The sequence below is a fragment of the Phyllobacterium sp. 21LDTY02-6 genome, assembly GCF_023554255.2.
In the GTDB taxonomy this organism is placed as follows: Bacteria; Pseudomonadota; Alphaproteobacteria; order Rhizobiales; family Rhizobiaceae; genus Phyllobacterium.
Genome location: NZ_JAMJWD020000005.1, coordinates 57,276 through 172,618, shown reverse-complemented (window position 1 = coordinate 172,618; position 115,343 = coordinate 57,276). Strand labels below are relative to the sequence as shown.

Annotated in this window: 107 protein-coding genes (2 of these 107 cut by a window edge); 59 read left to right on the top strand and 48 right to left on the bottom strand. The window is 60.3% G+C overall.

What is annotated here, in order from left to right:
• Positions 1–26, bottom strand: the 5' end (the start) of a protein-coding gene (locus tag M8997_RS17480; protein ID WP_371929596.1) for a LysR family transcriptional regulator. It extends 937 nt beyond the left edge of the window; 26 of the gene's 963 nt are visible here — the first part of the coding sequence; it begins with the start codon at positions 24–26; the stop codon falls past the left edge of the window.
• Between the two features lie 92 nt (positions 27–118).
• Between M8997_RS17480 and M8997_RS17475 the strand changes: the two genes are divergently transcribed.
• Positions 119–1,081 carry an MBL fold metallo-hydrolase gene (locus M8997_RS17475; protein WP_250016032.1) on the top strand — a complete coding sequence of 321 codons (963 nt, stop codon included), beginning with the start codon at positions 119–121 and terminating at the stop codon, positions 1,079–1,081.
• 50 nt (positions 1,082–1,131) lie between these two features.
• Positions 1,132–2,229, top strand: a complete 1,098-nt coding sequence (locus tag M8997_RS17470; protein WP_250015493.1) for an aldo/keto reductase — start codon at positions 1,132–1,134, stop codon at positions 2,227–2,229.
• A gap of 211 nt (positions 2,230–2,440) precedes the next feature.
• Here M8997_RS17470 and M8997_RS17465 read toward each other — a convergent pair whose 3' ends face one another.
• Entirely contained in the window at positions 2,441–3,241 is an 801-nt protein-coding gene (locus tag M8997_RS17465; RefSeq protein WP_250015491.1) for an IclR family transcriptional regulator, read from the bottom strand.
• Between the two features lie 97 nt (positions 3,242–3,338).
• On the opposite strand from M8997_RS17465, the gene M8997_RS17460 reads away from it, so the two are divergent.
• Genes M8997_RS17460 through M8997_RS17410 form a run of 11 tightly spaced genes read left to right on the top strand, consistent with a single transcriptional unit; the run spans position 3,339 to position 15,767 of the window.
• Positions 3,339–4,271 carry a polysaccharide deacetylase gene (locus M8997_RS17460; protein WP_250015489.1) on the top strand — a complete coding sequence of 311 codons (933 nt, stop codon included), beginning with the start codon at positions 3,339–3,341 and terminating at the stop codon, positions 4,269–4,271.
• A 47-nt stretch (positions 4,272–4,318) separates the two neighbouring features.
• Positions 4,319–5,809 (top strand): ABC transporter substrate-binding protein, encoded by a 1,491-nt coding sequence (locus tag M8997_RS17455; protein WP_250015487.1) that lies wholly within the window; start codon positions 4,319–4,321, stop codon positions 5,807–5,809.
• A gap of 16 nt (positions 5,810–5,825) precedes the next feature.
• Positions 5,826–6,746 (top strand): ABC transporter permease subunit, encoded by a 921-nt coding sequence (locus M8997_RS17450; RefSeq protein ID WP_250015485.1) that lies wholly within the window; start codon positions 5,826–5,828, stop codon positions 6,744–6,746.
• A gap of 10 nt (positions 6,747–6,756) precedes the next feature.
• Positions 6,757–7,620: an ABC transporter permease gene (locus M8997_RS17445; RefSeq protein ID WP_250015483.1), complete on the top strand. Its 864-nt coding sequence runs from the start codon at positions 6,757–6,759 to the stop codon at positions 7,618–7,620.
• 9 nt (positions 7,621–7,629) lie between these two features.
• The gene (locus M8997_RS17440) at positions 7,630–8,418 is read left to right on the top strand and encodes an SDR family NAD(P)-dependent oxidoreductase (RefSeq protein WP_250015482.1); all 789 of its coding nucleotides are present in this window, start codon (positions 7,630–7,632) and stop codon (positions 8,416–8,418) included.
• A gap of 11 nt (positions 8,419–8,429) precedes the next feature.
• On the top strand, positions 8,430–9,425 hold the full coding sequence (locus M8997_RS17435; RefSeq protein ID WP_250015481.1) for an ABC transporter ATP-binding protein: 996 nt from the start codon (positions 8,430–8,432) through the stop codon (positions 9,423–9,425).
• Positions 9,422–10,402: an ABC transporter ATP-binding protein gene (locus M8997_RS17430; RefSeq protein WP_250015480.1), complete on the top strand. Its 981-nt coding sequence runs from the start codon at positions 9,422–9,424 to the stop codon at positions 10,400–10,402. Before M8997_RS17435 ends, M8997_RS17430 begins: the two co-directional genes overlap by 4 nt.
• 10 nt (positions 10,403–10,412) lie before the next feature.
• Positions 10,413–12,779: a penicillin acylase family protein gene (locus tag M8997_RS17425; RefSeq protein WP_250015479.1), complete on the top strand. Its 2,367-nt coding sequence runs from the start codon at positions 10,413–10,415 to the stop codon at positions 12,777–12,779.
• A gap of 7 nt (positions 12,780–12,786) precedes the next feature.
• Positions 12,787–13,938: a M20 family metallopeptidase gene (locus M8997_RS17420; RefSeq protein WP_250015478.1), complete on the top strand. Its 1,152-nt coding sequence runs from the start codon at positions 12,787–12,789 to the stop codon at positions 13,936–13,938.
• 49 nt (positions 13,939–13,987) lie between these two features.
• Positions 13,988–14,761, top strand: coding sequence for a sulfite exporter TauE/SafE family protein (locus tag M8997_RS17415; RefSeq protein WP_250015477.1), 774 nt, complete (start codon positions 13,988–13,990; stop codon positions 14,759–14,761).
• A gap of 13 nt (positions 14,762–14,774) precedes the next feature.
• Entirely contained in the window at positions 14,775–15,767 is a 993-nt protein-coding gene (locus M8997_RS17410; protein WP_250015475.1) for an Ldh family oxidoreductase, read from the top strand.
• A 498-nt stretch (positions 15,768–16,265) separates the two neighbouring features.
• On the opposite strand, the gene M8997_RS17405 is transcribed toward M8997_RS17410, so the two are convergent.
• The gene (locus tag M8997_RS17405) at positions 16,266–17,144 is read right to left on the bottom strand and encodes a GNAT family N-acetyltransferase (RefSeq protein WP_250016030.1); all 879 of its coding nucleotides are present in this window, start codon (positions 17,142–17,144) and stop codon (positions 16,266–16,268) included.
• Positions 17,145–17,331: 187 nt separating this feature from the next.
• Here M8997_RS17405 and argE point away from each other — a divergent pair, with 187 nt between their 5' ends.
• The 6 genes from argE to M8997_RS17375 are packed head-to-tail and all read left to right on the top strand — an operon-like array spanning position 17,332 to position 23,763.
• Positions 17,332–18,456, top strand: a complete 1,125-nt coding sequence (argE, locus tag M8997_RS17400; RefSeq protein ID WP_250016028.1) for an acetylornithine deacetylase — start codon at positions 17,332–17,334, stop codon at positions 18,454–18,456.
• Positions 18,457–18,465: 9 nt separating this feature from the next.
• The gene (locus M8997_RS17395; RefSeq protein ID WP_250016026.1) at positions 18,466–19,389 is read left to right on the top strand and encodes a glyoxylate/hydroxypyruvate reductase A; all 924 of its coding nucleotides are present in this window, start codon (positions 18,466–18,468) and stop codon (positions 19,387–19,389) included.
• A 13-nt stretch (positions 19,390–19,402) separates the two neighbouring features.
• A complete protein-coding gene (locus tag M8997_RS17390; protein WP_250016024.1) occupies positions 19,403–19,759 on the top strand; it encodes a cupin domain-containing protein in 357 nt (118 codons plus the stop codon).
• A gap of 13 nt (positions 19,760–19,772) precedes the next feature.
• Positions 19,773–21,251: an aldehyde dehydrogenase gene (locus M8997_RS17385; protein ID WP_250016023.1), complete on the top strand. Its 1,479-nt coding sequence runs from the start codon at positions 19,773–19,775 to the stop codon at positions 21,249–21,251.
• Positions 21,248–22,291: a tartrate dehydrogenase gene (locus tag M8997_RS17380; RefSeq protein WP_250016022.1), complete on the top strand. Its 1,044-nt coding sequence runs from the start codon at positions 21,248–21,250 to the stop codon at positions 22,289–22,291. Before M8997_RS17385 ends, M8997_RS17380 begins: the two co-directional genes overlap by 4 nt.
• A 17-nt stretch (positions 22,292–22,308) precedes the next feature.
• Complete coding sequence (locus M8997_RS17375; RefSeq protein WP_250016021.1) at positions 22,309–23,763, top strand: NAD-dependent succinate-semialdehyde dehydrogenase; 1,455 nt, start codon at positions 22,309–22,311, stop codon at positions 23,761–23,763.
• Between the two features lie 48 nt (positions 23,764–23,811).
• Here the strand turns inward: M8997_RS17375 and M8997_RS17370 are convergent, their stop codons facing one another.
• Positions 23,812–25,089 carry an FAD-binding oxidoreductase gene (locus tag M8997_RS17370; RefSeq protein ID WP_250016020.1) on the bottom strand — a complete coding sequence of 426 codons (1,278 nt, stop codon included), beginning with the start codon at positions 25,087–25,089 and terminating at the stop codon, positions 23,812–23,814.
• Positions 25,090–25,128: 39 nt separating this feature from the next.
• Positions 25,129–25,797 (bottom strand): haloacid dehalogenase type II, encoded by a 669-nt coding sequence (locus M8997_RS17365; protein ID WP_250016019.1) that lies wholly within the window; start codon positions 25,795–25,797, stop codon positions 25,129–25,131.
• 327 nt (positions 25,798–26,124) lie between these two features.
• Here M8997_RS17365 and M8997_RS17360 point away from each other — a divergent pair, with 327 nt between their 5' ends.
• From M8997_RS17360 to M8997_RS17335, 6 genes are all read left to right on the top strand, one after another.
• Complete coding sequence (locus M8997_RS17360) at positions 26,125–26,964, top strand: GNAT family N-acetyltransferase (protein WP_250016018.1); 840 nt, start codon at positions 26,125–26,127, stop codon at positions 26,962–26,964.
• Positions 26,965–26,986: 22 nt separating this feature from the next.
• Complete coding sequence (locus tag M8997_RS17355; protein WP_250016016.1) at positions 26,987–28,363, top strand: aspartate aminotransferase family protein; 1,377 nt, start codon at positions 26,987–26,989, stop codon at positions 28,361–28,363.
• A 317-nt stretch (positions 28,364–28,680) separates the two neighbouring features.
• Positions 28,681–30,291, top strand: a complete 1,611-nt coding sequence (locus M8997_RS17350; RefSeq protein WP_250016014.1) for an ABC transporter substrate-binding protein — start codon at positions 28,681–28,683, stop codon at positions 30,289–30,291.
• A 79-nt stretch (positions 30,292–30,370) separates the two neighbouring features.
• Positions 30,371–31,321 carry an ABC transporter permease gene (locus tag M8997_RS17345; protein ID WP_250016012.1) on the top strand — a complete coding sequence of 317 codons (951 nt, stop codon included), beginning with the start codon at positions 30,371–30,373 and terminating at the stop codon, positions 31,319–31,321.
• Between the two features lie 2 nt (positions 31,322–31,323).
• Complete coding sequence (locus tag M8997_RS17340) at positions 31,324–32,181, top strand: ABC transporter permease (RefSeq protein WP_250016010.1); 858 nt, start codon at positions 31,324–31,326, stop codon at positions 32,179–32,181.
• Positions 32,181–33,842: an ABC transporter ATP-binding protein gene (locus tag M8997_RS17335; protein ID WP_250016008.1), complete on the top strand. Its 1,662-nt coding sequence runs from the start codon at positions 32,181–32,183 to the stop codon at positions 33,840–33,842. Before M8997_RS17340 ends, M8997_RS17335 begins: the two co-directional genes overlap by 1 nt.
• 19 nt (positions 33,843–33,861) lie before the next feature.
• Here the strand turns inward: M8997_RS17335 and M8997_RS17330 are convergent, their stop codons facing one another.
• On the bottom strand, positions 33,862–34,338 hold the full coding sequence (locus tag M8997_RS17330; protein ID WP_250016007.1) for an Lrp/AsnC family transcriptional regulator: 477 nt from the start codon (positions 34,336–34,338) through the stop codon (positions 33,862–33,864).
• A gap of 232 nt (positions 34,339–34,570) precedes the next feature.
• Here M8997_RS17330 and M8997_RS17325 point away from each other — a divergent pair, with 232 nt between their 5' ends.
• Positions 34,571–35,896 (top strand): FAD-binding oxidoreductase, encoded by a 1,326-nt coding sequence (locus M8997_RS17325; RefSeq protein WP_250016006.1) that lies wholly within the window; start codon positions 34,571–34,573, stop codon positions 35,894–35,896.
• A gap of 89 nt (positions 35,897–35,985) precedes the next feature.
• On the opposite strand, the gene M8997_RS17320 is transcribed toward M8997_RS17325, so the two are convergent.
• The 8 genes from M8997_RS17320 to M8997_RS17285 all read right to left on the bottom strand — a co-directional run bounded on the left by M8997_RS17320 (position 35,986) and on the right by M8997_RS17285 (position 45,098).
• A complete protein-coding gene (locus tag M8997_RS17320) occupies positions 35,986–37,410 on the bottom strand; it encodes an aldehyde dehydrogenase family protein (RefSeq protein WP_250016005.1) in 1,425 nt (474 codons plus the stop codon).
• Positions 37,411–37,422: 12 nt separating this feature from the next.
• Positions 37,423–39,117: a GMC family oxidoreductase gene (locus tag M8997_RS17315; RefSeq protein ID WP_250016004.1), complete on the bottom strand. Its 1,695-nt coding sequence runs from the start codon at positions 39,115–39,117 to the stop codon at positions 37,423–37,425.
• Positions 39,114–39,911: an ABC transporter permease gene (locus M8997_RS17310; RefSeq protein ID WP_250016003.1), complete on the bottom strand. Its 798-nt coding sequence runs from the start codon at positions 39,909–39,911 to the stop codon at positions 39,114–39,116. Before M8997_RS17310 ends, M8997_RS17315 begins: the two co-directional genes overlap by 4 nt.
• 3 nt (positions 39,912–39,914) lie before the next feature.
• Positions 39,915–40,787 carry an ABC transporter permease gene (locus M8997_RS17305; protein ID WP_250016002.1) on the bottom strand — a complete coding sequence of 291 codons (873 nt, stop codon included), beginning with the start codon at positions 40,785–40,787 and terminating at the stop codon, positions 39,915–39,917.
• Between the two features lie 23 nt (positions 40,788–40,810).
• Positions 40,811–41,851, bottom strand: a complete 1,041-nt coding sequence (locus M8997_RS17300; RefSeq protein ID WP_250015999.1) for an ABC transporter substrate-binding protein — start codon at positions 41,849–41,851, stop codon at positions 40,811–40,813.
• 62 nt (positions 41,852–41,913) lie between these two features.
• Positions 41,914–43,218 (bottom strand): FAD-binding oxidoreductase, encoded by a 1,305-nt coding sequence (locus M8997_RS17295; RefSeq protein WP_250015997.1) that lies wholly within the window; start codon positions 43,216–43,218, stop codon positions 41,914–41,916.
• Positions 43,219–43,237: 19 nt separating this feature from the next.
• Positions 43,238–43,969 (bottom strand): HAD-IA family hydrolase, encoded by a 732-nt coding sequence (locus tag M8997_RS17290; protein WP_250016089.1) that lies wholly within the window; start codon positions 43,967–43,969, stop codon positions 43,238–43,240.
• 37 nt (positions 43,970–44,006) lie between these two features.
• Positions 44,007–45,098: an ABC transporter ATP-binding protein gene (locus M8997_RS17285; RefSeq protein ID WP_250016087.1), complete on the bottom strand. Its 1,092-nt coding sequence runs from the start codon at positions 45,096–45,098 to the stop codon at positions 44,007–44,009.
• A gap of 233 nt (positions 45,099–45,331) precedes the next feature.
• On the opposite strand from M8997_RS17285, the gene M8997_RS17280 reads away from it, so the two are divergent.
• Positions 45,332–46,297 carry a LysR family transcriptional regulator gene (locus tag M8997_RS17280; protein WP_250015995.1) on the top strand — a complete coding sequence of 322 codons (966 nt, stop codon included), beginning with the start codon at positions 45,332–45,334 and terminating at the stop codon, positions 46,295–46,297.
• A 116-nt stretch (positions 46,298–46,413) separates the two neighbouring features.
• Here the strand turns inward: M8997_RS17280 and M8997_RS17275 are convergent, their stop codons facing one another.
• Complete coding sequence (locus tag M8997_RS17275) at positions 46,414–47,748, bottom strand: aspartate aminotransferase family protein (protein ID WP_250015993.1); 1,335 nt, start codon at positions 47,746–47,748, stop codon at positions 46,414–46,416.
• Between the two features lie 139 nt (positions 47,749–47,887).
• Between M8997_RS17275 and M8997_RS17270 the strand changes: the two genes are divergently transcribed.
• Entirely contained in the window at positions 47,888–48,436 is a 549-nt protein-coding gene (locus M8997_RS17270; RefSeq protein WP_250015992.1) for a cupin domain-containing protein, read from the top strand.
• A 132-nt stretch (positions 48,437–48,568) separates the two neighbouring features.
• Positions 48,569–49,546 carry a substrate-binding domain-containing protein gene (locus M8997_RS17265; protein WP_250016085.1) on the top strand — a complete coding sequence of 326 codons (978 nt, stop codon included), beginning with the start codon at positions 48,569–48,571 and terminating at the stop codon, positions 49,544–49,546.
• A gap of 108 nt (positions 49,547–49,654) precedes the next feature.
• Here the strand turns inward: M8997_RS17265 and M8997_RS17260 are convergent, their stop codons facing one another.
• From M8997_RS17260 to M8997_RS17235, 6 genes are all read right to left on the bottom strand, one after another.
• On the bottom strand, positions 49,655–50,923 hold the full coding sequence (locus tag M8997_RS17260) for an ABC transporter substrate-binding protein (protein ID WP_250015991.1): 1,269 nt from the start codon (positions 50,921–50,923) through the stop codon (positions 49,655–49,657).
• A 68-nt stretch (positions 50,924–50,991) separates the two neighbouring features.
• Positions 50,992–51,828, bottom strand: a complete 837-nt coding sequence (locus M8997_RS17255; RefSeq protein WP_250015990.1) for a carbohydrate ABC transporter permease — start codon at positions 51,826–51,828, stop codon at positions 50,992–50,994.
• Positions 51,825–52,757, bottom strand: coding sequence for a carbohydrate ABC transporter permease (locus tag M8997_RS17250; RefSeq protein ID WP_250016083.1), 933 nt, complete (start codon positions 52,755–52,757; stop codon positions 51,825–51,827). The genes M8997_RS17255 and M8997_RS17250 overlap by 4 nt, the downstream gene beginning before the upstream one ends.
• 1 nt (position 52,758) lies before the next feature.
• Entirely contained in the window at positions 52,759–53,928 is a 1,170-nt protein-coding gene (locus tag M8997_RS17245; RefSeq protein WP_250015989.1) for an ABC transporter ATP-binding protein, read from the bottom strand.
• A complete protein-coding gene (locus tag M8997_RS17240; RefSeq protein ID WP_250015988.1) occupies positions 53,925–54,791 on the bottom strand; it encodes a metallophosphoesterase in 867 nt (288 codons plus the stop codon). The genes M8997_RS17245 and M8997_RS17240 overlap by 4 nt, the downstream gene beginning before the upstream one ends.
• Positions 54,792–54,946: 155 nt before the next feature.
• Positions 54,947–55,678 carry a hypothetical protein gene (locus M8997_RS17235; protein ID WP_250015987.1) on the bottom strand — a complete coding sequence of 244 codons (732 nt, stop codon included), beginning with the start codon at positions 55,676–55,678 and terminating at the stop codon, positions 54,947–54,949.
• 91 nt (positions 55,679–55,769) lie between these two features.
• Here M8997_RS17235 and M8997_RS17230 point away from each other — a divergent pair, with 91 nt between their 5' ends.
• Positions 55,770–56,018 (top strand): WGR domain-containing protein, encoded by a 249-nt coding sequence (locus M8997_RS17230; RefSeq protein WP_252597212.1) that lies wholly within the window; start codon positions 55,770–55,772, stop codon positions 56,016–56,018.
• Between the two features lie 71 nt (positions 56,019–56,089).
• Here the strand turns inward: M8997_RS17230 and M8997_RS17225 are convergent, their stop codons facing one another.
• The 7 genes from M8997_RS17225 to M8997_RS17195 form a co-directional block, all read right to left on the bottom strand.
• The gene (locus tag M8997_RS17225; RefSeq protein ID WP_250015983.1) at positions 56,090–57,355 is read right to left on the bottom strand and encodes a neutral trehalase; all 1,266 of its coding nucleotides are present in this window, start codon (positions 57,353–57,355) and stop codon (positions 56,090–56,092) included.
• Positions 57,356–57,374: 19 nt separating this feature from the next.
• Complete coding sequence (locus M8997_RS17220) at positions 57,375–58,430, bottom strand: ABC transporter ATP-binding protein (protein ID WP_250015981.1); 1,056 nt, start codon at positions 58,428–58,430, stop codon at positions 57,375–57,377.
• A gap of 11 nt (positions 58,431–58,441) precedes the next feature.
• Positions 58,442–59,263, bottom strand: coding sequence for a carbohydrate ABC transporter permease (locus M8997_RS17215; RefSeq protein ID WP_250015979.1), 822 nt, complete (start codon positions 59,261–59,263; stop codon positions 58,442–58,444).
• A complete protein-coding gene (locus M8997_RS17210; RefSeq protein ID WP_250015977.1) occupies positions 59,260–60,111 on the bottom strand; it encodes a carbohydrate ABC transporter permease in 852 nt (283 codons plus the stop codon). Before M8997_RS17210 ends, M8997_RS17215 begins: the two co-directional genes overlap by 4 nt.
• 111 nt (positions 60,112–60,222) lie before the next feature.
• Positions 60,223–61,500 (bottom strand): ABC transporter substrate-binding protein, encoded by a 1,278-nt coding sequence (locus M8997_RS17205; RefSeq protein ID WP_250015975.1) that lies wholly within the window; start codon positions 61,498–61,500, stop codon positions 60,223–60,225.
• Between the two features lie 19 nt (positions 61,501–61,519).
• Positions 61,520–62,530 carry a LacI family DNA-binding transcriptional regulator gene (locus M8997_RS17200; RefSeq protein WP_250015972.1) on the bottom strand — a complete coding sequence of 337 codons (1,011 nt, stop codon included), beginning with the start codon at positions 62,528–62,530 and terminating at the stop codon, positions 61,520–61,522.
• A gap of 96 nt (positions 62,531–62,626) precedes the next feature.
• Positions 62,627–64,102: a glycosyl transferase family protein gene (locus tag M8997_RS17195; RefSeq protein WP_250015970.1), complete on the bottom strand. Its 1,476-nt coding sequence runs from the start codon at positions 64,100–64,102 to the stop codon at positions 62,627–62,629.
• Between the two features lie 335 nt (positions 64,103–64,437).
• On the opposite strand from M8997_RS17195, the gene M8997_RS17190 reads away from it, so the two are divergent.
• The 6 genes from M8997_RS17190 (at position 64,438) to M8997_RS17165 (ending at position 71,093) form a co-directional block, all read left to right on the top strand.
• Positions 64,438–66,414, top strand: coding sequence for a TonB-dependent receptor domain-containing protein (locus M8997_RS17190; RefSeq protein ID WP_250015968.1), 1,977 nt, complete (start codon positions 64,438–64,440; stop codon positions 66,412–66,414).
• A 56-nt stretch (positions 66,415–66,470) separates the two neighbouring features.
• On the top strand, positions 66,471–67,367 hold the full coding sequence (locus tag M8997_RS17185) for an alpha/beta hydrolase (RefSeq protein ID WP_250015966.1): 897 nt from the start codon (positions 66,471–66,473) through the stop codon (positions 67,365–67,367).
• A gap of 19 nt (positions 67,368–67,386) precedes the next feature.
• On the top strand, positions 67,387–68,331 hold the full coding sequence (locus M8997_RS17180; protein WP_250016081.1) for a siderophore ABC transporter substrate-binding protein: 945 nt from the start codon (positions 67,387–67,389) through the stop codon (positions 68,329–68,331).
• An 83-nt stretch (positions 68,332–68,414) separates the two neighbouring features.
• Complete coding sequence (locus tag M8997_RS17175; protein ID WP_250015964.1) at positions 68,415–69,377, top strand: iron chelate uptake ABC transporter family permease subunit; 963 nt, start codon at positions 68,415–68,417, stop codon at positions 69,375–69,377.
• Positions 69,370–70,323, top strand: a complete 954-nt coding sequence (locus M8997_RS17170; protein WP_250015963.1) for an iron chelate uptake ABC transporter family permease subunit — start codon at positions 69,370–69,372, stop codon at positions 70,321–70,323. Before M8997_RS17175 ends, M8997_RS17170 begins: the two co-directional genes overlap by 8 nt.
• Complete coding sequence (locus M8997_RS17165; RefSeq protein ID WP_250015962.1) at positions 70,320–71,093, top strand: ABC transporter ATP-binding protein; 774 nt, start codon at positions 70,320–70,322, stop codon at positions 71,091–71,093. The genes M8997_RS17170 and M8997_RS17165 overlap by 4 nt, the downstream gene beginning before the upstream one ends.
• A gap of 125 nt (positions 71,094–71,218) precedes the next feature.
• On the opposite strand, the gene M8997_RS17160 is transcribed toward M8997_RS17165, so the two are convergent.
• Positions 71,219–71,950, bottom strand: coding sequence for an SDR family oxidoreductase (locus M8997_RS17160; RefSeq protein ID WP_250015961.1), 732 nt, complete (start codon positions 71,948–71,950; stop codon positions 71,219–71,221).
• 68 nt (positions 71,951–72,018) lie between these two features.
• On the opposite strand from M8997_RS17160, the gene M8997_RS17155 reads away from it, so the two are divergent.
• Complete coding sequence (locus M8997_RS17155) at positions 72,019–72,672, top strand: TetR/AcrR family transcriptional regulator (protein ID WP_250015959.1); 654 nt, start codon at positions 72,019–72,021, stop codon at positions 72,670–72,672.
• 202 nt (positions 72,673–72,874) lie between these two features.
• On the opposite strand, the gene M8997_RS17150 is transcribed toward M8997_RS17155, so the two are convergent.
• Positions 72,875–73,780, bottom strand: a complete 906-nt coding sequence (locus M8997_RS17150; protein ID WP_250016079.1) for a GntR family transcriptional regulator — start codon at positions 73,778–73,780, stop codon at positions 72,875–72,877.
• A 196-nt stretch (positions 73,781–73,976) separates the two neighbouring features.
• On the opposite strand from M8997_RS17150, the gene M8997_RS17145 reads away from it, so the two are divergent.
• The 9 genes from M8997_RS17145 (at position 73,977) to M8997_RS17105 (ending at position 84,325) form a co-directional block, all read left to right on the top strand.
• Positions 73,977–75,173, top strand: a complete 1,197-nt coding sequence (locus M8997_RS17145) for a C45 family peptidase (protein ID WP_250015957.1) — start codon at positions 73,977–73,979, stop codon at positions 75,171–75,173.
• Between the two features lie 4 nt (positions 75,174–75,177).
• Positions 75,178–76,122, top strand: a complete 945-nt coding sequence (locus tag M8997_RS17140) for an ABC transporter permease (protein WP_250015955.1) — start codon at positions 75,178–75,180, stop codon at positions 76,120–76,122.
• On the top strand, positions 76,119–76,937 hold the full coding sequence (locus tag M8997_RS17135; RefSeq protein WP_250015953.1) for an ABC transporter permease: 819 nt from the start codon (positions 76,119–76,121) through the stop codon (positions 76,935–76,937). The genes M8997_RS17140 and M8997_RS17135 overlap by 4 nt, the downstream gene beginning before the upstream one ends.
• Positions 76,934–78,610, top strand: a complete 1,677-nt coding sequence (locus tag M8997_RS17130) for an ABC transporter ATP-binding protein (protein WP_250015950.1) — start codon at positions 76,934–76,936, stop codon at positions 78,608–78,610. Before M8997_RS17135 ends, M8997_RS17130 begins: the two co-directional genes overlap by 4 nt.
• Complete coding sequence (locus M8997_RS17125; protein ID WP_250015948.1) at positions 78,597–79,463, top strand: alpha/beta hydrolase; 867 nt, start codon at positions 78,597–78,599, stop codon at positions 79,461–79,463. Before M8997_RS17130 ends, M8997_RS17125 begins: the two co-directional genes overlap by 14 nt.
• A 37-nt stretch (positions 79,464–79,500) precedes the next feature.
• The gene (locus tag M8997_RS17120) at positions 79,501–81,063 is read left to right on the top strand and encodes an ABC transporter substrate-binding protein (RefSeq protein WP_250015946.1); all 1,563 of its coding nucleotides are present in this window, start codon (positions 79,501–79,503) and stop codon (positions 81,061–81,063) included.
• 38 nt (positions 81,064–81,101) lie between these two features.
• The gene (locus M8997_RS17115; RefSeq protein WP_250015944.1) at positions 81,102–82,535 is read left to right on the top strand and encodes an amidase; all 1,434 of its coding nucleotides are present in this window, start codon (positions 81,102–81,104) and stop codon (positions 82,533–82,535) included.
• A gap of 16 nt (positions 82,536–82,551) precedes the next feature.
• Positions 82,552–83,178 (top strand): FMN-binding negative transcriptional regulator, encoded by a 627-nt coding sequence (locus M8997_RS17110; protein ID WP_250015942.1) that lies wholly within the window; start codon positions 82,552–82,554, stop codon positions 83,176–83,178.
• Between the two features lie 229 nt (positions 83,179–83,407).
• Positions 83,408–84,325 carry a peptidoglycan DD-metalloendopeptidase family protein gene (locus M8997_RS17105; RefSeq protein ID WP_250015939.1) on the top strand — a complete coding sequence of 306 codons (918 nt, stop codon included), beginning with the start codon at positions 83,408–83,410 and terminating at the stop codon, positions 84,323–84,325.
• Between the two features lie 278 nt (positions 84,326–84,603).
• On the opposite strand, the gene M8997_RS17100 is transcribed toward M8997_RS17105, so the two are convergent.
• The 11 genes from M8997_RS17100 to M8997_RS17050 all read right to left on the bottom strand — a co-directional run bounded on the left by M8997_RS17100 (position 84,604) and on the right by M8997_RS17050 (position 94,692).
• Positions 84,604–85,530 carry a LysR family transcriptional regulator gene (locus tag M8997_RS17100; RefSeq protein WP_250015937.1) on the bottom strand — a complete coding sequence of 309 codons (927 nt, stop codon included), beginning with the start codon at positions 85,528–85,530 and terminating at the stop codon, positions 84,604–84,606.
• Between the two features lie 253 nt (positions 85,531–85,783).
• Positions 85,784–87,523, bottom strand: coding sequence for an FAD-dependent oxidoreductase (locus M8997_RS17095; RefSeq protein WP_250015935.1), 1,740 nt, complete (start codon positions 87,521–87,523; stop codon positions 85,784–85,786).
• 556 nt (positions 87,524–88,079) lie between these two features.
• Positions 88,080–89,078: an AraD1 family protein gene (araD1, locus tag M8997_RS17090; protein WP_250015933.1), complete on the bottom strand. Its 999-nt coding sequence runs from the start codon at positions 89,076–89,078 to the stop codon at positions 88,080–88,082.
• Between the two features lie 309 nt (positions 89,079–89,387).
• Positions 89,388–90,038, bottom strand: a complete 651-nt coding sequence (locus tag M8997_RS17085) for a type II secretion system protein J (protein ID WP_250015931.1) — start codon at positions 90,036–90,038, stop codon at positions 89,388–89,390.
• Positions 90,035–90,403 (bottom strand): type II secretion system protein J, encoded by a 369-nt coding sequence (locus M8997_RS17080; RefSeq protein WP_250015929.1) that lies wholly within the window; start codon positions 90,401–90,403, stop codon positions 90,035–90,037. Before M8997_RS17080 ends, M8997_RS17085 begins: the two co-directional genes overlap by 4 nt.
• Complete coding sequence (locus tag M8997_RS17075; protein ID WP_250015928.1) at positions 90,400–90,882, bottom strand: hypothetical protein; 483 nt, start codon at positions 90,880–90,882, stop codon at positions 90,400–90,402. Before M8997_RS17075 ends, M8997_RS17080 begins: the two co-directional genes overlap by 4 nt.
• Positions 90,863–91,270 (bottom strand): type II secretion system major pseudopilin GspG, encoded by a 408-nt coding sequence (gene gspG / locus M8997_RS17070; protein ID WP_250016077.1) that lies wholly within the window; start codon positions 91,268–91,270, stop codon positions 90,863–90,865. Before gspG ends, M8997_RS17075 begins: the two co-directional genes overlap by 20 nt.
• A 44-nt stretch (positions 91,271–91,314) precedes the next feature.
• Positions 91,315–92,523 (bottom strand): type II secretion system F family protein, encoded by a 1,209-nt coding sequence (locus M8997_RS17065; protein ID WP_250015927.1) that lies wholly within the window; start codon positions 92,521–92,523, stop codon positions 91,315–91,317.
• 2 nt (positions 92,524–92,525) lie between these two features.
• Positions 92,526–93,020, bottom strand: a complete 495-nt coding sequence (locus M8997_RS17060) for a hypothetical protein (protein ID WP_250015926.1) — start codon at positions 93,018–93,020, stop codon at positions 92,526–92,528.
• On the bottom strand, positions 93,017–93,628 hold the full coding sequence (gene gspM / locus M8997_RS17055; RefSeq protein ID WP_250015925.1) for a type II secretion system protein GspM: 612 nt from the start codon (positions 93,626–93,628) through the stop codon (positions 93,017–93,019). Before gspM ends, M8997_RS17060 begins: the two co-directional genes overlap by 4 nt.
• On the bottom strand, positions 93,625–94,692 hold the full coding sequence (locus M8997_RS17050; RefSeq protein ID WP_250015924.1) for a PilN domain-containing protein: 1,068 nt from the start codon (positions 94,690–94,692) through the stop codon (positions 93,625–93,627). Before M8997_RS17050 ends, gspM begins: the two co-directional genes overlap by 4 nt.
• 420 nt (positions 94,693–95,112) lie before the next feature.
• On the opposite strand from M8997_RS17050, the gene M8997_RS17045 reads away from it, so the two are divergent.
• From M8997_RS17045 to M8997_RS17030, 4 genes are all read left to right on the top strand, one after another.
• Complete coding sequence (locus tag M8997_RS17045; RefSeq protein ID WP_250015923.1) at positions 95,113–96,336, top strand: Re/Si-specific NAD(P)(+) transhydrogenase subunit alpha; 1,224 nt, start codon at positions 95,113–95,115, stop codon at positions 96,334–96,336.
• Positions 96,336–96,704: a proton-translocating transhydrogenase family protein gene (locus M8997_RS17040; protein WP_250015921.1), complete on the top strand. Its 369-nt coding sequence runs from the start codon at positions 96,336–96,338 to the stop codon at positions 96,702–96,704. The genes M8997_RS17045 and M8997_RS17040 overlap by 1 nt, the downstream gene beginning before the upstream one ends.
• Positions 96,705–96,714: 10 nt before the next feature.
• Entirely contained in the window at positions 96,715–98,115 is a 1,401-nt protein-coding gene (locus tag M8997_RS17035; RefSeq protein ID WP_250015919.1) for an NAD(P)(+) transhydrogenase (Re/Si-specific) subunit beta, read from the top strand.
• Positions 98,116–98,196: 81 nt separating this feature from the next.
• On the top strand, positions 98,197–99,882 hold the full coding sequence (locus M8997_RS17030) for a GspE/PulE family protein (RefSeq protein WP_250015916.1): 1,686 nt from the start codon (positions 98,197–98,199) through the stop codon (positions 99,880–99,882).
• Between the two features lie 121 nt (positions 99,883–100,003).
• Here the strand turns inward: M8997_RS17030 and M8997_RS17025 are convergent, their stop codons facing one another.
• From M8997_RS17025 to M8997_RS17005, 5 genes are all read right to left on the bottom strand, one after another.
• Complete coding sequence (locus M8997_RS17025; protein ID WP_250015914.1) at positions 100,004–100,732, bottom strand: DUF3299 domain-containing protein; 729 nt, start codon at positions 100,730–100,732, stop codon at positions 100,004–100,006.
• Entirely contained in the window at positions 100,729–101,985 is a 1,257-nt protein-coding gene (locus M8997_RS17020; protein WP_250015912.1) for an ABC transporter permease, read from the bottom strand. Before M8997_RS17020 ends, M8997_RS17025 begins: the two co-directional genes overlap by 4 nt.
• Positions 101,982–102,704 carry an ABC transporter ATP-binding protein gene (locus M8997_RS17015; RefSeq protein ID WP_250015910.1) on the bottom strand — a complete coding sequence of 241 codons (723 nt, stop codon included), beginning with the start codon at positions 102,702–102,704 and terminating at the stop codon, positions 101,982–101,984. The genes M8997_RS17020 and M8997_RS17015 overlap by 4 nt, the downstream gene beginning before the upstream one ends.
• 1 nt (position 102,705) lies before the next feature.
• On the bottom strand, positions 102,706–103,290 hold the full coding sequence (locus M8997_RS17010; RefSeq protein WP_250015907.1) for a DUF2796 domain-containing protein: 585 nt from the start codon (positions 103,288–103,290) through the stop codon (positions 102,706–102,708).
• Positions 103,291–103,376: 86 nt separating this feature from the next.
• A complete protein-coding gene (locus M8997_RS17005) occupies positions 103,377–104,186 on the bottom strand; it encodes an IclR family transcriptional regulator (protein ID WP_250015905.1) in 810 nt (269 codons plus the stop codon).
• A 210-nt stretch (positions 104,187–104,396) separates the two neighbouring features.
• On the opposite strand from M8997_RS17005, the gene M8997_RS17000 reads away from it, so the two are divergent.
• The 7 genes from M8997_RS17000 to M8997_RS16970 all read left to right on the top strand — a co-directional run bounded on the left by M8997_RS17000 (position 104,397) and on the right by M8997_RS16970 (position 110,743).
• Positions 104,397–104,687, top strand: a complete 291-nt coding sequence (locus tag M8997_RS17000) for a DUF1330 domain-containing protein (protein ID WP_250015903.1) — start codon at positions 104,397–104,399, stop codon at positions 104,685–104,687.
• A gap of 214 nt (positions 104,688–104,901) precedes the next feature.
• Positions 104,902–105,447, top strand: a complete 546-nt coding sequence (locus M8997_RS16995) for a TRAP transporter small permease (protein ID WP_250015902.1) — start codon at positions 104,902–104,904, stop codon at positions 105,445–105,447.
• Positions 105,444–106,721 (top strand): TRAP transporter large permease subunit, encoded by a 1,278-nt coding sequence (locus M8997_RS16990; RefSeq protein ID WP_250015901.1) that lies wholly within the window; start codon positions 105,444–105,446, stop codon positions 106,719–106,721. The genes M8997_RS16995 and M8997_RS16990 overlap by 4 nt, the downstream gene beginning before the upstream one ends.
• A 13-nt stretch (positions 106,722–106,734) precedes the next feature.
• Complete coding sequence (locus M8997_RS16985; protein WP_250015900.1) at positions 106,735–106,986, top strand: DUF1007 family protein; 252 nt, start codon at positions 106,735–106,737, stop codon at positions 106,984–106,986.
• 202 nt (positions 106,987–107,188) lie between these two features.
• Entirely contained in the window at positions 107,189–109,270 is a 2,082-nt protein-coding gene (gene gspD, locus M8997_RS16980; RefSeq protein WP_250015899.1) for a type II secretion system secretin GspD, read from the top strand.
• Complete coding sequence (locus tag M8997_RS16975) at positions 109,267–109,827, top strand: A24 family peptidase (protein WP_250015898.1); 561 nt, start codon at positions 109,267–109,269, stop codon at positions 109,825–109,827. Before gspD ends, M8997_RS16975 begins: the two co-directional genes overlap by 4 nt.
• Positions 109,828–109,930: 103 nt before the next feature.
• The gene (locus M8997_RS16970) at positions 109,931–110,743 is read left to right on the top strand and encodes a type II secretion system protein GspK (protein ID WP_250015897.1); all 813 of its coding nucleotides are present in this window, start codon (positions 109,931–109,933) and stop codon (positions 110,741–110,743) included.
• 88 nt (positions 110,744–110,831) lie between these two features.
• Here M8997_RS16970 and M8997_RS16965 read toward each other — a convergent pair whose 3' ends face one another.
• Together M8997_RS16965 and M8997_RS16960 are read right to left on the bottom strand one after the other, a co-directional pair.
• Positions 110,832–111,578 (bottom strand): SDR family oxidoreductase, encoded by a 747-nt coding sequence (locus M8997_RS16965; protein WP_250015896.1) that lies wholly within the window; start codon positions 111,576–111,578, stop codon positions 110,832–110,834.
• Between the two features lie 39 nt (positions 111,579–111,617).
• A complete protein-coding gene (locus M8997_RS16960) occupies positions 111,618–112,745 on the bottom strand; it encodes an iron-containing alcohol dehydrogenase (RefSeq protein ID WP_250016075.1) in 1,128 nt (375 codons plus the stop codon).
• 421 nt (positions 112,746–113,166) lie between these two features.
• Here M8997_RS16960 and M8997_RS16955 point away from each other — a divergent pair, with 421 nt between their 5' ends.
• A complete protein-coding gene (locus M8997_RS16955) occupies positions 113,167–114,111 on the top strand; it encodes a 2-hydroxyacid dehydrogenase (RefSeq protein WP_371929595.1) in 945 nt (314 codons plus the stop codon).
• A gap of 262 nt (positions 114,112–114,373) precedes the next feature.
• On the top strand, positions 114,374–115,343 hold the 5' portion of the coding sequence (locus M8997_RS16950; protein ID WP_250015894.1) for a cupin domain-containing protein. 2 nt of this gene lie beyond the right edge of the window; only the first 970 of its 972 coding nucleotides appear in the window; it begins with the start codon at positions 114,374–114,376; the stop codon is cut by the window's right edge — 1 of its three bases falls inside, at position 115,343.

Genomic DNA, 115,343 nt, shown 5'->3' with positions numbered 1-115,343 from the left:
TTATCCGTACGACCGATCCGTGTCATCCCTTGTGAAGCCGCGCAACGCATCGTCCGCGGTGAGGCATCGGGACGGGATGAGGAACATGGTCGAGATCACGTTGAACCGCAGGAAGATCATGCTCACGGCCGCGTCGGCCGCAGCTGGGCTGGTCCTGCCAACCGGCGCGGCTCTAGGCCAAGCTGCTCCCACCGCCTCGCCCCCGATCAAGAGTGGAAATGCCGGCCATTATCATTTTCGCATCGGCGATATCTCCGCCACCGTCCTGAGCGACGGTTTGATCGGGGGCCCGCCGCGCGTCTATGCCAGCGATGCGCCGGAGTCGGAACTGCAGGATGTCCTGAGGCAGGCTTTCCTGCCCGCCGACCGCCTGACGCTGAACCTCAATACGCTTCTCATCGAGACGAATGGAAGGCGCATTTTGCTCGAAGCCGGTGCGGGGCAGACCATGGGCCCGCAAGGTGGCCGCATATTCGCCAACCTTGCCGCCATTGGCCTGCAGCCTGACGACATCGACATCGTGGTCGTTTCGCACACGCATCCGGATCATGTCGGCAATCTTCGCGCCCCGGATGGCGGCAGGGCATTCCGGCGGGCGATCGTGTTTGCACCGCGTGCCGATTGGGACTTCTTCGTCCGCAACGACCCCGACCTTTCCTATATGCCGGTGCCGCAGGATTTCCGCCGCGATTTCGCAGCGGCGATCAAGCGCAGCGTCGAACCGGTAACCAACGGCATCGAACTCTATGAACCCGGTGCGGAGATCGTTCCCGGCCTCGTCACGCTTCCGGCATTCGGCCATACGCCCGGCATGGCGAACTTCCTCGTCCAGTCCGGCAACGACCAGCTGCTGCTGACCGCTGATCTTGCCTATCATCCCATCGTCAATATCGACCGGCCATGGCTGCCGGGGCCGGATCGCGACAAGGATGCGGCCCTCGCATCCCGCCGCCGCATCTTCGATATGGCGGCGACGGACCGGCTTCTCGTCCTCGGCTTCCATTACCCGTTCCCCGGCCTCGGCCGAATGCTCAGGACGGATGCGTCCTATGCCTGGGTCCCGATCAACTGGCAGTTCTGACCGCTGAAATACCAAGCCATTCAAATCAACCGTCCCAGGAAAGAAGAAACATGAGCGAACAACAGGATTTCGGCGTCAGCCGACGCGGCTTCATCGGCGCTCTCGGGACCGGCGCCACCATGCTGGCCGCAACGCCGCTGCTTTCCACTGCGGCGCAAGCCCAGGGCGAGCCAGGCGCGTCCGTTGCGGCGGCTACGGCAACGGCACGGACACGGACCATACCGCGCACGGAACAGAAGCTTACCACGCTCGGCCTTGGCACCTTCCTGACCTTCGACGCCCGCCCGGGTGACGATCGTGGCCATCTCGGCGAGGTCTTCCGGCGCTACGTCGCCGGCGGAGGCCGGGTCGTCGATACATCGCCCCTCTACGGATCGGCAGAGGTCTCGGTCGGCGCGTTCCTGGCAGGAGCACCGGAGGCAGCCGACATCTTCGTCGCCAACAAGATCTGGTCGACCGGCGAATATCTCGGTGACGAGAGCCATGCGCTGGCGAGCTTCGAACAGTCGAGGCTGCGTATCTGGCGCGATTCGATCGACCTCATGCAGTGCCACAGCATTGTCAACGCGGCGGTCGTGATCCCGCTGATGCAGGCCTGGAAGAAGGAAGGCCGCATTCGCCATGTCGGCGTCACCCATCATGAAACCGGCGCGCAGGATCAGCTTGCCGAAATCGTCGAGCGCGACGGCGTCGATTTCATCCAGACGAACTACTCCATCTTCAACCGCGGCGCCGAGCGGCGTCTGTTGCCGGCGGCGGCGGACCGCGGTGTCGGCGTTCTCATCAATCTGCCGCTGGAGAAGGCGCGGCTGATGAAGGTGGTCGAAGGCCGCCCGTTGCCGGATTTTGCCCGGGAGTTCGAAGCGGTGACCTGGGCGCAGTTTTTCCTCAAATGGGTGATGGCGCATCCGGCAGTCACGACAGTGCTGTGCGGCACCTCGAACCCGGATCATGCGGAGGACAATGTGCAGGCCATGTATGGCGCCCTGCCGGATGAGCCCATGCGCCGGCGCATGGTGCAGCACATGGAGACGATCCCGGGCTTCGCCGATATAGGGCGTATGCCCTGGTATCCGGGCAAGGACGCCCAGTACCAGGGCCTGATCCGGTCGGCACAGGCAAGTGCTCGCGCCCGACTCGGCCAGTGAATGTCGAGGGGCTACCTCGACCAGAGATCGATTGGATCGAGGCAGGATCTCATGGCAATCCGCCAACAACGTTACAGCACCCCAGCCGCCCTGCGAGTTTTATCCTCACGGCGGTTATACTGTTCTTGAAAAACAGCATAACGCCGGGTGCGTGTTCAGCGGTACGGGCGAAGTCGCGGGTGCGTGATCCTGCCCTGCGGCCTGCTGCTCTTCATCCTCGCGAAGGTCTGCCCTCGTCAAAGGTCCGCCCTGGTCTTGCTGCCTGATAGCCCAGGGCGCGGCTGATATCGTGGGCGAAACTACGCACCATCAGGATCAGCAGTTCGCGGCGTTCAACAAACCGGGATGTCAAGGTGCCAAGGTTGAGGGCAGCGACAACATTTCCATCGCGATCTCGCACCGGCGCAGCGATGCCAGTGGATCCAGTGACGAATTCCTGATCGTTCACCGCATATCCGTCATTGCAGATACTCTTCAACAGCCTGCGCAACTGCTGAGGGTCCGTGACGGTGTGGCGGGTGTAGGTTAGCAGTTGCACACGTGAGAGGTAATCGTCGCGCACGTCCGGGTGTGCGTGGGCAAGCAGCAGGCGACCGGTGGCCGTGCAGTAGGGTGCGATCGCCGCGTCCATGTTCACATCATAGCGGATCGGCTGGTTGCTCACGCACTTGGCGAGCCTTCGAATCTCGCAATGAGCGTTCATGGTGGAAAGCAGGACGGTCTCGCCGGACCGGTCGCGCAGGCGCTCCATGAACGGGCGCGCGGTAACGACCAGTGGCTCCTCGTGCTGCCGGAAGGGAAAGCCATGGCTCGTCTCGATCAGGATGTAGCGGCCGCGGGTGTCCTGCGTGAGGTGGCCCCGCGCGGCGAGCGTCTGCAAGAGGCCGTGCGCGCTGGATTTCGGAAAGCCCAGGTCCCGGATGATCTGCGACAGCGTCACCGGTTCGCGCCGCCGCGAGAGATAGTCGAGAAGGTCGAGGATACGGCCGGCACTCTTCACTTCGGAGTTCATATATGTGAACAATACCTCGCTTGCTGACTAATTCTTGAGCTTGTAACACTTTTGGAGCAGAGGCGATACGCAGAGCGCCAGAAGACGAAGGTTACGAATGAGCGCCACCCAAGAGCACGATCAGCACCGGCCCTGGATGTGGGCGGAGGAAATCTGGCACCAGAAGATATTCAAGGCAAGAGCCGGACGATCTCTGAAGCCGGCGTCATGGAAGCACGGCGCCCGCATGGCTGTAGCGATCTCGTTTGACAGTGATCACGAGACCTTCGAGCTGAGGAATGGCGGCATCTCCATCAGCAGGCTGAGCCAGGGGCAATACGGTGCCCGCTGCGGCATGCCGCGCATATTGGCGCTTTTGGAAAAGTATGGCGTGCCTGCCTCCTTCTTCATGCCGGCAGTGTCGGCGATGATCAATCCTCGCGAGGTCGAGGCCGTCATTGCCGGCGGCCACGAGCTTGGAATGCACAGCTGGATCCACGAGTTCAACTCGCGGCTCGATCACGCAACCGAGCGGGATCTGGCGCTGAGGGCTGCCGATGTGCTGGAGAAGCTCTCGGGCGTCCGTCCGGTTGGCATGCGTACCGCATCCTGGGATTTCAGTCCCTACACGCTGGCGATCGCCCGAGAGATGGGCCTGCTCTACGATTCTTCGCTGATGGCCGACGACGAGCCCTATGAGTTGCTCGAAGATGGTGAGCCGACCGGCCTGGTGGAGATCCCTGTCGAGTGGATCCGCGACGATGCGCCCTATGTGGCGATGGACAGGATGACTGGTGCGCGCCCCTATGGCGGCCCTGGAATGGTCGCAGACATCCTGCAGCGCGAACTGGAGGTTGCCTGGGAGGAGGGCGGTCTCTTCCAGGTAACTCTGCATCCGCACCACGTGGGTCATCGCTCCCGCATTTTCATTCTGGAGGAAATCATACGGCTCGCGCAGTCGAAAAGCGATGTCTGGTTCTGCACCCATGCGGAGCTGGCCCGCTACTGCGCCCAAGAGTGCGGCCTTGTCGCTGGCGAACCTGCCAGATGACACTCGTTCCATGACGCTGGAATAATGAATAATGAGAGGGTGAAGACATGAAACCAGGACTAGCATTCATCGCGTCCCTCGCTTTGGCCCTGATGGCCTCGACGGCCATTGCCCAGACCAAGGAGACGCTGACTATCGACCTGCCGAACGATGTGGCAACGCTCGATCCGCATCTGCAATGGAATACCGACAGCTACACGGTGTATCGCAACATTTTCGACAATCTCCTGACCCGCGACAGCGGGGGCAAGATCGTCCCCCAGATCGCCACCGAATGGACCTATGAAAACGACACAACCATCACCTTCAAGATCCGCGCTGACGTGACCTTCCAGGACGGCTCGAAGTTGACGGCGGAAGATGTCGCCTTTTCGATCAATCGCATTATCGACCCGGCGCTCAAGAGCCCGCAATTGTCCCAGTTCGACCAGATCGCGACGGCGGAGGTTGTCGATCCGACGACGGTGAAAGTGACGACGAAGTCGCCATATCCTGCGCTGCTGGCCCAGCTCGTGAAGCTGTCGATCGTGCCCAAGGCCTATGTCGAGAAGGTCGGTGACCAGGACTTCAACCTCCATCCGGTCGGAAGCGGGCCCTACAAGATGGCCGATTGGAAGAAGGGCATCCAGACGGAGCTCGAGGCCTATGACAATTACTGGCGTGGCGAGCCGCCCTTCGAGAAGGTCGTATTCCGTGCCGTTCCGGACGTTTCGACGCGCATCGCCGATCTGAAAACCGGCAAGGCGGATCTCATCCGCGACGTGCCACCGGACCAGGCATCCACCATCGAGAGCGACAGCACCAAGCTTCTGACGGGTGAGACCGAACGCGTCGGCTATCTTTACCTGAATGCCGAGGCGGGCCCGACCAAGGACGTGCGCGTGCGCCAGGCAATTGCGTATGCGATCGACAAGCAGGGCCTCGTGGATGCCTTGCTGGAGGGCTACGGCAAGCCCATCAACGTCGTCGGCGCCGAGCCCATCTTCGGTTACACGGAGGCTGTCGAAGGCTATCCTTATGATCCGCAGAAGGCAGCCGAACTCGTCAAGGCAGCCGGTGCGGAAGGGGCAACTGTCGAGTTCTTGACCTCACCGTCCTATCCGCGCGCGCTCGTGGAAGCCATCCAGCAGATGGTAAACGAAGTCGGCCTGAACGTTACGATCTCCTCAAGCGACCAGGCCACCTTCCTGAAGCGTCGCCAGGGCGATGCAGAGAATGCCGGCGGAATGGCCTTCGGCGCCTGGTCATGCGCCTGCCAGGATGCGGACGGCATCATCTTTCCGCTTTTCCGCAGCGGCAGCATCTGGGCGAAGTACAAGAACGAGAAGTACGACGCGCTGGTGGACCAGGCGCGCGCCATCCTCGACGAGGGAAAGCGCAAGGAGCTATATACCCAAGCTTATGAGGTTCTGCGCGAGGACGTCCCGGGTCTCGGCCTCTATCAGGTCTATGCGCTCTATGGCGCAGCCAAGAACCTGCAATGGACGCCGTCTGCCAATGAAGCCATGTTCGTCATGGACATGAGTTGGCAGCATTGAGGGCGAGGGCGGGATCGTGTTGAACTACACCGTCCAGAGGTTGATACAGGCACTCGTTGCAATCTTCGGCGTGCTCACGATCGTCTTCGTCATCATGCATCTTTCCGGGGATCCGACGCTTCTCCTGGTCCCCCAGGACGCTTCGGCCGAAATGATCGCCGAGCTGCGGCATCAGCTCGGGTTCGATCGGCCGATCTGGGTTCAATATATCGACTATCTCCATGGACTGACGCAGCTGGACTTCGGCATGTCCGTCGTCCAGCGCGTGCCCGCCCTCGACATCGTTGCCTCGCGCTTACCCTATACGATTCAGCTGGCCGCCGGGGCGCTGATGGTGGCGATCGGCATCGGCATTCCGTCCGGCATCATCATGGCCACCATGCGCGGCAGCGCCATCGAGCGCATTCTTGCCGCCATCGTCGTGACGGGACAGAGCGTGCCGACATTCCTCTCGGCCATCCTGCTGATCTTCATTTTCGGCGTCACCCTGCGCTGGTTGCCGACCTCCGGAGCGAGCGAGCTTCGTGCGATGATCATGCCGTCGATCGCACTGGGGGCGCTCTCGATGTCCACCTTTGCCCGGATGTCACGGATTGCCATCATCGACGAACTGGGTAAGGACTACGTCCGGGCGGGACTTGCCCGGGGGCTGTCGCTTGGCCAGACTGTCTTCCGCCACGTCCTGCGCAACGCTTCGATCCCGGTCATCACCATCGCCGCGCTGGAGATCGGCAATCTGCTTGCCGGCGCCGTGATCATAGAGACCGTCTTTGCCTGGCCGGGGATCGGGCAACTCGCCATTCAATCGATCCAGTCGCGCGACTTCCTGGTGGTCCAGGTAATCGTGCTGCTGATTTCATTCGTCTATGTGCTGACCAGCGTACTGGCCGACCTCGTCTACGTGGTGGTTGATCCGCGCATCCGCCTGGTAAGGTAAGGATATCATCGTGACCGCAAGCGCCCATGCCATCCGCCAGCGCCTTCGCCGTGTCCCACCCTCGGTGATCGTCGTTTCCGTCTTGCTGGCGGCAATCGTCCTCCTGGCGGTTTTTGCGCCGCTCGTGGCCCCTGCCGACCCCAACAACCAGACACTGCTGGCCCGCCTGAAGGCGCCGGGATTCACCTATCGGGGTGTCACCTATTGGGTGGGAACGGATGACCTTGGCCGCGACCTTCTTTCTCGGACTGTTTACGGCGCCAGGGTTTCTCTGGGAGTAGCAGCCCTCTCGGTCATCGTATCGACCATGGTTGGCGTCTCGCTCGGCATGCTCGCCGGCTGGTTCCGCGGCTGGACCGAAACGATCATCATGCGTCTCGTTGACATCATGATGTCAATCCCGGCCATCCTGCTGGCCGTCCTGACGGTTGCCGTGCTCGGCCCAGGTTTCCTGAAGCTCGTCCTCGTCCTCGGACTGACCCGCTGGCCACGCTATACCCGCGTCGCCTATGCCCAGACGCTGCAGGTGTCGAACCTCCCCTTCATCAAGGCGTCGGAACTGGCCGGGGCGGGGGCCGTCCGCATCCTGTTCCATCATGTCCTGCCCAACATCGCCGGCCCGATCCTGATCGTGGCAACCGCGGAGTTCGGCCTGATGATCCTGATGGAATCAGGTCTCTCCTTCCTCGGGCTCGGCATTCAGCCGCCGTCGGCCAGTTGGGGCTCGATCATGAGCGTCGGCCGCCAGTATCTCGAACGCGCGTGGTGGATCGTTGCCGTCCCGGGCGTTTGCCTCTTCCTTCTCGTCTTTTCCGTAAATGTGCTCGGTGACTGGCTGCGCGACCAGCTCGACCCGCGCTCCCGTTCCCGCTGAGGTTACCCCATGGAATTCCAAGATAAAACAATGGTCATCACGGGTGCCGCCGGCATCTTTGGCAGCTGGACCTCGGCCTATTTCGCCAAGCGCGGCGCCCGGCTCTGCCTCAGCGACATCCGCATGGACGCGCTCGAGAAGGTGGCGGCGGATCTCAATCTCAATCCCGCCACCACCCTGCTGCATGCCACGGAACTGACGAGCGATGTATCAATGCTCGACCTTGTCGAACTGGTGCGGCGCGAATGGAAGGCGCCGGACATCCTCGTCAACAATGCAGGCATCTACACCCGGTTCAGCCTGCTCGATATGGAATTTGCCGACTGGGATCGCGTCTTCGGCGTAAACCTGCGGGCGCCCTTCGTACTCACGCGCGAGATGGCAAAGCTGATGATCGCCGAGGGCAAGCAGGGATCGGTGGTCAACATCTCTTCCGGCGCTGCCCGCAAGATGAACCAGAACTCGGTGCCCTACTGCACCTCCAAGACCGCCATCGAGCGTCTGTCCAAGGGGTTTGCGATGGAACTTGCCCATCATGGAATCCGCGTCAATGTCGTGGAGCCGGGCTTTGCGCCGGGCAGCGAGGTTTCGGCCCTCGACGAGGCCTATGTCGAGAACATGCTGAAGAACATTCCACTGGGACGCTCCAGCGGTCCGGACGATGCGCCAAGTGCGATTGCCTATCTCTGTTCCGGGCAGGCGGCGTTCATTACCGGCGCCGTGCTCAGCGTCGACGGCGGCAATTCGATTGGGAATTACAAGCGCCCCGAACCGGTCCCACCGGCACGCGCAGGCTAGAGGAGCGCCGGATGGAGATACACCCGCGCCCATTGCTTTCCGTGGAGGGTTTGACGGTCGAGATCGCCGGAGCCAATGTCGTCGACGGAATATCGTTCTCCGTCGCACCGGGAAAGGTGATGGCCCTGGTCGGGGAATCCGGCTGCGGCAAATCGTTGACGTGCTATGCCATGCTCGGCTTGTTGCCGCCCGCAGCGCGGCGTTCCGGCGGCCACATCCGTCTCGACGATCGTGACCTTACGGCATTGTCGCAGCGTGACATGCGCAAGACACGGGGCAAAGACATCTCGATCATCTTCCAGGAGCCGAGCGCATCGCTCGATCCGCTGACGACGGTGGGTGCCCAGATCGCCGCCGCCTATAGGACGCATCACAACGTGCCCCGCGCCGAGGCCCATGCTCGGGCGCGCCGGATGCTTGCCGATGTCGGCATTCCCGATCCCGACCGGCGGTTCCACCAGTATCCATTCGAACTGTCGGGGGGCATGTGCCAGCGCATAATGATCTCGATCGCGCTGATCTGCAGTCCGCGCGTACTGGTGGCCGACGAGCCGACCACGGCGCTTGACGTGACCATCCAGGCCCAGATCCTCGACCTGATGAAGAAGCTCGTCGCCGAACGCGGCACCTCGATCGTCATCATCACCCACGACATGGGCGTTGTCGCCGATATCGCCGACGATGTGGCGGTCATGTATGCCGGACGCATCGCCGAGATTGCTCCCGTCCAGACACTCTTCGAGAAGCCCCAGCACCCATACACGGCGCTTCTGCTCGCCAGCATCCCCAAGCTCAGCGACGCGCCGAAGGCGGACCTTGCGACGATCGAGGGGAGGGTGCCCACGCCGAACGAGTTCGGGGCCGGCTGCCGCTTCGCTGACCGCTGTCCGCTGGCGACCGAAAAATGTCGTGCCGAACAGCCGCCATTGTTCGATCGCGGCGGCGGACACCGCTCCGCCTGCTGGCACATCGACCGCATGGCCGAAATCCGTGAGGTAGCCGCATGATCGATAACCTGCAGATTGTTCTCGAGTTGAAAGATGTGGCCGTGCATTTCGGTGGCCGCGCCGGGCTCCTCGGTTCCTCGGGGGCGGTCGTCAAGGCCGTCAACGGCGTTGATCTGGAGATCAGAAAGGCGGAAACTGTAGCCCTTGTCGGCGAATCGGGCTGTGGCAAGTCAACGCTTTCCAACACGATCGTCGGACTCCAGGCCCCGGTTTCCGGCAGCGTGAAGATTGGCGGAGACGAAGTGGTCGGGGCTGATCGCCGCAAGCTCAACGACATTCGCCGAAAGGTGCAGATGATCTTCCAGGACCCTGCTCTTTCGTTGAATCCGCGCTCGACCATCGGGGCGACCATCGCCGAACCGCTCATCGTGCGCGGCATAGCCAGGGGCAAGGCGCTGAAAGACCGCGTGGCGGAGTTGCTGACGCAGGTTGGCCTGAGACCAGAACATGCCGACCGCTATCCCCACCAGTTCTCCGGCGGTCAGCGTCAGCGGGTCGTGATCGCCCGCGCCCTTGCCCTGGAGCCGGATCTCCTGATCTGCGACGAGCCGGTCTCGGCGCTCGACGTCTCGGTGCGGGCGCAGATCCTCAACCTGCTCGTCGCGCTGCAACAGCGCATGGGCGTCGCCTACCTCTTCGTCTCGCACGACCTGAGTGTCGTGCGGCACATCTGCGACCGGGTGGTGGTGATGTATCTCGGTCGCTTCGTGGAGATGGCAGATCGGGACACCTTCTTCGCAAATCCCAAGCATCCATACACCCGGGCGCTGATGTCGGCTGTACCTGAGGCTGATCCGATAGCTCAGCGGAGCAAGCAGCGCTTCATCCTGCAGGGAGAGCTGCCGAGCCCGGCAAACATCCCCTCCGGCTGCGCCTTTCATACGCGTTGCCCGCTGGCGACCGAAATCTGTTCGAAAGTCCGCCCCGAGCTGACGCCGCGTCCTGACGGTGCAAGTGTCGCCTGCCATCATGTTTGAAAATGCCGCCATGACCGACCGTGCAACTGAAGAAACCATTGGACTTTCCGGGCTGGAGGCCGAGGCGGAAATCCGGATCGACCGTTGGGGCATACCCCACATCCGGGCGGCGAGCGAGGCCGACCTCTTTCTCCTGCAGGGATTCAATGCCGCACGCGACAGGCTCTGGCAGCTCGACCTGTGGCGCAAGCGCGGCCTGGGTCTGCTGGCCGCCGATTTCGGTCCAGGTTATCTCGCCCAGGATCATGCCGCGCGGCACTTCCTCTACCGCGGCGACATGGCAGCCGAATGGCTTGCCTATGCCGATGACACGCAGGTGATCTGTACTGCCTTTGCCGCCGGCGTGAATGCCTACATCGCTCTGTGCGAGCGGGAGGCGGAGCGCCTGCCGCCCGAGTTCGCGGTCTTTGGCACGCACCCTGCTCGCTGGCAGCCGGAGGACGTGGTGCGGATACGCTCCCATGCGTTGACCCGCAACGGCGTCTCCGAGATTCTGCGCGCCAATGTCATGGCGATGACCGATGCGACAACCGACCTGCTGCGCTTCGAGCTCGATCCGCCGGTGGAACCGAAACTGGCGGAAGGACTGGCCTACGCGGATATTCCTCTACAGGCCGTGCGGCTGTTCAAGCTTGCGACGGCGCCGGTCACGTTCGAAAAGGAGCGGTTGTCGTCAAGCCTTGCCGATGCCTGGAGTTGGTCTGAGGTGACGGATCTTGGCGAGGTTGTTCAGCGCAGTGCCGAGGAAGGCTCCAACAACTGGGCAGTCCACGGCTCGCGCACGCAGAGCGGCCGACCAATCCTGGCGAGCGACCCGCACCGGGCCCATGCTGTCCCTTCGCTCCGCTACCTGGTGCACCTGGAGGCCCCGGGCATCAACATTATCGGCACGGGCGAGCCAACCGCGCCGGGCGTCTCGATTGGCCACAACGAGCGCACCGCCTTCGGCCTCACCATCTTCGGCGCGGACCAGGAGGACATCTACGTCTACGAGACGAAGGAGGGCGAGCCGGATCTATACCGCTATGGCACCGGCTGGGAACAGATCGAGCGGATCCAGCAAGCTTTCGCCGTCCGTGGTTGTGCAGAGCAGGTGCTGACGCTGTGCTTTACCCGCCATGGACCGGTATTGCACGAGGACAGGGCGCGCCGCCGGGCGGTCGCCATGCGCACCGTCTGGCATTCTCCTGGCTCGGCCGCCTATCTCGGCAGTCTGTCCTACATGCGAAGCCGCTCGACACAGAGGTTCGCGGATGCCCTTGACCATTGGGGCACGCCCTCGGTCAATCATGTCAGCGCCGATGTTGACGGCAACATCGGCTGGTTCACCGCTGGCTTCTCGCCGATGCGCCGCAATTGGCAGGGTCTCCTGCCGGTGCCGGGTGACGGCAGCCACGAATGGGAGGGCTTCCTGCCGGCGACGGAGCTTCCGCGCAGCTTCAATCCAGCCACTGGCTTCGTGGCCTCAGCCAACGAGATGAACCTGCCCGCGGATCGCGATCCTGGCGCGCCGTCCATTGGCCATGAATGGGCGGAAGGCAGCCGGGCAAAGCGCATCAAGGCCGTGCTCGGCGGTGATCACAGCCATACGCTGTCCGCATCGATGGCCCTGCAGACAGATGTATTTTCGCGGCCCGCCGAGGTGATCATCGGCGTGCTCCGGGAAATTGCATCGCGCGTGCAGATGGATGGGGCGCAGGCCAGTGGGCTTGAACTGTTCGAGGGCTGGGATTACCGCCTCGAGGCAGGGAGCGCACCGGCCGCATTGTTTGAAGTTTGGTGGATGAAGCACCTGCGGCCCGGCCTGCTGGCGCGCTTCGCGCCGAACGCGACCGTCCGCCAGCTCCTGCTGCCCGGCGATTTTGACCGGCTTCTCTCCCTGCTCCAGATGCCCGAACGGTTCTGGAGCGTCGAAGAGCGGGACGCGCTGGTCCTTTCGACCTTGACGAAGGGCTGGCAAGATTGCGCTGCCCGGCTTGGGCCGGATCCGGCGGCATGGCGGTGGGGAAACCTCCACCAGGCGCTTTTCGAGCATGCGGCGAGCCGTGTGAAGCCGGAAACCGATACGGAATGGAACGTGGGTCCCTTGCCGCTCGGTGGCAGCCGCTCCACGCCGATGCATGCGGCGTATCGGATCAGCGATTTCGGCGTCAATGCCGGCGCTTCCGTGCGGCTGGTGATGGATGTCGGCCAATGGGACAACAGCGTCTGCGTCAATACACCTGGCCAGTCGGGCGATCCGCGGTCGCCGCATTATGCCGATCTTTCCGAATGCTGGTCGCGTGGCGAGTACGTGCCGCTGCTCTATAGCCGGGAGAAAGTCGACGCCGCGACGACGCACCTGATCCGGCTCGTGCCTGCCGAAATGATGGAGTGACCCGCAAATGAACCTGCCAATCACGGCCAGCGATGTCGATGTCGAGCGGTTGCTCGAGGAACTCCGGTTCTGGGTCAGGGCGGAGACGCCGAGCGGCGATGCAGCAGCGGTCAATCGTTTGGCGGACCGCCTGGAAGAGGTGGGCCGCAAAGCAGGCCTCGCCGTCGAACGTAGGCCGGGCACGCTCGGCTTCGGCGACATCGTAACGCTCCGCACGCCACGCCTTGAGCGCTACAACGCCAAGAGCATCCTGATTCTCGCGCATATCGATACGGTGCACGCAATCGGCACGATCGGCGAAAAGTTGCCGCTTCGACAGGAGGGGGACCGGCTCTACGGCCCCGGCATCTATGACATGAAGGCAGGCGTGCTGATGGCGATCGAGGCCATGACGCTCGTGATGAAAGCGGGGCATAACCTCCCGATCGAGCTGCTCGTGGTTCCGGACGAGGAGGTGGGTTCGAAAAGCTCGCGGCCGGTGATAGAGGATTTCGCAACGAATGCCGCCTACGCGCTCGTCGTCGAGCCGGCGCGGGACGGCGGCAAGATCGTCACTGCGCGCAAAGGCGTCGGACTGTTCGACGTCGTCGTGCGCGGCCGCGCCTCGCATGCGGGCGTCCACCCGCTTGACGGGCGCTCGGCAATTCGTGCCGCAGCCCGGCTGGTTCTGGAGCTCGAAGCGCTGAATGATCCCGATCGCGGCATCACGGTAACCACCGGCACGATCGAGGGCGGCACCGGGCGCAATACCGTGCCGGCGGAATGCCGCCTGCAACTCGACCTGCGCCTGCCGGACGCAGCAACGGCAGCCGAAGTCATCGGCAAGATCAGGAACATGACGCCGGTCGATCCCGACATCACCTTCGATATCTCGGGCGCGATCAATCGACCACCCTTCGCGCAGAGCGGAGAGGGACGCCGCCTCTTCGATCACGCGGCCAGGATCGCGAGCGAACTCGGCATTGCACTGGAAGGCATGACAACCGGCGGCGGATCGGACGGAAACTTCACGGCGGCCCTTGGCGTTCCGACCCTTGACGGACTGGGTGCCGACGGAGGCGGAGCGCATACATTCGAGGAACATATCCTGATCGGCAGCCTGGCACCGCGAACTGCTCTGCTCGCTAACCTGATCGCGTCGCTGGACAGCAAGGTATGAGCACACAGGCAGGAACCGGCGCATCAGCCGCCGGGCGGAGGCAAGCAGGTTGACCATCAATCAGGCTCTGGCCTTCATGGTGATGGCGGGCCTTGCCGCCTACGTGCAGGCGTTAACCGGCTTCGCCTTCGGCCTTATTCTGATGGGTGCCGTTGCACTGGGCGCGATGATGCCGCTTCAGGACGCGGCCGTGGTGACCAGCGTGCTCACCCTGGTCAATGCCTCCATGATGCTGAGCAAGGGTTGGAACGAAGTGCTGAAGAAAACGCTCGTGCTCGTCCTTCTGAGCAGCCTGCCGTCGCTGGTGATCGGCTATCTGCTGATCGAGCACCTTGCCGAGAACGGCGTCGTCCTCATGCGAATCCTCCTCGGCGCGATCATCATCGTCTCGTCGCTACAACTCGTCTTGCCGCCGAAGCGCGAGAAGCAGCCCGCCAGCGATCGCTCTTTCGTCACCTTCGGCATTTTTTCCGGCCTGATGAGCGGAATGTTCTCCACCAGTGGTCCGCCGCTTGTCTACCATCTTTATCGCCAACCGCTGCCGCTTGTGGCAATCCGGGAAACGCTGGTGACCATCTTTGGCGTGAACGCACTGCTCCGGCTTGGCGTCGTGATCGCCGACGGCACATTCCCGGACCGTCATTATTGGCCAGCCTTTTTTGCCATCGTCCCGGTCATGGCCGGCACGCAGCTTGCCCGCCGCCTGCCGCTGCCGATTGCGGGAAAACATCTGAAGCTCATCGTCTTCGTTCTCCTCTGCGCGTCGGGAGCCTCACTGGCCATACCGGGGCTTGCCGCCGCGCTGCAACTGTTAGGATCCTGAAAATAGGTGCCCCATGCGTCTGAGCATTTCTGAAGCGGAGGATATGGTCGTTGCCATCCTCACCCGAAACAAGGTGGCGGCCGGGAATGCCCGTTCCACCGCCAGGGCTCTTGTCGCCGCTGAGGCGGCCGGCCAGAGCGGTCATGGCTTGCGTCGCGTTCCAGCCTATGCCGCGCAAGCGCTGGCCGGAAAGGTGGATGGCTTCGCCATTCCCGTCGCCACGAAGACGGCCGAGGCCGTGCTGCGCATCGATGCCGGTTTCGGCTTCGCCTATCCAGCGCTGGATATGGCCGTAGCAGAGCTGGCGCCTTTGGCCGGCCGGAACGGCATCGCTCTTGCAGCCATTCACCGCTCGCATCACGCCGGCGTCATGGCGCTCACCGTCGAACGCTTCGCCGAACAAGGACTTGTGGCGCTGATGGTCGCCAATGCGCCCGCGGCCATGGCCCCCTGGGGTGGCAGGACTGCGATGTTTGGCACCAATCCCATTGCCTTTGCCGCCCCTTTGGCCGGCGCTGACCCCGTCGTCATCGATCTCGCCCTCTCGAAGGCCGCCCGCGGCAAGATCGTTGCAGCCAAGCAGAAGGGCGTCGGCATCCCCCCGGACTGGGCGCTCGACAAGGATGGTCAGCCGACGACGGATGCGGCAATGGCGCTAGAGGGGACGATGCTGCCGCTCGGAGAGGCGAAGGGCGCAGCTCTGGCGCTGATGGTCGAGATCCTTGCGGCCGGCATAACCGGCGCGCAGTTCGCCTATGAAGCCTCATCCCTGCTCGACGACAAAGGGCCCCCGCCCGCGCTCGGCCAGACGATAATCGTTATCGATCCGCAAGCGTCCGGCGGTGGGGACATGCTGCCGCGCCTCTCCATGCTGGCCGAGATGATCGGCGATGACCCGGGTGCGCGCCTTCCGGGGAAGCGTGGCGCCGCCCGGAGGCGCCAGGCTTTGACGGAGGGGCTGGAGCTCGACGCGGACATTATGCAGCTTCTTCACGCCTTGCCTTAACTTTGATGTTTGCGTGATTCAGCCCCAGTTGCTTGAATAAGCAAAATCCTCACCACGCCCGCGAAATCGCGTCTGGTCATTGAAATGGGGGGAGACGGGCGGTCTTCAGCGCGTCAGTAGGTATCAGGGTCGAGGTCCGAAGACCGCCCGCGACGTCTTTGCCTGCCATTGTCACGCTTGTCAGACGCAACAACCCGGAAACAAGAGCGCTACCTCCGTTTCCTTCTGCAGTTTGCTGGCCAATCGGGATTGTCACTTCCGACTGTCCGGCAACGCCATCCTTCCCCAGCTTGTCGAAACAGCTCCGGAAGCTGCTCCCCCACTGGAAAGGACCGAATCAAAATAACCCGGTTTCAAAGTGGTGGGATAAGTCTGTGCAATTTATTTTGGTTGCCGGAAGAAAAAAGAGCAAGATCAGCAGCTTGCAGGGCGAAATATTTTTTGAGGCCGAAAATCTATCCTACCACGTGGGCCGGTTGTGCCCATGTTCAATGGGTATCAGCCCCAGCCATGGGCGGCGAGCCCATAGATCCAGGGTTCGGCGGGCTTGCGGTTGAGAAAGGGTCTTCCCTTGGACATTGTCGTGACGGTTCCATACACGCCAAGCCGGCACTGCGCCAGGAAGTCGGCAAAAAGCCCGTCCTTTTCCCGCGTATCGACACGAACGAATTCGCCCTTGAGTTTCTGCAGGTGGATCGCGGCGAGGTGGACCGCGTCGCGGTCGCTGGAGGCGACTATGGGTCCGATGACCTTGCCGCGGCCGAAATCGCGGCAGCAGGAATAGCCGGCGAGCTTGCCGTCGCGCTTCAGGACGACGATGTCCGCCTTGCGGGTGATGATGTCGAGGAGATCGCCGCGATCGACACCGAAGGCGCGGGCGTCGAGATCCGCAATATCGCCCAGCATCCCGGCGGATATGGGGGCAAGCTCGCCGTCGAGCGGCGGCAATGGCGGCAATGTCAGCGCCGCCTCGCCCTGGCACTGATAGACGACAGCCTCGTCCCGGAAGTCCAGCGAAAGATAGAGCGCATGGGCCGCATGCGTCGCGTTGAGGCTCAGATATCGGCCCTTGCAGCGACCCAGCACCTGATCCATCAGCCAGCGGCCATTGCCCTGCGCCTGCGCGCGGGGCGTGGTGATCACCATGCCGATCGTCGCGAAATCGTCGCCGTGCGGAAACCACATCGCACTTCCGAACACGCGCCCGATACCATCGACGGCAACGATGCCCGGTCCCGTCTGCAGCAGCTGTTCCCAATCCTTGGGCCGGTGCGGCCAGCCGACGCCCAGCGACAGGGCATGGAGCGAGGCGATATCCGCCTCGGCGATGTCGCGCGCAACCAGCTCGAACGATTGCAATTGCAATGAATTCCGCATCTCGGCCTATTCGCTCCCTCCCGCAGGCATATCCTGCCGCATCATCGCATGGCAACTCCGGCAGGACTTGCTTCCTGACGCGGGCAATTCGCAATCTTCGTCCGAAGCGCCGCCGTATTCGGCATGGAACGCTGCCCGGGCGGGCTATGCTGCCATATCGAAGATTGCTCTTACAATGTGGCAGCCCATGCAGGTCGAAGAAATTCTGGCAAAGCTGATCGGATTTCCGTCTGTCGTCGGATCGCCAAACCACGCGATCGCCGATTGGATCGCCGCCTATGCGCGCGCGGCAGGCGCCGAGGTAGCCGTGCTTCCGGGGCCGGAAGGAGACAGGAGCAACCTGTTCATCTCCGTCGGCCCGCGCGAGACACCCGGCTATGTTCTTTCAGGCCACATGGATGTGGTGCCGGCGGGCGAGGCGGGCTGGCAGGGCGATCCGTTCGCTCTGCGGCGGGATGGCGACAGGCTCCATGGCCGCGGCACCACCGACATGAAGGGGTTCCTCGCCTGTGCGCTGGCCGCCCTGCCGAAGCTTGCCGCGAGCCGGCTGGCGCGGCCGGTTCACCTCGCCTTCTCCTATGACGAGGAGGCGGGTTGCCGCGGCGTGCCGCATCTCCTTGCTGCGCTGCCCGGTCTTTGCGCCAGGCCTCTCGGCGCCATCATCGGCGAGCCGAGCGGGATGCAGCCCGTGCTGGCGCATAAGGGGAAAGCCGCGGCCAGGCTCGAAGTGATCGGCCGGCCGGGCCATTCGTCGAGGCCGGACCTCGGATTGAACGCCGTCCATGCCATGGCCGTCATCGTCGCGCAGGCGGCACTCCATGGGCAGGCGCTCGCGAACGGCCCGCTCGATGCGAATTTCGAACCGCCTTATTCGTCCCTGCAGTTCGGCGTGATCGCGGGCGGCCAGGCGATCAACATCATCCCGGATCGCTGCACGGCGGAGGTCGAGGCGCGCGCCATCGCGGGCGTTTCGCCGGCATCATTGCTCCAGCCGGTGAAGCAGCAGCTATTTGCCCTGCGCGAGCAGGGTTATGAAACCGCCTGGGACGACATGAGCGCCTATCCGGCATTGTCGCTGCCCGCCGAACATGCGCTCGCCGGGCTGATGGTCGAGCTGACGGGGGAGAAGGCGCTTGCTGCGGTCAGTTACGGCACCGAGGCTGGACTCTATCAGCATGCCGGCATCGACGCGATCATCTGTGGCCCCGGCAGTATCGACCGGGCTCACCGTCCCAATGAATATATCGAAACCCGGGAACTCGCCGCATGCCAGCAGATGATTGCCGGCCTCGCGGCGCGTCTCACATCGTAGCGCGGCGCCATGGCTTTTCTCTTCAATTCCGATGCGGCGCGCGGCGCCATCTTTCGCGAGGCTTTTGCCCGGGAGCTGCCGGATATCGAGTTCTTTCAGGCCGGCGAGAGCGTCGAGCCCGAGAGGATTCGCTATCTGATCAGCTGGACGGCGCCGGAGGATATCGCGCGCTATTCCAATCTCGAAATCCTGTTTTCGATCGGCGCGGGAGTTGACCAGTTCAAGCCGGGCAGCGTGCCCCGGCACGTCAAGCTCGTGCGCATGATCGAAGACGGCATCACCCGGATGATGCAGGAATATGTGGCGCTCGGCGTCCTGACGCTGCACCGCGAGATGACGGCCTATCGCGAACAACAAAGGCAAGCGCAATGGCGGCCGCTGGCCATACCGCCGGCCAGCGAACGCCGCGTCGGGTTCCTCGGCCTCGGCCTCCTGGCGCAGGCTTCGATCGAGCGCCTGAAGCCCTTCGGTTTCGCGCTGTCCGGCTGGAGCCGCAACAGCAAGGAAATCGACGGGGTCGAATGTTTCTCCGGGGCGGGCCGGTTTGCGGACTTCCTGCAACAGGCGGATATTCTCGTCTGCCTCCTGCCGCTGACGGACGAAACGCAAGGCATTCTCGATGCCGAGCTCTTCGCCCGGCTGCCCGAGGGTGCGCGGCTGCTTCATGTCGGCCGCGGGCCGCAGCTCGACCATGACGCGCTGATCTCGGCGCTCGACAGCGGCCATATCGCCGGCGCGATGCTCGATGTGACCGATCCTGAACCGCTGCCTGCCGCAGACCGGCTCTGGTCGCATCCGAAGGTCGTGATCACCCCGCATATCGCCTCCGTCACCCAGCCGGGAACGGCTGCAAGGGCGGTCATCGAGAACATCCGTCGCCACCGCGACGGCAAGGAAATGGTCGGCCTCGTCGATCGAACACTCGGCTATTAACCAAGGAAATGCCATGTCACTTCTGATCACCATCGATACGAACCCGGATTTTGCACCCAAGGAAGCACTCCCGACCCCCGAACGGCTGATATCCGGCAATCCGGCTTTCAAGACCTGGGCGCAGGATGCTTCGAAGGACGAGCACGTGCTGACGGGAATCTGGGAGGCGACGCCGGGCGAAACGCATTCGATCAAGGGAACGACCTTCGAATTCTGCCACATCCTTTCCGGCCTCGTCGAGATCGAGGAGAAGGGCGGGGAGACGAAGATCTACCGCGCCGGCGACAGTTTCGTCATGAAGCCCGGCTTTGTCGGGATATGGCGCACGATCGAAACCGTTCGCAAGATCTATGTCTGCGTCTACGAATGAGCGCGGGGCGACCATGACGCTAAGCTTTGACCCGGAGACGCTTGAGCTTCCCTTTCATCACTTCATAGCCGGCGAGCGCGTGGCGGCCGAAGGGGCGCTGGAAATGCGCCGGCCATCCGACGGCATGGCCTATGGCGGCTGCCCGGTCGCCGATGCGTCCCTGGTCGATCGCGCGGTCCAGGCCGGGCGGGAAGCGCTGAAATCGAGCGGCTGGGCCGATGCGCGGCCGCGTGAAAGGCTGAACGCCATGTATCGCTGGGCCGACCTGATCGACCAGGAGGCGCCGGCGCTGGCCCGGCTCGAGGCCTTCTGCTCGACCCGTCCGGTCGTGCAGCTCGCCGAGGGCGACATCGCCGTGACGGCCGAGCAGATACGCTTCTTCGCGGAATTCGCCGACAAGGAGGGCAGCGTCGTAGCGCCGACGAGCACCGACAGTTTCGGCATGACGCTCAGCGAGCCCTATGGCGTCATCGGTGCGATAACGCCGTGGAACTTCCCGATTTCCATGGCGGGCTGGAAGCTCGGACCGGCCCTCGCCGCCGGCAATGCGGTCGTGCTCAAACCGTCGGAAATCACGCCTTTCTCGACGCTTCTCATGGCGGAACTTGCCGTGAAGGCCGGTATTCCGGCCGGATTGATCAACATCGTCCTCGGCGATGGTCCGACGACCGGCAATGCCATCACCGGCCATCCCGATATCGCAAAGGTGAGTTTCACCGGCTCGACCGCTGCCGGCAGCGCCATCATGGCGAACATAGCCCGCACCGGCATCAAACCCATGACATTGGAACTCGGCGGCAAGAGCCCGCAGGTGGTGTTCGCCGATGCCGATCTCGAACTTGCGGCGGCCGCCATCTCGCGCGGTATCCTGGCCAATGCCGGCCAGGTCTGCGTCGCCGGCTCGCGCCTGATCGTCGCCGAGGAGGTTGCCGATGCGTTGAGCGAGGCCATCGCGCGCCACATGGCAAGGATCGAACCGGGCCTGACCTGGGACGAGAATACGCAATATTCGCCGATCATCTCGGAGCGGCAGCTCGGCCGCATCGACGAGATCGTCAAGCGCGCCGCCAGCCTTGGCGCCGAATGCGTCGTCGGCGGCCGGCGGATGGATGTGGAGGGCTATTTCTACGAGCCGACCCTCCTGCGTGGTGTCGATGGCAATTCTCCCGCCGTCACCGAGGAGATATTCGGCCCGGTGCTAACGCTGCAGACATTCCGCGAGGAAGAGGAGGCGCTCGCGCTCGCCGATCATCCGACCTATGGGCTGGCGGCGGGCCTGTTCACGCGCGACCTGTCGCGCGCGATGCGCGTGATGAAGCGATTGCAGGCAGGGACGATCTGGGTGAACCGCTATGGGCGTTCGCGCGATCACATTCTGCCGACAGGAGGCTATAAGAGTTCGGGGATCGGCAAGGATCTCGGGCGGGAAGCCTATCTCGCCAACCGCAAATACAAGAGCGTGCTCATCGACATCGAAGGAAACAATTCATGAAGAACCATTCCATAGCGCTTATCCCGGGCGACGGCATCGGCCGCGACGTCACCGACGCGGCATGGCAGGTGCTGGAAGCCGCAGCCTCGCGCCACGGCTTCGGCCTCGAAGCCCAGCGCTTCCCGTGGTCCTGTGCCTATTACCGCGAGACCGGCGCCATGATGCCGGAAGACGGCATCGAGACGTTGCGCAAATTCGACGCCATCTATCTCGGCGCGGTCGGCTGGCCGGCGGAAGTGCCGGATTCCGTATCGCTGCATGGCCTTCTGCTGCCGATACGCAAGGCGTTCGTGCAATATGCGAATATCCGGCCGCACCGGCTGTTGCCGGGTGTCACCGGTCCCCTGCGTTCCGACGGTTTCGATATTCTCTGCATTCGCGAAAACACCGAGGGAGAATATTCCGGCGCGGGCGGGCGCGTGCATATGGGCACCAGCGATGAAGTCGCGGTCGAAACGGCGATCTTCACCCGCACCGGCGTCGAACGCATCATCCGCTTCGGCTTCGAGCAGGCGCGCGTGCGCCGCAGGAAGCTCGCCTCGGTGACGAAGTCGAACGCGCAGAAATATTCGATGGTGTTCTGGGACGAGGTCACGCGCGCGGTGGCGAAGGACTATCCGGACGTCGAAGTTTCGTTCTTTCACATCGATGCCATGGCGGCACGCATGGTCATGGCGCCGGAAGGCCTCGACGTCATCGTTGCGTCCAACCTCTTCGGCGACATCCTGACCGATCTCGGCGCCGCCATCCAGGGCGGGCTCGGCTACGCCGCCTCGGCCAATATCAACCCCGACCGCAGCGCGCCGTCGATGTTCGAGCCGGTGCACGGCTCCGCGCCGGACATTGCCGGCATGGGCATAGCCAATCCGATCGCGGCCATCTGGTCGGCGGCGCTGATGCTCGAACATCTCGGCGAGCAGGAGGCGGCGCGGGGCATCATGGCGGCGATCGAGGTGGCAACGACACAGGGCATCGGCACGATCGCCGGCAAGGACAGCACGGACGCCATCACCCGGGCCGTGCTTGCCGCCATGGCTTGAGCAGAAACGAGGAAACCATGCACGCATTGAAAGACAAGGGGCTGTTCCGGCAGCAGGCACTCATCGGCGGCGACTGGCGCGACGCGGCGTCGGGCGCAGATGTCGATGTCACCAATCCGGCGACGCTCGACAGGCTCGGCACCATTCCCGACATGGACGCTACCGAGACCAGAGCGGCCATCGAGGCGGCATCGCTCGCCTTCAAAAGCTGGAAGAAGAAGACCCATGCCGAGCGCGCGGCACTGCTGGAGCGCTGGCACGCGCTGATGATCGAGCACGAGCAGGACCTTGCGCTGCTGCTGACGCTCGAACAGGGCAAGCCGCTCGACGAGGCGCTGGGCGAGATCCGCTATGGCGCGTCCTTCGTCAAATGGTTTGCGGAAGAAGCCCGTCGTATCGACGGCGCTACCATTCCGTCCCCAACGGCCGACCGCCGCATTCTCGTCCTGAAGGAAGCCGTCGGCGTCTGCGCGATCATCACACCCTGGAACTTCCCGAACGCCATGATCACCCGCAAGGTGGCGCCGGCGCTCGCGGCCGGCTGCACGGTGGTCGTCAAGCCTTCGGAGTTCACGCCCTTTTCCGCGCTGGCGCTTGGCGTGCTGGCCGAACGGGCGGGTATCCCGGCCGGGGTCATCAATATCGTCACCGGCATGCCGACGGAAATCGGCAAGGAACTGATGGCGAACGAGACCGTCCGCAAGATATCCTTTACCGGATCGACGCGGGTCGGCGCTCTATTGATGAAGGGTGCCGCCGACAGCATCAAGCGGCTCAGCCTCGAACTCGGCGGCAACGCGCCGCTGATCGTCTTTGACGATGCGGATCTGGAGCAGGCGGTCGAAGGCACCATCGCCTCGAAGTTCCGCAATGGCGGCCAGACCTGCGTCTGCTCCAACCGCATCCTGGTGCAATCCGGCATTTATGAAGCCTTCGCCTCGAAGCTTGCCGAGCGCGTTTCGGCCATGAAAGTGGGCGCAGGCACCGAGGAAGGCGTTGCGATCGGCCCGATGATCAATCATGCGGCCATCGAAAAGATCGAGCGCCATGTCAGCGATGCCCTCGGCCGCGGTGCAAGTATTCTGGCGCAAAGCGAGAAGATGGCGGAGGGCAGGCAATATGCGCGTCCGATCGTGCTTGGCGGCGCGACGACCGATATGCTGCTTGCGTCGGAAGAAACGTTCGGGCCCGTGGCTCCGCTGTTTCGCTTCGAAACCGAAGAGGAAGCTATTGCCATCGCCAATGCCACGCCGTTCGGTCTTGCAGCCTATTTCTTCACCGAAAATCTCAAGCGGTCATGGCGCGTCGCCGAAGCGCTTGAGTTCGGCATGGTCGGCCTCAACACCGGCCTTGTATCGACGGAGGTCGCACCCTTCGGCGGTGTCAAGCAATCGGGACTTGGCAGGGAAGGGTCGAGACTCGGCATCGACGAATATCTCGAGGTCAAGACGCTGCATGTCGGCGGGCTCTGAGACAGGAGAGAAGGCGGGGTTTCCCGCCTTTGCTTCGCAGCTGAGAAATCATTGCACCCTGTCGAGGAATTTATAGTAGAGGCCGACCAGCGGCAGGAACCAGGGCTTGCCGGAATAGCCGGGGATGGCTGGCCACTCCAGGCCGGCGAACGGATTGCGGTCACCGCGCCCGAGGATGGCGTCCGCCAGATGGATGCCCATCTGCGTGGACATCTGCGCGCCATGGCCGGAATAGCCCATGGAATACCAGACGCCGTTGGCAAAGCCCGCGCGGGGATACCGGTCCTGCGTCATGTCCACGAGGCCGCCCCAGCAATAGTCGATCTCGACATCGGCCAGATGCGGAAAGAGCCGGACGAGGTTGGCGCGCAGGATCGCGCCGCTCTTGCCGTCCGAGCGCTGGTCGGATGTTGCCGAAAAGCGTGCGCGACCGCCGAAGATCATGCGATTATCGGGTGCGAGGCGAAAGTAATTGCCGATGTTCATCGAGGTCACATAGGTGCGGTTGCCGGGCATGGTCGCCGCGATTTCGGCTTGCGTCAGCGGGCGCGTGGCGATGATGAAGCTCCCGACCGGGATGATGCGATTGCGAAAATATGAAAAGCCGGCATCCGTATAGGCGCCTGTCGCGAGGATGACGCTGTCAGCCGTGATGCTGCCGCGCGGCGTGACGATCCGATGGCCGCCGCTGTCGGTCTTGTGCTCGGTTACGGGCGTGCCTTCGAAGATCACCGCTCCATGCCGGGCGGCTGCGGTCGCCAGGCCGCCGACATAGCGGCCCATATCCATCATGGCGCTTTTGCGCGAAAGCATCCCACCGTGGAAATCGTTCGAGCCGACCTCGCCGACGAGATCGCCGCGTCGCAGCAGCGCCGTATCGGCATCGACTTCGGCGTGAATAGCCTCGAAATTGCGCGCGAGACTGTCAAAATGCGCCGGTTTTGACGCAAGTTTCAGCTTGCCGGCGCGCCGGAAGGAACAATCGATATTCTCCTCCCGAACGATGCGCTCGACCGTATCGACCGAAATGTCGAACGCCTTGTAGAGCGCCCGGGCGCGCTCCGGTCCGAGATGCTCCTTGGCGGCGATGTAACTATGCGCCAGGCCGTTGTTGAGATGGCCGCCATTGCGACCCGACGCGCCGGAGCCGACATGCCCCGCCTCGAAGACGGCGACGCGGGTGCCCGCTTTGGCCAGATGCAGTGCCGCCGACAATCCGGTAAAGCCGCCGCCGATCACCGCGACGTCATAATGCCCTTCCGGCGGGTTCGGCTCCGCGCCGGTGAAAGGCGGCGTCGTATCGTGCCAATAGGGCTTGAACTGCATCGGCTTTTCTCTCCGTGGCGGCGCTCGTGGAACGCGCGGTTAAAGCCCGACGACGCCCGGCAATCCCGAAATATCCTTGATCTCGGTATAGCCGTAATAGGGGTTTGCCGGCTCGTGGCCACGGTTGACCCAGACCTTGTTCCTGATGCCGAGATCATGTGCCGACATCAGATCATAGCGGAACGACGAGGAGACGTGGAGAATGTCTTCCGGCCGGGCATTGAGCTGGTCCAGCATATATTCGAAAGCCTTGAAGCGCGGCTTGTAGGCCTGTGCCTGCTGCGCCGTATAGACGGCGTGGAACGGCGCGCCGAGCTTTTCGACATTGGAATGGATCTGCTCGTTCATGGCGTTGGAGAGGATGACGAGCGGGATTTCCCTCGCGACCCTGGCAAGGCCGGCGGGCACGTCGGGATGCGGTCCCCAGGTCGGAACCTTCTCATAGACCTTGCGCGCGTCTTCCGCATTGAAAGCCACATCGTGCTTCCTGCACGTCCGCTCGACCGCATTGTGGATAACCTCGTCATAGGGCTTCCAGTCGCCGAGTATCTCATCCATCCGATAGGCGGTAAAGTCGGCATTGAACTTCTGCATCGCCTGCTCGTCGAGCTGGTCGCCATAGAGCTCGCAGGCGGCCTGCGACATCTGGAAATTCGTCAGCGTGCCATAACAATCGAAGGTGATGTATTTCGGTCTGAACTGGGCCATGTCTGATCCTTCCTAAGCCTTGCGGACACTGCGGTGCCCTCCCGATCCATAATAATTGCCGGCGGATGGACTAATCACTGCAATGACCCGCAGCCGAAGCAGATTGTTTCGTATCTGACTGCAGCTTTGGCAGAGAGTTGCGTCCGAACCTTCGTCGGATACGCATCGGCGCGGCGTCCCGGAACGGTTTGGTGATTGTCGCGGCATAAGATGCGGCGCTGGCGCGGAAGGACAGTGAAATTGCGCTGCCCGGACGTGCTGGTCGGGAGGAACTGCTGCTCCCGGCAGCCTAATTTGTTCCTGGAGAGAAGCGATCTGGAAGAAGGCATGACAACGACGCAAATTACCATCGGGGAGTTGGCATCGGCAGACCTCGCTGCCGCCGTCACCCTGTCCCGGCAGGCGGGCTGGCCGCACCGGCGCGAAGACTGGGCGATGATGCTGGCCCTCAGCACCGGCGTGGCCGCATTCGAGGATGGGCGCGTGGTCGGTACGGCGATGATGACGCCTTTCGGCGAAGACATCGCCACCATCAACATGGTTATCGTGGACGAGGCGATGCGGGGCCGCGGATTGGGGCGGAAGCTCATGCAGGCAGCCCTCGATGCCGCGGGCGGACGGACATGCCTGCTCGTTGCGACCAAGGACGGGCTGCCGCTCTATGAAAAGCTGGGCTTTGTCGCCACCGGCGAAATCGCGCAGCACCAGGGCGTGGCGTCGAAAGTCGAAGCACCGGACAATGTTACATGGGCAACGACCGGCGATCATGAGCGCATCCGCGTGCTCGACCGGCTGGCGAAGAAGTATGACCGCTCCGAACTGATGCGGCTGCTCGACGAGCGCGCGCGGTTCGCGGTCATTCGCCCGGAAGGTCAGGTCGAAGCCTTCGCCGCGGTTCGTCGCTTCGGCCGTGGCCTCGTCATCGGCCCGGTGGTTGCGAGAGACGCTGCCGAGGCTCGTGCGCTCATCAGTTTCGTGCTTTCGAACCATGCGGGCGAATTCGTGCGCGTGGACACGGACAGGTCCACCAATCTGGCGCCATGGCTCACCGAACATGGGCTCTCGCATGTCGGCGGCGGCGTCACCATGCGGCGAGGGGCCGACGTGCGGGCCGCAGCGAGCGAGCCGTACCAGACCTATGCACTCGTCAATCAGGCTCTCGGTTGAACAGGTAGAATCGGAGAATATCATGCTCAGCAATTCATTGATCGAACTCGACCGCGCCCATCTGGTGCATCCGGTTTCCTCCTATCGCGGCCATGAAGCCGCGGGTGTGCGGGTGCTGCAATCCGGCAAGGGTGCAACCGTCACCGACGCTTCGGGCCACAGCCTGCTCGATGGTTTCGCCGGCCTCTGGTGCGTCAATGCCGGTTATGGCCAGGACAGCATCGTCGAAGCCGCCGCGAAGCAATTGCGCGAATTGCCCTATGCCACCGGCTATTTCGGCCTGGGCTCGGAACCGGCCATCCGCCTTGCATCCGAACTGGCAGATAGGGCGCCGGGCGATCTGAACCATGTCTATTTTACCCTCGGCGGATCGGACGCCGTCGACAGCACCATTCGCTTCATCCGCTATTACCAGCATGCCAGGGGCAAGCCGCAGAAGGACCAGTTCATCTCGGTCGAATATGGCTATCACGGCTCCTCGACGGCGGGCTCCGGCCTCACGGCCCTCCCGGCCTTTCACGCGGGTTTCGGCGTGCCCTATGACTGGCAGCACAAGATTCCCTCGCATTATGTCTACCGTAATCCGGCAGGCACCGACCCCAAAGCGATCATCGATACATCGACGGCTGCATTGCGCGCCAGGATCGAGGAACTCGGCGCGGAACGCGTCGCCGCCTTCTACGTCGAGCCGATACAGGGCTCGGGCGGTGTCCTGGTGCCGCCGGCAGGATGGCTCAAGGCCATGCACGCGGTGTGCAAGGAGTTCGACGTGCTTTTCATCGCCGACGAGGTCATCACCGGCTTTGGCCGCACCGGGCCGCTCTTTGCCTGCGAAGACGAGGACATCGTTCCGGACTTCATCACCGTCGCCAAGGGGCTGACATCCGGCTACGCGCCGATGGGTGCCGTCTTCATGTCGGAACATGTCTACAATACGATTGCCGACGGTGCCGGCAAAGCGGCTGTTGGCCATGGCTACACCTATTCCGCGCATCCGGTCAGCGCCGCAATCGGTCTCGAATGCCTGCGTCTCTACGAGGCCGGGCTGCTTGAAAACGGCCGCAAGGCCGGCAAGCGCCTGATGGCGGGGCTCCAGTCGCTGGCGGATCATCCGCTTGTCGGCGATATTCGCGGCCGTGGCATGCTGGCGGCGATCGAACTCGTCACCGACAAGGAGCGCAAGACGCCATTGCCGGCGGATGCCGATCCGGCGCGCCGCATCTTCGACCGCGCCTGGGACAATGGCCTTGTGATCCGCGCCTTCGCCAATGGCGTGCTCGGCTATGCGCCGCCGCTTTGCTGTACGGACGAGGACATTGACGCCATCATCGAACGCACGCGCCTGACGCTGGACCAGACGCTTGCCGACGAGGATGTCCGCGCGGCCATGCGCGATTGAGAACGCGAAGCGCGGTTGCGGCGGAATTTGGCAAATACCGAAGATTCGCAATTTTATGCTGCCGTGCTTCGCCTATTCAGCGCAAATGATGCGCGCGTCCATAGGACACTGTCATGGCTGGCAAAGGCAGCTGCGGAACCCGGACCCGCTCGATCCGGACGGAGATTTGCCCGATATGCGACCGGCATCCGCAGCACTGCGCCGGTTCGAGGCCACCACTGCAATGAGGTTCGTTGACGATTGAAACCATGAAAACGATGAAGCCGATGCTCATAAATCGGTGCATCTGACGCAACCGCCAAAAAAGGGGAATTCTTATGAACGAGAAGATTACCGATTGGACATCCTCCGATGACCGGATGATTGAAAATGCGATCCGGCGCGGTGCGACCCGGCGCGAGCTGCTTCAGATGATGATGCTCGGAGGCGTTGGCGCCATTGCCGGCGCATCCATTCTCGGCCGGGCGACGTCGGCACTTGCGCAGACCCCCGTCAAGGGCGGCTTCGTCAAGGCCGCGGGGTTCAGCGCCTCCACCGCCGATACGCTCGATCCGGCCAAGGCGTCGAACGCCACCGACTATGTTCGCTGCTGCGCCTTCTACAATCGCCTGACCTTCCTCGACGGCAAGGGCCAGATCCAGATGGAACTGGCCGAAAGCATCGAAAGTGCCGACGCCAGGACATGGACGGTCAAGCTGCGCAAGGGCGTGACCTTCCATGACGGCAAATCCCTCACCGCCGATGACGTCGTCTTTTCGCTGCAGCGGCACCTCGATCCCGCCGTCGGTTCCAAGGTCAATGCGCTCGCAAAGCAGATTTCCGGGACGAAGAAGATCGATGATACGACGGTCGAGATCACGCTCGACAGCCCGAATGCGGATCTTCCGACCATCCTTGCCATGCATCATTTCATGATAGTTGCAAATGCAACTACCGACTTCTCCAAGGGCAATGGCACGGGTCCGTTCGTCTGCAAGGAGTTCCAGCCGGGCGTTCGCTCGCTTGCGGCGCGCAACGAAAACTACTGGAAGAACAACGGACCGCATCTCGACTCATTCGAGTTCTTTGCGATTTCCGATGAGAGCGCCCGCATGAATGCGGTGCTTTCCGGCGATATCCAGCTTGCCGCCAATCTCAATCCGCGTTCGCTGCGCGTGCTCCAGAACAATCCGGCGGCCAAGCTGTTCATCTCGAAGCTCGGCACCTATACCAATCTCAACGTCCGGCTGGACATGACGCCGGGCGACAAGGCCGGGGTCGCGGAGGCCTTCAAATATCTCACCAACCGCGAGATCATCCAGAAATCGGTGCTGCGCGGGCTGGCGGAGATCGCCAACGATCATCCGGTGCCGGATACGAGCCGCTACTACAATGCCGAACTCAAGCAGCGCGAATACGATCCCGAGCGCGCCAAGTCGCTGCTCGAAAAGGCCGGTGTACTCGGCGAGGAGATCCATATTACCGCGGCCGAGGCGGCGTCCTCCTCGCTCGATTATGCGATGGTGCTGCAGCAGGCCGCGTCGTCCATCGGCCAGAAGATCGTCATCGACCGCGTGCCCTCGGATGGCTACTGGTCGAACCATTGGCTGAAGGACGCGGTGCATTACGGCAATATCAATGCGCGCCCGACCCCCGACATCCTGTTTTCGCTGCTGTACAAATCCGACGCGCCCTGGAACGAAAGCCAGTACAAATCCGAAAAGTTCGACTCCATGCTGCTGGAAGCGCGCGGTCTGCTGGACGAGGCGAAGCGCAAGGACATTTACGGCGAGATGCAGGCAATGGTTTCCAACGAAGCCGGCACGGTCATCCCGGTCTTCATGTCGAATGTCGATGCGATCTCGCCGAAGCTGCACGGCCTGGAGCCGAATCCGCTGGGCGGGATGATGGGCTTTGCCTTCGCCGAATACGCCTGGCTGGAAGCCTGACCGGTATCATTGCCGCGCCCGGACGCCGCTATGACGGTGTCCGAGCAGTTTCCCCTTTCCGAGTTGCAGGCTGTGCATCATGAAATCTCCATTGTTGAGTCTCATCGCCAAACGCCTCGTCATTGCGCTGCTGACGCTGCTCATTGTCGCGTTCACGATCTTCTTCGCAACCGAGATGCTGCCGGGCGACGTGGCGGAGATACTTCTGGGGCAGGCGGCAACGCCGGAGGCGGTCGCCGGGCTTCGCGCGGCGATGAACCTCGACCAGCCGGCGTTCCTGCGCTTCATCTACTGGCTTGGAAACCTCTTCACCGGCGACCTTGGCGTCTCCTACACCAATAATGTTCCGATCGCCGATCTCATCGGCAGCCGCCTGGTGAATTCGCTCAGGCTGGCGGGCATCACCGCCGGCATCTCGGTGCCGATCGCCTTGTTTCTCGGCATCACGGCGGCGATCATGCGCGGCACGATCTACGACCGCCTGGTGTCGATCATCACGATTTCGGTGATTTCCGTGCCGGAATTCATGGTCGCGACGATCGCGGTGATCGTATTCGCGGTCTATCTCGGCTGGCTGCCCGCTCTTTCCATGGCCAATGAGGTGACGTCGTTCAGCGGCCTCCTGAAGGCATTCGCCATGCCGGTCATCACCTTGAGCTTCGTGATTTCGGCGCAGATGATCCGCATGACGCGCGCCGCCGTCGTCGAAACGCTGGATGCGCCCTATCTCGAAATGGCGTTGCTGAAAGGTGCCTCGCGCAGCCGCATGGTGCTGGTCCACGCCCTGCCGAATGCGCTCGGCCCCATCGTCAATGCGGTGGCGCTTTCGCTCTCCTACCTGCTTGGCGGCGTCATCATCGTCGAGACCATTTTCAATTATCCCGGCATAGCCAAGCTGATGCTGGATGCGGTCGCAACGCGCGACCTGCCGCTGATACAGGCCTGCGCGATGATCTTCTGCCTGGGCTATCTCCTGCTCATCACCCTTGCCGACCTTATCGCCATCGCATCGAACCCGAGGCTACGATAATCATGTCCGCACCCGTCCTCGACCAACCCGACACCAAATCGCCGCGCTTCGGATATCGCTTCAACCTGTTCGGTATCGTTTCGTTTCTGATCATTCTCGCCTGGGCGCTCGTCGCCATACTGGCGCCATGGATAGCGCCGCACCCGGTCGGAGAGATCGTCGATTTCGACTTCTTCGGTCCAATGAGCGCTCAGTTCCCGCTCGGCACCGATTATCTCGGTCGGGACATGCTCTCGCGCATCATCCACGGCGCGCGCTTCACCGTCGGGATTTCGCTCGCCTCGGTCGTGCTGGCCTGTTTCTGCGGCGTGACGCTCGGCATGATGGCAGCGGTGATCGGCGGTTGGTTCGATGCCGCCCTCAGCCGGTTTCTCGATGCGCTCACCTCGATCCCGAGCAAGATATTGGCGCTCGTCGTCGTGGCCGCCGTCGGCTCCTCGATCCCGATCCTGATCGTGACCATGGCGGTGATCTATACGCCCGGCAGCTATCGCTTCGCCCGTTCGCTGGCGATCAACATCAACACCATGGACTATGTCACCGTGGCGCGGGCCCGAGGCGAAAAGCTCGGCTATCTCATCCGTTCGGAGATATTGCCGGGGATCATCGGCCCCGTGCTGGCGGATTTCGGGCTGCGTTTCGTCTTCGTCGTCCTGCTATTGTCCAGCATGTCGTTCCTCGGCCTCGGCGTGCAGCCGCCCTTTGCCGATTGGGGTGCACTGGTCAAGGAGAACATCGGAGGGCTTTCCTTCGCCGCGCCGGCCGTCGTGTTCCCGTCGATCGCGATCGCCAGCCTGACGATCAGCGTCAACCTGCTGATCGACAACCTTCCCCGGAAAATCCGAGATCGGAGCGCGTAATGGCCAATATTGTCGAGATCTCCGGACTTCGCGTCGATGCCAAAACCGATTCCGGCCGCAAGGTCGAGATCATCCGCGATGTGAGCTTCAATATCGCGGCGGGCGAGATCGTCGCGCTGATCGGCGAGAGCGGATCGGGAAAGACCACGATCGCGCTGTCGCTGATGGGCCATACCCGGCCGGGTTGCCGTATCGTTAGCGGCAGGATCGCGCTGGGCGGCGAGGATATCGCAAAGCTCTCCGAGCGGAAAAGAGCGCGCAAACGGGGCACGGAAGTCTCCTATGTTCCGCAAAGCGCCGCTGCCTCGTTCAATCCGGCACACCGGATCATCGACCAGGTGATAGAAGTGACCCGCATCCATCGCCTCATGCCGGCCAACAAGGCCCGCAGCAAGGCTATCGAGCTTTTCAAGGCGCTGGCCCTGCCGAACCCGGAAACCATCGGCGACCGCTATCCGCATCAGGTCTCGGGCGGCCAGCTGCAGCGGCTCTCGGCGGCCATGGCGCTCATCGGCAATCCGAAGCTCGTGATATTCGACGAGCCGACGACGGCGCTCGACGTCACCACCCAGATCGAAGTGCTGCGCGCGTTCAAATCGGTGATGCGGTCGAACGGGATCGCCGGCGTCTACGTCTCGCACGATCTAGCGGTGGTGGCGCAGATCGCCGACCGTATTGTCGTGCTGAAGAACGGCGCCGTGCAGGAGATCGGCAGTACCGAGGATATCCTGCGCAATCCGCAGCATCCCTATACAAGGGAGCTTCTGGGCGCCTTCGAACCGGCGCCCCGCGCCGCTGCGAGCGGGCCCGAGACGGAGAAGCCCGCGCCCTTGCTGGTCGTCGAAAACGTCGTGGCCGGCTATGGCATGATCGACAAGGCCGGCAATCCCGTGCTGACTGCCGTCGACAATGTCAGCCTGCATCTCGCCCGCGGGCAGAATCTCGGCATCATCGGTGAATCCGGCTGCGGCAAGTCCACGCTGGCGCGGGTCATCGCCGGCATCCTGCCTGCAGCGCGCGGCAGGATATATTTCGAGGGCAAGGAGATGCACAGCGACCTGCGCATGCGCAGCCGCGACCAGCTGCGCGAATTGCAGATCGTCTTCCAGTTTGCCGATACGGCGCTCAATCCGAACAAATCCATCGCCGATATCCTGGCTCGGCCGCTGGCCTTCTATCATGATATGGACGGCAGGGGCCGGGAAGCGCGGATCGACCAGCTGCTCGACATGGTGCGGCTGCCCCGGGCCATGCGCTACCGCCGCCCGGCCGAACTCTCCGGCGGGCAGAAACAGCGCATAAACCTGGCGCGGGCTCTCGCAGCCGATCCGAAGCTCATCCTCTGCGACGAGATCACATCCGCGCTCGATACTGTCGTTGCCGCGGCGATCATCGAGCTCCTGAAGGAGCTGCAGCGCGAACTCTCGGTGTCCTACCTCTTCATCAGCCATGATCTGTCGACGGTGCGCGCGATCTGCGACGAAGTCGCCGTCATGTATGCCGGGCGGAAGGTCGAACAGCTCAGCCCCGACGAGATGGGAAGCACGGCGAGCCATCCCTATTCGCGGCTGTTGTTCTCATCGGTGCCGAAGCTCGATCCGACATGGCTGGATAGTCTGGAGCAGGATCCGGAACTGATGCGTAGCTTCGACCGTAGCTGACTGCACCAGCTGCCGGGCTCTATTCGTTGAACATCGAATCCAGTGGAAGATGCGCCTTGACGATCGGCGATTTGAGCACGACGAAACTGAAATATTTGTCGATACCGATATCCATGTCGATCAGCCGCTCCATGACCGTCTGGTAATCGGTGATGCCCGCCGTGACGAACTTCATCAGATAGTCGTAGCCGCCGGAGACCAGATGGCATTCGATGACGGAATCGATCTTCTCGACCGTTGCGAGAAAGCGCGCGAAATCGATCTGGCGGTGGTTCTTGAGCGTGATCTCGGTGAAGACGGTCAATGTCTGGCCGAGCTTGGACACATCGATCTGCGCCGAATAGCCGGTTATATAACCTTCCGACTGGAGCTTCTTGACCCGCATCAGGCAGGGGCTGGGAGAAAGATGGACGAGCTCGGCCAGCTCGACATTCGTGATCCGCCCATTCTTCTGCATTTCGGATAGGATCCGGATGTCGATTTTGTCGAGTTTCATGATGCTGCCAATGATCGGTGCCCTGGTTGATTATCATCTTTTTCGGTTGTCGCCGCAATGAGGCCCATCGCGACGAAACATAGCCGCCGTCGCGGCTGGACCACTCTATTACACGCAATATTTGCCCGTCATAAGTGCCGAAAACCACAGGAAATTCTGTGAAAACAGCTATTGCGACGCCTGGCACGGCATAAGCTGCTCTAGGATACATGGAAACTCCGGAGTTCCGCCCATGCCTGCCCCGCTGATGCATATCGTAACGAGTCCGACCCTGCCGAAAGAGGCAGATGTCGTTGTCATCGGAGGCGGGGTGGTAGGGGTATTCGCCGCCTACTATCTCGCGCGCGGCGGCGCCAGGGTCGCGCTCGTCGAAAAGGGCCGCATTGCCGCCGAACAATCCAGCCGCAACTGGGGCTGGTGCCGCCAGCAGAACCGCGATGCGCGCGAATTGCCGATGGCGACAAAGAGCCTCGAACTATGGGAGAAGATTGCCGAGGAAACCGGCGAAGATACCGGCTTCCGTCGTTGCGGCCTGCTCTATCTGTCACAGGACGATGCGGAGATCGCCGGCTGGGCAAAATGGCGCGACTTTGCCAGGACCGTCGGTGTGACGACGCATATGTTGAGCGCTGCGGAAGCAGCGGAGCGGGGCAGGGCGACGGGTCGCGCCTGGAAAGGCGGCGTCTTTTCGCCGAGCGACGGCACAGCCGATCCTTCGCGCGCCGTGCCGGTGGTCGCTCGCGGCATCATGGCCGCCGGCGGCACCGTCCACCAGAATTGCGCAGCGCGCGGCCTGGAGCTCAGCGCCGGCCGCGTCAGCGGCGTCGTAACCGAGGCGGGCACCATCCGCACCCGAACGGTGGTGATGGCTGGCGGCGCCTGGGCATCGTCCTTCTGCAACCAGCTTGGCGTTCGCTTCCCGCAGGCTTCGATCCGCGCATCCATCCTGGCCGTTGCGCCCGGCGCCGTCGGCCTGCCGGATGCGCTCCATACGTCACAAGTCTCGATCACCCGCCGCAGCAATGGCGGCTATACGGTGGCGATCAGCGGTCGTGCGCGCGTCGACGTGACACCGCAGCAATTGCGCTTCAGCCCGGTCTTCGTGCCGATGTTCCTGCGCCGCTGGCGCAGTCTTGCGCCGGGCGGCCTGGGCGGCTGGCACAACGGCCACGAAACATTGCGCAAATGGTCGCTGGACGAAATCACACCGATGGAGCGGAACCGTATCCTCGATCCCAGACCGGATGCTGCGCAGATCGATCTGACCTACCGGAGAGCCGCGGCGCTGCTGCCGGAAATCGCCAGAATGCCGATCGCGGACAGATGGGCCGGCTATATCGACAGCACGCCCGACGGCGTTCCCGCCATCGGCGAGATCGGGACCATACCGGGCTTCATCCTTGCGGCGGGTTTCAGCGGTCATGGCTTCGGCATCGGCCCCGGCGCCGGCCATATGATTGCCGACACCATCCTCGGGCGTAAACCGGTCGTCGATCCGGCGCCTTACAGGCCCGAGCGTCTCGATGGCAGCGCATGGGGCAAGGTTGCGGATTTCTAGCGCTGGTCCTGACGGCTGAATGGGGCGCTCCGTGCAAGCCCGGCCAAGCATTGCCTGCGCACACGATGAAAGCGCGGGTCGCGGCGTCGTCAGTCGCCGAAACCGACGATTCCCTTGACTTCCGTGAACTCGTGAAGCCCGAACTTGCCATATTCGCGACCATTGCCGGACTGCTTGTAACCGCCGAAGGGAGCCGCACCGTCCCAGGCCGAGCTGTTCAGACGAACGATGCCTGTCCTCAGTCGTCGTGCGAAAGCGCGCGCCTCCCCGGCTTCGCCCTGGACATAGGACGCCAGGCCATAGGGCGTGTCATTCGCGATCTCGGCCGCTTCATCCTCGCTTGAGTAGCCCAGGATCGACAGGACGGGGCCGAATATTTCCTCGCGGGCGATAGTCATGTCGTTGGTAACGCGGGCGAAGATCGTAGGCCGGACGTAGTAGCCGGCATTGAGATGTGGCGGTCGGCCTGGTCCTCCACTCACGAGTTCGGCGCCTTCCTCGACGCCCTTGCGAATGAGACTCTGTACCTTGTCGAACTGCATCCGGCTGACGATGGGACCAATATCGGTCGCCGGATCGGCCGGCGCGCCGACGCGAACCGCCTCGGCGGCCTGCCGAGCCAAGCCGATTGCCCGATCCATGCTTTCCGCCGGCACCAGCAGGCGTGTCGGTGCATTGCATGACTGGCCGGAATTGGCAAAGCACTTGGCAATACCGGCGCGAACCGCCACGTCGAGATCGGCGCTTCTGAGCACGATGTTCGGCGACTTGCCGCCAAGTTCCTGGTGAACGCGCTTTACTGTCGGCGCCGCTGCCTGCGCCACGGAAATCCCGGCGCGGGTAGAGCCGGTAAAGGAGATCATGTCGATTTCGGGATGGCTGGCGAGCACCGCGCCCACGGTCGGGCCATCGCCATTGATCAGGTTGAACACGCCCGCAGGCACACCCGCTTCATGCAGAACTTCCGCAAACAGGATGGCGTTGACCGGGGCGATCTCGGATGGCTTGAGCACCATCGTGCAGCCGGAGGCGAGCGCCGGCGCCACCTTGCAGGCTATCTGGTTTATCGGCCAGTTCCACGGCGTGATCATGCCGACAACGCCGACCGGCTCATGCACGATCCGGGTGGTGCCCTGCATGTACTCGAAGGCGAAATTTCGCATGGCGCTGATAGTCTGTTCGAAATGAGCGATGCCGATCCCGACCTGCTCCTCCCGTGCCATACGGCGGGGCGCACCCATTTCGCGCATTATGACATCGCCTATCTCGTCATTACGCCGTTTCAAGATTGCGACGATGCGCTCTAGCAGCGCCAGGCGCATTTCGTGCGTGGTCAGGGAGAAGGTCGCGAACGCATGGCGGGCGGCAACGATGGCGCGCTCGGCATCGGCCGCCGACCCCATGGCGATCTCGGCAAAGGGTTGCTCCGTCGCAGGATCGACGACCGCCAGCCGCTGGTCGCCGATCGGGTCGACCCAAGCGCCGTCGATGTAGAATTTAAGATGTCTTTGCATTGATCTCTCCCATCAGCGGCCGGCCAGGATGAAATCGGCGACCCGTTCTGCGATCATGATCGTGGGCATATTGGTGTTGGCGCATGGAATGGAGGGCATCAGTGAGGCATCGCAGACCCGCAATCCCTCGATGCCGTACACTCGTCCCGTCGGTGACGTCACCGCCATCGGATCGTCGGCCGATCCCATGCGGCACGTCCCCGATGGATGCCACGTGCCGCCGACATGGCGCCGTACGAACTCCGTTAAAGCATCGTCGTCGGTCAATAGACCGTTCATCGTCGTTCCCAACGTGATCGCCGAATGGACAAGGGCAGGGCGGAACGGCCCTGCTACGTCGAGCAAGCCCGAAAGAATGCCGCGCTGCAGCGCATTCCACGCGCCGGGTACGGCCACCTTCGCGACACGCGGCGAGTAACTGGAGGGAAAGGCCGTACCGCGATGGCCGTTCATGAAGGGATCGGACAGCACTTCGGCGCCCATGCGAACGGCAAGCTTGAGCCGGATCAGGTCACGCTCGTCGCTCAACATCCTGAAATCGACGTCCGGCTCGCATGTCGGGTTGGTCGAGGCGAGTTTCACCACGCCACGGGAGTAGGATTTGTTGACCCAGAAAAACAGGCTCCCTAGACGCTGCCCGATGGAATGCCAGCCCGACCGCGAGAGGATAGCGGCGTGCATGTCGCCGCTTGGGGTGCCGTCGAGGCCAGAGGAAAAGCGCCAGACGGCCTGTTCGTGATGTTCGGATTCGTCGCGTACCCGCATATGGGGCGGCAGGTAGGCTGCGACGGCGATGGAGGGATGTTCCATCAGGTTGCGTCCGACACCCTCGCGGGAGGCCACGACATCGACGCCCTTGGGTGCGAGATCGCGGACCGGGCCAACGCCGGACCGCAGAAGCAAGGCCGGCGAATGGATCGCGCCGGCAGAGATGATCACTTCTGCCGCATGGATGGTCTCCATCGTTGCGCCCGACAGTTGCGCCCCCGTGGCACGACGGCCGTCGAACAGGATCCGAGTTGCGACGCTTTCGGTGATGATGCGGAGATTGGTCCGTTTGCGGACATCGGGCGTCAGGTAGGCCAGCGAGGTCGGCATCCGCTCGCCGCGATCGCTGACGGCGACTGCACCGCGAAAGACGCCGTCTTCCCAGGGACCGTTCTGGTCGGGCTTGATCGGATGGCCGCGCCGGTCAAGCGTCTTCATGACGCGATCGACGAAGGGTGAAATCTTGTCATCGGAGACGCGGCGGATGGTGAGCGGCCCGTCCTGTCCGTGCAGCGGGCCGCGGAAATCCCTGTCGGCCTCGATCTTGAGGAAATAGGGTAGGCAATCGTCCCAGTCCCAGCCCTCTGCCCCCAACCCTTGCCAATCGGCATAGTCCGCCGGTGCCCCGCGATTGGCCATCAGCGCATTGATCGCCGAACCGCCACCCAGCAGTCGTGCCTGCTCGTAGCGCCGCGATGAACGGGGCGCGGCATTGGATCGGGCATAACCCATCATGGCCGTCAATTCACACCAGATATTGCGCGTGTCGAGATAGGCGCGTCCAGGATAGCGGCTGCGGATATCGTCGGGGATATCGTCTGCCGAGATGTTGCGCCCGGCTTCGACCAGAACGACCCTTCGCCTCGGATCGGCCGAGAGCCGGGCAGCCAGCACGCAGCCAGCGGACCCTCCACCCAGGATCAGGTGGTCGACGATCATGTCGCCCGCCCCTGGGAGCGCTCGGTATTACGCGCATTCAGCGCCGCCAGCATCAGCAGGATGAAGGAAACCGTCGTCAGCAATGAACTGATCGAGGCGATCGTCGGATCGATCTCGTCCCGAAGCGCGGTGAACATTTTCTTGGTCAGAGTCTGGTTTTCGCCACCAGAGATGAAAAGCGCGACAACGGTTTCGTCGATCGCCGAGATAAAGGCGAACAGCATGCCGGATATCACGCTCGGCCGGATCTGCGGCAGAGTGACGGCAAAGAAGGTGCGCCACCGGTTCATGCCCAGGCTGCGCGACACCATTTCCTGGGTATGGTCGAACTTGCGAAGCCCGACCAGGACGGAGGTGACGACATAGGGCAAACCCAGCATCACATTGGCGAGGATGAGCCCGGTCATGGAAGCGAGCAATCCGACCTGCGCATAGACGAGGAAGATGCCGACGGCGGTGATGACGATCGGTACGATCAATGGCAGCAGCAGCAGAGCCTGCAGGCTACGCACCAGGCGCGATTGCGTGAGGTTCAGGGCATAGGCCGCAGCCGTGCCGAAGATGGTCGAGATGAAGGCGCTGCAGACAGCGACGGTCAGGCTGACTCGGGTCGCCTGCATCCAGGCGGCGCTGCCCAGATAGGATTCGTACCACCTCAGCGACCAGGAGGGTGGGGGAAATGCGAGGAAGCGCGCACCGGAAAAGGACATTGGCAGAATAATCAGGACCGGTATCATCAGCCAGGCAAGGATGAGGGCCACGAAGCCGTAAAGAAGGAACTTTGAACGGTTCATGCGTCACCTCGTTCCCATGATGCGTTCGAACGGAATGAGCAGGCTCGCAAGGCGGAAGACCAGAAAGACGCAGACCATCAGCACCACGCTGATTGACGAGGCGGCGCCCCATTCGTTGTAGACCTCGATGTTGCGCGATACCAGCATGGACACCATGTAGGTGCGCCCACCTCCCAGAAGTTCCGGTGTTATATAGAAGCCGAGCGTCAGCACGAAGACCAACACCATGCCCGCGATCATGCCTGGAAGTGACAACGGCAGGAATACGCGCAGGAAGACATGCAGGGGCGAGCCGCCGAGGCTGGCGCCCGCCATGGTCAGCTCGCCCGGGATCTTCTTCATCGTCGCATAGAGCGGCAGCACCATGAAAGGCAGCAGGATATGGATCGTCGCCATGACCGTGCCGAACTCGTTGTTGACCAGGCGCAACGGCTCGTCGATCAGCCCCGACCCGGTCAGAACCGAATTGATGATGCCATTGCGCTGCAGCAGGATCAGCCAGGCATAGGCGCGCACAAGTACCGAAGTCCAGAATGGCAGCAGAACCATCGCAAGAACAAGGATGCTCCAACGTTGCGGCAGACCCGCCGCCACATAGGCGACGGGGTAGCCGAGGATGACAGTCATCAGGGTAACGGTCACGGCGATGCGGAAGGTTTGGAGGAAGGTCACCCAATAGACAGAGTCCGTCAGAAACCGCTCGTAATGGGCAAGCGTGAAGCCGCCGTCCTGCCGGATCGACTGCCAGGCCAACCAAAGGAGCGGCAGGACCAGCAGCACGGTGATGACCAGCAGGGCCGGAGCCAGCAGGATCATCATGAGCCTCTGCTCGCGCCGCTCATGCAACTCCGCGGGGTTTCGTATCGACTGTGCCATCAGTTCGCCTCCAAGGCTGATGATTACTGCTGGATAAACGCGGCCCAACGCTTCTGCGCGTCCTCGCCAGCCGGTGAACTCCACCATTCGTCCGACACAAGGACCTGGAGTTTCGCATTCTCGGGTGAGCTGGGCATCTCGGCTGCGCGTTCCGCGGAAATCTTGCCTGTCTTGTAGGCTTCCGGATTCGCGGGCCCGTAGTCGATATAGGTCGGAAAGTTCGCCTGGATATCGGGCGTCAGCGCGGCATTGACGAACTTTACTGCGGTTTCCTGGTTGGGTGCGCCCTTGAGGACGCAAAGCGATGTGTACTGCAGGAACCCCTCGTTGAAGGAATAACCGATCGGCGCACCTTCCTTGACGACCGCGGCCACGCGACCGTTCCAGGCCATCTCCATGTCGACTTCGCCGTCGGCAAGCAATTGCGCCGACTGCGCTCCGGAGGTCCACCACACGGCTACATGCGGCTTGATCTCCTCGAGCTTCTTGAAGGCGCGGTCTACATCGAGCGGATATAGTTTGTCGGCCGGCACGCCGTCAGCGAGCAGCGCAGCTTCGAGCGTTGCCAGCGGATGGTTGCGCAGAGCGCGCGTGCCCGGGAATTTCTTCACGTCCCAGAAGTCGGCCCAGGATTTGGGAGCGTTGTCGCCGAACTTGTCCTTGTTGTAGGCGAGTACGCTCGAATAGAATTCATAGGCAACTGAATAAGGGCTCTTGTATTCGGCCGGCATCTTCTCCGCATTGGGAATCTTGGAGAAGTCGAGCTTCTCGATCATGCCCTGCTCGCCCCCCCGTATGCAGTCCTTCGCCGGGGTGTCGACCACGTCCCAGATAACCTTGCCAGATGCTGTCTGCGTCTTGATGACCGGCCATGCGTCGGGGGCACTGTCCTGGTTGATGGTAATGCCGAGCAGTTCGGCAACCGGATCCAGGATTGCCTGGGTCTGGGCCTCCTGATAAGCGCCACCTTGCGACACGAAGGTAATTTGTTCGGCTGAAGCCGTGCCAGCCAGAAAGACCGCAGCTGATACGGAAAGCGCGATGATGGAAAGTCTATAGGCCATTACTGGTTCTCCTCTTTCTTGGCGGGGACATTATGCCCCGGTTGCTACGCGACTTTCGGGTCTTAGCGCCCGATTGCATCGAGGAACTGGTACCAGCCGGCGACAAGCCGGACGACTGGCTCCCTGATGGGATAGAGGGGCACGGGCTTCAGCGGTGTGCGTGTGAGGAGCCCGAGATCGGGGCTCTCGCCCGCAACCATGGCCGCCACATAGCGGCCCATGTTGGAGGCCATCGCGACGCCAGTGCCGTTGTAGCCCACGGCATAGACCACGCGGTCGTCGAGCCGGCCAAGATGGGGAATGCTGTCCATGGTCATGGCGACCAGGCCCGACCAACGGTGCGTCACCGATACCGCCGCCAGTTCCGGAAACTGGCGGACCATCGCTTTGTGGAGAGCTGCAAAAGCGCCTTCGGAATCGGTTTTGCCGAAGGCGCCGCGGCCACCATAAATCACCCGGTCTCCGGCTCTACGGAACCATCGCATCATCCGGCGCGTCTCCGTGTAGCTGCGGTCCTGCGACAGCAGGCTTGCATAGGCGCTGTCCGTCAGCGGCTCGGTGGCGATCATGGCAGAGCGGAACGGGATGATGGACTTTCGCACCGCCGAGGTTGCCGGCGTCAGGTCGGAATAGGAATTTGTGGCGATCACGACTTGACCGGCCGACACGGCGCCGTGAGGAGTTTCGAGTACTACGCCGTTGCGGTCCCGCCGGATCGCTGTGACCGGCGCCTTCTCATGGATGGCGATGCCCGCGGCCTTCAAGCCGGCTGCAATGCCCAGCACGAAATTCAGTGGATGAATGACGCCACCATGCGTGTTCAGCATGCCGCCAACGAAGTCGCGCGAACCGGTCTCGGCCTCCATTTCCTCGGGTGACAATATGGAGCATGCGCGATCACCAAGCGTGCCGTGCAGCCACGCGACTTCCTTCTTGAGTCCATCGAGCGAAACCTGGTTGTGCGCACAGCGCAGCGAACCTGTGGGATGAAACCCGGCAGAGGCAATGCCGTAGTCTTCCACCAATTCCCCGACATGGTCGATCGACTCGATGCCCAGGTCGTGCATGCGGCGTGCGGTATCGAGACCGTATCGTGCGGCGATGTCGGAGAACGACAACCGGAATTTTCCGGACACCACGCCGCCATTGCGACCGCTTGCGCCCCAGCCGATCCGGCTCGCCTCCAGCACCACGGCTGACAGGCCGCGGCGCGCAAGATAGCGCGCGGTCGACAGGCCCGTATATCCGCCGCCGATTATCGCAACGTCAAACCGATGACCGCTGGACATTTCATCGAAAGCAGGACGGCTTGCAGCCGTTTCCTGCCACAGGGATTGAATGTCGGGAAGGGGAGGTTGGGTGGTCATCGGTCTGGTTCGTTTTTGGTCAGGCTGCTGTTGCCGTCTTGAGACGGGCCGCGAGTTCTTTATCCACGGCATCGGCGAGTTGCCCGAGGGAGGAAAAGTGGAAGTCGGGCTTGGTCACTACCTTGGGCTCCGGCGTACCCCCAAAACCCTCCTGACCCTGACGGCGCTCGATCCAGCAGGTCGTATAACCAAGCTCGCGGGCTACGCCAATGTCGTGGTATTGGCTCTGGGCGACATGCAGGATCTCCGACTGCCTGAAGCCGAAGGCGGACTGCCGGCCCTTGTTGAAAGCAAAGAACTGCGGATTGGGCTTGGCGCAACCGGTTTCGTCGCAGGTGACGCTGTCGTGGAATGGATTGCCGAGCGTATCGGAGTAGGCGGAAAAGGCAGTCCGGTCCGCATTGGTCATGGCGACCAGACGGAAATTCTTGCGCAGCCGGGCGAGCGCCTCGACCGAATCTGCAAAGGCGGGCCAGCGCAGTACGGCGAGCTGGAAGGCTTCGGCGGTGGCATCGTCATTCTTGAAGCCTGCTTCGTTGGCAAGCGAGAGATAGACATCCTTCATCGCGACGGAGGAACGGCCATAAAACTTGTCGCGGCCACGCTTGTAAGGCTCGAAAATCTCATCATCGGTCGCGGTTGCCGCCTTTTCGCCCCCAAGTGCCCGAACGGCATTGAGCACACCGGTTTCGAAATCGATCAAGGTGCCGACGACATCGAAGGTCATGACCTTAAATTGCGTGAGTTGCATAGTGTTATTCCTTGTTTGCTGCATTGAACGGGGGTCGTCAGCCTGCATCGGGGACGATGATCGTGTCTTCCGGGTGTAGCGCGAGCGTTATCGTCTCACCCGGCGATTTCATGAGTGCGCGGCCGGCATGATTGCTGGGAAGCCGGAAGCTCAGCTCCCCGCCGACGTCAAGCCTGACGAACACGCGAATGCTCTCACCCTGATAGAGCACGTCGGTGATGGTGGAGGTCAGCCTGTTGCAAATGTCCGCTTCGGAACCGTCGGCCACGGTCAGCTTCTCGGAATGGACCACGAGATGCAGACTGTTGCCATCGGGGACGCGGTGCGTCGTTTTCAGCGTCTGACTACCGAGCCGCACGGCGTCGTCGCTTGCGCGATCGACGGCCAGCAATGTTGCTTCGCCGATGAAGCGGGCCACGAAGGCATTCGCGGGATGATCGTGAAGGCGCTCCGGCGTGTCGACCTGCACGAGCCGCCCCTTGTTCATGATTGCCACGCGGTCACTCATCGTGAGGGCCTCGCGCTGATCGTGCGTGACATAGACGATCGTGGCTCCGAGCCGCCTGTGCAGGCGCTTGAGCTCGATCTGCATGGTCTCGCGCAACTGTTTGTCAAGTGCCGAGAGCGGCTCGTCCATAAGGATAAGGCCGGGCTCGAAGATCATGGCACGGGCGAGCGCGACACGTTGGCGCTGACCGCCGGACAGTTCATGAACCCGCCGGTCCTCGTAGCCGACCAGCTCCACCATCTCGAGCGCCGACGCAAGCTTGCCCGGCCAGGTCGACTTTGGCAGCCGGCGTGCCCTGAGCGGAAAAGTGATGTTTTCGCCGACGCTCATATGCGGGAACAGGGCATAGTTCTGGAAGACGATTCCGATTTCACGCTTATGTGGCGGCTCGAATGTAATATCTCTGCCGCCCAACCAGATCGAACCCGACGTCGGCTGAACGAAGCCTCCGAGGATGCCCAGCAGGGTGGTCTTGCCCGAGCCGGACGGCCCGAGAATGGAAACGAATTCGCCGGGAGAGACATCGAGGCTGACGTCATCAAGTGCGCGAAAAGCCCCGTAGGATTTAGTCGCCTTCTTGATGGAAACGCCGACACGCTCTTTGTTTGATTGCTCAAGCATATGATTCCACTGCAAAATTCTTAAAGCCTCGATGACAGTTCGAGACACGGCACCACGATCTTGCAGAAACAGCAACAGATTGACAGAAAATGGCGCGAAGCGCCCGTTCAACGATCAAACCGTCATGTTCCCCTGATTGCTTGGAAAGACTTTTGCCTTCCTTGGCTCTCAGCAGACCAAACAAGACGCGGACGTGCAATTGAAAAAAAATCCAGTCGGTGTTACAAAATGTAATGACATTTCTTCGAAGATCGCTTCCGTCCATGAATGGCCTGTTTACGTTCGAGGCAGCGGCACGTTGCGGAAGCTTTTCCAACGCCGCGGACGAGTTGAACGTGACGCCTGCCGCAGTTAGCCGCATGATATCGCGGCTCGAGGAATATCTTGATATTGCTTTGTTTCTTCGTCAGCCCGGCGGCGTCAGCTTGACGGAACCGGGCCAGTTGCTGTTCGATGCAATCGCACGTGGCTTTGCCGGGATCGAAAGCGCACTTCGAGAGATCGAGGACCGAAAAACCGGTACGGAAACCGTGTCGCTATCCGTATCGACCGGTTTCACCACGCACTGGATGATGCCGAGAATGGCGGAGTTCAAGAAGCAGTTTCCCGCCGTCGACCTGCGGTTCCAATTGGTGATGGGGGCTCTGTCGGGGCCTGTCAACGATGTCGATCTCGGGATGCGCTTTGTGGACGGGCCGGACGAGCGGCATGAGGCCGCTTTCATCATGCCTGAAATATTGCTGCCGATCTGCAGTCCCGACTACATGGAGGGTCATGCTATATCGGGTCGCGGAATCAGCGGCGTGCCCGACACGATGATCAACCTGAGTGACGCACAGCCGGATTGGTCGAAGCTTTTCACCCCGGCCAATGGCATTAATGCACAGAATTCCATGATCTTTTCGGACTATGCAATTGTCGTACAGGCGGCCTTGCTGGGCCAAGGCGTGGCACTTGGCTGGCTCAATGTTGTCGCCCACTGGCTGAGGACGCGCGCGCTTGTACCGGCGCGCGAACACCTCATGGTCACCGGTCGTCGCTGTCATCTCGTCAGACTGCGTGACAAGCCGGTGCGTCCGATCGTCGGCGAGGTCAGGGACTGGCTGATTGCGGAGCTTACGGCGGACGTCCATGCCGTGAACGATTTGTACCCCTTCTTGAACATCTCGGCGTCGGGGCACAATCATTTGGCAAACTGAACATCGGCTTCGCCGCTGCAAAGTCATCACTCTGCTATCGCACCGGCCCCCAAGCGCTGTCCGCCACTCTGATCAGGTGGCGACCGGCCTGCGGCTCGGGGTGCATTTTCCAGCTATCAAGCTGCGCGCTTCAAGGCGTCCGCGAGCGTGGAGACAATGATGTCGATTTGATCGCTTTCAACGATCAGTGGTGGAGACAGGGCAATGATGTCCCCCGTGACGCGGATCAGCAGGCCCTTTTGGAAGCAATCGACAAAGACATCGTAGGCCCGGCCTCCGGGTGCATGCGTCCGCGGCTCCAGTTCAACCGCGCCAACCAGGCCGAGATTGCGTATGTCGATGACTGACGGCATTCCCTTCAGCGAGTGCAGCGCGTCCTGCCAATGCCCTGCCAGACTGGCTGCACGGGTCAAAAGACCTTCCTCGGCATAAATGTCCAGGGTCGCGATCCCGGCAGCGCACGCAGCCGGATGACCCGAATAGGTATAGCCGTGGAAAAGTTCGATGGCGTTTTCCGGTGCAATCATCAATTCGTCATGCACCTTGCGACTTGCAAAGACGGCGCCCATCGGAATCGTTCCGTTGGTAAGGCCCTTGGCGGTCGTCATCAGGTCGGGCACGACACCGAAATAATCAGTTGCAAAGGGCGTACCGAGGCGACCGAATCCGGTGATGACTTCGTCAAAGATCAACAGGATGCCATGCTTGTCTGCTGTCGTGCGCAGCTTCTCCAGGTATCCTTTCGGTGGAAGAATGACGCCGGCCGAGCCGGACATGGGCTCTACGATGACGGCGGCGATGGTTTCGGCGCCGTGCAACTGGACCAGCCGTTCCAGATCGTCGGCGAGGTCTGCCCCGTGGGCAGGCAGGCCTTTCGAGTAGGCGTTGCGTTCGATGTCCAGCGTATGGCGCATATGGTCGGTCGGGATTTGCGGGAACATCCGCCGGTTATTGACGAGACCGCCGACGGATATGCCGCCAAAGCCAACGCCGTGATAGCCCTTTTCCCGACCGATAATTCGGGTGCGGGTGCCTTGGCCGATTGCACGCTGGTAGGCGATGGCGATTTTAATCGCTGTATCGACCGATTCCGAGCCGGAACCCGTAAAAAAGATGCGATCAAGCCTGCCCTGGCCGTCACCCGGAGCGATTTCGGCAAGACGGGCCGCAAAGTCGAAGGCGATCGGGTGGCCCATCTGGAAGGTCGGCGCGAAGTCCAGCATCGAAAGTTGGCGCTCGACGGCCTCGGTGATCTTCCTGCGGCCGTGGCCGGCATTACAGCACCAGAGGCCGGCTGTGCCATCGAGAACCTTGTTCCCGTCAATATCGGTGTAATACATGCCATCAGCCCCGGCCAGCAGGCGAGGCGACGCCTTGAACTGCCGATTGGCGGTGAATGGCATCCAGAAATTGTCGAGTATGGGAGCATTGGTCTTGGTGGTGATTTCCATCTGTGCCTCCTTGGGACGGAGCCAGATTGGGCATTTTTCAGAGACGAACAAGCCCTTTTCTACCACCACCTAATACATTGAAAATGCTGTCACTGTTAGATAGAGTTTCTGTTATTCTGAACAAACCAAAAGGATGCTCATGTCAGTCGATATCGGCAATCGGCTCCGGGCCGTGCGCACCGCAAGCAATCTGTCGCAGCGCGAACTGGCGAAGAGAACCGGGGTGCCGAATTCAACCATATCCTTGATCGAATCCAATACGTCGAACCCCTCCGTCGGAGCTTTGAAGCGCATTCTCGACGGTATCCCCATAGGTCTGGCGGAATTTTTCGCTTTCGAACCGGATCGGCCGAAAAAGGCGTTCTATGCAGCCGAAGAACTTGTCGAGATCGGCAAGGGATCGATCTCTTACCGGCAGGTCGGAGAGAATCTCTTCGGTCGGGCGCTGCAGATCCTGAAAGAATGCTACCAGCCCGGTGCCGACACCGGGAAAGTGCCGCTTGTTCACGACGGTGAGGAGGGCGGCATCATCCTGTCGGGCAGGCTTGAAGTCACCGTCGATCAGGAACGACGAATTCTGGGACCCGGCGATGCCTACTATTTCGACAGCCGGCGTCCTCACAGGTTCCGGTGTGTTGGGCCAGTACCCTGTCACGTTGTCAGTGCATCGACGCCGCCAACGTTCTAGCTGCGACGAGCCATTCGGCGAGACCGCCGTCCTATCCGAAGGACGCGGACTCGATGGACAATCGTCGGCCGACGGTGCGCGTTGCGACGGAAGCTGTGCTATAGGCAAGCTCGAAACGTGAAGGACGATCAAGTGACGACGCTGCAGGAAGTTGCGGCCAGGGCCGGATGTTCGCCAGCGACGGCGAGCCGGGCATTGACGCTGAAGGGATCGGTCAGCGAGGCGATGGTGCGCAAGGTGCGCCGCGCGGCGGCCGAACTCGGCTATCGTCACACTTTCCCCAGCGGCAAATCCGGCCGCCGCCTCGTCGTCGGCGTGCTGATCCCCAGCATCACCAATCCGGTCTTCTCTTCCTCACTGTCCAGTATCGAGAACCGCATGCTGATGGCTGGCCATGGGGTGTTGATCTCCCAGTCCCACTACGACCCGGCCCGGGAGCTCGATGCAGTGGCCTCTCTGCTCAACGAAAAGCCGACCGGCCTGATCCTGACGCTCTGCCGCGCCGAAAGGAGCGCCGTTCTCGGCCTGCCGCTGCCTCCGACGGTGCTGCTTCACAATCGGCCAACGGAACGGTTTCAGTCGGCGGTCACGGTCGATAATTTCAAGGCAGGCCACGAACTGACGATGCTGCTGCGACAGCTCGGGCATGAGCGCATCATTTTCGTCTCCGGCAGTTTTTCCGCCTCGGACCGCGCCAGGCTGCGCTACCAGGGCTATGCCCAGGCGATGGTCGACAGCGGCGCCATGCCGCTTGCCGCCATGCAGATTTCCTTCGTCGGCGACTACGACATGCTCGATCTCAGCGCTGCCATGGCCGATATCGGGCCGACGGCGATCATCGCCTCCAACGACCTGCTCGCTTTCGGCGTCATCAGCGCGCTGCGGCGCGAGGGCCTGAGCGTGCCGGACGACGTTTCGGTCGCCGGTTTCGACGGCATTCCGCTCGGCCGGATGATGGACCCGCCACTGACCACGATAGAAATGCCCGACGCCAGCATGGGCGCCGCCGCTGCATCGCTTCTGCTCGACATCGCCGAAAACGCCGCCCAGCCAAGGCATCTCGAGGTCGCGTATTCTCTGCGGCGCGGCGGGACCGTCAGGGCGATTTAAGGGCTTTGGACGCGGAATTTTTCTCCGCCGCTGATTCACCGGCAACGCAAAAACAGAACCGCCGGACTCTTTCGCTCCCGGCGGCTGATATCTTCCAGGAATGAAAGCTCAGCTGCGTGGCAGCAGGCGCTTGATTTCCTTGGCGGCGTCTTCCAGCGCCTCGTCCGGGGTGGCCGACTGGTCGACGACGCGCGAAGTGTTGTCGACGATCGTCTGGGTGACGCGCACGCCGTTCGAACCCGGGAAGGCATACCACGGGATCATGCGCGGCATTTGCTTCAGGCCGGCCCGAAACAGCGGGTTTTCCTTGTAGAAGTTGCCGAGATATTCGGGTGCCTTGGCGGCCAGTTCGTTGTTCGGAACATAACCCGTTCCCGGAACGACGACCGAGGCACCGTAAGGGCCGGCAGCGAACTTGGCGAATTTCCAGGCGGCTTCCTGGCGGGCTTCATCCTTGGTGAGGATGACAACGGCATTGCCGCCGGTCGGCAGCTTGCCGTTTTCCGGGTCGAGCAGCGGGATTTCGGCCGTACGCAGGTCGAACTTGTCGCCGACATTCTTGATCGTGTTGCGCAGCGCGCCGGTGGTCTGGAAGGCAAAGCCGACCTTGCCGGCGACAAAGGCCTGCTCTCCGGCCTGCTTGGTGAAGACCGGCATGCCGGCTTCCTTGACCAGGCGGTCGACGACAGCCATGGCCTTCTGGCCCTTCTCGTCGTTGAATGCTACCTGGCTTTCATCTTCCGACAGCATGGTGCCGCCGGCGCCGAACAACAGCGCGGAGAACATCCAGTCGTCGCCCTGCCAGCGGAAGTCGATGGAATCTACATCGTTGCCAAGCGCCTTGATCTTGGCGCCGAGGGCGATGACCTCGTCCCAGGTCTTTGGCGGGACGTCCGGGTTGCCGCCAGCAGCCTTCACCAGGTCGGCATTGTAGTACATGATCGGATTCGATGTCGCGAAGGCCAGGCCGACCTGCTTGCCGTTGACCTGGGCAAGCTTCAGGATCGTGTCGGAAAAGCCCTGCTCAGACATGGTCGCCTTGTCCTTGGCGATCAGCGGACCCATGTCAACCGGGATGTCACGCTCGTTGGCCATGCGCAGGCGGTTCAGGCCGATGAAGGTCAGGTCCGGCATTTCGGAGGTGCCGACCTGGCGCATGATTGTCTGGATGCCTTCCTCATAGGTCGCGGAAGGATTGGCGAACTGGATCTTGATATCCGGGTTCCCTTCCATGAACTTCTTCGAGATCGTGTCCATCACGTCCTTGAAGAAGCCTGGCATCGGGTAATGCACGGTGAGCGTGGTTTCGGCATGGGCCGGCAGCGAAAACGTCATGGCAACGGTCGCGGCGGCAAGAATCTTGGTGATATGTTTCATCGCATTGCTCCTGGTTCGGGGCGATTTGGGTTAGGGCAGGCTTCGGTGTGGACGACCGGACTTGGGATTCAGCCCTTCAGACCGGTCATGGTGATCCCTTCGACGAAGCGCTTCTGGGCAATCAGAAAGGCTGCGACGAGAGGGGAGGTGATGATCAGGGTCGCCGCCATCAGCGCGCCGTAGTCGTCGCCCGCTTCCGCGGCGCGGAAGTAGAGGAGACCGAGCGGCGGCGTGGCATAGGCCTGGTCCGAGACGACGATCAGCGGCCAGTAGAGGTCATTCCAATGGGCCACGACCGAGAAGATCGAAAACGCGGTGATTGCCGGCCAGGCATTCGGCACGATGACCCGGGCGATGACGCCGATCTCGCTCATTCCATCGAGGCGCGCAGCGTGGATCAGGTCGTCCGGCATGGCGCGGAAGAACTGCAGGAAGAGGAAGATGCCGAAGACGGAGATCGAGAACGGTGCGACCAGAGCCATGTAGCTGTTGAGTGCGCCGACCCTGTCGAAGGCGACATAGAGCGGCAGGGCCGTCGCATGGATCGGTACCAGCAGGCCGAGCATGACGAGCACCATCATGGCCTTTGCCGCGCGGAACTTCAGCTTGGCCATGGCGTAGGCGCAGGGGATGGCGATCACCACCTGGATGACCAGGATCATGAGGCAGACGATCACGCCGTTGAACAGCAGCGTCGGCATGTGCACGCGCGACCAGGCCTTTGCGAAGTTTTCCGCATAGAACCAGTGTTGCGGGATGAGGTTCAGCGATGAGGTGAAGATGTCGCTCTGCGCCTTGCCGGCGGTCGAGATCATGAAGATGTAGGGTGCCAGGAATAACAGGGCGCCGAGGCTGAGTATCGAAAGCCGGACGATGCGGCCGAGGGTGAAAGCGTTCGGGCTCATGAGTAATGCACCTGCTTGTCCTGGACGCGGTACTGGATGAACATCAGCACGACGAGGATGGCGAGGAAGACCACCGTCATGGCCGAGGCGTAGCCGACCCGCAGGTAGACGAAGCCTTCCTGGTAGATGGTGTAGAGCAGCACTTCGGAGGCCTTGTTGGGGCCGCCTTCGGTGAGCGTCTTGACCGTCTCGAAGACCTTTACGGAATTGATGACGCTGATCGTGGTGACGAAAAGCGTGGTTGGGCCGAGCATCGGCCAGGTGACCAGCCGGAACCGGTCCCAGCCGGATTTCGCGCCGTCTATTTCGGCGGCCGAATAAAGCTCGCGTGGAATGGCGGTGAGACCGGCGAGGAATAGCACGAGATTGAAGCCGACCGACTGCCACACCCCGATGATCGACAGGCTGTAGAGCACGGTGTTCGACGCGCCGAGCCAGTTCGGCCCGTTAATGCCGATCATCGCCAGCATCGTGTTTATCGGGCCGATGGTCGGGTGGAAGAGATATTGCCAGACGGTCGCCATGGCAACGAGCAGCGACGCGACCGGCAGGAAGTATGCGGTGCGAAAGAACGACCGGCCGATGCCTTCCGCCTCGATCAGCATCGCAAGGCCGAGTGCCAGGAAGATCGACATGGGCGCGACGATTGCCGCATAGACGGCCGTGTTCCACAGCGACTTCATGAAAGTGCGGTCGCCGAACAGTTCGACATAGTTATCGAGGCCGACGAATTCGAAGCTTGGATAGCCGAGTTCGAAATTGGTGAAGCCGAGCAGGATGACCGCCGCGACCGGTAGGATGATGAACAGGAGGACGAGCAGGATCGCCGGCAGCGACAGCAACAGGCCGGCGCGCGCTTCCTGCCTCTCGGCGTCAGAGCGCCGCGCTTTCGCAGCGACCGGCACCGGACCAATCGAGGTTGCAGCCATGTCAGGCATAGGCCACCTCCTTGACCGCGCTCTTGACCAGCGGCGCCGAGGCAAGCCGGGCGCCATCGGCACCGAAGACCATGATGTGCTCGGCCGCTGCCGAGAGGCGAACCGGCGTGCCCGGGCCGAGGCCCGCACCTTCGGCGGGCGTCACCTTGGCGATCATGGTTTCGCCGATCGCATCGAGCTTGCTGTAGACGATGATTTCGGAGCCCAGGAACTCGACGCGCTCGACATGCGCGGGAAGCCCGGCGTTGCCCGAGCGGGAAACTCTCACGAATTCCGAACGGACGCCGAGCGTGACCGACGTACCGGCGGCCAGGCCGCGGTTGGCGAGTGCGCAGCGCTCGGTGCCAAGCGCGACGACGCCATTGGCTTCCGCATGCGAGGAAACGAGGTTGATCCGCGGCTGGCCGACGAATTTCGCGACCTCGATATGCTGCGGATCGTCGTAGATCACCTGCGGTGCCGCCAGCTGCAGCAGCGAGCCGCCGATCATCACGGCGACGCGGTCGGCCATTGAAAGGGCTTCCGCCTGGTCATGGGTGACATAGAGGGTCGGCACGCCGGCGCGGCGATGCAACTCGACGATCTCACCGCGGGCATGGACACGCAGGTTGGCATCGAGATTGGACAGCGGCTCGTCCATGAGGAACACGGCCGGGCGGCGCACCATGGCGCGGGCGAGCGCCACGCGCTGGCGCTGGCCGCCGGACATCTGGCCCGGCTTGCGGTCGAGAAGATGGTCGATCTTGAGCGAGGCGGCCATTTCGCGCACGTCGCGGTGGATCTCGGCGACAGCCTTGCGCTGGCCCGGGATCAGCGGAGCGACGAAGGGGATCTGCTGCGTGCGCGTCAGCCGGCGCATGACCAGCGGCACGGCGATGTTCTGGGCTGCCGTCAGATGCGGATAGAGCGCGTAGGATTGGAAGACCATCGCAATATTGCGATCGGCGGCCTGCGTCCCGCTGACCTCGCGGCCATTGATGACGATCTCGCCGCTATCGGCGCTGTCGAGACCCGCGAGGATGCGCAGAAGCGTGCTCTTGCCGCAGCCCGACGGGCCGACCAACGCGATGAATTCGCCCGGCTGCACATCGAGACTGACGCCCTTGAGGATATGGTTGCCGCCAAAGGATTTCTGGATGTTGGAAAGGCTGAGGGTGGTCATTCCGCAGCCTCCTTGGCCGTCCGCCGCAGAGACTTGGCAGCCCGGCCGCCCTTTGGCACTGCCTGCGGATAGACTTCGTGGATGACATCGTCGATATAATGGGCAGTCATGCCCGGAACAGTGACGATATCGCTCGTCACCTCGTCGCCGAACTGGTGGACGACGGCGCCGATCAGGCGCTCGCCCGGCATTTCTCGCTCGAGCGTGTCGATGACGAAAGCGGCCGACGGCCCCCAGACGATCGAGGTGTTCTCGAACTTGCCCTTCCAGGCCCAATGCAGGTGGCCGCTGGCAAACAGCGCCACGTCATGGCCGGCCATCAGGTCGAAGAGACGCTTGCGCTGGGCGGGACGAAAACCCCAATAGCCGGTATCGCCTTCATTGGGAACGTCGACAAACAGCGGCTTGTGGGAAAACAACGCCAGCCGGCGTCCGTTGCGTTCCTCGAATGCGGTCCGCAGCCATTCGAACTGCGCTTCTTCCTCTTCGTCCTCGTGGCCGAGAAGAAGCGCATTGAGCCCAATGAAACGCCAGCCGTTCGCATCCTCGATGAAGCGATCGCCATCGGTCAGATCGCGCCAACGCTGGAGGCGCTCCGCATTGACCGGCTGATGGAAGCCCGGCAGATGGCCGACATCGTGATTGCCGGGAATGACCAGCATGGGGGTCGAGACCTGGCGCATCAGATCCATCGAAAAGGTGATGTCCTGGCCATGATCGGCGCCATCGACGGAAAGGTCACCGGTATGGATGATCAGGTCGGCCTTCTGGTCTTCGATCCAGGTCAGGAGCGGCGCCCAGTTCCCATTGAAATGGGTCTTTTCCGGGCTGAAATGGGTGTCGGTGATCTGGATGACTTTCATGGTCGGCTCTCCGGTATTCAGGCGCGCCGGCACATTCGGCGGCGCTGTTGCGAGCCTCTTAGCGCTTCCTTGTGTCAGCCCCGTAACAGGCGTTTCCAATGGCTTTCATTTCGGTCACAAAAGCGTCACGCGCCCCGCCTTGAATTCCGGCATCTTCAGCGCTCTTGCGTGGAGGCCTTGCGATCGAGAGCCTGCAGTTCATCGCGATAACGCGCGGCCAACCCCGGCGGTGCATCTTCACCATGGCTGTCCAGGAACTGATGCAAGGCATCGCGATATTCCTGTTTGAAAGCCTCGTTGTCCGGGCTGGCGGCAAGCTGGGCGGCAGCGCGATCCACTGGTACACGTGCTTTCATGACGAGCTGCCGTTTCCCGTAAGGCGATTCATCGCGCATGATCGCAACATTGCGCTCAAAGCCGGGGATGTATTTGACGACGAAGCGCTCTCCCGTCGGCGGGATATTGATCTCGTTGCGGGGCGGATAGAGGCTGGCGGACATTGTGTCGAAGCTGATTCTGATGTCGCGGCCATCGGCGGTCTTCATGACGGCGTCGTAGGCCCAGATATTCTGGTTGTTGAGCTGAGAGTTGGTTTCTTCGGCATGCGTGATGACCGCAGTGCCATAGATACCGAACGCGTTGAGGAAAATCGCATTGACCATTGACCCCGTGATTATGTTGAACACGCCAATGAGAAAGCCAACGATGCCAAGCACGAACCATGCGGAGTTCGCCCGCCATCGTGTGATAGCGGCACCGATTGCAAGGCCGCACAATGTCAGCAGCGGCATCGACAGAAGGAAATGTTGGCTGAGGAAATAGAGCAGGGCAGAAAGTGCAATCATCCGTCCTGCATAAACGATTATGGCATGTATTGCAGCAGACACTGCGCCATTCATCACGCGGATGAATCAATCGCGGCCAATCGATTCAAAAAAGTCGTTGGATTTCCGGGCTCGTGCCGGCGAAGATTCCGCCATGTCACAACAGGCGCCATTCCAGACCTACATGCAGCGCATCGAGCCGGAGCACAATATGCGCCGCTTCTATCACCTGTCGATCCAGCAAAACCTGTTTGGCGAAGTGTCGTTGATGCGCAACTGGGGACGCATAGGCTCGGCCGGACAGGTGAAGATCCAGACATTTGCTGGCGAAGATGATGCGCAGGCCCGTTTCACCCAGCTGTTCAGGGCCAAATGCAGGCGCGGTTACCGGGCGTTGGATTGACCGATGGCATAGCGGCGGCTGCGCGCCGACTATCGTGTCATGACCCATTGGCCTTCAGGCCGTGACGATCGTCATCTCGCTAGCCACAGGTAGGTTGCCGCCGTCCAGGAAAAGCCAAGCCCGCCACAGCCTTCGCCGGTGATCGGGTCGAAATACTCGGCAAACCCCTCCGTTTCGATGGCATCGAGCGTACTTGACCGCAGGGTCTCTGCCATTTTTGCCTGGGCGTTGCGCTCGAGACCGTCGATCAGCAGCCAGTTAATGATCGCCCAGGACGGACCGCGCCAATAGCGTTTTGCCTCAAAACTTTCCACAAATGGTTTGGTCGTCGGGAAAGCCACTTTCATACCGTCCGACCAAAGCCGCATCTCGGCAGCCAAGGCTTGCGTCAAATCCGTGTCGAGGTCGAGTGCCAGCAGCGGAAGGAAACCCGCCTGGGTCGGCGCCTCGATGTCTTGACCGGAGATCAGATCGCTGGAGACGAAGCGGGACAGGTTTGGCCGCCATTGTGCCAGCAGCGCCCGGCGTGTGCGATAATTAAAGGCCGCAAGTTCCTCTGCAGCTGCGTCGAGGCCGAGCTGGCCGGCCAGATGTTCGAGATCTTCACCGGCCTTGAGAAGGATGGCACTGGTCTGCACTTCCGCCACTTTGAACGATGCCTTTTCCCATTGCTTGGCCGGGTTCCAGCCACAGGCGGCGTAGGTGTCAACCAGATGGATGAAGCGCCGATAATCCTCGTCGCGAGGGCGCATGTCGGCATTGACGTGGCCCGTATCCTTGCGCACCACCGCGGTATTGGTCGTCGTCGGCACTCGGGCAAGCGCGACGTCCCATGCCGGCGAATTGTCGCTACCGCTTTCCCAAGGATGCAATAGCGCCACGAGGCCCGTGCCATCGGGATCGCGTGCCGCATACCACCAACGATGCCATTTCAGGGCCGCTTCGAATAGCACGATCGTGCGGGCCCGGGCATTGTCGGTGCCAGCCTTTTCCGCCGCTTCGTGAACGGCGCGCAGCGCCATGCCGAATACCGGCGGCTGGGTAATGCCGGATGTCGGGATAGTGTGGTTCGTGCGCCAGACGCCGGGGCCCGGGAAATAGGTGTCACTTGGCTGGTGGAAGATGATATGCGGAATCATACCGTCGGCCCACTGGCCCTCGGCCAGACGCTCCAGTTCGCGATAGGCGCGATCGATATCATAGGTAGCAAAACCCATGGCAACAAAGGCGGAATCCCAGTTCCACTGAAACGGATAGAGCCTGTCGGTCGGCACGGTGTAGCCGCCACGGTCATTCGCTGCGAGGATCCGTTTAGCCTCGTCAAAGTATTTGGTCACTGTCAAAACTCCAGATGTCTCAGGCTGCTGCCGGATAGGAAATGCCGCTGTCCGGCGACAGCCAGGTCAAACGCTTGGCATCCAGCGTAAGACCGATCATCTCGCCATTCCGCACAGTTTCCGTGGCAGGCAGAATGACGCGTGCGGCCTGACCAAGAATGCTGCCGGTTAGAAGCAGGTGCGAACCCATCGGCTCGGCCACCCGCACCTGCATTTCCAGTCCCTGTCCGTGAGGCGCGCGCTCCACCGTCTCGCCACGTAGGCCGAGCAGGATGGTGTCACCGCTGCCGGCCGGCACCGCGAACCGCTTGGTACCGATCGCCACGTGGCCAGCGGTGACTGGCATGCTGATGAAATTCATCGGTGGGTTGCCGATGAAACTGCCGACAAAGCGCGTGGCCGGATGATTGTAGACCTCGACCGGCGTACCGACCTGCTCGATGCGGCCGTCATGAACGACGGCTATACGGTCGGACAGCCCCATTGCCTCCGTCTGGTCGTGTGTGACGTAGATCGTCGTTGTGCCGGCCGCCTGCAGCACTGTCTTCAGTTCGGTGCGCATCTCAAGGCGCAGCAAGGCGTCGAGGTTGGAAAGCGGTTCGTCCATCAAAAGCACGCGGGGCTCCACTGCGAGCGCACGCGCCACCGCGACACGCTGCCGCTGGCCGCCAGACAACTTGTTAGGATAACGACCGAGATTCGGCTCGATATGCAGCAGAGCGGCTGCCTTCTCGACTTGTTTCTTGACACGAGCCTCATCGGCTTTCTGCATACGCAATCCGAAGGCGACATTTTCATAGACCGTCATATGGGGGAACACCGCATAGTTCTGAAAAACCATGGCCAGGCCACGGTCTTTTGGCGGCAGGCCGACGATGGAACGGCCATCGACGCTAATATCGCCGGATGTTCCGGTTTCGAGCCCGGCAATGATACGCAGCAGCGTGGTCTTGCCGCAGCCCGACGGTCCCAGCAGTGAGACGAATTCGCCGTCGTTGATTGTCAAGGAGACTTCCTTGAGCGCCTGGAAGGTGCCGAAGTCCTTGCGGATACTGTCGATGACAATGTTGGCCATGAGTTATTCCGTTACTTGGAGGAGATGCCCCAGATCGCGAAGAGGTAGCGCCTGACCGCGAAGATGAAGACAACAGAAGGAAGGATGAGGAGCAGACCACCGGCAAAGCGGTAGTGCATCGGACTTTCCGACAGAACCGTCAGCAGATAGGCGGTGAGCGTGCGGTTACGCACCGTTAGCACCGAGGCAGCAAAAACCTCGTTCCAGGAGATGACGAAGGCGAAGACGGCGGTCGCGACCAGACCTGGAAGCGCCAGCGGTGCAACAATCTTGAAGAAAGCCTGGATGCGGGTGCAGCCAAATACCCAGGCGGCCTCTTCCAGTTCGCGCGGCACGCCAAGGAAAATGCCCTGTGTGACCAGCGCAGCGAATGGCAGCGCCAGGACCGTATGAATGAGACCGACGCCGATGACGGTATCATAGAGCCCGAGACGGATGAATGAAACCGTCAGTGGCAGCGCCAGGATCGCCAGCGGGAAGGCGCGGGTCAGAAGAACCAGAATACGAAAACTGTCCTTGCCGCGAAAATTATAGCGTGCCAGCGCGTAACCCGCAGGCGCACCGAGAAGAATAGACAGCGCAACGGTGATTCCGGCCGCCCCAAGCGAGTTCAGGAACGACTGGACGACGCCTTCCGTCTTCAGGAAGAGAAAAAACGGCTGCAGCGAAACGCCTGTGGGCAGGATGGACTTCGGCCACTGGTATACGCCGGAGCGCCCGCCCAACGCACCGAGCGCGACCAGGTAGATGGGCACCAGGACCCAGGCGCAAAGAGCCACGATACCGCTCCACAAAAGGAGCCGGCGTGCAGAGATAAAGCTCGTATTGCTCATGGCAGACGCTCCGGATCGACCTTTATGACCTTGAGATAGAACAGGGTGGCGATTAGCGAGATGACCATGATCAGTACCGCATAGGCAGCGGCCACGCTGTAATTCTGGTTCTGGTTCTGCCAATTGTAGGCTTCACCGACGAGGACCGGAAAATTGCGCCCCCCAAGTGCATAAACGACGGCAAACACCTCGAAGGCCAACACCGTGCGCAGGATCAGTGCCGACTGCAGGGCGGGACGGATCAACGGCAGAGTGATGCGGGTGAAGCGCGTCCAGGGACTGGCGCCAAAAATCTCGGCGGCTTCCTTGAATTCCTTTGGCACCTGGTTGAGGCCTGCAACGATGATGATCATGACGATCGCTGTGCCGCGCCAGATTTCGGCGACGGCGATGCCGACGAACAGCGCGACTGGCGTTTGGTAAGTGAGCCAGGCCGTCTGCCGCTCGATAAGGCCCATGCTGAACAGCAAGGTGTTCAGATAACCGGTATTTTGCAGGATCGATAACCACACCATGCCAGCGGCGAGATCGGAAATGCCAAGCGGGATCGTCCAGATCCACAAAATGGTCTCGCGGCCGCCATTGACCTTCGACACCATGGTGCCCATGGCCAGCGCCATGGCGATCTGCACCGGCACGACAACGAGCGTCAGTAGAAAGGTGTTGAGGATCGAGCGGCCAAAATTGATGTCGATCATCATCGTGCGCATGTTGGCGAGGGACGGCATGCCGTTATCGGACACTGCAAGCCAGATCGTCTGGACCAGAGGCGCGATGAAGAGCAGGCCCAGGAAGAAGACGGTGGGCAGGATCAGCAGATAGGGGATCCAGGATCGGTTTTGGGTCATCGACTCTCGCTTTTCAGGAAGCAGACCTGGGAGGAACCAGGATGAGCGGTGCCGGGCGGTACCTGCGCGTCCGCCAACAACATGCTCGGTCATCCCGGGGTGAGGATTGGTCTATTCGACTGGGCAGGCGCCATCGTTTTTGACGTCCGGTGCCCAGCACGGGGCCTTGGCATCGGTCATCAGCCTGGTCATTGTATCTCCCTGTGCCTTCAGGACCGCGTCGATCGGTTCATTTTGCAGGATGATGCGCTGGAAGGCGTCCATATAGACTTTGTTGAACTCGCCGCCCTTGTCTCCAAGACCGACCGGAAGCAGCGAAATCACCGCGTCCGGAGCGCTCTGGGTGGCGGTGACGGCGCCGGCGAGAAGGGCGACACCCGGATCGAGATCCGGCGGCAGTTGCACGTTGAGCGTCGGGAAAAAGCCGACCAGGGACGCGGTCTTCAACTGCACATCCTGGGTCGCCAGATGTTCGATGATCGCGGTGGCATTGTCCTTGTCTGGCGCACCCTTCGGGATGGCGAGGCCGGCGACGACCGGCATATAGCCGCGTCCTTTCGGACCGGCTGGTGCCGGGAAGACTACATATTGGTCGGGCGATGCGGAAATGGCGTTCTTCAGGCGCGCGACGTGATCCCATGCGACCATGACTTCACCTGAAGCCAGAGGCTCCTGCATGAAATCATAATTCGTCGAGGTAGGCGCGACTACGGTCCACAACTCCTTCAGCTTGGCCCAGCCGGCTGCAGCATCGGAATTCTTGAACGTGCGTACCACGCCGCCGGTGAACGACGGATAGAAATAGCCCTGGAAATAGCGCGCCATCAAGCCCTTGGGCCCGGCCGGAAAGCCGATCTGTGGGGCGCCGGTGGCTTTCTCCATGTTCTTGCCCCAGGCAATCAATTGGTCGTAGTCAAGCTTATTGATGTCGGCGCCTTCCGGAAGGTACTGCAGCGCATCCTTGTTGGCGGCCATCACATAGGTCGCCTGCATCCAGGGGATGTACTGCTGTTCGGACTTCCCGAGCTTGCCTAGATCGAGCAGCGACTGCGGCATGCCAGCGCCGGCAAGCTTTTTCGCCAGATCGTCGAGCGGCTCCAGCGTCTGCTTGTCTGCCAGCGGCGACAGTTCGCCATGCAGGGCGCCGACCAGGCTTATAGTATGCTTGCCTGCCTGCTGCTCGGCCTCCATGCGCACAGCAAATTGCGGCGGTTCCTCGACCACATAATCGGCTGGTTTGTCGAGGCCGCTCAGGAGTTCCTCACGAACGGCTGTCGCTTCTTCGATAGGGCGCAACTGGGTCGAGAGGAATACGGTCTGCGCTGTGGCAGGGACGGCCAGACCGATGGCGGTTGAGGCCAGGATTGCTAATGACAAAAGGTGCTTCATTGTTTCATCCTTGGTTTGTTCAGGCCACCGGCGACGAGCGATGGTGGCTGTCGCGATCGACGAACTCGATAGCGTGCAGCTCTTGCAGTGTTTCGGGCGGTTCGCCGGCAATGGTGCGCAGGAGAAGCGATGCAAAACTATGGCCAAGATTGCCGCCGGTCATGCGCATCGTCGACAGTGACGGACTGGTGAATGCGCCGATCGGCAGGTCGTCATGGCCGATGAGGCTGATCAAATCGCCGCCATCGACCTCCCGCAGCGCTCGCAACGCGCCGATCGCCATTTCGTCGGTGGCACAGACCAGCGCCGTCGGGCGGTCGGGCCGATTTAGCAGCTCGAGAGCTGCTTCATAGCCGCCCTGCTCGGTCGGCGCCTGCTCGATGCACAGATCGGTTGGCAGGGCGCAGTCGTTCATCGCCGCCTCCCAGCCCTTCTTGCGCTCATGCGCAAAAAAATAAGCCTGCGGGCCGGCGATATGACCGATGCGACGATGACCTGCATCGTAAAAACGCAACGTTGCCCGACGAAACCCCGATAGGCCGTCACCATCGATAAAGGCGTGCTGGATGGTCGACTCGGTGCGGCCGTTGGTGACAAAGGGAATACCGCGCGACTGCAGGAACTCGACACGTTCGTCGTGACGCTTCGTGCGTACCAGCAGCATGGCATCTACTCTTTGGCCGTCGACAAATCGCCGGCACATGTCGAGTTCGCTCTCACCGCTGGGAACTGGTGCGATCACCAAGTTGAGACCGGCGGCGGCGAGATGCTCGGCGCAACCCGAAAGCATTTCGAGAAAATGGGCCGGACCGATATGCCCGGGCTCGCTCGGCAGGGTCACGGCCACCAGTTCGGCCCGTTGCTTGCGCAGCCGGCGGGCCGAAGCATTGGGATGGTAGCCGGCCTGCTTGGCCGCCTGGCGCACGCGTTCGCGGGTTGTGGCAGAGACATCGGCGTAACCATCCAGCGCACGCGAAACCGTGGTGATAGATAGCCCCAGCGATTGGGCAAGTTGCTTGAGATTGGCCATGTCTCCTCCCGAGATGCGAAGAAGATCAACCAAAACGTTTTGGAAGTCAACTCCAAAACGTTTTGGATGGATATTCGTGAGACGAGGCCGAGGAGGTCAGGCGGCTCGATGACTGTGACGAACGCGCCAAAGCTGCGCAGCCTTGTCCAAAAACTGCGCGTAACTTTTGTCGTCTGCACTGGTTGCCGTCATCATCGCCATTGCAGCGGTCGCAATGATCGTATTCTCTGCCTTCTTATCCATCGTCGTGCCGGACCAGACGCCATACCAGAATTCGAATGAGCTGAAGCTTGAATGCTTGTCGCTCCTGTCTTTGGAAAGCGTTGGAAGCAGCAGATTCGTTTCGCGACCGTCAACAAGCCGGTAGATCGTATGCGTGTGATGTGGAACCAGTTCGGCAACATCCCGGCTGCTCGACACGACAGACATCGAGGCTGTACCTAGGATGCCCCCCGCATGGCGGTGCAGTTCACGATATGTGGGCTGCGTAACCCCGAGAAACGATGCGTTCAGGCGCATTGGATTAAGAAGATGAACAAGACTGTTCATCGGCGAGCGTGACTCGAACAGTGGATAGAGCGCCAGAAGTGCTTGTATTTGGGGCGCGAAACCAGCCAGGGGCATGAAACAGATGTTGTGCGTCTTCAATGCGCTTTCTGCAAGAGCATGCGAGGTTGCAATGGGAATATTGACTGCTTCTGCCGCAATCTCGAGTTTGCCGGAAACGTCCCCTGTACCACAATTGCCATGCAGGACGACGGGATAACCAGCTCTGGCGACCAGCAGAGCAGAGAGCATAAACCACGGCGACTGCATGGAATTGGGTGACAGATAAGCTGGCCAATCAAGCGCCGGCATATTTAGTCCCGTATCCACCGAGTACATTCGCCGAGCTGCCCGCGCCATGCCCGCCAGTTCGGTCGCGGTCTCTCCGCGATAGTGGATGAGCCTCAATAGCGCACTGATCTGCATTGGATCGGCGTTGCCAGCGAAGATCGTCGAAAAGGCGTCCTCTGCTTCCGATATTTCCAATGGGCGGGTCTGACCAGATCTCCGTCCAACCACGGCGATATATTTTGCGAGCCTTCGCAAGGGGTCACTCTCGTCCTGGATACTGGCGAATTGTCGAGCAAGCTGTTCGGGCGTCGGGTGATTTTCAAGCGCAACGACTTTGCGGATACCAAGCGGTGGCGCTGCTACAATGCTACTGCGTTTCCATCCTTGATGGGCTGCGAAGTCCGACGTGGGTGATTCCGCGAACTCCGCGCTTAGAAGCGTTTCAGCTTCGTTGGCCAGGCGCCGCAACCGCCCGCGCAGTGCTTCAGCTTTCGGCGTCGCGACCATATTGCGCCCGGAACGGACGAGAACGGGATCATTGAACTTCTCGCGAATCTGGCCGAGCAACCGGCTCATTGCGGCAATACTCAATCCCATCTGCTTCGCAGCGCCGCCGACACTGCCTTCCACAAGCAGTGCGTCAAAAGCAATCAGGAGACGCAATTGCCCCAAGCGAAGGTTCTCATTTTCTCCGCCTTCCGGCTGCTGTTGCGGTTTCACCTGCTTGCTCGACACAGCGCTGTAGCCCGTCCATTTGCGATTTCTGAAATTTGGAATGTTTATAAAACATGGCCGTTGACGGCACCTTATTGCCATACATAAGGAGAGTAAACAACTCAACTTTAAGCGGTGGACAAATGAGCAGCCTGTGTCGGGGATCAGAAGGCAATAGTACGAATGGTCGCCGGGCCATTAAATCGTTCATTTATAGAACGATACTCGCAGGAACCTCCCTTTCGTCGGTGCTATATCTGAGCCAGGCAAGCGCCCTTGCGCAAGCTGTCGAAACCGCTGCTGAACAGACAACCTCAACGGCTGCAGATACGGGATCGACATCCGGCGATACAATCATGCTCAAACAGATTGTAATAACCGCAACGGGTTTCGAGCAGACCATCAATGACGCTCCTGCGAGCATCACCGTGGTTCCGGGAGAAGAGCTGAAAAAGGGCGTGTATCGGGACCTGACCGATGCCTTGAAGGATGTTCAGGGCGTCGCGGTCACCGGCTCTGCAGCTGAAAAAGACGTTTTCATTCGCGGCCTTCCCGGCTCCTATACCCTGTTTCTCGTCGACGGCAAGCGCCAGAGCACCCGCGATGCACGCACCAACGGCAACTCCGGCTTCGAACAGAGCTTCATGCCGCCAGCTAACGCTATCGAGCGGATCGAAGTCATCCGCGGCCCAATGTCCTCGCTCTACGGATCCGATGCCATGGGCGGCGTCATCAATGTCATTACCAAAAAGGTATCAGATCGATGGAGCGGTTCGCTCACAGTCGACGGTACAGTCCAGGAACATTCGAAGTTCGGAAATTCGCTGCAGGGCTCCTACTACCTGACCGGTCCGCTGGTTCCAGATCTTATTGGCGCTCAGATCTGGGGGCGTGGCTTGAAGCGCGAGGAAGATAACATCGTCAGTGGTACGCCTGAGCAAGAAGACGTCGACGTAACCGGCCGCATCACTATCACGCCCAACGAGGATCATGATATTCGATTGGAGCTCGGCAAGACCCGCCTGCGCCGCGAAACCACTGTCGGCAACACAGCTGCGTCCGGCGCGGATTCCTACAATTATAACGACCGCGACCATTGGTCGATCAGCCATACGGGTCGCTGGGGGCCCACAACGTCCGAATTCTCGTTCCAGCAGGAACGAGCCGAGCGAACCAACTTCAATTGGGACAACGGGACCAGAAGCTACATCGAAAACCTTCGTTCGCCGCAGATCCGCAATTCGGTGCTGGACGGCAAGTTCACGACGCCTTTTGAGCTCTACGGAGATCATACCCTCGTTACAGGCGGACAGTTCATGCAGTCAGTCCTGACCGACCAGAACCCCGGACGGCGGACTGGCCTGGATGAAGAATTCAGCGTCGATCAATGGGCCCTCTTTGCGGAGGATGAGTGGTGGATCACTCAAGATTTTTCCCTCACAGGCGGACTGCGACTGGATCACCATGATATCTATGGATCACATTTCAGCCCGCGCGGTTATGCTGTCTGGCACGCAAACGAGCAATTGACGTTCAAGGGTGGTATCTCCACCGGCTTCCGGGCTCCGGAGATTCGCACCATCGCACCGGGCTATGCCTATGCTACTGGCGGCGCCGGTTGCTCCTATGGTCCAAATGGCACTTGCGGTGTCATCATCGGCGATCCCGACCTCCAGCCGGAAAAGAGCACGAGCTATGAGGCCAGCATCCTTTGGGACAACCAATCCGGTCTTCGACTTGGTGCAACTTATTTCTATACCGACTTCAAGGACAAGATCAGCAATGCACTGGTGATGGACGCCGACGGCAATCCGGTGCGCTGGAGCGAAGACCGCAACTACCGTCTCTGGTATAGCTTCAACATCGATGAAGCCGTCATGCAGGGTGTGGAACTGACCTTCAATTGGGAAGCGACCGACACGATCAGCCTGCGCGGTAACTATACTTATACCGATTCCGAACAGCAGACCGGTGAATATATGGGTTTGCCATTGGCGCGAACCCCGAAGCATATGGCCAGCTTGCGTGCCGACTGGACGACGCCTGTAGACGGCCTCAGCGTATGGGCCGCAGGTAATTATCACGGCGAGGAAACCAATGCAGGGGCGCGGATCGGAACTGCTGGCGAGCCTGTTTACCGAAACGGCAAGGTTGTTGCACGGAAGTACAAGCCATACGCAACTTTCGACCTCGGCGGATCATATGATTTCAGCGAAAACGTTACTCTGAATGCGGCCGTCTACAATGTCTTCGACAAGAGGGTTGGCGTAGATGACTTCAACACCGTGGTTGATGGCCGTCGGTTTTGGGTCAGCATGACATCGCAGTTCTAGATCTGGAGTAGCACGGTGCCAGCAGCTGTCGGCTGGTATCCTGCATGGATTCGCTCATGAGCCCTCTGAAGAATATCAAAAAAAAGGCCTGCGTCATCGTGGCGATCATACTTGCTGCTTCTGCCGCGCGGGCAGCGGAGCCCGTCATTGCTTCCTTCGATATGGAAGCCAATGGCATTACCTATCGCATATTTACTGCTGCGCCTACTGAAAGGGCGCCTGACGGTGGATATCCGGTTGTCTACATGACCGATGGCAACCGCATGCTACCGATCGCAGCAAAGCATATGGCGGAAAACACCGACTTGAAGGCCGTGATCGTCGCAATCGGCTACCCTTCCAGCGATCGGAAAGAGATCGTTCGGCTACGATATTTCGATCTCACTCCGCCAACGCCGGATGAGCTGATTCCCGTACAGACCGGTGTGCCGAAAACCGGCGGACGCGATAAATTCTTTCATTTCATCGAGACACAGGTGAAGCCGGAAATCGAGAAACGCTTCGAGATTGATAAAGGCAGGCAGGGTCTGTTCGGACACTCGCTGGGCGGGCTTTTTACACTTTATGTGCTGTTCAATCACACGAGTTCATTCCAGAGCTATAGCGCTGCTGATCCATCGATCTGGTGGAACGATCGTTCAATCCTGCAAGACAAGGATCGTTTCATCGAGCGGTTCAAGCAATCGCCACTACCCGTCCGCCTTCTTGTCGAAACATCAGGCAAGCGCAGCACACGCCCCGGACAGACAACGCAGGACGAGGAGCGCTTGAAGAAATTGCGTGGCGGGCCTTCGGGCTCCGATATCCTGCAGGAGCTTTCCGGGCTGCTCCGAATGGAAACGGCCGCTCATCGCTTTGGCGATGAAAGCCACGGCTCGATGATTCCGCTGACAGTGCGCGATACGATGAATTTTATGCTGCTTGGACAAAAGCCCGGCGGTGAAAAGAACTGAACCGGAGCGAACAGAATTGATGAAAGGATCGAATACAATGAATATCGGTCAAAGGCTTGCCCGCATGTGTGGCGCTGCCGTCTTGGCGTTAAGCCTTGTCTCGACTGCGAACGCAGCTGACATAACCGTCAAGCATGCCCAAGGCGAAACTGCGATTCCAGCCTCTCCAGCAAAAGTGCTGGTCTTCGATCTGGGAACGCTCGACAACCTTGATCGCCTGGGTGTCAGGGTGACCGGCGTGCCGAGCGGCATATCGTTTCCCGAATATCTGAAAAAATACCAAGGCGATGACTATGCAAAAATAGGCACGCTGTTCGAGCCGGATTATGAAGCCGTGAACGCCGCGGCACCGGACCTCATTATTGTGGCCGGGCGGTCGGCCTCGAAATACGGCGAATTGTCAAAAATCGCGCCAACGATCGACCTGACGCTTGATGCCAAGAATTTTATTGCCGGCACGGAAGCCAATATCGAGAAGCTTGGGCAGTTGTTTGGCAAGGAAGCCGGCGCGAAGACGGAAATCGAAAAGCTCGACGCTGAACTGGCAGCGCTAAGGAACAAGGCTGCAAACAAGGGGAATGGCCTTCTCATCCTGACCTCCGGTGGCAAGATCAGTGCCTACGGCCCCGGATCGCGGTTTGGCATTCTGCATGATAGCCTGGGCGTCACGCCCGCAGCTCCGAATCTTTCCATTGGCAATCATGGTCAGCCCGTTAGCTCGGAGTTCATCCTCGAAACAAATCCTGACTGGCTGTTCGTGATAGACCGCGATGCCGCAATCGGGCGCGAAGGCAACTCGGCAAGGCAGGTTCTCGACAACGAACTGGTCCGCCAGACCAATGCCTGGAAGAAGGACCAGGTGGTCTATCTGAACGCGCAGAACTGGTATCTCATTGGCGGAGGGTTGGGAGCACTGCACCAAACGATCAGGCAGATTTCCGCTGCCTTCGACAACGCAAAGTAACAGCTCATCAATCAGTCGATCCGGACCAGCTGTTTCATCCGGCGTTCCGAAGCCACGACCAGGTAACAAGGCAGGAAATAGGTGTGACGAGACTCGCTGCAGCCATAGCCGTCGTTGTCATACTGGCTTTCATCAGCCTGTTTATTGGTGTGAGCGACGTGTCACTCGGTACACTCTTCGGCGTAGGAAGCACTGACCGCGCGGCCGAAGTCATGCTGGTCAGCCGTATTCCACGCACTCTCGCGATTGTCCTCGCCGGCATGTCAATGGCTGTCTCCGGTACGATAATGCAGATGCTGACGCGCAATCGCTTCGTGGAACCCTCGACAGCGGGGACCGTGGAATCGGCAAGCCTCGGTGTTCTGCTGGTCATTCTGTTTGCGCCTCAAACGCCTGTGTTCGGCAAAATGCTTGTGGCTTCTCTTACCGCACTTGCAGGAACCGCCCTGTTTCTTCGCATCCTGCGCAGCATTCCGTTGCGCTCTGTACTGGTAGTTCCGCTCGTCGGAATTATGCTTGGTGGAGTTGTCAGCGCGATCACCACCTTCATCGCCTACCGTTTCGACCTTCTACAATCGCTCAATTCATTTACTGTTGGCGATTTCTCGGGAGTGCTTCGCGGACGCTATGAGCTCTTATGGTTGGCTTTTTTCCTGACGGTATTGTCCTATATTGCGGCTGATCGCTTTACAGTTGCGGGACTGGGCGAGGATTTCACCACGAATCTCGGCCTGAACTATCGTCACGTTGTCACGCTCGGTCTCATCATAGTCTCGATGGTCAGCGCCTCCGTCGTAGTCACCGTCGGTTCGATACCGTTCCTCGGGCTTATCATTCCAAATATCGTCAGCCTGTTCGTCGGCGACAACATGCGTCGTGCAGTGCCATGGGTTGCAGTCCTCGGTGCCGGGCTTGTCCTTGCATGCGACATTGCGGGCCGGTTGATCCGATATCCCTACGAGATTCCCATCGGCACGATGATGGGTGTGACAGGGAGCGCTATTTTCCTTTATCTCCTGTTGCGGCGGGGCTCGCGATTTGCGTAAACGCCCTGCCTTCCTCCTATCGCTGCTTTGCCTGCTCACCCTGATTGCCGCCATCGCCTTCATGACGATCGGAGCTAAGGGTGGCTGGGCATTCATCCTGTCCTTCCGGGGTACCAAACTGGCAGCGATGGTGCTGGTGGCCTATTCGATTGCTGTTTCGACCGTATTATTCCAGACAGTAACCAATAACCGCATACTCACTCCCTCGATTATGGGTTTCGACGCGCTCTATATCCTGATCCAGACGCTGGTGGTTTTCTTTTTCGGTGCTGTACACATCGACTGGCTCGGGCCAAACGTGCGGTTCCTGGCAGAAACCTTCATCATGGTAATCTTCGCCGGTGCACTGTACCACTGGCTATTTTCAGGTGCCGCGCGCAGCCTGCATCTCGTAATGCTTGTCGGCATCGTTTGCGGTGTATTCTTCCGCAGCATTTCCAATCTGATGCAGCGAATGCTCGATCCCAACCTGTTTGCTGTTTTGCAGGACCGCTTCTTTGCCAGTTTCAATACGATCAACAGCGATATCCTGATCATATCAGCCTGTATCGTCATTGCCGTGTCGTTATACGGACTGCGCTTCATTCACGTCCTCGACGTCCTCTCTCTAGGGCGTGATCCGGCAATCAATCTGGGCGTTGATCACCACCGTGTGGTACGCAGGATTCTATTCATGGTCACAGTGCTTGTTTCGGTCTCGACTGCGCTTGTGGGACCGGTCACTTTTTTTGGGCTGCTTGTCGCCAATCTTGCCTACATGATCGCAGGTTCTGCAAAGCACCGGTTTGTTCTTCCAGTGGCAGTGCTGCTTGCAATTCTTTGCATTGTCGGCGGGCAGACGGTGCTCGAACGGGTCTTCTCATTCAACACCGCGCTTAGCGTTATCATAGAGTTCCTGGGCGGTCTGGTCTTCATTATCCTTCTCGTCAAGGGGCATGCACGTTGATCGAAATCAGCCAAGTCAGTAAATCCTATGATGGTACACTCGTTGTCGATGATGTGACCCTCAGCCTGCCTGCTCGCGGCATCACATCCATCATAGGGCCAAACGGGGCAGGAAAATCCACACTGCTCTCCATGGTGAGCCGTCTGCTCCCCATGGACAAAGGGCGGGTGACAGTCTCTGGCCTTGACGTGACCACGACGCCTAACGACGTACTGGCGAAACGCCTTTCGATATTGCGACAGGAGAATGTAATCAATTCCCGCCTTACTGTGCGTGACCTTGTAATGTTCGGTCGTTATCCCCACACGAAAGGCCGCCCGAACGAAGCAGACCGCAAGCACGTCGAACGGGCTATCGGGTATCTCGGGCTTGAAGAATTAAGTGGACGCTTTCTGGACGAGCTTTCCGGCGGGCAGCGGCAGCGTGCCTTTCTGGCGATGGTCCTGTGCCAGGACACGGATTATGTATTGCTTGACGAACCGCTTAACAATCTCGACATGAAACACTCGGTCATGATGATGAAGCTATTGCGCCGTGCAGCAGATGAATTAGGCAAAACCATCGTGGTGGTTCTCCACGACATCAACTTCGCCTCGTGCTATTCCGACCACATAGTTGCCATGCGTCAAGGCAAGATACTGCACCAGGGATCACCGGATGATCTCATTCAACCGGACATCCTTGGTAATATTTACGAGATGGAAATCCCAGTCGAAATCATCGATGGCAAACGTATCGGCGTTTACTGGTCCACACCTGACAAGCGATAATCGTCATATCTGTGGCCGGCCATCAGAAATCGGAAATGCGGCTGTCATTGCCCGCAATCCAGATTGACGTGGCATCGAAGGTCGCACCCATCGGAACGGTACCGTGATGCGACCCCGACTGAGCCTCACCATGGAATTTCACCGTTTATATCCACGAAGCGCCCGCTGACAACGCCGTCCTCGAGCAGCGCATACTTGACTGGTGCTCTCGCACCGTCCGCCGCCCCTGCGAGACCCTGTCCACCGGTGAGATCAGTCTTGACGAAACCGGGGCTGACCGCGTTCACGCAAATTCCTGTGTCCTTCAGTTCCTGTGCAAGCTGGACTGTAAACATGTTCACCGCCGCCTTGGAGGCATTGTAGGCCAGAAGACGCGACGCGTAATAGGGGTTAGACGGATCGCTATTGGCATCGAGTGAACCCAGTGTGCTCGATAGGTTGACGATACGCGCCGCAGAAGATCGTCGCAGAAGCGGCAGCATTGCTTGTGTCACCGCGACCATGGCTACGAAGTTTGTCTCCATCGTCTCGCGGATGACCGCTGGGGAAGCTGAAGTTGGCGGCCCATCGTCTTTGATGTTCCATATGCCAACGTTGTTGACAAGGATGTCGAGATGGCCATGCGCGTCTTGGATGTGCTGTGCAGCAGCAGCGATGCTGGTTTCATCACTGACTTCGAGTTCAACGAAGGTAGCCTCGATGCCCTCAGTTCTCAGTTCGCGAACTGCCCGAGTACCTCTGTCTGCGTTGCGCGCGCCGACAATAACGCTGACGCCACGTTGACCGAGTTGGCGAGCGGTTTCGAGACCAATTCCCTTGTTTGCACCGGTTACGAGAGCGATAAGATTTTGCTGCATGCGCTTCCCTTTCTAGTTTTTGTCCGCAGATGAAGATATGAATAAATCCTCAGTTTGAGGATTCGCATTTGGATATCGAGGTGCCATCATCGTTAAAACGCCGGAAATCGCCGCAACAGAGGCGGGCGTCGGCGACGCTTGAGGCCATCTACGAAGCAACGATTCAGCTTTTGGTGAAGGACGGGCTCTCAGAGCTGACAACGACAAGAGTGGCAGAACGCGCTGGCGTCTCGGTTGGCACATTGTACCAATATTTCCCGAACAAGCAGGCGTTGATATATGCGGTGAACGAAGTCTACCTGGACGCTCTCGCCGAGAAGATAAAAGCGGCATGCACCGCGCGGCGGGGCGACGTCATGGAAAGCATGGTCGAAACCCTTATCGATACCTATTGGCAAGCAAAAACGGAACGCGCCGACGTGACGCGTGCCCTGTACCGATCTGTCGTCGAGATGGATAACGAAGCACTCATTTCGGCGTTCATAGCTCGTACTGACGCGGCTGCCGTCGCTATGTTCGCGAGCGCATCCGACGCACCTTCTACCGATCCCGTCCTGGTGACCAGGGTCATTCTGACTGTGATTTTCGGGGCAGTTCGCAATGCCTTCGAGCGCGCAGTTGCCGGTCCCATCGATGATGGCCTCCGCCAGCAATTGCGGATCATGTGCGTTGCCTACATTCGTGCAATGCAATTGTCCGATCCAATGAGCCTTGCGAATTGAGTACGCCAGGGGATTTGATTACGCTCGCTTGTACACGATCGTGCGGCCGCTAATTTAGGGCCTGTGAGTTGAACTCCCACACTGCGATGTGTATTAAACATTATACTATTAACAGTTGTTATCAATAATATGTTCTTGGTAATTTTAAATACTATAATTATGATATCAATCACATTGTAATAAAACCTTACACTTTATCGAGCTAAACATTTTCTTTTCCAGATTTGCTTATATGCCTCTTCAAGAGCGCAGAAGCAAACTCGAGATCCCCATTTTCAATTGCGTCAAGAATACCCAAATGTTCTTTGCATGCCTTGCGAATCCGCTCTTCGCCCAGTCTCGCAAAGTCGGAATATTCAGTCATGCGCCGCAGGTGGTTTTGCCAGCGCACGGATTGGGTGAAAAAGCGATTATTCGCCCATGAAACGATGGTTTCGTGAAAGTTGGCGTTGGCACTGAACCAGATATCTTTTGTAAGGCGTTGAAGCGGCAATGCCAGTATCTCTTTTTGCTCACGCTGCAGAGCGGCAAGCTGGCTTGGTTCAGGTGCGTAATCCGTTTGAGAAAGCGCACCGCATTCCACCACGAGGCGAAACGCATAGCTTTCATTGACGGCACGCTCATTGTCGAGTGACTCGGCAAACCGCCATCCGTGACCGGGCAGACGTTCTGCCAGACCTTCAGTAGCAAAGCGCATTAAAACTCGACGAACTGCACCACGCGTAGCTCCGAGTTGATCGGCAAGTTCCGCTTCCGATACTTCATCACCAACAGCGCCCGAAGCACGCAAACTCATCAGTCTTCGGTAAATATCTTCCGCTTCCGACGGCGGGAGCAACTCGTCATTCAACTCATCCGGTTCAGGGAAGCGATGTAGTTGATATCCGCGATTGGGTGTCTGACTAACTAAACCGCGTTGCACCAGCAGATTGAGCACCTGACGCACAGGTGAGCGCGACACTCGAAGCTCCTTGGCAATGGCGGCATCTGACAGCCGATCGCCAATCTTCCAACGAGCAGCGGATATGAGCGAAACCATCTTATGCGCAACTTCTGCCTGAAGGTTGCTCAGACCGAGTCCGCTCTCCGCCGAACGCCTAATATTCATATTCACGTGCCGTGTCCCTGAATGTCCATTTTTTATAAAATCAAAGAATACCGCGTGTTTCACAAGTGGTCATTTTCATAACGCTTACCCCATTGGAATGGCGGGCAATCCTGCATGAAAATGGCACGCGGAAAATGCTCCATATGGTAACAAAAAACTATTGACGCCGCAAATAACGGATGCAAAAATGTATTAAATGAATATAAAATACAAAATACGGATGCCCATGTCAGTTTCTCCTTTTCCATTCATTACGGTTTCGGGCGCTCCAGAGGAGCGTGGTCGTCAATATGGGATTCTGGCCGCAGAACGTATTAGGTGCAGCGCCCGTCTTTATGCGGGTACGCTTGACGCGTTCGGTTTCTCACCTGCAGGTAAGAAACGCATTGTCGAGGAATTTGCACAAAAGATCGAGGAGTTCGACGCGTCCTACGTCGAAGAAATGCGCGGCATTGCCAAGGGCGCCGAAGTTCCGTTTGAGCAGATCGTTATGATCAACGCACGCACTGAGGTCGTGGCAGTAGCACGTTTGGAAACCGGCGCGCCCGATCCGGAAGAGCAGGATGACGGCTGTACCGGCGCGCTCATCATGCCTGCGAAGAGCTCGTCCGGTAATCTGGTGCATGGCCAGAACTGGGACTGGCGTTCTGAATGCGTGGAGACTGGTATCGTACTGCGCGTCCGCAACAATAATGGCCCTGATTTCGTTACTTTTGTTGAAGCCGGAGGTCTGGCGCGCAGCGGCTTTAATGAAGCCGGTATCTCGATTACCGCCAATTATCTTGAATGTGAGCGCGACTATAAGAAGCTTGGCGTTCCGCTTGGTCTCGTGCGTCGCAAGGTGCTGGAGCAGGAGCATTTTGCCAAAGCCATAAAAGCCGTGGCTTCGACGCCGAAGTCCTGCTCAAACAATATCATGATCGCCACCAGTGCTGGCTTTGGTATTGATTTTGAGTGCGCGCCGGATGAATCCTTCCCAATCCTGCCAGAGAACGATCTTATCGTTCATGCAAATCACTGGGTCAGTCCGATTGCGCTGGCGAAACTGCGTGACACAGGCATTCCATACGTGCCGGAAAGCTTTTATCGCGACTGGCGTGTGCGCCAATGCCTTGAAGCTAGTGGCGGCAAAATTGGCCGTAAGGAACTCAAAGAAGCGCTGTTTGATGACTTCCTGACGCCTTATGCCGTGTGCCGTCCGCCACGTCCGGGCAATCACGACAATATCACGGCCACGGTCGCCATGGTGGTGATGGAGGCGGCTCTCGGCATGATGGAAATCGCGCCCTTGCCAGCCTTGAATCGTGAGTTTGCGACCTACTGCCTGCAGGATTACACGCCGCTTCCTGCCGATGCTGCACCACGCGCGAAATCCCTCTTTATCGAAGGCTAAAGAAATGCTGCGCTTTGCGCTCTCCAGAATAGGCATGGCCATTCCAACATTGCTGATTGTGGCGGTGGCTGTGTTTGTGATTGTCCGGTTCATACCGGGCGATCCCGCGGCCCTGATGCTGGGCGATTCTGCGGATGCGGCAACATTGGCTGCCTTGCGCGAACAGCTAGGGCTCAATCATAGCATTCTGACGCAGTTTCTGCTCTGGGGCGGCAATGTTCTGCATGGCGATCTTGGCGTATCCATTGCAAACCAGCAGCCTGTGCTTTCCCTCGTTCTGGAACGGTTTTTGGTGAGCGCGCGTATTGTGCTGTCTGCTGTCGTGCTTTCCACGCTGGTCGCGGTTCCACTCGGAATGGTCGCTGCATGGAAACAAAACAGCCTGACTGATCTCACACTTGTGACGTGCGCCACTTTACTGTTGTCGATCCCGGCATTCTGGATGGGTCTGCTGCTGTTGCTGGCATTTGGTCTCAAGCTTGGATGGCTGCCGATTGTTGGTTATGTCAGCTTCGGCGAAAATCCATGGAAGGCGTTTCTCTATCTGGTATTGCCGGTCACGACGCTGTTTCTGCATGAAATTGGCGTGATCCTGCGTATGGCGCGAGCATCGACGCTCGAAGTGCTGAACCTTGATTACATCACCCACGCACGCGCCAAGGGGCTGTCGGAAGCAGCCGTTATGTGGCGCCATGCATTCCGCAATGCGTTTGGTCCTACCTGGACATTGCTCGGTTTGATCCTTGGCAATCTGCTGGGCGGTATTGCAGTCGTGGAGACGGTTTTCACTATCCCGGGTCTCGGCAGGTTGCTGGTCGATGCAATTTTTGCCCGCGACTACCCGGTCATTCAGGGCTGCTTGCTGTTTACGGCTTGCGTCTATGTGCTGGTCAATCTGATCGTGGACCTTTTTTATCCGTTCTTCGACCCGAAGGTGACGGCGAAATGAAGAACATCTCTCTCAATGCCTTAATCGGCGGCTCTTTGACTGCGACGCTACTGACAGTGGCGCTTGTTGGCTCCGTCTGGACGCCTTACAATCCGCTTTCGCTTGACTTTGCCGCGCGTCTTGCGCCGCCAAGTGCAGTGCACTGGCTTGGTACAGACGAGTTTGGGCGCGACCAATTGAGCCGCCTGATGAAAGGCGCGTCCGCCAGCGTTTCGATTAGCGTTTTCACAGTCTTTCTTGCCACCTTGGGTGGTGTTCTGATTGGTGCAACCAGCGGTTTTTTACGTGGCTGGTTCGACCGGTTTCTGATGATGATCAATGATGCGCTGCTGGCCTTTCCCGGCATATTGATGGCGCTTGGTCTTCTGGCTGTCTTTGGCGCAAACAAGAATGGCATCATCCTCGCACTGGCTCTCGCCTATATGTCTTCGGTTATCCGCGTGGTTCGTGGGACGGTCTTGAGCCTGCGTGAGCGAGAGTTTGTCGAGGCTTCCCGCGTCATGGGAAACTCGGAAATCTATACGATGGTGCGTCATATCCTGCCCAATTGCCTTGCACCCGTGTTGGTAATGGCAACGTCGATGTGCGGCTGGGCAATCCTTGCTGAAAGTGCGCTGAGCTTTCTGGGGCTGGGCGTACCGCCACCGGCGCCGACATGGGGCAATATGCTTGCCGGAAGCCGTAACTTCATCGAACAGGCCGTCTGGCTTGGCATTTTCCCCGGGCTTGCAATTTCGCTCTCGCTGCTTGGCATCAATCTGCTTGGCGACGCATTGCGCGATCGTCTCGACCCACGCATGAGGCAGCGCTCATGACTTCCGCACCACTGCTCGAAATCGACGATGTAAGCCTGCGTGTTGGCGATAGCACACTGGAGATCGTCAAGCGTGCTTCCTTCTCCCTCAAGCGTGGCGAAATCCTTGGCATTGTTGGAGAATCTGGTTCCGGCAAGACGATGCTCGCGCGGGCGATCATGGGACTGGCGCCGTTATCGATCAAAACCAGCCATGGTGCGATCCGTTTCAAGGGCCAGAACATTTCCACCATGTCGCCAGCCGCATTGCGCGGTCTTCGTGGTGATGGCATCGCCATGATCTTTCAGGAGCCTATGACATCGCTCACCCCGTCGCTGACCATTGGACGCCAGCTTGAGGAAGGGCTGGAGCTCCATTTCCCCGCGGAAAAAGCTCAACATGCCGAATGGATCAGAGCCATGTTGCAGCGGGTTGGCATCGCCGATCCTGATCGTGCAATACAGGCGTATCCACATGAGTTTTCCGGTGGGATGCGCCAGCGTATCATGATCGCTTGCGCCATGCTGATAAAGCCCGATCTGCTCATTGCGGACGAGCCGACCACAGCGCTCGATGCGGTCATCCAGCGCGAGGTTATGGAGTTGCTGGTTGATCTCACGCGTGAACGTGGAACGACCGTTTTGCTCATCAGCCATGACCTTCCAATGATCGCGCGATACTCCGATCAGATTGTGGTGATGCGCCAAGGAGAGATGGTTGAAACGGGTCATACCGCTGATGTTCTCGCCAAACCGCAGCATGATTATACCCGCAAGCTGCTTTCAACATTGCCGGTTCGGGGAACTGCGCGCGTGGTGCCACAGGCAGAGCCGCTGATCAGCGTTCGCGATCTGGTTGTCGATTTTGAGGGGCGCGGCGGCTGGTTCAAGAAGGCCGGCGGCAAACGCGCACTGCATGGCGTGACGATTGATGTTTTGCCGAATGAGGTCGTCGCGGTGGTTGGCGGGTCAGGCTCGGGCAAAACCACTGCCGCACGCGTTATGGCTGGATTGATCAAACCGAGTGGTGGCAAGCTGCTGTTTAAGGGACAGCCTGTTGAAAGACGTTCAACCCATTACCCCGACTACCGTTATCACACGCAGATGGTGTTTCAGGACCCTTACTCGTCGCTTGATCCGCGCATGAAAGTAGGTGAATTGGTTGGTGAGGCGCTGCGCTTCTCAAAAGAACTTTCTTCGAGCCAAAAGGTCGAGCGGGTTCGTGAGACGCTCGACGATGTGGGGCTCGGTGGCGACTACGCCAATCGTTACGCGCATGAAATGTCGGGTGGCCAGCGTCAGCGTGTGGCGATTGCCCGTGCGCTTGTGCGCCGTCCAGCTTTTGTGATTGCCGATGAAGCCGTTTCGGCGCTCGATGTAACTGTACGGGCGCAGGTTCTCGATCTCTTTGCCAAACTTCAGCAGAGCTATGGCTTTGGCTGCCTGTTCATCACCCATGATCTGGGCGTGGTGGAGCAAATTGCTGACCGTGTGATCGTCATGAATGAGGGACGCATCATCGAGCAGGGGACGCGTGATGAAATCTTCGACGCGCCGCAAAACGACTATACCCGCCGTCTGCTGTCGGCCATTCCGATGCTCGAACTGACGGGCGAGGGTGGCGTCAAACTGAAATGGCGCGGCGACGGTGGAAATACGAAATCCGGGGAGGAGGGCGGTCATGTCCATCATTGAAGAACAGCCTGCAACCAAACGGCAGGGTCACGGCAAAAAGCTCAGCTTCTATGATTTTGGTGCAACCACCTTTTTCGCAAGCCAGTTCGATCAGCGCTTCAGCTACTGCCTTTACGTGCCGGAAGACTATGATGAAGACGGCACGGAAACGCACGAGTTGATTGTTATCGTCCATGGTACTGGTCGCACCGCCGCACAATATCGCGATCACTTCGCAAGTTTTGCGCAAAAGAACCGTTGCATCGTACTGGCACCGTTGTTTCCTGCTGGCATCGTCGTGCAGGGCGATCTCGCCAATTACAAACGCATCGAGTTTCATGGCATTCGCTTTGATCATATTCTTCTGTCGATGATCGACGAGGTGGCAGCCAAATATCGCCTCAAGAGCAATCGCGCGATCATGTACGGCTTTTCGGGCGGTGGGCAGTTCTGCCAGCGCTTTTTCATGCTGCATCCACAACGGCTCAAAGCCGTTTCTATTGGCGCGCCCGGTGTCGTGACCTTGCTTAGTCCCGATTATGACTGGTGGGTCGGCGTGCGCGATGTTGAGGTCCGCTTTGGCTGTCGCATCGATCTTGAAGCGATGAAAGCGGTGACGGTGCAAACGGTTATTGGCGAAGAAGACACCGCCACCTGGGAAATTGCCATTCCGCGTGACAGTGCCTTCTGGATGGATGGTGCCGATTTGCAGGGCGATTGCCGGATTGACCGCATTGAAGCACTGGCGCGGTCTTTCGAGACGCATGGCATAGCAGTTCGCAGAGACCGGGTGCCCGGCGTAGCACATGAACCTTTCAATGTGCTGGAGCCGGTGAAAGCGTTTTTCGCTGATGTTCTGAAGTCACAAAGCTGACATTGCCGCAAAATCAGAAACAAAAAGGGGAAATCAAATGTTCAATCCAACTTCAATACGCGCCGCATTTAGCATCGCGCTTCTTGGCCTCTGCGCTACGTCCTTTCAAGTACATGCCGCAGATGATGAGATATTACGCGTAGCTTTTCATTCCGATGTCGCAAGCATCAATCCCGGCGTCAACCGTGACGCCAATTCCGATGTGGTCGTCGCGCACATTGCTGAAGGCCTGGTCGCCTATGGCGATGATCTGGCGATCAAACCAATGCTGGCTGAAAGCTGGACCGCGAATGCCGATCATACGGTCTATGAGTTTAAACTGCGCAAGGGTGTGAAATTCCAGAATGGAAAGGACCTGACAGCTAAAGATGTGGTTTGGAATTTCGAACGCTATCTCACGCCTGAAACTGGGTTTCAGTGCGTAAATCGTTACAATGGCAAAGTGGATTCCAAATTGAAGTCAGTCGAGGCTGTCGATGATGGCACGGTGCGCTTCAGCTTTGCGGCGCCTGCTCCAAACTTCGTCATTACCATGGCAACCATCCAGTGCACACCCTGGATTTTGAGCCCGGAATCCGTTGATGCTGATGGCAAACTCATAAAGCCTATTGGCACTGGTCCTTATGCCTTTTCCAAGTGGGAACGGGGCCGTTTTCTGGACCTAACTCGTTTTGACGATTACGCGGCGCTATCAGGTGCGGCAGATGGTTTGGCCGGGAACAAAAAGGGTCATGTGAAAACGATCGAGTTTATGACGGTTCCTGATTCAAGCACGCGTACCAATGGTCTGTTGTCGGGCGAGATCGATTTCATCGATGAAGTTGAACCGACTGGCCTCATGGATCTGGAAGCAAAAGGCATGAAGGTCAATGTCCAGCAGACGCCTGCATGGATGGTGCTGCAAATTCAGTCAAACTCGGCGAAGCTGAAAGATCCGCAGCTCCGTCAAGCGATCGCGCATTCTATCGACCTTGACCAACTGGCAGCGGCGATTGGCGAGGGCATGTACACGCCGAACCCTTCGGTCGTAGCACCAAATACGATCTATTCGGACAATCAGGCAGCTGCCTGGCCTGCTTATGATCCCGCGAAGGCACAGGAATTACTTACCAAGGCAGGATACAAGGGCGAGCCAATCAGTCTTCTGGTTGCCAACCGTCAGAATCGCGTACAGGTCGCCACCATTATTCAGGCGTTCCTTGCAGCATCTGGCATCAACGCGCAGCTTGAAGTGCGTGATTGGGCAACGCAGCTCGACCAGTATCGCCGTGGTGCATATGAACTTGCAGTCTTTGCCTATTCCGCGCGCCTCGATCCGCTGTTGTCGTTCCAATCGATGATTGGTGACAAGAAAGCCGATGCTGCGCGTCAGTGGGATGATGCAAAGGCGGAAGAGCTTCTCAAGCAGGTTTCAGCGACAAGTGATGTCGATGAACGCAAAAAGCTCTTCAACGAACTCAACAAGCTGATGGCAGAGCAGGTGCCGATTCTTGGTCTGGTGAATTTGCCATCCATCACGGCGACGGGTCCAAAAGTGAATGATTACAAGGGGTGGGCTGGCGATACTGACCGTTTCTGGACGGTCAGCAAAACCCGGTAACACGCTTCATTTACTAAGTTCTACATTGAGATAGGTCCATGGCATCTACATCGTTTGATTATACTCAGAGCGACGCGGTTGGTCTGGGCGAGGCCATTCGAAATAGAATTCTATCACCGCAGGAAGCCGTTCAGGAAGCATTCGCTGCGATTGAACGGTGCAATCCGCAGCTCAATGCAGTCATCTATGAAATGCGTGAACAAGCTGATGAGCAGCTTAAAACATTGCCGGAGGGGCCATTAAGTGGCGTGCCGGTTTTATTGAAGGACGATTGTCCGTCCTATGCGGGGGCAGCGATGTCCTTTGGATGTCGTGCAGCACAGAGCAATATTTCGCAGCATGATCATGAATTGGTCAAACGCTACAAATCGGCCGGTCTGGTTGTGGTGGGAAAGACCAATCTGCCTGAATTTTCCTGCAACATTGCAACAGAGTCGTCGCTTCATGGACCAGCGCTCAACCCTTGGGATGTAAAGCGCAGCATTGGCGGTTCCTCCGGCGGTGCGGCGGCGGCGGTTGCGGCTCGTATGGTGCCGGTTGCCTATGGTAATGACGGAGCAGGCTCAATCCGTATCCCTTCGTCCTGTGGCGGCCTATTTGGACTGCGTCCATCGCGTGGGCGTGTGCCGTGCGGCCCGGTCTCGACAGAGAATTGGGGGGGAATGGTTAGTCATCACGTATTGACGCGTTCTGTTCGGGATTCCGCAGCGATGCTTGATCTAACCGATACGCTGGAACCTGGCGCTCTTTATGCTGCGCCTGCAAAGAAGAGCCTATTCGTCGACAGTGTAAAAACTACTCCTCGCGAACTTCGCATCGGCGTTTGGCGGCGATCCGATCTTCGCGAGGATCTGGATGAGCAGTCTGTTGCAGCTCTCGAAGAGACGATCAGATTGTGCGAACAGTTGGGGCATATCATTGTGCCAGCAACGCCGGATTTTGACGGCATTGAGTTAGCGAATGCCATGCAAAAACTGATTGCCGTGTACACGGCAATCGAAGTTGCTGATGTTGCCGCGACAACCCGAAAACCCGCGAATGACCTCTACTTTGAGCCATCCAATCTGGGTTTGGCTGCCTTTGGCGAGGGTTTGTCCGCAACAGAAGTCATTCAGGCGCGCCTGACTGCAAACAGCACGGCGCGCAGTTTCGGTCGTCTGTTTGAAGGATGCGATGTGGTTTTAAGTCCCGTTATGCCGGTTGCATCATTTCCGCTTGGAATGCTTGATGCGCGCGCGCCTGATTGGGAAGATTTTGTCCAGCAGTTTTTGACGCTGACTACTTTTACCCATCCAATTAACGCTGCCGGCTTACCCGCAATGAGCGTTCCGCTTTACGAGACGCCCGATGGCTTCCCGGTCGGCAGCCAGTTCATTGCCTCTTATGGAGGTGAGAACCTGTTATTCGAACTTGCTGGACAGCTGGAAGCTATGTGCCCGTGGTCTGATCGACTGCCTGCAATTCACGCGTGAAATCAAGAGAAAACTGATGCTGTACACAAAGCCCTATTTTCAACCAACTGATGTGAGCGAGGTTTTCGACCTGGTTGACAGAACGGTGCTTGGCACCTTGATTACCAGCCATGAGGAGGGTGTCGCAATCTCACACCCCGTTTTCATGATCGATCGGGCGAGAGGTGGAAATGGCACGCTGGTCTCCCATGTCGCCGCGTCGAACGACCATGTTGAGTTTCTGAAGCGCGGACTGCCCTCGATCGCGATCCTGATGGATGCTGGACATTATGTGTCTTCGTCCTGGTATCCAGGCTACCCGGAAAGAGACAGCGCACCGACATGGAGTTTTATGGTCGCCCACATTCATGGAACACCCGACATATTATCGGAAGCGGCAACCGCCAGGCATCTCCACGAGCTCGTCAAACACATGGAAAAGGGGCGGGACAAGCCCTGGCAGATGAAGGAACTTGGTCCCGGCGGTCTTGAGCGACGCTTGCCAAATATCGTCGGCTACGAAATGCCGATTGATAAAATGGAGATCAAGTTCAAGCTCGGCCAGGATGAAAGATCGGCTGACATGAGCGCAGCAATCAAAAAGTTGCGAGAAGAAGGGCAGGATGATGTTGCCGAGATGATGGCACGACACTGCAAACTTTAAAATACTGAAAGAGGAAGTTGTGTTGATTGCATGAATATCAATTTCCTCGCATTCATCTTGTTAGGTCTTAATTTAGTACAAAATCATCAATGAAAACGATAACAACACGATTGCAGTGTGTGAAGTCGTCAATGACTTACAATAGATCATTGCACATACCGATCAGGAACAATCACATCATTATATTAAACTACGAACAGAAATCATTAACTGCGTTGGAAGACTATTCATGACGGTTCCATCATTGAAAGAGGTTTTGTCCAGGCCGTCTGCTTCCTTCATCGAAGCCGGCGCGGCTCTGGTGGATGCAATGTCGGAGTGGGATGATACAAAAGCGTGGAAACTAGTCGAACGTCATGCGATCGATCCGGAAATTCGCTCACGCTTTGCTCAGGTTTCGCCGCAGCTCATGCAGGCGGTTCTGCGCCATGGCGCTGGCCTTTCGGCAACTTCCTCAACGAATGCAATCAAGTGGATAGAAGAAAATAAGGGCCGCTGGAAAGGCATACTAAACCCTGAAGCCAATCTATGGAAGCGCGTTGACTTAAGCTTTGGCACAGCAGGCGGTCAAATTGCTGAAGCCTCAGCCCGTCAGGATAGAGAAACTGCTTGTGCGCTTTATAACGCTTTCATGGCCAGGCACGATGCAAAACTGGCAATCGGTGCATGGATGGAGCAGCGCAGTGTTTATGCGACGGATAATTATCTTTCGCTTTTATTGCCGGGACAGCGACGTGATTGCCACCTTGGCTACGATCTCTTTGCACCAGCACTTACACCGCTTTTTGCCCCTGCAGATGGAGAGATCGTGCAGGCAGGCATCATTGACGAGAGGCTGGATTATGGCGGGTTTCTCGTAACTCGACATGAAGTTGAGTCGAAGACATCCATTTGGGCTTTGTGGGGACATTTGTCGCATGAATCTGTTCTACGATGGTCGAAGGGAGATACTGTTTTCGAGGGCAAAGAACTGGCGAGAATGGGCGACTTTGAAGAAAATGGCTGGTGGCTGCCACATCTCCATTTACAACTTTCGACAATACCATTTGATGATTTTAGACTTATGCCAGGGGTCGGGGAGTATGCACTTCAACCAATCTGGAGAGAACTATTTCCCAACCCGCAATGTTTGGTTATGGGCGATTAAACCTATGTGTGGGCTGATACGATGGTGCACGATCCGTTGCAAACATTGTGTCAATACTTGAGGTGATAGCATTCTGGCTTTTAAGAGCTGGGAGTTTTCGATGTTTAAAGACTGCCGCTTCGACAAGGTACCTGGCTTACCATGAGCCGGCGCAATCTGGAGGAAAGCGCTTTCACTCAACAGCAAATCGCCCAATTCACTGCACGCTGAGCCCTCCTAACCGATTTGCAGCACATCCGATCTGGCACGCCATGGCGGATACAGCGCTGACCTGATGCTCAGGACTGGCGATGGAGCAATTCGTCGATCAGCAGTTTGGCGGCGGGCGGGACCCGCGCCCCCTTGCGGGTGACGAGCTCATAGGCCTCGCTTCGTGACGCCAGGGCCAGCGGCAGGATGCGCGTCATCTGTCGGCGCGCGAAGAACTGCGCGACTTCGATCGACACCAGGGCCACGAAGGACGGGTTGGCCTGCAGCAGCGCCAGTGTCGCAAAAGCCGAGGTCGTCTCCAGCAGGTGCTGCGGGAACTGGATCCCGCAATCGCGGTATTCGCGTTCGAGCAGGAGCCGCATCGGCATGTTCGCGCGGTATACCACCCATCGGTATGGCGCCAGCTCCTGCAGGGTGAGCTTCTTCGCATGTCGCAACGGATGGCCGACATTCGCGATCACCGCGAGTGTTTCATCCTGGAGCTTCACGCTGTCGTAGACCTGCGGCGCCTGACTGATGGTCGTGCGGCAGATCGCCAGGTCGAGCCGGCCGGCGTCGAGCTGGGCCAGTAGGGCGGCACTAGTGTCCTCGACGATCTCGACGGACAAGTCGACCTGCTGCGCAACGAGCGCCGAGATGGCATCGGTGAGCAGCGGCACCGCGCCCATGATGACGCCTGCCGCCACCCGCCCGCCCTGGCCACGCATGATTCCGACGATCTCGTCGCGCAGGTGGGCAATATCAGTCTGGATCAACCGCGCGTAGCGGATCACGCAATGGCCGACGGCATTAGGCTCCAGGCCCCGGTTGGTGCGAACGAACAGCGGCGTGCCGAAGGTCGTCTCAATTTCCTGCAATGCCTTGCTCGCACCCGGTTGCGTCAACGCGACCTGCTGCGAGGCCTTCAAGAGCGAGCCGTGCTCGCCCAGCGCGACTAGGAGCCGCAGCTGTTTCAGGTGGAGCCTGGAAATGATGGAGTGGAGTGGTGGGGTCATGTCTGGGTTAGATAAATGTTATACCAAGATCACATCCGCCGCAAGGATTCAGGTGAAGATCATTGGCGGTCCGCCCGCAGAGAGCCCCTCGATCAGAATGGCTATGTTCTCGACGCGTTTGTCCAGAGCCGCGTAACATCAAAGCTGCCAGGCGATTGCTGATGCGCCTGCCAAAAAAGCAAGGCATTTCGCCCAAGCATATCCCGCCAGACCAAGAGGCCCGGCGGGACGATTGTTGAGCGCTATGGTCCTGCTAGCTCGAACGGAGGGCTGCGTGCTTTCCTGCGATGTAGCCCTGAGCGAGAGCTCGACCGTTCCCGTGCTGACTGAACCCGCCGGCAGCTTCACCGGCGGCGTAGAGGCCGGGAATTACCTTACCGGCAAAGTCGAGGACCTGGCTTGCGGCGTTGATGCGCAGGCCGGATCGGGGGTCGTGGATCACCGGCGTTGACCAGGCGGCATAGAAGGGCCCCCGTTGGATCTTGTATCGGGGTGTCGGTTTGCCGAAGTCGGAGTCGGCACCCGCATCAACAAAGCTGTTATACCGTGCTACCGTCTGGACCAGGTTGCTCGCCGGCATGGGAACCCGCTGATACGGCATGACGATCTTGGCCGCGAGTTCCGCCAGCGTGTTTGCCTGGAAGAAGAATCCGTCAGGATCGACATTTGGGGGCGTCGGATTCCAATTCTGGCGGGCCACGGCATCTGCATCGAAGATGGCCCAGATCGGGCCCCCGCCGTTGTGACCGTCGCCGATTCCAGCCATGGCGGCGTTGATCCAGTTTTGTGGGTTGTAGGTGATGTTCTTGGCGTTCAGGTAGCTATTGGGAGTGTACGGGTTGACCGAGCCGGCACTGTTCGTCCCAAATTGACCTCCCGTTTCGTCGAAGAACCGCTTCCCGATCATGTTTACATGGATAATGTTCTGGAAGTTGACGTTGGCTAGTCCCGAAGCTTTCGCAAGGTGGAAGACAGGGCTATTGGGACCCCACTGCAGGTACGAGTAGTTGTACCGCGTTCCGATGGCGGTTGGCTTGGTGATATTAGTGCCGAATTCTCCGGTCTGGTTGTACGCGCCCGCGAGGGACGCACCGACATTCAGCCCTGCGAGAATGCCACTGGCGTCCTGGAAGGAATAGGGTTCGCCAGCGACGCCGCAGTACTCTGCGGTGAGCCGTGGGTCGAACTGTCGGCGGTATTCCACGTTCCCGTTTCCGCCACCGGTCGCGATCACGATGCCCCTGCGTGCCAGAATGTTGACCATCCGGTTTTGGTAAGAGGCTCTGACCTGGGTCACGCCTTTATTCGTCCGGTGCAGTGAATCCAAACGGTGATTCAGCAGGATCTTCACGCCACGCGCCTTTGCTGCGGCCTCCAGCGGGTATATGAAGCCGGGCCCTTGAGCCGTCGTCCGCCGTCGTGCCGGGTCCACCTGCAAGCCGGTCCGGACCGAGGGGTAGTCCATGATCGCCGAGTGCATCATGCGGTGTACGGAGTTGCCGACCTCGTTGCCACCGACGTTGTCGGGTCTGGCTGTCGTCCACACGACGCCATGGCGGACCAGAAAGTCATAAATGGTGACGTTGATGTCGGCAAATGCCCGGATGACCTCGCGATCGTTATAGCGGTAGCTTGGAAAGCCGTTCGACTGAACGATGGACCAGTCAGTCAGATCGCGAAACAGGAGATCTGGCGTGTCCGCGATGCCGGCCGCTAGCTGGGCAGAGGTTCCGCCTCCCAGCGGAATGTTGCCTGAGCTGACGATGCCACGTCCGCCGATATGCGGCTGCGCCTCGAGGACAATAACCGACGCGCCTGCCTCTGCGGCGGCGACTGCGGCGGCAAGGCCCGCCGATCCGCAACCCAAAACGACGACATCGGCTACACGCTCGCTCGCGGCATTGCCAATGTTCACCTGAAAAATGCTGCTGCCCACCCCTGCGGCGGCCATTCCGGCACCGCCCTTCAACAATGATCGTCGGCTGACTGTCATAACGCTCTCCTCCTGAAGTTTTTGACCAGCGCATTCGGGCTTGTGTGAATCTTGGCCTGAATAGCAAAACTCATTAATCGTGATAGTCGTGAGATTTAGTCGACTGCAGTATTGCAGCATTCGCTGGCGCGACAACTGAGAAGATGTGATCTCGGTATAACATTTACGCAACCCAGGTATGGCCAGCCGCTGTTCGTTCGCACCAACCGGGCCTGGAGCCCAATGCCGTCGGCCATCGTGTGATCCGCTATGCGCGGCTGATCCAGACGGGTCTCGTGCAACCGCGCGAGGATATCGTCGGAATCATGCGTGGCCGGGGCGGGAGGCAGCGCCATCGAGCGCAATGGCTTCGACTGGCGGATTGTTGCGTGGCGGCGGATAGGACGCGATCTTATCGACCATCCCTGCCACAACGATCCGTGATCGGCAACCAGCAGCGGCCCGCGTATCTGCAACCGCGCCAGACGGCCGGGAAGCTCGGCAATGCTTCCCGGCCAGAACTCGACATCGGCAAGATAGACTGTTGAAGATACGACCTACCTGCTGGCCAACCAGATCAGAGGGAAGCGACTGCTCCAATCGTGAAGCGGGTAGAGGTCCGCCGGATGGCATTGATGAGCGGCTTGCCGAATTCGGGAATTTCGATCTCGAAAATATCTCCCTCCTCGGTCGCAATCCCGTCGCCGAAAGAAGCAACAGACGTCCCGAGGAACTGGACATGCACATAGCCCGGCCGGTGGAATTGATCGTATTTGAAATGGTGATACTCGAGGTTGGCGATCGAATGGGACATGTTGTCCTCGCCTGTGGGGAAGGATTTTTCCCAGATCACTTCCGCGTTTCGGCGAATGCGAACCACGCCTTCGACATGGGCCGGAAGGTCGCCGAGCCTCAATTCTGGTCCGAATGAGGAATGACGCAACTTGGCATGGGCGAGATAGAGATAATTCTGCTTCTCCATCACGTGGTCCGTGGCTTCGTTGCCAACAGCAAAGCCCACACGATAGGGGAGGCCATCGTCGCCGATCACGTAAAGTCCAACCACTTCGGGTTCTTCGCCCATATCTTGAGCATACTGGGGCACCGGCAGGTCCTCACCGGGACGCACCACGGTAGACCCGTCGCCCTTGTAGAACCACTCTGCCTGGACACCAGGTTTGCCATCGGCAGGCTTGCCGCCTTCGACGCCCCATTTGAACATCTTCATGGAGTCGTTGAGGTCGGCTTCCACCGCTGTCGTTGCGGTCTGATGCATCTTCGAACGGGAGGCAGCGCTGCCGGTATGGGTGAGGCCCGTCCCCGCGATGATGCAATGGGCAGGATCGGGATGGTCGAGCGGCGGCAGCACCCGCCCCTCGTCCAGCAGGGCCTGGTAGGAATGCGCCTTTCCGGTTCCCAGTTCGCTCACGAGTTCGGCGATCTTCTTACCTTTGCGAATGGCTTCAAGCGCCAGTTCACGCGTGGTCAAATAGACGTTGAGTTCCTTGATCTCGTCGCCGGAGACGATGCCGACGGCTCGTGTCCGGCTATCGGTTTCAAATTGAATCAGATGCATAATCACTCCATCATCTGGAAGGGCCGCCCGGACGATCGCGTCAGGACCGGCGGGTTTCGGCGACGAACGCCGCCATGGGTGATCCGCAGCGCTGTGCTTCTGTCGTTTCGCTTGGAAAGTTCACCTCATCGAGTCGAACCATAGCCAATGAGGCTGTCCGGGTATAATGACGAACTCTGATACTGCTATCACCAATGAGAATAGAGGGTGCTACCCCAATCTGGAATCCATCTTGGCATGAGCAATGTCACCAGGGCGATCTCCGATCAGATTAAGACCCCTGCCACCAATCGAACAGCCCTGCGGAGTTCACAAGCCGATGCCGTAGCGCTGCAGACACAGCGCTAGCGCCTCAGCCGCGCCGCAACGCGCGGGCAGTTCGACGCGCAACCGCGCATAGGCCCATTGCCGCCAAGGACGCGGAGAACTGCCCGCTATCTCGACGCGGACGAGCGACGGCAATCGGTTGGTGCTTGTCCATTCGGGGTTGAGCGCGCCGTCCGGCCCGGCATAGCTGAACGAAAGCTTCAGATCGCCGTGCACCAGCGGAAGATCTTCTCCGCCCCCGGCGGTTGCGTAATCGCGGCGGGCCCGAATGAGGGCCTCGTCGGCTCCGGCCCGACCCATCGAATAGGTGATGTCATCAAGTCCCGCACGCGGCTCGTAGCCGAGCGCCGGGCGCACGAAAGTGACCTCGTCGGCATGGCCGGTGAAGCGGATCGCAGCGGCCCCTTCCGGGTTGGAGTAGTTGGGCTGCGCCGCCTCCAGATCCTCGACCATCCGGTCGAGAATCACCGCCACCGTGTCCTCCTGCCCGCCTCGGGCGATCATCCCCTGCCATTGGCGCAGCCAGGTTCCGGTGTAGAGCGCCAGCCCACCAAACAGCATCGTTGCAAGCACCAGCGAAGCCAATGCCTCGATCAGCGTGAAGCCGGCCCGAGCCTTGCGTTTCCTCGTCATTGCAGCTTGCCGAGACGTACTGTCTGCGTCACGTCGCCATCCGATCCGTCGGTGCGGCGAACGGTGACGGAATAGAGCTGCCATCCGGCCGTCGTCAACGCAGCGTCGCGTTCGAAGCGGTACCGTTCCACGATGACCGTGAAATCTCCGATGACGCTCCGGCCCGTTCGCAACGGGTTAAGGGTCATTGCGACCGCCATGGCAGCCTGCATGCCGACACGGCGTTCGGTCGATCGTTCCAGACCCGCGAACGCACCTGCAGTGCCCGTGATCATACGCGCGATCGGAATGATCAGCAGCACGGCGACGGCAAGCGAGGCTAGAACCTCGATCAGGGTGAAACCGCGTCTATGCCGCGCTATCATTTCGGCCTCATTTCCACGCGGCCGGTCAGCCAGTCGACGCGCAGTTCGATCTCCCGGCCGTCGGCGGACAATGTCATGACGCCCCCGCAGGACCGTCCGTCGGCAAGGAAGCGCAAGGCTCTGATTCCGTCTCGTATGGGACACCGGTCCGACGTGACCCAGTTCATGGCCACCACGTCCCTGATGGAGATCGGATTGGCGCCATCCACCTGGATGAGTTTGTTTCCCGTATCGACCATCACGTCGGCGACGCTGCCCGTGGTCAATGCTTTCGCCCTGCCTTTTCGGAATTCCCCGCTAATGCGAACGGCCTCGGCAGAAAGCTCTGCAGCCCCGGCGCTTGAACGCGGGCGGGGCATCAGCACGGAGGCAGCGAGGGCGAAGATCGCAAGCGCCACGACCACGTCGAGCAGCACGACACCGCGCTGCGCCCCTTTGCCGTTGCTGTTACTGTTGTCCTTAGAGCTGGCCGGACACATTGGAGCCACTCCCACCGGGCCCGTCGTTGGTGATGTTAAACGTCTTTCCGTCGCTCATATATTTGTATTCATTGCCCCACGGATCACGCGGAACGGTGCCGCCGCGAAGGTATGGCCCGTTCCAGACCTGGATGGTTGAGGGCTTGCGCACCAGGGCTTCCAGGCCCTCTGCCTGCACCGGATAACGGCCGACATCGATGTAGAAGATGTCGAGCGCGCTGGAAAACGCCTCGATCTGAAGCTTTGCCGCGCGTACGCGCGAGTCGGACAACTGCGCGAGAACACGAGGACCGACGAGCGCCGAGATCAGGCCGATGATAGCCAGTACAACCAGCATCTCGATTAGCGTAAAACCCGCCCTGCGGCGCCGGGCACGCCTGCGCTGCATGAGATCGGGACCAACTGCGAAATGTACGCTTTGCAAGCAGGCTCCTATCGGACCATGTCGTTGAAGGACATAAGAGTGGACATGATAGACACGATCATACCACCGATCAAGATACTAATGGTTGCCACCGCCGCAGGGCCGACAAGCCCGACGATACGCGACAGCGAACGCTCCAGCCGCACTTCATAGAAGTCGGCGACACGATAGGCCAGCCCCGCGAGTTCGCCACTTTGCTCGCCGAGTCTCAACATGCGCACCGCCAGCGGGGGAAGCTGAAGTATCTCAAGCGCATGGCCAAGCCTGTTTCCCTGCCTCAGCGCGTCGGAGGCCTGCTGCGCGCGTGCCCGGGCGGCCTCGCCGCGATCGATGGTATCGCTGATGAGCTTGAAAGCCACAGGAACTGCCACACCCGTTTCGACCATGATGCCCAGGAGACGAGCGAAGCGCCCTGTCCGATAGCTCCCCGGTATCTCCGACATAAGCGGAAGTTTTTTGGCGAAAGCCCAGAGCCATGCCGAGAGAAGGCCCCGCCGCGCCGCTACAAATCCCAGCAATACGAGTATCGAAGCCGCAAGCAAAAGGACCAGCCCGTAGGCGCGCAGGAAATTCGAGACCGCGAACATCACCACCATCAGCGTGTCCTTCTTGCCGCTCTGCATGATCATCGGTTCGAACTGAGGAACGACACCCACCAGGAAGAAGACCAGTACGCAGATCGTGCCGGCAAACAGCACTGCAGGATATCGGAGCGCTTCGCTGACCTTGGCCTGCAATGCCTCGAAATTCTGGCGCTCCTGCACGATGCGCGACAGGAGGGTGGGCAACTTGCCAGAGGTCTCCGCGACACGAACCATGGCGACTTGGAACGCCGGGAACAGAGCAGGCCAGGCTTCCAGCGCGCTGGAAAATGGCTTGCCCGACGCCAGGTCGGTGCGAATGCCGGCAACAATGGGCTGAAGCCTGCCGCTGTCGAATTCCTTTTCCATGATCGCCAGCGCTTCGTCGATCCGGATTCCCGCATTCAGCATGATCGACAGGTCGGAGAGCAGCCGGGTAACCTGCGCCGCCGGTATCCGGGTCGAAAACAGTGGTGCGCGCGATGTAGACGGCCTGCTTTGTTCGACACTGACCGGGATCAGCCCGCGCGCCCCGAGCTTCTGGACGGCATCGTCGGAATCGGACGCATCGATTCGCCCGAGTTCGATACGACCCTCGCCGTTCAAAGCCTTGTATGCGAATGCCGTGGTGCCCATGGTCACCCCCCCGAAAGCGTGGGCGGTGGCTCCGCCGGAGGAATCATTTGTTCACCGCTCGGCTCATCCGAAAAGCGCAGCGAGGCGCGCCCTCCCGCTCCATCGAGCTTGACTTCAAACTGGTCGACCGCCTTCAGTGTCCAACCTTCGCGGCTTTCCCCGGTCCGCAGCGTGAACGCCGCTATCTCGGCTGGGGAGGTGAAGGTCGCGCTGTTGAGCCCCGACGACCGTACGATGCCAACCAATTGCCAATCGGGCGCCGCAGCCGGCGGCGGTGGCGGCGGTGGCGGCTCGGGCTGCACGATGATCGGTTCCGGCTCGGCGGCGCCGAACGCCATCGGGGGAGTCCGGCTCGGCGAGAACAGGGGGCGATCCCGAAGCGCCGCATAATCGCTCACCAGGCGTTCCCTGACCGATAGTTTTTCCGTGCCGAAGGACAGGCTCGACGAGGCCGCGATGGCGGCGAGCATCATTGTCGCGCGCAGCCTGGTCGTCACGATTGGGGTTCCTTCTCGCGGAAGGCCGACAGAGTAACGTTGAGCGACAACGGCTGATCCATGGAACCCGAGGTCTGATCTCCTCCCAACATATCGACCTTTCGGTTCAATCGAAGCTTGAAGTTATCAACCACCATGACGGGCGAACCAGCTTCGATTGCATACATGAGATCGGGCAGCGATTGCTCCAAGACCTCGATATCGGCAGTCAAACGAATGCGTTCCAAAGACTCCAACTGAGGATCGCCTATATTGGCGGCCTGACCGTCCGTGGGAACATCGACGCGACGGATAACGGCGCCCACGCGTTCCACCCGGTTGGAGAGCAGACGCTGGAATTCGGCGGAGACGAGCCCGCTGGTTTGTGCATCGAGAAGGATCTTGCCCTCGCCGGGATCCAGAGCCTGGTTCGCGCCTTGCTGAACCGGGGAAGTTGACGCCTTGCTTTCAAGCAAGGCGGTACGTTCCTCATAGAGCGCCAGCGCGCTCGCCTCCGCGCGCCAGGACAGCAGGGTATCGGCGACGATTACAAGAGCTCCGACAACCAGCAGCGCCATGACGGCCAGGGATTGAAGCCGCGTGTCGCGCCACAGGGGTGTCGTCGTCATCGCAGCTGCCCCCCCGTGCGGATGAGGGGGCGGGTGTCGACCTCGAACTCCGAGGTGACGCCATCCTCGCCGCGCAGGGCCGGTCCGACCAGCTTGCTGTCTTCAAAGCGGCCAGACGATTCCAGCGCGGTCAACACTTCGGGGACGTCCCTGGTGCGGCCCGAGAGGCGCATGCCGCCATTGGCGAAGGACACCTCAATGGCATATGAATGTGTCGGGAGGGCTGCAGCCAGGTCGTCCAATGCTCCGAGCGCGCTTATCGCGTCGTCCTTGATATTCAGCGCCTCCTGCTCCGGTGCTGTATCGGCCTTGTCCGGAGTCGCCGCCAGCGCGATTGCCTGTCGCGCCTTCTCGGCCCGCATCTCGACGGCGGCGCGACGCTCGGCATAGCTGTTCTGGATCATCGGCCGCACCGCCGATGCCATGACGGCAGCGACCAGGCTTGCTCCCAGAATTCCGGCAAGGACAAACTTTATCCGGCCGCGCGTGCCGGCGATCCGTTGCCGCTGTGTCAATACTCTTACGGCATCGCCTTCCGGAAGTGGCGCCGAGATCACGACCTGGCGGGCCTCGGCCGCATTCAGGCAGGCCAAGGCGGCAGCGACACGCGACTTCGCGACGATTGCGACGGCAACGGTGATCTGCCGCGCCTCATGGCTGATCCCCAGGATCCTGTGGCCGAAATAGATATCGGAAGCAGGCAATGGAGAAAGCGCACCCATCCGCGAGGTAACGATGCCCTCGACGTGGCTGGCAGCCTCCATCGGCAGTTCGACCCGGCGCGCGATCATCCAGCTCGCCGGGATGCCGAGATGGACCGTCTTTCCGTTCACCGCGGTGCGTAATGCGGCCGGCGCCTGCCCGTCTGGAGAAATCGGTATCGACAGGGCTGCTGTCGGCTTTCGGCTGGTCGCTGGCTCGATTTCAAGCGCGCTCTCGTCGTCCGTGACCCGCGCGACCACGCGGCTGCTGGATTTGACGCGCGCGAGTTCATCCAGCAGGGAGGCCGGTCCCGCGATCCAGTCATCCATGCCGCGGATGACCGCGGTGAAAGGAGAAGCCATTCCGGTCAAACCTTAGAGCTGAAAGCCGGCACAGGATCCAAAGATCCGTTGCCGCGTCAAAATAGTCATAGCTTACCCTCAGGCCTCATTCCAGATCAATCACAGCTATTCGCCCATCGGGCACCGATCTTGAACGCAGACTGGGACGACCAATCCTGACGGGTGGAGTTGCAGAGATAGAGCGCCGTCATGCCGGGATTGTCGAGCCACTCAGGTGATTGCAGCCGCTTCGCAGCATTGATCTTGGAAATCTACACCTCCCAGAACTGTCGTTTAGCCATTGATATGGCATCGGCAATTGTCGGACAAGTACCCGTGGTAAAATATGTGGACAACATGCCCATTTTGTGGAATGTAGTGAAAATCTGAACGATATGGCAGGCGCGGAGATGCGCCGCGTGCCGGGGAGGGGTAGCCAGCGTGAGCCAGATCATCTTCATTCCCGCCGAGGGGGGCTCGGGCGAACCCCGTGTCGCGGCGTCCACCGATACGGTGAAGCGTATGGTCGCCCTTGGCTTCGACGTGGTGGTTGAGAGCGGAGCGGGCACACTGTCACGCATCGTCGACGAAGACTACGCGAAGTCCGGTGCCACTATTGGTTCCGCATCCGATGCGGCCCGCGCGGATGTGATTCTGAAGGTTCGCCGTCCTAACACGACAGAGCTCAAATCCTATAAGCGCGGCGCCGCCGTGATCGCCGCCATGGATCCGTATGGCAATGACGACGCCGTCGCCGCGATGGCGGCAGCCGGTGTCTCGGCCTTTGCAATGGAATTCATGCCGCGCATCACGCGCGCCCAGTCCATGGACATCCTATCCAGCCAAGCCAATCTGGCGGGATACCAAGCCGTGGTGGATGCAGCAGCCGAATATGATCGCGCGCTCCCGATGATGATGACGGCGGCCGGCACTGTTCCTGCCGCCAAGGTATTCATCATGGGTGTTGGCGTCGCCGGCCTTCAGGCGATTGCCACTGCCCGGCGCCTGGGCGCCGTGGTCACCGCGACCGACGTCCGTCCGGCCGCCAAGGAACAGGTTGCGTCGCTGGGAGCGAAGTTCCTCGCCGTCGAGGACGACGAGTTCAAGGCGGCGGAGACTGCCGGCGGCTACGCCAAGGAAATGTCCAAGGAATATCAGGCCAAGCAGGCGGCGCTCACCGCCGACCATATCGCCAAGCAGGACATCGTCATCACCACCGCGCTGATCCCCGGCCGCCCCGCTCCGAAGCTGATCTCGGCGGCGATGGTCGCCTCGATGAAGCCAGGCTCGGTCATCGTCGATCTGGCGGTCGAGCGCGGCGGCAATGTCGAAGGCGCCGTCGCCGGCAAGGTCGTCACCACGGCCAACGGCGTCAAGATAGTCGGCCATCTCAACGTCGCTGGCCGCCTCGCTGCTTCCGCCTCGCAGCTCTACGCCATGAACCTTTATGCGTTCCTTGAGACGCTGGTCGACAAGACCACCAGAACGCTTGCCATCAAGCCGGACGATGAACTGGTGAAGGCAACCCTGCTCACGCATGAGGGCGCTGTCATTCACCCCACTTTTGCCGGTAAGGCACCGGTGAAGGCCGCGCCGAAGAAATCGCCGCCCAGGCCCGCCGCTGCCAAGAAGGCAGGCGCGGCGAAGACCAAAGGAGGGGTATGATGGAAAAATCCGCTCTCGACAGCCTCGATCAGGCAATCGCCGATGCAGCAGGTGCGGCGGTTCACACCGCGACCGGCGGTGCGGTCGATCCCTTCGTCTTCCGCCTGGCCATCTTCGTGCTGGCGATCTTTGTCGGCTACTACGTCGTCTGGTCCGTCACGCCAGCGCTGCACACGCCGTTGATGGCGGTCACGAACGCGGTTTCATCAGTCATCATCGTGGGTGCGCTCCTTGCCGTCGGCATCTCCGCGTCAGGCGCTGCGTTGGGCTTCGGCTTCGTCGCGGTCATCCTCGCATCGGTGAACATCTTCGGCGGCTTCCTCGTTACCCAGCGCATGCTGGCGATGTACAAGAAAAAAGAGAAGTGAGGCAAAACGCATGAGCCAGAACGTCGCCTCCTTCCTCTACCTCGTCTCCGGGGTACTGTTCATTATGGCCCTGCGCGGCCTGTCGCATCCCACGACCAGCCGTCAGGGCAATGTCTACGGCATGGTCGGCATGACGATCGCCGTCGTGACGACCCTGGCTCTGGCAGTTCCGTCGCCAACCGGCTTCGCGCTGATCCTGCTAGGTTTGCTGGTCGGTGGTGGCATCGGCGCGATCACTGCGCGCCGCATTGCCATGACGTCGATGCCGCAGCTCGTCGCCGCCTTCCACAGCCTTGTCGGCCTTGCCGCCGTTCTGGTGGCAGCGGCAGCTGTCTACGCGCCTGAAAGCTTCGGCATCGGCCTTGTCGGCGCCATCCACACCCAGGCGATCATCGAAATGAGTCTCGGCGTTGCTATCGGCGCGGTGACTTTCACAGGCTCGATCATCGCCTTCCTCAAGCTCGACGGGCGCATGTCCGGCAAGCCGATCATGCTGCCGTTGCGCCACGTATTAAACGCCGGCATCGCGATTGCGCTCGTGGTTCTCGTCGTCCTGATGGTCACTACGCAGTCGACCACGATCTTCTGGATGATCGTTGTCCTGTCGCTCTTGCTCGGCATTCTCCTGATCATCCCGATCGGTGGCGCGGACATGCCGGTCGTCGTCTCGATGCTCAATTCCTATTCGGGTTGGGCCGCGGCTGCACTGGGCTTCACGCTTGGTAATCTCGCGCTGATCATCACCGGCGCGCTGGTCGGTTCGTCCGGCGCGATCCTGTCCTACATCATGTGCAAGGGCATGAACCGTTCCTTCATCTCGGTCATTCTCGGCGGTTTTGGCGGTGACGCGGCCGCGGCTGCTGGCGACGACGGCATCGAGCGTTCGGTCAAGCAGGGCGCGGCAGACGACGCCGCCTACCTGATGTTGAACGCGCAAAAGGTCATCATCGTGCCGGGTTACGGCATGGCGGTGGCGCAGGCGCAGCACGCGCTTCGCGAAATGGCCGACAAGCTCAAGGCCAATGGCGTCGAGGTGAAATACGCCATTCATCCGGTCGCCGGCCGCATGCCTGGCCACATGAACGTGCTGCTGGCCGAAGCCAACGTGCCCTACGACGAAGTGTTCGAGTTGGAGGACATCAATTCCGAGTTCGCGCAGGCCGACGTTGCTTACGTCATCGGCGCCAATGATGTCACCAACCCGTCGGCGCGCGACGACAAGACCTCGCCGATCTACGGCATGCCGATCCTCGACGTCGACAAGGCTCGCACTTGCCTTTTCGTCAAACGCTCGCTCGGCTCCGGCTATGCTGGCATCGACAATACACTGTTCTACAAGGACGGCACGATGATGCTGCTTGGCGACGCCAAGAAGATGACCGAGGGTATCGTCAAGGCAATGGATCACTGAGCTCGGCAAGGCGATGAAGCGGGAAAGGTTCCAGTCACTCCAAGCCCGCTCATTCCAACGCGGCGCAGTCGGGTAAGTTCGATGAACCTGCAACATACAGACTCACACTCGCTCCTGTCGTCCATGGCCGATGCCGGACTGGCGAGCCGCGAGGCAACACGGGGCCTTTTCGGTGAAAGTACGGCCTCGCGAGCCTCCGACCTGCACCGCCTGATCGAAGCGCAGATCGTCGATGCCGATGCCCTCGCAGGCTTCCTGTCCTCCTATTATGGCGTGCGGCTTCTCGACCGGCAGCAACTCGCCGACTACAGGCCCGCCGCGCAGAACCTCTCAAACCGATTTCTTGTGGAGAACTGGATCGCGCCGCTCACGGCGCCTGACGGGAGCGCCGTCATAGGGGTTCTCCATCCCGGAGACGCAGATCCGATAGAGGCGCTGCGATCCGTTCTGGATAGTGACGTCGAGGTCTGCGTAGTTCCCGCACCCGACCTGGAATCCTGCCTGGAACGCCTTTCCGGCACCCAGGATGTTGCCCAGGTCACCGGCGAAGGAGCAACCTCCGAAGCGGCTATTGCAAGTCTGAGGGATCTCGCGAGCGGCGCGCCGGTCGTGGTTATCGTTGACGACATCTTCAGGCGCGCGCTCGACCTGAGGGCGACCGACATCCATCTCGAACCGATGCGCGGACGGCTCGTGATGCGTTTCCGCATTGACGGTGTCTTGCGGATCATGCCTTCACCGCCGCACGAAATGGGCGATGCGATCGTGTCGCGCATCAAGGTTCTCGCCGGCCTCGACATCACCGAGCGCCGCAAGCCTCAGGATGGCGCGATGCGCCTTCCCATAGGTGACCGCGAAGTCGAACTGCGTGTTGCTACCCTCTCCGCCATCCATGGTGAGACCGTCGTCATGCGCATCCTGCACCGCGACAGCGCCCTGCTGGATTTTGCGGGCGTAGGCCTGGACGAGGAGGAACAACAGACGCTGAACCGCCTGCTTGAGCATACCCATGGAATGATCGCCGTCGCGGGCCCGACCGGCAGCGGCAAGACGACGACGCTCGCCGCAGCGCTCTCAAAGCTCAACGATCCGAGCCGCAAGATCGTTACCATCGAGGATCCCGTCGAGTACCAGATCCCCGGCATCGTGCAGTCGCAGATCAACTCGGCGATCGACATCACCTTCTCGTCGGCGATCCGAACGTTCGTACGTCAGGATCCCGACGTAATCCTGGTCGGCGAGATACGCGATGGCGAGACCGCACGGGCCGCAGTCCAGGCAGCGCTCACCGGACACCTCGTACTCACTACCGTCCACGCGAACACCGCGGCAGCGGCCTTCACGCGCATGCGCGACCTGGGTGTCGAGACCTATCTGCTGGTCGGCGCCGTACGGGGCATCATCTCCCAGCGCCTGCTGCGGCGGCTGTGCGATCACTGCAAGCAGGAAGGAATTCTCTCGCCCGACACTTTTTCCTCCGACACGCGCTACCAGGCTGTCGGGTTCGCGCCAGGCCAGAAAGTGTACAACGCTGTGGGCTGCGGCCGTTGCAACGGCACAGGGTATCGCGGCCGCATCGCCGTGTTCGAGATCCTCGTCCTTGACGAGGCGATCACGGAACTCGCTTCACAAGGGGCAGATCACTCCAGGATCGAAGCGCTCGCGCTGGAGCGGGGCATGAGCACGATGGCCCATGACGCTGCCAGGAAGGCTGGGCAAGGTCTCACCTCTCCGGCGGAGGTGCTCAGGGTCACCGGGTTTCGCTGAGCGCATCCACCCACCGACGCGCGGGATGATTGAACGTCGTCGAAAGTGGATACACCATCAACTCGACCTTCGTGCCAGCCTCTGACCGCGGACGGCTACGGCCTCCTGCAGAACTTGGCCACTATTGCCCGCCTTCTTCGTGTTGATAGGGCTCGATGGTTTCGCCCTCCAGGACGTAACCCGAAGCAACTTTGCTTGAACCGTCGACGAAGGAGAGGTCTTTCTTTGCAGATTGTACTCGCATTGTTCCTGTTATCAGCACACCTTCGAACAGACTCGTGGGTGCGTATGGAGCGGAGGCTTTCAGATAGATCACCTGGTTCGGCGGCGGCGGCGGCTCATGGATGCAAGCACCGAAATAAGGGACGAGCAGAAATTCGGTGGTACCCTTTGGATCAAAATCCAAGGGCAGAAGATAGCCGGCTATGGCGACCCGCTTGCCGTCATGCTTCTTCTCGGTGAGGGTTCCACGCCTCTCGGTTTCTCCAGCCCAGATCGCATATCGTTCGTAAAGCGCGTCAAGATCGACGCCTTGCTTTGCGAGTTTCTCCCTGTCGGCGTCGACCCTTTTTTTGGCCTCGTCGCGCTGAAGGGCAAATTCTTCGCTCAATTCGCCCGACGGGTGACCTTTCCAGTAAAGGACATTTCTCAAGGCCTCCTGCTGCTCAATGGGAAGTTCTTGCGGGAAATTTGCCAGCGGCTCTGTCGACGGCACCAGCATCTCCCATTTCAGCTGGGTAGCGCCTTCACTGAATGCCGCATCGCAGCCAAGACCCAAAACAGCCAGGACGAGAGCGATGCAGTGGACCATCGATCTCGCATTGCAGAAGAAAAATCTGGAAGTGATCATGTTCTCATCCTCATGCCATTTGCGAGCGACATCCTGTAGGCACCGTATGCCGGCAGGACACCGGCGGCCATTCCGCCGATCAATATTGCCAATAGCAACAGAGCATCGGTCGTGGATGGAGGCTGAACGCCGATGTCGATGCCGAACTGCCTGTCAATAATGGGGCGGGCCACCACCAGGACCGCATAAAGCGCGGCGGTACCGATTGCGATCCCCGCCACCGTCAGCAGTGTCGCCTCTCCGACGAGAAGTCCTGCGACCGTGCCGGGTCTCGCCCCCAGCGAACGCAATATTGCGATTTCACGACGTCGCTCGTTGAGCGTCGACAGGATCATCGCCGACAAACCGAGCATCGAGGTCACGACGACCATGGCCGACACGCCCAGCAATGCGGTCTCGGCGGTGCCGATCAGTCCCCACATCTCCTGCAAAGCCACGCCGGGCATGACGCCTGATAATGGTTCAGCTCTGTACTCGTTGACAGTGCGCTGAAATCCAATGACTTGCAGGCGCGACTTCAAGCCGATGATGGCCGCGGTTATCGCCCTCGGAGGAAGCGGCATCTGCCGCAGACGGTCGGCCGTCGTCGCTAGTCCCGGGATCCGCGAACCAGACCGCCAGTCGACATGAATGGCCTCGATAGCCTTGAGACTGACATGGAGTGATTTATCCACCGGCGTGCCGGTACGCGCCAAAATGCCGGACACGCGAAACGGGAGGTCGTCATGCTGCGGCCCAAGGGAGCCCACGCCGTGCGCTACGGTGATTTTGTCGCCGATCGAATAGTCAAGCCGGCTCGCGACGTCCGCGCCGAGGACGACATCGAAGAGGTCATTAAAGGCTGCGCCGGCGGCAAACTTCAGGGTTTGGCCGCCGCGATACTGAAGGTGCGCGAAATAGTCCGGTGTCGTCCCGATAACGCGAAAGCCACGGTGGCTGTCGCCAAGGGCAAGCGGAATTGCCCAGGCTACCTCCGGGCGCGAAACGATGTCTTCGTAGCTGCGCCAGGTGACATTGTTGGTGGCGTTGCCAATGTGGAACACCGAGTAGAGAAGGAGTTGCATGCCACCCGATCGCGCGCCAATGACCAGATCCGCACCAGACACGGTCCCGGCAAAGCTGTCTCGCGCGCCACTGCGCACTTTCTCGACACCGAGCAGAAGCATGACGCTGACCGAGATTGCGAGAATTGTGAGCGTCACGGTAACCCAGCGGTTACGCAGCGATTGCAGAGCGAGACGTGCGACAGTCATGCTCGGGCTCCGCTTTTCGACGCTCTCAGAATGTCGTTGACCTCGACCACTCTGGTGAAATGTTGCGCCAGGCGCCGGTCGTGACTGACCATGATCAGGGTTGCATTCGTGGCGTCGATCTGACGGAACAGCAGGTCGAGAAAGTCCTGCTGCCGATCGTCGTCGAGAGCCGATGTCGGCTCGTCGGCGACAATAATCTCGGGCGAGCCGATAAGCGCCCGTGCCGTCGCGACGCGTTGCTGCTGGCCGACGCTCAAAGTGGACGCTGTCTGCCGCCCGATATCCGCCGGAAGTCCCAGGGCCGACAGGAGGCGCCGGGCTTCGCTGTCGGTGCCGCCAGCGGCCGTTGCGCGTGCGCGACGTTGCGGTGCAAAGCTGAGCGGCAGCAGCACATTGTCGATGACGGCGCCATAGGGGAGGAGGTTGAACATCTGGAAGATGATGCCGAAATGCTCCGCCCGAAACCGGTCGCGTTCACTGCTGCCTAATTTATCAAGCCGTTGACCAAGTGTTTCCACGTTTCCGGCTTGCGCCAATGCGATGCCGGTCAGCAGACTGAGCAGCGTCGATTTTCCGCTGCCGGATGCGCCAAGCAGCAGGAGACGCTCGCCGCGGAGAACCTGAAACTCGCTGATTGAGAGACCAAACGCGTCTCGCGTGTTCCACTTGAATTCGACGCCGCGCAAGCGCACGGCGTCTGTCGCCCCTTCCAGGTTCATCTCACATTTCTTCCAGACGGGGCACCTCGCGCGTCACCTGGTAGGCGGTCTGCCCATTGGCATTGATGGCCGTCACGTCGAGTTTCTCGGATCCGGAGAAGCGATCGAAGAAAGGGAAGTAGATCGACGTGATGCTGGCAGCCTCCGCGCAGGCGAGAGCGTAAGTTGCTCGGAACTCCGTGTGAGGACCCGCGTGCTCTTCGGTTTCCGCTGTCTTGTCAGACTCCGCCACAGCGTCATGGACCTTATGGTCTTCCACGACGATTTTAACGTCGGCGGAGGTGACGGTGCAGCCCGCAGGTTCGGGCAGGACGACGAGCTTCAACGGCTCCTTCAGGTCGGTGAGCGCGGCCTCCACGGCTTTCTTCTCCCGGGCGGTTTCGGCTTCGTATTCAAACCCGACAATATCCATGCCGGGGGCGGAGAGCTCCATCTGAACATTGTTGTCCTCGATGACGATCGCCAATGTCCCGTGTCCATGGACATGCGGACCAAGTTCTCGACGTTCTTCCTCCGCGTGCGCCGCCGAAACAAAAATAAATATGCCAGCGGCAAATAATATCCCGGCGTGGTGATGCGATCCCATCTCTCTCTCCAAATCTACATGATCACTGGCAGCCAAGGACAATCAGTACGCGATTGGTGGCGATATACGCTTGCCACCCCCGGTCGCTACACCATCCTGGACAATTCGGTACTGATCAGTTTCGCCGTCTCACGCACCAGCCTTCCGCAGAGCTCGTGGCGCTGCTCGTCGTACCGATATACGGGCATACTGATGCTTACCGCTCCAATCGGTTCCCGCAGACGATTGAAGATCGGGCTGCCGAAACAGCGGATATCTGGTTCGTTCTCCTCGTCATCGAATGCGAACCCTTGCTCGCGGGTCAACTTCAATTCGTCGAACAGCGCTTCGGGTGTCGTGAACGTCTTGGCGGTATGGCGCTTCAAATCCAGGCCCTTGAGGACTTCCAGCAGGCGCTGGTCCGGCAGGCCGGACAGCCACGCCTTACCCACGGATGTGGAGTGAAGTTCGACCTGGCCACCGATACTGGTTTTCATCTGGACCCTGTTGGAGCCTACCAACTTGTCTATGTAGACCATCCTGTTGTTACTGGGCACCGCAAGGTGCACGGCCTCATCCGTTGCGTCGCGGAGCGATACCAGAAAATCCCTTGCGATCGTCCGCAAGTCGGAATCCTCCCAGGTCTTGGCAGCAAGCTGGAGGAGGCGCGGCCCCAGGTGAAACGTTCCGCCATCTCCCGACTGGATGATCAGCCCCTCCGCCATGAGCGCCGAAACGAGGCGGTAGACCGTCCCCCGGGGGAATCGCGCGCGCTTTGTCAGCTGGGCGATGTCCAGTGTTCCGGGGGCATCCGCGATGGTCTGCAGCACGGTCATGAACTTCGAGAACGAAGCCGCTCCCTGCACGTGAGTAGGGGTACTCGCATCGGTTTCGTCCTGACTGTCACTGCGGCTCATACGCGTCTCCTTGCAAGCTTGACAACGGAACATCGTGATACTACACAATATTGGACAAGGTGTCCATATTGTAGTCAACGTTCCTGATTTCGTTTCTAGCCGTGTGATCGAGGAGGATCAACGGCAAACTCGTGTACCGAAAGTGAACGTATCGGACCGTCTGTACCTTCTGCAAGTGGGCGCGGGAGTTTCTGTAGGGAGAGAGAGCAAATGTCCAAAAAAGGGTACTGGGTTGCAATGGTCGATATTGCAGACCAAGAAGGGTACAAGGAATACATTGCCTTGAACAAGGCAGCGTTCGACAAGTATGGGGCGTCCTTTGTCGTTCGTGCGGGAACGAGCCAGGTTATGGAGGGCCCGCACGCGAACCGTCTAGCGGTAATCGAGTTCAAGGACTACGAGACCGCTCTCGCCTGCTACAACTCTCCCGAGTATCAGACGGCGATCAAGGCCCGTGAGAAGCATGCCAAGGCACATCTGGCCGTGGTCGAAGGTGTCTGACCACGGAAGCTCGCCCGAGACCTCCTGTCTGATGGAGGGATCGTTGCATTACCCCTTGCGCTGTTCGACCGGATGAGCAGGACAGGCCATCATCACGCGATTGGGTATTTATGCCCGTCCAGCATGCTGGAGGCCCCCCGCTCACGGTCTGCGAATTCTCGTCAGTGTGCCGCGAGGATCGATGTATGCGCGCACAACTTTTTCGGGAGCAGTTATGACCACACCGTTACAGTGGCTTTTCAAGGTTTTTGACGTCTTCGTAGTCGTCGGCATGGCCGTCATAAGCATCTTAATCTTCACCAATGTCGTGCTGCGGTACGGCTTCAGTTCAGGCATTCCGTTTGCTGTTGAAGTCTCCCGTGTGGTCCTCGTCTGGGTCATCTTTATGGGATCAGTGGTGGCGTTGGCCAAGGGAGCGCATCTCGGCGTCGAGTCGTTGGTTGTCCGGTTGCCTCAAAGGGCGCGCTTCGCCTGCTTTCTCGTTTCATACGGCCTGATGCTCTGGTGCTGCTGGCTCATGGCAAAGGGCAGCTTGTCACTCACCATCATCGAGTGGGGCAACGTCGCTGCACTGTCGGGAATTCCCGTCGGACTGACGTTCGCCGCTGGGCTCGTCGCCGCCGTTTTGATGGCCGCGATTCTTCTACTTGATCTGTGGCGCGCGCTGCGCGGCATCCTGCCCGCCCCATGGTCGGGAGCAGAGTCTGCTGCGTCTCAACTGGAGGTGTCACTCGCGCAAATTTCGGAGAAAACCCCGTGACCAGCTTGGTATTCATCGGTTCCCTCCTCGGTGCGATGGCCATCGGAGTTCCTATCGCCTTCGCCCTTATGCTGTCGGCGGTCGCCATGATGATGCTGATGGGAAATCTGGATGCGCAGATTTTGGCACAGCGTCTGGTCAATGGCGCGGACAGCTATCCGCTGATGGCGATCCCATTCTTTCTCCTTGCCGGCGAACTCATGAACGCTGGCGGCCTCTCCCGCCGTATCGTGAACGTCGCCTTGGCGCTCGTAGGTCACATACGTGGCGGCCTCGGTTACGTGGTCATCGGCACGGGCCTAGTGCTTGCCAGCGTCTCCGGTTCCGCAATCGCGGATACAGCGACGCTGGCCGTCATGCTGGTCCCCCTTATGCGGGACGGGGGATACCATATGGGTCGAGCCTCGGGCTTGATGGCGGCGACAGGCATTATCGCCCCTATTATCCCGCCTTCTGTCGGATTCATCATCCTGGGCGTTACCGCCAACATTTCCATCGCCGGCCTATTCTTCGCCGGAATCGTGCCAGGGCTCATGATGGGGCTGAGCCTCATGGTGGTCTGGTGGTTCCTCTCCAACAAGGAAACAGCGACGGTTCGGCTCAAACTGCCGCGCAGGGATCTCCCGAAAACCATCATGACCGCCGGTTGGGCATTGATGATGCCGGTGATTATCCTGGCCGGACTGCGGTTCGGCATCTTCACTCCCACGGAGGCCGGCGTCGTTGCCGCCGCCTATGCACTGTTCGTGGGGCTCTTTGTCTATCGGGAGCTGACACCGCGGCTGCTCTATGACGCGCTGCTCGCCGCCGGTCGCTTGACGGCAGTGATTATGCTGCTGGTGGCAGCCTCCATGATCACCGGCTTCATGCTGACGATTTCCAATCTGCCCGCCCAGCTTGTCAGTCTCCTCGGTCCGTTCATCGACTCGCCGATCCTGCTGATGGGTATGATCGTTCTGGCAGTCTTCGTGGTCGGCACGGCGCTCGATTTCGCACCCTGCATCACCATTCTGGTGCCCATCCTCATACCGCTCGTCAATGCGGCCGGGATCGACCCGGTTTATTTCGGGGTCCTCTTCATGATGGTCAATGCGGTCGGCCTGATCACGCCTCCTGTCGGGACGGTGCTCAACACGGTGTGCGGAGTCAGCGGAGTTTCAATGGAGGCGGCTACGAAGGGTGCCATGCCTTACCTCGTGACCCAGATGATCCTCATTTTGCTGCTGATTCTGTTCCCGGCATTGGTGACAGTGCCAGCGTCCTGGTTGCATTGAGGATCGGGGCGTCGTGGAGCTGGACGGGACATTCGACGACGGCTTTTCCGCTCATGCAACACGGGGTCTCGACGGGGACGGCGGCGGGACCCTGACGCGGAAGGAGTTGCGGCCGCGGGCGCAGGTCAATGTCGAATTGCTGCACAAGTCCGGGTCCTTCTCCTACCTCGATCTGACCGGCGTCGACGAGGTTTGCGGCGCCCAAGCGGAAGCAGAAAGCATGCTTTGTGAATTGCGAGCGCTTCATAGAACGGAACTTTTTTGAGGCGCCAGACGCGAAGCTGGGGTGGGGGGTATAGGTGAGGGTAGGTCGGCAAGGCGGCGCTTCAAATGGCTACCTCGTGTGGATTCGCAGCTGCGTGGCGGCCTGCACCTTGGCGTTGGTGACCTCATGCACCTCCACGAGTGATTATCTTGGAGAGACTGCCGCGCGGCCAGACCTCCTGGACAAGGTCGCTAACGCAGATTTGAGTGCCCGCAAGCCTTCCGGCGGTGGCTTTCTGTCGAAGCTCGGCCTGGGCCGTGCGCAGAACAACCGACAGGGTGAAGTTTACTATGGCTACGCACAGCAACTGACTGCCGGCGAGCGCAAGTCGCTCGAGCGCTTGAGCGGCGGCGAGTTCGAGGTCAATCTCGACGAAGCCGAGATCAAGGTGGCCGCGCGAACCGTTCTCGGTGAAGTGCTCGGCATCAGCTATACCATTGATCCAAGGGTAGCCGGGCGCGTCTCGATCACGACGTCGAAGCCTATGCCGGCCCCGGAAATCCTCAGCATGTTCGAGTCCGCGCTGCGCAGCAACGGCGTGGCCATGGTGCGCGAAAGCGACCGTTTGCGGTTGATGCCTGCGAACGAAGCACTCGGAGCAGCTGAACTCGATCGGGGCACCACCATCCAGCCCGGCTATGGCGCAACGGTCCTGCCACTGAAGCACGTTGCCGCCAGCACGATCCTTCCGCTGCTCGAGAACTTCGTCGCCCGTGCAGGCATGGTGCGCGAGGATCCGGGCGGCAACGCGCTGATCTTTCAGGGGACGGCGACGGAGCGGACTGCGGCGATCGAGGCCGCACGGTCCTTCGATCAGGATTGGATGGCGGACCAGTCGGTCGGTATTTTCCCCGTCAACAATTCGAGCGCGGAGGCGATGATGCCCGAGCTGAACCGCGTGCTCGACATCGGGGAGGGCGGTCGCGGCCGCAACACGATCAGGGTCCAGGTGATCGAGCGCAGCAACGCGATTCTGGTGGTGGCGAAGACGCGCAACCAGTTGCAGCGCGCAGCGAGCTGGATCAAGCGGCTCGACCGGCTCGACGCGGCTGCCGCCAATTTGCGTGTGTACAAGGTCCAGCATCTGCAGGCACGACGCCTTGCATCGATGGTCAACGAGATATTCAACGGCGGCTCGGCATCGTCGGCTTCGGAAGATCCGGCCTCGCAGTTTCCGCCCGGCTCGCAGTTTTCGCTTGGCTCACAGGCCGACGGCCAGAATCAGGGAGCAACCGGTTCGCAGCCGGCCGTTGCGACGCCGGATCAGCGCATGGCGGATGAACTGCCGAACGCAGGCGGCGAAACGCCGGCTCCGGCGGCGGGCAACACGAACTCGTCCCAGGGCGGCGTGCACATCACTGCGAACCCGGAAAACAACACCATTCTCGTCTATGCGAGGCCGGACCAGCAGCGGCTCATCGAACAGGCCCTCGTCGCGCTCGACCGCCCGCAGGAGCAGGTTGCCATCGAGGCGACGATCGCCGAGGTGACCCTGACCAACGAGTTGCGCTATGGCGTGCAGTTCTTCCTGAAATCCAACGATCTCGGCCTGGGCGGCGACAAGGGCTCGGGGGGCTTGGTCAAGGAAGCAGGCAAGGCTGTGCTGTCCAGGACCCTCCCGGGCTTCAACCTGCTGCTCGGCCCCGAAACCGAGCCGCGCGTCGTCATCGACGCCCTGCGCGGCGTTGCCGAAGTCAAGGTGCTTTCCTCGCCCTCGGTGGTGGTGCTCGACAACAAGCCGGCCGTGCTACAGGTCGGTGACGAGATCCCCATCGTCACACGCACGGCGCAATCGGTGACCGACCCGGAGGCGCCGGTCGTCAACAATGTCGAGTTCCGCAATACCGGCGTCATCCTGAACGTCCTGCCGCGCATCACGGGCAACGGCACGATCAACCTCGTCATCCAGCAGGAAATCAGCTCCGTGCAGCGAAGCCAGGCGCAGTCGCTGACGCCGACCATATCGCAACGAAAGGTCAGTTCGACCGTATCGGTCACAAGCGGCCAGACCGTTATGCTCGGCGGCCTGATCAACGAGCGCCAGCAGCGCGGCCGCGACGGTGTGCCAGTGCTCGGCGACCTTCCGCTGATCGGCGACGCGTTCCGATCCAACCAGAATTCCGCGACTCGCACCGAACTCATCATCCTCATCCGCACGCAGGTCATCCGCGACAGCCTGGATGCTCAACATGTGGCTGAGCAGATGCGGTCGGAGCTGCGGCTGATGAACGAGCCGTCCAAGAACATGCCGCTACGGCGGCCAGCCAAGACAATGATCGAATGAAGATATTCGTGGCGCGGCCGCGGGCCATCGCAATCGTGGCGTCCGTCGTCGCCGCAGTGACATTCCCGCCAATCGTCGGGGGAACCACATATATGTTGGCGGCTTGGGCCGTGCTGTGCCTGCTGGCGGCGGCGATCACCGTTCATGACCTGGCGACGATGCTCATTCCCGACCACTACACGCTGGGCATCCCCCTTGTCGGGTTTGCCGAGTGGCTTGCCGCGTCGGGAGACCCCGAAGCGCTCACCGTTCGGGCCGAAGGCGCTCTGATGCTGGGAGGGGCGCTGTGGCTGTTCGGTATGCTTTACGAGCGCCTGCGCGGGCAGACCGGGCTCGGGATGGGCGATATCAAGCTGCTTGGGGCATCGGCACTGCTCGTCGGGATTTCCGGGACCGGGGTTCAGATCATGCTTGCCGCATCGGCCGCGCTGATTTTCATCGCGCTGCGGGCGATGCGCTTGCGCAGACCGTTGCGGGCCGCTGCGAAGATTCCATTCGGAACGTTCCTCGCGCCGGCCCTGGTGATCGTGTGGGCGTGGCTGCCCATCGTATGGTGACCACATTGTTTGAGCCGGGGAGGGCCTTGCGGCAGTGGGCGTGAACTCGTCAACGAGCCGGCGGGGTACAATCCTCGTCAGCGTCCTGTGGATTTTGATTTTCTTGGGATTCCTTGCTGTTGTCCTTCGCGTGCAGATGACCGGGGTCGTGGCCAGTGTGCGCATCACGGAAGACAAGGCATCGGCGCGCATTCTGGCGGAAGCCGGGCTGTCGCAGGCAGCCGCCGAGATCCGCGCGGGCCCGCCCGACGGCGTGCGCACGTTGAACGATCGGATATCTTCCACGATCACCCTGCCGGCGGGGATCGCTTCCATCTCCGTGAGAAATGAGGCGTTGCGGATCGATCTCAACACCGCCGAGCGGCCGCTCATCGTTGGCGCGTTGCGAGCAGGGGGCGCCGCTCCCGGAATCGCGGACGATCTGGCGACAAGGATCATCGGCCGCCGCGCCGGGCCGACACCGCAGAACGGACAGCCGGCCGGTTCCGCTCAGCAGGCCGGAAACGACACAAAGCTGTTTCAGACGGTCTCCGAGCTCGCCGCCTTCCCGGGAATGACACCCGCCATCGCCATCGGCATCGAACCCTATGTCACCGTCTCCTCCGGCTTGCCCGGCGTTCGCCTGGAAGCGCTCGATGACGGACTGCTGGGCGACATTCCCGGCCTGCCGCCGTCGGCGCTAAAGGCGATCAAGGATTTCCACACCGGCCGCCTGTCGCGCGACCAACTCGACCAGTCGCTGGCGGGGGTGACCTTCAACACGTCGGCGCAGGCACCCAGCTGGCGCGTCGAGCTCAAGACGACCCTGCAGTCGGGCTACAGTGAATCTTTCGAGGCATTGATACTTGTATCGAACGTGGACGAGGCACCCTATAGAGTGCTTGACTGGCGTCGCGCGGCAATCGAGCTGGAATGAAATGCTCGCGGTGCCAGCAGTCGGGCATCCCGGCTTCAGTGCCGGGTCAACCCGACACTCCTCTGTGAGATTTCCCGATCGCAGAGCATCAGAGCCCCCCAGCCACCGTGATCAAGGTGCCTGTCATGAAACCGGAGCCAGGAGATGCGAGCATCAGGGCGGCGCGCGCGATGTCCTCGGGCTCCGCGATGCGCCCCATGGGCGTTGCCGCGGCAATCCTGGCTGGGCGCTCGGGATTTCCGCCTTGCGTGTGTATCCGCGTGTTGGTGGTCCCGACACGGATGGCGTTGACGCGGATGCCCTCGGGTGCCAGCTCCTTGCCAGCGCCGAAGGTGATGGATTCCACTGCCCCCTTAGTGGCGGCGTAGTGGACATATTCGTTGGGGCTGCCGAGGAAGGCGGCCAGCGACGACATGTTCACGATCGTCCCGCCTTGGCCGCCCCGGCGGGTGGACATGCGCTTCACGGCCTCCTGTATACAGTACATGACGCCGAAGACGTTTATCCTGAAAGCGGATTCCAGCACCGCAGGCTGGAGTTCCTCTATCCTGCCGGCTTTGCCAATGATCCCGGCATTGTTGACCAGGCAGGTCACTCGCCCAAGTTTTTCGTCGCAGGCGCTGAACAGCGCATGGATATCCTCCTTCTTGCCCACGTCTCCCTGCACGGCGATGGCACGGGCGCCAGTGGCCTCGCACGCCTCGACGACTTTGGACGCTGCGGCGGTGTCCGAAAGATAGTTTATGCAAACATCATAGCCTTCGGCGGCGAACAGCCGAGCCGTTGCGGCACCGATGCCGTGGCTCGCACCCGTCACGATTACAATAGGTCTCACGGAATCAACTCCTCGATTTTGCCTACGAACGTTCTCAGCTCAGAAAACGGCCTCGAGGATCGCGGCGTAGTCTTCCTTGGTCAGAGGACGTGGATTGGTGGGGTGAGAGTGGTCTGCGATGGCTCGCTCACACACCCAATCGATGACGTGGCGGGGCACCCCAAGTTCGGACAATCTGGGTGTGATGCCCAATCGACCGTTCAACTCGTCCAGTGCGTCTGCGAGGGTTTCTCCTTCAAGTCCCGCCAGGCTTTCGAGGTAATTGACCTTCCTGGCAACTGCTTCAACTTCCACGTTCCACCGAAGGACAGTCGGCATCAAGATGGCGTTGAGCGTCCCGTGATGAAGCTTCGCCTCCTTGAGACCGCCCAATGCATGGCTAAGCGCATGGACGGCTCCAAGCCCCTTCTGAAACGTCATGCCCCCCTCGAGGGCGCCCATCATGAGTTCGGCCCGCGCCTCCGCGTTTGCTCCGTCCGCGTAGGCAACAGGCAAGGCCTTCCAGATGCGTTTGAAGCCGTCGGTGGCAATTGCCTCTGCAGGCGGATTGTAGCGGGGGGAAAGGTAGGTCTCGATACAATGTGACAGTGCGTCGAGCCCTGTCGATGCCGTCAGAGCCGGGGGAAGCCCCATTGTCAAACCCGGGTCACAGATCGCCCTGCGCGGGATGAGGTGCGGGCTGATGAATCCGAGCTTCCGGCCGTCGTCCAGTGTGATCAGTGCCGCGCGCCCGACTTCCGATCCAGTCCCCGCCGTTGTCGGAATTGCCACGAGCGGCGCTACCGCCGCCGTGATACGCGCCACCCCGCCCAATATCGCTGCATAATGCTCAAGTTCACCATCATGCGTGGCGAGCAGCGCCACGCCCTTGGCCAGGTCGATCGGTGAGCCGCCGCCAATGGCCACTACCCCATCGCAGTTACCTTGCCTGTACAGCGCGAGACCAGCAGCAACTGCGCTCTCGGTAGGGTTGGAGGGAACGTCCAGGAACACCGGCGCCGTTTTCAGGAACTCGAAAACCGGGCGTTCAAGCAGACCAGCAGATTTGATGCCGTGATCGCTGATCACCAAAGGGCGCGATACGCTGAGTTCGCGCAACGTCTCTGCCAGTGACTCGGCTGCTCCAAGCCCGAAGTTGATGCTTGTAAGGTAGTTTATATTATTCAAACTGCTACACTCCTTGGATATTCCGCCCTCATACATCGCCGCAGCCACCGTCCACGCGGTACAGTTGGTGCAGCCGGCGGATACGAACACGCGACCATCGTAGAACCACATCGTTCATCATGTGGACATATTGCCCACAGACTAGGCAGAACTCTGCAATTGTCAAGCTCTGCTTCGTGTTGGCGGACGCGCCCCCTGTCTTGACAAAAAGAGTGCAGAGCTTTACCGATTTGTAGACAGATTGACCACTATATGGACATTTGATGACGGACCGCGAGGGCGACCGTCGATCAGCTCGGGAACGGAGCCGTCATCAAGTCTGCCATTCACGATCAAAACATTGCGCAAGGCCTTCCACGCGACAATCACCGATGCCTGTAGCAATTGGCGTCGGCGCACACCCGAACCGAAAGGAAAACCGTTGTCGAAACCCGCCGCCACCGTGTTGATACCAGGCTGGATGCACGAGCATGCCCGGCGCATGCTCGGAACGCATTTCACGCTGGTCGAAACCCCTGACTGTGATATTCATGCCGATCTGTCCCCGGAAGTACGGGCTTCAATTCGTGGCGTGGCCTGTCGCACAAGAATCGATCGGCAGTTCATCGACGCCCTTCCCAACCTGGAGATTATCGCCAGCTACGGCGTCGGTTACGACGCGGTAGATGCTGCCTACGCACGCAGCAAGAATATCGTCGTCACGAACACCCCTGATGTCCTGAACGAGGAGGTCGCCGATCTCACCCTGGGGCTCCTTATCAGCGTCGTGCGCGAGATACCCAAGGCGGCAGCGTTCGTCCGCGAGGGCCGGTGGAAAGCATCGGAGTACCCGCTCAGCCGTCTGACGCTGCGGCGCCGGAGGGTCGGTATCTATGGAATGGGGCGAATCGGCCGCTGCATCGCCCGACGAATTGAAGCATTTGGGCTTCCTATTGCCTATCACAGCCGGCGCCGGGCGGACGGAGTCGCGTACGACTACTTTCCTTCACTTCTGGAACTTGCCAGTGCCGTCGACGTGCTCATCTCCATCGTACCGGGGGATCCATCGACCGCAAACAGCGTGAACGCGGAGGTGCTGTCCGCCCTCGGGCCCGAGGGCGTGTTCATCAATGTGGGCCGCGGAACCGTCGTGGACGAGGATGCACTGGTCAGCGCCCTGCGCACAGGAACCATTGCGGCTGCCGGCCTCGACGTACTCGCGGATGAACCCAATGTCTCCGACGAGCTGCTGGCGCTCGATAACCTGACAATCCTGCCACATATAGGGTCAGCGTCGGTCAGTACGCGCACCGCAATGGCGGACCTCGTGGCACAGAACGTGATCGCCTGGTTCCAGAGTGGAGCGCCAATCACACCCGTCCCCTAGACCGCGTCCGTTCGGCTATCGATGCTTCCCACACCGTCAATTGAAGGTAGCAGCCATGACGTTCAATCCAATCGGCAAGCAACTGATCGGTGGGCTCCGAAGTGCGGAGATGAAGCGTTGACAATCCGCCAATAGTCTGCCCATTATTCTATGTTGGACAAAATGTCCACTATGTGGAACTTCTGAATTGGTCGATGCCTGGGGGAGTTGGGTCAGTTTCACGATCTCCATCGATCAAGCAGATAGAGGAGGAGTGACTGTCATGAATTTACGGAAAGGCGGACTGGCCCTCGTGGCCGCGCTGGCCATCGGGGGGGTAACGGTTACCGGTGCTCTTGCACAGAGTGTGTTTACTTGGACGCCAAAGCCGGTAGCGCTGGCACCATACAAGCACCCGAACAAGCCGCGGACGACGATTGCCGACGTACGCGCCAGAATCCCCCGCCCGAAACAGACCAAGACCTGGCACGAGCAGGTCGTCAGCGACAAGCACCTGCAGGCTTCATGGGTGCAAATGGCGGTCGGTGATCAGTCGCCGGCCATGTTCATATCGGACACCCGCGCGGCCTTCATTGTCTGGGAGGGTTCGATCGAGTTCACGGTCGGGAGCCAGGCGCCGTTTACCGCGACCAAGGGCTCCATGGTTCAGGTTCCCGCGCGCACGCAGTTCCAGATGAAGAACGTGGGCCCGGTGCCGTCCCTGCATTTCGAGGTTTTCACCGCGGACGCCAAAATCACTTACCCGCAGGCGGCGGCAACCTTGCCGAAGCCGCAGAAGGGAATGACCTGGGCGTTGACCCGGCAGGATCCGGGCGAAGAAGCCCTTGGGACGGGCAATGTGACTACGAGGAACTTCACGACCGACCCGGCTGCGTTCCAATTCGTAGTCGCTCCCGGCTTGTTCCTCAACGCGATCCGCGGCAGCGCGCGCGACTGCAACATGCAGCCACCAACGGCGCTCGGACACAGGCACATCAACTATGGCGAATTCTGGTTCATCATGGAAGGCCAGATCCAATACAACATCGAGGGCTTGCCTGGCTTCGTCTCGGAAGCTGGCGATATCGTCTATGTCCCGGCCGGCCGCTGGCATTCGGCAGCGAACTATTGTCCGGGGTTCGACACGCGGATTGCCATCAATCCCTTTCCGACCGGTACGCATAACTGGCCGCCGACTGCCAGCCAGCCCAACCCCCCGATGCCCCCGCTCTCGGGCAGGGGATGGCTGGATT

Coding starts and splice junctions, on each gene's coding strand:
- M8997_RS17475 (WP_250016032.1), top strand. CDS start 119: ATGCTCACGGCCGCGTCGGCCGCAGCTGGGCTGGTCCTGCCAACCGGC.
- M8997_RS17470 (WP_250015493.1), top strand. CDS start 1,132: ATGAGCGAACAACAGGATTTCGGCGTCAGCCGACGCGGCTTCATCGGC.
- M8997_RS17465 (WP_250015491.1), bottom strand. CDS start 3,241: ATGAACTCCGAAGTGAAGAGTGCCGGCCGTATCCTCGACCTTCTCGAC.
- M8997_RS17460 (WP_250015489.1), top strand. CDS start 3,339: ATGAGCGCCACCCAAGAGCACGATCAGCACCGGCCCTGGATGTGGGCG.
- M8997_RS17455 (WP_250015487.1), top strand. CDS start 4,319: ATGAAACCAGGACTAGCATTCATCGCGTCCCTCGCTTTGGCCCTGATG.
- M8997_RS17440 (WP_250015482.1), top strand. CDS start 7,630: ATGGAATTCCAAGATAAAACAATGGTCATCACGGGTGCCGCCGGCATC.
- M8997_RS17435 (WP_250015481.1), top strand. CDS start 8,430: ATGGAGATACACCCGCGCCCATTGCTTTCCGTGGAGGGTTTGACGGTC.
- M8997_RS17430 (WP_250015480.1), top strand. CDS start 9,422: ATGATCGATAACCTGCAGATTGTTCTCGAGTTGAAAGATGTGGCCGTG.
- M8997_RS17425 (WP_250015479.1), top strand. CDS start 10,413: ATGACCGACCGTGCAACTGAAGAAACCATTGGACTTTCCGGGCTGGAG.
- M8997_RS17420 (WP_250015478.1), top strand. CDS start 12,787: ATGAACCTGCCAATCACGGCCAGCGATGTCGATGTCGAGCGGTTGCTC.
- M8997_RS17410 (WP_250015475.1), top strand. CDS start 14,775: ATGCGTCTGAGCATTTCTGAAGCGGAGGATATGGTCGTTGCCATCCTC.
- M8997_RS17405 (WP_250016030.1), bottom strand. CDS start 17,144: ATGCGGAATTCATTGCAATTGCAATCGTTCGAGCTGGTTGCGCGCGAC.
- argE (WP_250016028.1), top strand. CDS start 17,332: ATGCAGGTCGAAGAAATTCTGGCAAAGCTGATCGGATTTCCGTCTGTC.
- M8997_RS17395 (WP_250016026.1), top strand. CDS start 18,466: ATGGCTTTTCTCTTCAATTCCGATGCGGCGCGCGGCGCCATCTTTCGC.
- M8997_RS17390 (WP_250016024.1), top strand. CDS start 19,403: ATGTCACTTCTGATCACCATCGATACGAACCCGGATTTTGCACCCAAG.
- M8997_RS17385 (WP_250016023.1), top strand. CDS start 19,773: ATGACGCTAAGCTTTGACCCGGAGACGCTTGAGCTTCCCTTTCATCAC.
- M8997_RS17380 (WP_250016022.1), top strand. CDS start 21,248: ATGAAGAACCATTCCATAGCGCTTATCCCGGGCGACGGCATCGGCCGC.
- M8997_RS17375 (WP_250016021.1), top strand. CDS start 22,309: ATGCACGCATTGAAAGACAAGGGGCTGTTCCGGCAGCAGGCACTCATC.
- M8997_RS17370 (WP_250016020.1), bottom strand. CDS start 25,089: ATGCAGTTCAAGCCCTATTGGCACGATACGACGCCGCCTTTCACCGGC.
- M8997_RS17365 (WP_250016019.1), bottom strand. CDS start 25,797: ATGGCCCAGTTCAGACCGAAATACATCACCTTCGATTGTTATGGCACG.
- M8997_RS17360 (WP_250016018.1), top strand. CDS start 26,125: ATGACAACGACGCAAATTACCATCGGGGAGTTGGCATCGGCAGACCTC.
- M8997_RS17355 (WP_250016016.1), top strand. CDS start 26,987: ATGCTCAGCAATTCATTGATCGAACTCGACCGCGCCCATCTGGTGCAT.
- M8997_RS17350 (WP_250016014.1), top strand. CDS start 28,681: ATGAACGAGAAGATTACCGATTGGACATCCTCCGATGACCGGATGATT.
- M8997_RS17345 (WP_250016012.1), top strand. CDS start 30,371: ATGAAATCTCCATTGTTGAGTCTCATCGCCAAACGCCTCGTCATTGCG.
- M8997_RS17340 (WP_250016010.1), top strand. CDS start 31,324: ATGTCCGCACCCGTCCTCGACCAACCCGACACCAAATCGCCGCGCTTC.
- M8997_RS17335 (WP_250016008.1), top strand. CDS start 32,181: ATGGCCAATATTGTCGAGATCTCCGGACTTCGCGTCGATGCCAAAACC.
- M8997_RS17330 (WP_250016007.1), bottom strand. CDS start 34,338: ATGAAACTCGACAAAATCGACATCCGGATCCTATCCGAAATGCAGAAG.
- M8997_RS17325 (WP_250016006.1), top strand. CDS start 34,571: ATGCCTGCCCCGCTGATGCATATCGTAACGAGTCCGACCCTGCCGAAA.
- M8997_RS17320 (WP_250016005.1), bottom strand. CDS start 37,410: ATGCAAAGACATCTTAAATTCTACATCGACGGCGCTTGGGTCGACCCG.
- M8997_RS17315 (WP_250016004.1), bottom strand. CDS start 39,117: ATGATCGTCGACCACCTGATCCTGGGTGGAGGGTCCGCTGGCTGCGTG.
- M8997_RS17310 (WP_250016003.1), bottom strand. CDS start 39,911: ATGAACCGTTCAAAGTTCCTTCTTTACGGCTTCGTGGCCCTCATCCTT.
- M8997_RS17305 (WP_250016002.1), bottom strand. CDS start 40,787: ATGGCACAGTCGATACGAAACCCCGCGGAGTTGCATGAGCGGCGCGAG.
- M8997_RS17300 (WP_250015999.1), bottom strand. CDS start 41,851: ATGGCCTATAGACTTTCCATCATCGCGCTTTCCGTATCAGCTGCGGTC.
- M8997_RS17295 (WP_250015997.1), bottom strand. CDS start 43,218: ATGACCACCCAACCTCCCCTTCCCGACATTCAATCCCTGTGGCAGGAA.
- M8997_RS17290 (WP_250016089.1), bottom strand. CDS start 43,969: ATGCAACTCACGCAATTTAAGGTCATGACCTTCGATGTCGTCGGCACC.
- M8997_RS17285 (WP_250016087.1), bottom strand. CDS start 45,098: ATGCTTGAGCAATCAAACAAAGAGCGTGTCGGCGTTTCCATCAAGAAG.
- M8997_RS17280 (WP_250015995.1), top strand. CDS start 45,332: ATGACATTTCTTCGAAGATCGCTTCCGTCCATGAATGGCCTGTTTACG.
- M8997_RS17275 (WP_250015993.1), bottom strand. CDS start 47,748: ATGGAAATCACCACCAAGACCAATGCTCCCATACTCGACAATTTCTGG.
- M8997_RS17270 (WP_250015992.1), top strand. CDS start 47,888: ATGTCAGTCGATATCGGCAATCGGCTCCGGGCCGTGCGCACCGCAAGC.
- M8997_RS17260 (WP_250015991.1), bottom strand. CDS start 50,923: ATGAAACATATCACCAAGATTCTTGCCGCCGCGACCGTTGCCATGACG.
- M8997_RS17255 (WP_250015990.1), bottom strand. CDS start 51,828: ATGAGCCCGAACGCTTTCACCCTCGGCCGCATCGTCCGGCTTTCGATA.
- M8997_RS17250 (WP_250016083.1), bottom strand. CDS start 52,757: ATGGCTGCAACCTCGATTGGTCCGGTGCCGGTCGCTGCGAAAGCGCGG.
- M8997_RS17245 (WP_250015989.1), bottom strand. CDS start 53,928: ATGACCACCCTCAGCCTTTCCAACATCCAGAAATCCTTTGGCGGCAAC.
- M8997_RS17240 (WP_250015988.1), bottom strand. CDS start 54,791: ATGAAAGTCATCCAGATCACCGACACCCATTTCAGCCCGGAAAAGACC.
- M8997_RS17230 (WP_252597212.1), top strand. CDS start 55,770: ATGTCACAACAGGCGCCATTCCAGACCTACATGCAGCGCATCGAGCCG.
- M8997_RS17220 (WP_250015981.1), bottom strand. CDS start 58,430: ATGGCCAACATTGTCATCGACAGTATCCGCAAGGACTTCGGCACCTTC.
- M8997_RS17215 (WP_250015979.1), bottom strand. CDS start 59,263: ATGAGCAATACGAGCTTTATCTCTGCACGCCGGCTCCTTTTGTGGAGC.
- M8997_RS17210 (WP_250015977.1), bottom strand. CDS start 60,111: ATGACCCAAAACCGATCCTGGATCCCCTATCTGCTGATCCTGCCCACC.
- M8997_RS17205 (WP_250015975.1), bottom strand. CDS start 61,500: ATGAAGCACCTTTTGTCATTAGCAATCCTGGCCTCAACCGCCATCGGT.
- M8997_RS17200 (WP_250015972.1), bottom strand. CDS start 62,530: ATGGCCAATCTCAAGCAACTTGCCCAATCGCTGGGGCTATCTATCACC.
- M8997_RS17190 (WP_250015968.1), top strand. CDS start 64,438: ATGCTCAAACAGATTGTAATAACCGCAACGGGTTTCGAGCAGACCATC.
- M8997_RS17185 (WP_250015966.1), top strand. CDS start 66,471: ATGAGCCCTCTGAAGAATATCAAAAAAAAGGCCTGCGTCATCGTGGCG.
- M8997_RS17180 (WP_250016081.1), top strand. CDS start 67,387: ATGAAAGGATCGAATACAATGAATATCGGTCAAAGGCTTGCCCGCATG.
- M8997_RS17160 (WP_250015961.1), bottom strand. CDS start 71,950: ATGCAGCAAAATCTTATCGCTCTCGTAACCGGTGCAAACAAGGGAATT.
- M8997_RS17150 (WP_250016079.1), bottom strand. CDS start 73,780: ATGAATATTAGGCGTTCGGCGGAGAGCGGACTCGGTCTGAGCAACCTT.
- M8997_RS17145 (WP_250015957.1), top strand. CDS start 73,977: ATGAATATAAAATACAAAATACGGATGCCCATGTCAGTTTCTCCTTTT.
- M8997_RS17140 (WP_250015955.1), top strand. CDS start 75,178: ATGCTGCGCTTTGCGCTCTCCAGAATAGGCATGGCCATTCCAACATTG.
- M8997_RS17135 (WP_250015953.1), top strand. CDS start 76,119: ATGAAGAACATCTCTCTCAATGCCTTAATCGGCGGCTCTTTGACTGCG.
- M8997_RS17130 (WP_250015950.1), top strand. CDS start 76,934: ATGACTTCCGCACCACTGCTCGAAATCGACGATGTAAGCCTGCGTGTT.
- M8997_RS17125 (WP_250015948.1), top strand. CDS start 78,597: ATGTCCATCATTGAAGAACAGCCTGCAACCAAACGGCAGGGTCACGGC.
- M8997_RS17120 (WP_250015946.1), top strand. CDS start 79,501: ATGTTCAATCCAACTTCAATACGCGCCGCATTTAGCATCGCGCTTCTT.
- M8997_RS17115 (WP_250015944.1), top strand. CDS start 81,102: ATGGCATCTACATCGTTTGATTATACTCAGAGCGACGCGGTTGGTCTG.
- M8997_RS17110 (WP_250015942.1), top strand. CDS start 82,552: ATGCTGTACACAAAGCCCTATTTTCAACCAACTGATGTGAGCGAGGTT.
- M8997_RS17105 (WP_250015939.1), top strand. CDS start 83,408: ATGACGGTTCCATCATTGAAAGAGGTTTTGTCCAGGCCGTCTGCTTCC.
- M8997_RS17100 (WP_250015937.1), bottom strand. CDS start 85,530: ATGACCCCACCACTCCACTCCATCATTTCCAGGCTCCACCTGAAACAG.
- M8997_RS17095 (WP_250015935.1), bottom strand. CDS start 87,523: ATGACAGTCAGCCGACGATCATTGTTGAAGGGCGGTGCCGGAATGGCC.
- araD1 (WP_250015933.1), bottom strand. CDS start 89,078: ATGCATCTGATTCAATTTGAAACCGATAGCCGGACACGAGCCGTCGGC.
- M8997_RS17085 (WP_250015931.1), bottom strand. CDS start 90,038: ATGACGAGGAAACGCAAGGCTCGGGCCGGCTTCACGCTGATCGAGGCA.
- M8997_RS17080 (WP_250015929.1), bottom strand. CDS start 90,403: ATGATAGCGCGGCATAGACGCGGTTTCACCCTGATCGAGGTTCTAGCC.
- M8997_RS17075 (WP_250015928.1), bottom strand. CDS start 90,882: ATGTGTCCGGCCAGCTCTAAGGACAACAGTAACAGCAACGGCAAAGGG.
- gspG (WP_250016077.1), bottom strand. CDS start 91,270: ATGCAGCGCAGGCGTGCCCGGCGCCGCAGGGCGGGTTTTACGCTAATC.
- M8997_RS17065 (WP_250015927.1), bottom strand. CDS start 92,523: ATGGGCACCACGGCATTCGCATACAAGGCTTTGAACGGCGAGGGTCGT.
- gspM (WP_250015925.1), bottom strand. CDS start 93,628: ATGACGACGACACCCCTGTGGCGCGACACGCGGCTTCAATCCCTGGCC.
- M8997_RS17050 (WP_250015924.1), bottom strand. CDS start 94,692: ATGGCTTCTCCTTTCACCGCGGTCATCCGCGGCATGGATGACTGGATC.
- M8997_RS17040 (WP_250015921.1), top strand. CDS start 96,336: ATGGAAAAATCCGCTCTCGACAGCCTCGATCAGGCAATCGCCGATGCA.
- M8997_RS17035 (WP_250015919.1), top strand. CDS start 96,715: ATGAGCCAGAACGTCGCCTCCTTCCTCTACCTCGTCTCCGGGGTACTG.
- M8997_RS17030 (WP_250015916.1), top strand. CDS start 98,197: ATGAACCTGCAACATACAGACTCACACTCGCTCCTGTCGTCCATGGCC.
- M8997_RS17025 (WP_250015914.1), bottom strand. CDS start 100,732: ATGATCACTTCCAGATTTTTCTTCTGCAATGCGAGATCGATGGTCCAC.
- M8997_RS17020 (WP_250015912.1), bottom strand. CDS start 101,985: ATGACTGTCGCACGTCTCGCTCTGCAATCGCTGCGTAACCGCTGGGTT.
- M8997_RS17015 (WP_250015910.1), bottom strand. CDS start 102,704: ATGAACCTGGAAGGGGCGACAGACGCCGTGCGCTTGCGCGGCGTCGAA.
- M8997_RS17010 (WP_250015907.1), bottom strand. CDS start 103,290: ATGGGATCGCATCACCACGCCGGGATATTATTTGCCGCTGGCATATTT.
- M8997_RS17005 (WP_250015905.1), bottom strand. CDS start 104,186: ATGAGCCGCAGTGACAGTCAGGACGAAACCGATGCGAGTACCCCTACT.
- M8997_RS17000 (WP_250015903.1), top strand. CDS start 104,397: ATGTCCAAAAAAGGGTACTGGGTTGCAATGGTCGATATTGCAGACCAA.
- M8997_RS16995 (WP_250015902.1), top strand. CDS start 104,902: ATGACCACACCGTTACAGTGGCTTTTCAAGGTTTTTGACGTCTTCGTA.
- M8997_RS16975 (WP_250015898.1), top strand. CDS start 109,267: ATGAAGATATTCGTGGCGCGGCCGCGGGCCATCGCAATCGTGGCGTCC.